This is a genomic window from Streptomyces tailanensis (genome assembly GCF_008386495.1).
Taxonomy (GTDB): domain Bacteria; phylum Actinomycetota; class Actinomycetes; order Streptomycetales; family Streptomycetaceae; genus Streptomyces; species Streptomyces tailanensis.
In genome coordinates, this window is record NZ_VTHJ01000036.1 from 1 (window position 1) to 95,036 (window position 95,036).

Annotated in this window: 79 protein-coding genes and 7 pseudogenes; 42 read left to right on the forward strand and 44 right to left on the reverse strand. The window is 70.4% G+C overall.

Annotated elements, in window-relative coordinates; all coding sequences use genetic code 11:
* Positions 1-15 precede the first annotated feature (15 nt).
* A pseudogene (locus F3T56_RS26675) lies at positions 16-1,166 on the forward strand (RNA-guided endonuclease InsQ/TnpB family protein).
* Between the two features lie 33 nt (positions 1,167-1,199).
* Here the strand turns inward: F3T56_RS26675 and F3T56_RS26680 are convergent.
* Together F3T56_RS26680 and F3T56_RS26685 are read right to left on the reverse strand one after the other, a co-directional pair.
* Positions 1,200-2,210: a permease gene (locus tag F3T56_RS26680; RefSeq protein WP_246203905.1), complete on the reverse strand. Its 1,011-nt coding sequence runs from the start codon at positions 2,208-2,210 to the stop codon at positions 1,200-1,202.
* A 230-nt stretch (positions 2,211-2,440) separates the two neighbouring features.
* Positions 2,441-2,854 carry an SsgA family sporulation/cell division regulator gene (locus tag F3T56_RS26685; RefSeq protein ID WP_149827978.1) on the reverse strand — a complete coding sequence of 138 codons (414 nt, stop codon included), beginning with the start codon at positions 2,852-2,854 and terminating at the stop codon, positions 2,441-2,443.
* Positions 2,855-3,066: 212 nt separating this feature from the next.
* On the opposite strand from F3T56_RS26685, the gene F3T56_RS48245 reads away from it, so the two are divergent.
* On the forward strand, positions 3,067-4,869 hold the full coding sequence (locus F3T56_RS48245) for a sigma-70 family RNA polymerase sigma factor (protein WP_246203899.1): 1,803 nt from the start codon (positions 3,067-3,069) through the stop codon (positions 4,867-4,869).
* Between the two features lie 187 nt (positions 4,870-5,056).
* Here the strand turns inward: F3T56_RS48245 and F3T56_RS26695 are convergent, their stop codons facing one another.
* Complete coding sequence (locus F3T56_RS26695; RefSeq protein ID WP_149827907.1) at positions 5,057-5,698, reverse strand: NADPH-dependent FMN reductase; 642 nt, start codon at positions 5,696-5,698, stop codon at positions 5,057-5,059.
* Between the two features lie 302 nt (positions 5,699-6,000).
* Here F3T56_RS26695 and F3T56_RS26700 point away from each other — a divergent pair, with 302 nt between their 5' ends.
* Together F3T56_RS26700 and F3T56_RS26705 are read left to right on the forward strand one after the other, a co-directional pair.
* Positions 6,001-6,591, forward strand: a complete 591-nt coding sequence (locus F3T56_RS26700; protein WP_149827908.1) for a hypothetical protein — start codon at positions 6,001-6,003, stop codon at positions 6,589-6,591.
* A gap of 96 nt (positions 6,592-6,687) precedes the next feature.
* Complete coding sequence (locus tag F3T56_RS26705; protein WP_425473626.1) at positions 6,688-7,350, forward strand: class F sortase; 663 nt, start codon at positions 6,688-6,690, stop codon at positions 7,348-7,350.
* A 6-nt stretch (positions 7,351-7,356) separates the two neighbouring features.
* Here the strand turns inward: F3T56_RS26705 and F3T56_RS26710 are convergent, their stop codons facing one another.
* Complete coding sequence (locus F3T56_RS26710; RefSeq protein ID WP_149827909.1) at positions 7,357-8,142, reverse strand: sulfite exporter TauE/SafE family protein; 786 nt, start codon at positions 8,140-8,142, stop codon at positions 7,357-7,359.
* Positions 8,143-8,488: 346 nt separating this feature from the next.
* On the opposite strand from F3T56_RS26710, the gene F3T56_RS26715 reads away from it, so the two are divergent.
* From F3T56_RS26715 to nirD, 3 genes are read left to right on the forward strand one after another with little or no spacing between them, the layout of a single operon-like run.
* Positions 8,489-9,706 carry an NAD(P)/FAD-dependent oxidoreductase gene (locus F3T56_RS26715; protein WP_149827910.1) on the forward strand — a complete coding sequence of 406 codons (1,218 nt, stop codon included), beginning with the start codon at positions 8,489-8,491 and terminating at the stop codon, positions 9,704-9,706.
* On the forward strand, positions 9,707-12,322 hold the full coding sequence (gene nirB, locus F3T56_RS26720) for a nitrite reductase large subunit NirB (protein WP_149827911.1): 2,616 nt from the start codon (positions 9,707-9,709) through the stop codon (positions 12,320-12,322).
* Complete coding sequence (gene nirD / locus F3T56_RS26725) at positions 12,319-12,669, forward strand: nitrite reductase small subunit NirD (protein ID WP_149827912.1); 351 nt, start codon at positions 12,319-12,321, stop codon at positions 12,667-12,669. The genes nirB and nirD overlap by 4 nt, the downstream gene beginning before the upstream one ends.
* Positions 12,670-12,680: 11 nt before the next feature.
* On the opposite strand, the gene F3T56_RS26730 is transcribed toward nirD, so the two are convergent.
* The 4 genes from F3T56_RS26730 to F3T56_RS26740 form a co-directional block, all read right to left on the reverse strand.
* The gene (locus tag F3T56_RS26730; protein WP_149827913.1) at positions 12,681-14,663 is read right to left on the reverse strand and encodes a zinc ribbon domain-containing protein; all 1,983 of its coding nucleotides are present in this window, start codon (positions 14,661-14,663) and stop codon (positions 12,681-12,683) included.
* 226 nt (positions 14,664-14,889) lie between these two features.
* The gene (locus F3T56_RS26735; protein ID WP_149827914.1) at positions 14,890-15,837 is read right to left on the reverse strand and encodes an oxidoreductase; all 948 of its coding nucleotides are present in this window, start codon (positions 15,835-15,837) and stop codon (positions 14,890-14,892) included.
* Between the two features lie 814 nt (positions 15,838-16,651).
* Positions 16,652-16,804: a hypothetical protein gene (locus F3T56_RS46415; protein ID WP_172639154.1), complete on the reverse strand. Its 153-nt coding sequence runs from the start codon at positions 16,802-16,804 to the stop codon at positions 16,652-16,654.
* A gap of 412 nt (positions 16,805-17,216) precedes the next feature.
* On the reverse strand, positions 17,217-18,563 hold the full coding sequence (locus F3T56_RS26740) for an NsdA family TPR-like regulatory protein (RefSeq protein ID WP_149827915.1): 1,347 nt from the start codon (positions 18,561-18,563) through the stop codon (positions 17,217-17,219).
* Between the two features lie 509 nt (positions 18,564-19,072).
* Between F3T56_RS26740 and F3T56_RS26745 the strand changes: the two genes are divergently transcribed.
* The 5 genes from F3T56_RS26745 to F3T56_RS26755 all read left to right on the forward strand — a co-directional run bounded on the left by F3T56_RS26745 (position 19,073) and on the right by F3T56_RS26755 (position 21,557).
* Positions 19,073-19,267 (forward strand): hypothetical protein, encoded by a 195-nt coding sequence (locus tag F3T56_RS26745; protein ID WP_149827916.1) that lies wholly within the window; start codon positions 19,073-19,075, stop codon positions 19,265-19,267.
* 56 nt (positions 19,268-19,323) lie between these two features.
* On the forward strand, positions 19,324-19,566 hold the full coding sequence (locus F3T56_RS47090) for a hypothetical protein (protein ID WP_216373012.1): 243 nt from the start codon (positions 19,324-19,326) through the stop codon (positions 19,564-19,566).
* Positions 19,563-19,718: a DUF7848 domain-containing protein gene (locus F3T56_RS50460; protein ID WP_484422103.1), complete on the forward strand. Its 156-nt coding sequence runs from the start codon at positions 19,563-19,565 to the stop codon at positions 19,716-19,718. The genes F3T56_RS47090 and F3T56_RS50460 overlap by 4 nt, the downstream gene beginning before the upstream one ends.
* The gene (locus F3T56_RS50465; RefSeq protein WP_484422104.1) at positions 19,694-19,831 is read left to right on the forward strand and encodes a DUF7848 domain-containing protein; all 138 of its coding nucleotides are present in this window, start codon (positions 19,694-19,696) and stop codon (positions 19,829-19,831) included. The genes F3T56_RS50460 and F3T56_RS50465 overlap by 25 nt, the downstream gene beginning before the upstream one ends.
* Before the next feature lie 568 nt (positions 19,832-20,399).
* Positions 20,400-21,557 carry an alkaline phosphatase PhoX gene (locus tag F3T56_RS26755; RefSeq protein WP_149827917.1) on the forward strand — a complete coding sequence of 386 codons (1,158 nt, stop codon included), beginning with the start codon at positions 20,400-20,402 and terminating at the stop codon, positions 21,555-21,557.
* On the opposite strand, the gene F3T56_RS26760 is transcribed toward F3T56_RS26755, so the two are convergent.
* The 3 genes from F3T56_RS26760 to F3T56_RS26770 all read right to left on the reverse strand — a co-directional run bounded on the left by F3T56_RS26760 (position 21,527) and on the right by F3T56_RS26770 (position 26,934).
* A complete protein-coding gene (locus tag F3T56_RS26760; RefSeq protein WP_149827918.1) occupies positions 21,527-22,333 on the reverse strand; it encodes a DeoR/GlpR family DNA-binding transcription regulator in 807 nt (268 codons plus the stop codon). The two genes, F3T56_RS26755 and F3T56_RS26760, sit on opposite strands and share 31 nt — an antisense overlap.
* 194 nt (positions 22,334-22,527) lie before the next feature.
* Complete coding sequence (gene ppdK, locus F3T56_RS26765; protein WP_149827919.1) at positions 22,528-25,275, reverse strand: pyruvate, phosphate dikinase; 2,748 nt, start codon at positions 25,273-25,275, stop codon at positions 22,528-22,530.
* 438 nt (positions 25,276-25,713) lie between these two features.
* Positions 25,714-26,934, reverse strand: a complete 1,221-nt coding sequence (locus tag F3T56_RS26770; protein WP_172639156.1) for an ROK family protein — start codon at positions 26,932-26,934, stop codon at positions 25,714-25,716.
* A 156-nt stretch (positions 26,935-27,090) separates the two neighbouring features.
* Between F3T56_RS26770 and F3T56_RS26775 the strand changes: the two genes are divergently transcribed.
* Together F3T56_RS26775 and F3T56_RS26780 are read left to right on the forward strand one after the other, a co-directional pair.
* A complete protein-coding gene (locus F3T56_RS26775) occupies positions 27,091-28,518 on the forward strand; it encodes an MGH1-like glycoside hydrolase domain-containing protein (protein ID WP_149827920.1) in 1,428 nt (475 codons plus the stop codon).
* Positions 28,515-30,455 carry an amylo-alpha-1,6-glucosidase gene (locus tag F3T56_RS26780; RefSeq protein WP_149827921.1) on the forward strand — a complete coding sequence of 647 codons (1,941 nt, stop codon included), beginning with the start codon at positions 28,515-28,517 and terminating at the stop codon, positions 30,453-30,455. The genes F3T56_RS26775 and F3T56_RS26780 overlap by 4 nt, the downstream gene beginning before the upstream one ends.
* Positions 30,456-30,551: 96 nt before the next feature.
* Here the strand turns inward: F3T56_RS26780 and F3T56_RS26785 are convergent, their stop codons facing one another.
* The 3 genes and pseudogenes from F3T56_RS26785 to F3T56_RS26795 all read right to left on the reverse strand — a co-directional run.
* Positions 30,552-31,655 carry a polysaccharide pyruvyl transferase family protein gene (locus F3T56_RS26785; RefSeq protein ID WP_149827922.1) on the reverse strand — a complete coding sequence of 368 codons (1,104 nt, stop codon included), beginning with the start codon at positions 31,653-31,655 and terminating at the stop codon, positions 30,552-30,554.
* A 104-nt stretch (positions 31,656-31,759) separates the two neighbouring features.
* Positions 31,760-32,968: a tRNA dihydrouridine synthase DusB gene (dusB, locus tag F3T56_RS26790; RefSeq protein ID WP_149827923.1), complete on the reverse strand. Its 1,209-nt coding sequence runs from the start codon at positions 32,966-32,968 to the stop codon at positions 31,760-31,762.
* A 374-nt stretch (positions 32,969-33,342) separates the two neighbouring features.
* Positions 33,343-33,891, reverse strand: a pseudogene (locus tag F3T56_RS26795) (helix-turn-helix transcriptional regulator); the annotation flags it as partial.
* On the opposite strand from F3T56_RS26795, the pseudogene F3T56_RS26800 reads away from it, so the two are divergent.
* A pseudogene (locus F3T56_RS26800) lies at positions 33,892-34,986 on the forward strand (MFS transporter); the annotation flags it as partial.
* A gap of 86 nt (positions 34,987-35,072) precedes the next feature.
* A complete protein-coding gene (locus tag F3T56_RS26805; RefSeq protein ID WP_149827924.1) occupies positions 35,073-35,279 on the forward strand; it encodes a hypothetical protein in 207 nt (68 codons plus the stop codon).
* Positions 35,280-35,542: 263 nt separating this feature from the next.
* Here F3T56_RS26805 and F3T56_RS26810 read toward each other — a convergent pair whose 3' ends face one another.
* Positions 35,543-36,169, reverse strand: a complete 627-nt coding sequence (locus tag F3T56_RS26810) for a CGNR zinc finger domain-containing protein (protein WP_149827925.1) — start codon at positions 36,167-36,169, stop codon at positions 35,543-35,545.
* Positions 36,170-36,235: 66 nt separating this feature from the next.
* Between F3T56_RS26810 and F3T56_RS26815 the strand changes: the two genes are divergently transcribed.
* On the forward strand, positions 36,236-36,697 hold the full coding sequence (locus F3T56_RS26815; RefSeq protein ID WP_149827926.1) for a VOC family protein: 462 nt from the start codon (positions 36,236-36,238) through the stop codon (positions 36,695-36,697).
* Positions 36,698-36,766: 69 nt separating this feature from the next.
* On the opposite strand, the gene F3T56_RS26820 is transcribed toward F3T56_RS26815, so the two are convergent.
* The 3 genes from F3T56_RS26820 to F3T56_RS26830 all read right to left on the reverse strand — a co-directional run bounded on the left by F3T56_RS26820 (position 36,767) and on the right by F3T56_RS26830 (position 39,444).
* On the reverse strand, positions 36,767-37,360 hold the full coding sequence (locus F3T56_RS26820) for a TetR/AcrR family transcriptional regulator (protein WP_149827927.1): 594 nt from the start codon (positions 37,358-37,360) through the stop codon (positions 36,767-36,769).
* Between the two features lie 26 nt (positions 37,361-37,386).
* Positions 37,387-38,397 carry an aldo/keto reductase gene (locus tag F3T56_RS26825; RefSeq protein WP_149827928.1) on the reverse strand — a complete coding sequence of 337 codons (1,011 nt, stop codon included), beginning with the start codon at positions 38,395-38,397 and terminating at the stop codon, positions 37,387-37,389.
* 87 nt (positions 38,398-38,484) lie between these two features.
* Entirely contained in the window at positions 38,485-39,444 is a 960-nt protein-coding gene (locus F3T56_RS26830; RefSeq protein WP_149827929.1) for a DUF4394 domain-containing protein, read from the reverse strand.
* Positions 39,445-39,690: 246 nt separating this feature from the next.
* On the opposite strand from F3T56_RS26830, the gene F3T56_RS26835 reads away from it, so the two are divergent.
* Positions 39,691-40,806: an endonuclease/exonuclease/phosphatase family protein gene (locus tag F3T56_RS26835; RefSeq protein ID WP_149827930.1), complete on the forward strand. Its 1,116-nt coding sequence runs from the start codon at positions 39,691-39,693 to the stop codon at positions 40,804-40,806.
* Between the two features lie 146 nt (positions 40,807-40,952).
* Here the strand turns inward: F3T56_RS26835 and F3T56_RS26840 are convergent, their stop codons facing one another.
* Positions 40,953-42,335 (reverse strand): glycine--tRNA ligase, encoded by a 1,383-nt coding sequence (locus F3T56_RS26840; protein ID WP_149827931.1) that lies wholly within the window; start codon positions 42,333-42,335, stop codon positions 40,953-40,955.
* Between the two features lie 196 nt (positions 42,336-42,531).
* Here F3T56_RS26840 and F3T56_RS26845 point away from each other — a divergent pair, with 196 nt between their 5' ends.
* From F3T56_RS26845 to F3T56_RS26860, 4 genes are read left to right on the forward strand one after another with little or no spacing between them, the layout of a single operon-like run.
* The gene (locus tag F3T56_RS26845; RefSeq protein ID WP_425473627.1) at positions 42,532-43,521 is read left to right on the forward strand and encodes a zinc ABC transporter substrate-binding protein; all 990 of its coding nucleotides are present in this window, start codon (positions 42,532-42,534) and stop codon (positions 43,519-43,521) included.
* A 19-nt stretch (positions 43,522-43,540) separates the two neighbouring features.
* Positions 43,541-44,308 carry a metal ABC transporter ATP-binding protein gene (locus F3T56_RS26850; protein WP_149827932.1) on the forward strand — a complete coding sequence of 256 codons (768 nt, stop codon included), beginning with the start codon at positions 43,541-43,543 and terminating at the stop codon, positions 44,306-44,308.
* Between the two features lie 21 nt (positions 44,309-44,329).
* Entirely contained in the window at positions 44,330-45,262 is a 933-nt protein-coding gene (locus F3T56_RS26855) for a metal ABC transporter permease (protein WP_149827933.1), read from the forward strand.
* Positions 45,263-45,321: 59 nt separating this feature from the next.
* The gene (locus F3T56_RS26860) at positions 45,322-45,738 is read left to right on the forward strand and encodes a Fur family transcriptional regulator (RefSeq protein ID WP_149827934.1); all 417 of its coding nucleotides are present in this window, start codon (positions 45,322-45,324) and stop codon (positions 45,736-45,738) included.
* Between the two features lie 84 nt (positions 45,739-45,822).
* On the opposite strand, the gene F3T56_RS26865 is transcribed toward F3T56_RS26860, so the two are convergent.
* From F3T56_RS26865 to F3T56_RS26880, 4 genes are all read right to left on the reverse strand, one after another.
* Entirely contained in the window at positions 45,823-46,245 is a 423-nt protein-coding gene (locus tag F3T56_RS26865; protein ID WP_149827935.1) for a YcxB family protein, read from the reverse strand.
* Between the two features lie 2 nt (positions 46,246-46,247).
* Positions 46,248-47,087 carry an isoprenyl transferase gene (locus F3T56_RS26870; RefSeq protein ID WP_149827936.1) on the reverse strand — a complete coding sequence of 280 codons (840 nt, stop codon included), beginning with the start codon at positions 47,085-47,087 and terminating at the stop codon, positions 46,248-46,250.
* A 40-nt stretch (positions 47,088-47,127) separates the two neighbouring features.
* Positions 47,128-47,874: a DNA repair protein RecO gene (gene recO, locus F3T56_RS26875; RefSeq protein ID WP_172639157.1), complete on the reverse strand. Its 747-nt coding sequence runs from the start codon at positions 47,872-47,874 to the stop codon at positions 47,128-47,130.
* A gap of 239 nt (positions 47,875-48,113) precedes the next feature.
* Positions 48,114-48,350, reverse strand: coding sequence for a hypothetical protein (locus F3T56_RS26880; RefSeq protein WP_149827938.1), 237 nt, complete (start codon positions 48,348-48,350; stop codon positions 48,114-48,116).
* A 304-nt stretch (positions 48,351-48,654) separates the two neighbouring features.
* On the opposite strand from F3T56_RS26880, the gene F3T56_RS26885 reads away from it, so the two are divergent.
* From F3T56_RS26885 to F3T56_RS26895, 3 genes are all read left to right on the forward strand, one after another.
* Positions 48,655-49,428 (forward strand): phosphohydrolase, encoded by a 774-nt coding sequence (locus tag F3T56_RS26885; RefSeq protein ID WP_149827939.1) that lies wholly within the window; start codon positions 48,655-48,657, stop codon positions 49,426-49,428.
* Positions 49,429-49,642: 214 nt separating this feature from the next.
* Positions 49,643-52,774, forward strand: a complete 3,132-nt coding sequence (locus tag F3T56_RS26890) for an AfsR/SARP family transcriptional regulator (protein ID WP_246203908.1) — start codon at positions 49,643-49,645, stop codon at positions 52,772-52,774.
* Positions 52,775-53,189: 415 nt separating this feature from the next.
* Positions 53,190-53,846, forward strand: coding sequence for a M15 family metallopeptidase (locus tag F3T56_RS26895; RefSeq protein ID WP_149827941.1), 657 nt, complete (start codon positions 53,190-53,192; stop codon positions 53,844-53,846).
* 577 nt (positions 53,847-54,423) lie between these two features.
* Here the strand turns inward: F3T56_RS26895 and F3T56_RS26905 are convergent.
* On the reverse strand, positions 54,424-54,909 hold the full coding sequence (locus F3T56_RS26905) for a protein-tyrosine phosphatase family protein (protein ID WP_149827942.1): 486 nt from the start codon (positions 54,907-54,909) through the stop codon (positions 54,424-54,426).
* A gap of 110 nt (positions 54,910-55,019) precedes the next feature.
* A complete protein-coding gene (locus F3T56_RS26910) occupies positions 55,020-55,760 on the reverse strand; it encodes a FadR/GntR family transcriptional regulator (RefSeq protein WP_172639160.1) in 741 nt (246 codons plus the stop codon).
* Positions 55,761-56,064: 304 nt separating this feature from the next.
* Here F3T56_RS26910 and F3T56_RS26915 point away from each other — a divergent pair, with 304 nt between their 5' ends.
* The 5 genes from F3T56_RS26915 to F3T56_RS26935 all read left to right on the forward strand — a co-directional run bounded on the left by F3T56_RS26915 (position 56,065) and on the right by F3T56_RS26935 (position 62,756).
* The gene (locus F3T56_RS26915) at positions 56,065-57,699 is read left to right on the forward strand and encodes an ABC transporter substrate-binding protein (protein WP_149827943.1); all 1,635 of its coding nucleotides are present in this window, start codon (positions 56,065-56,067) and stop codon (positions 57,697-57,699) included.
* 130 nt (positions 57,700-57,829) lie between these two features.
* On the forward strand, positions 57,830-58,789 hold the full coding sequence (locus tag F3T56_RS26920) for an ABC transporter permease (protein WP_149827944.1): 960 nt from the start codon (positions 57,830-57,832) through the stop codon (positions 58,787-58,789).
* Positions 58,790-58,800: 11 nt separating this feature from the next.
* Positions 58,801-60,786 carry a dipeptide/oligopeptide/nickel ABC transporter permease/ATP-binding protein gene (locus F3T56_RS26925; RefSeq protein ID WP_172639158.1) on the forward strand — a complete coding sequence of 662 codons (1,986 nt, stop codon included), beginning with the start codon at positions 58,801-58,803 and terminating at the stop codon, positions 60,784-60,786.
* A complete protein-coding gene (locus tag F3T56_RS26930; RefSeq protein ID WP_149827946.1) occupies positions 60,783-61,817 on the forward strand; it encodes an oligopeptide/dipeptide ABC transporter ATP-binding protein in 1,035 nt (344 codons plus the stop codon). The genes F3T56_RS26925 and F3T56_RS26930 overlap by 4 nt, the downstream gene beginning before the upstream one ends.
* 12 nt (positions 61,818-61,829) lie before the next feature.
* Positions 61,830-62,756 (forward strand): dihydrodipicolinate synthase family protein, encoded by a 927-nt coding sequence (locus tag F3T56_RS26935; protein ID WP_149827947.1) that lies wholly within the window; start codon positions 61,830-61,832, stop codon positions 62,754-62,756.
* A gap of 13 nt (positions 62,757-62,769) precedes the next feature.
* On the opposite strand, the gene F3T56_RS26940 is transcribed toward F3T56_RS26935, so the two are convergent.
* From F3T56_RS26940 to leuA, 8 genes and pseudogenes are all read right to left on the reverse strand, one after another.
* The gene (locus F3T56_RS26940; RefSeq protein WP_149827948.1) at positions 62,770-63,279 is read right to left on the reverse strand and encodes a GNAT family N-acetyltransferase; all 510 of its coding nucleotides are present in this window, start codon (positions 63,277-63,279) and stop codon (positions 62,770-62,772) included.
* A 102-nt stretch (positions 63,280-63,381) separates the two neighbouring features.
* Positions 63,382-64,059, reverse strand: a complete 678-nt coding sequence (locus F3T56_RS26945; RefSeq protein ID WP_149827949.1) for a response regulator — start codon at positions 64,057-64,059, stop codon at positions 63,382-63,384.
* Positions 64,056-64,673, reverse strand: a pseudogene (locus F3T56_RS26950) (sensor histidine kinase); the annotation flags it as partial. The gene F3T56_RS26945 and the pseudogene F3T56_RS26950, both read right to left, overlap by 4 nt.
* A 174-nt stretch (positions 64,674-64,847) precedes the next feature.
* A pseudogene (locus F3T56_RS26960) lies at positions 64,848-65,417 on the reverse strand (MMPL family transporter); the annotation flags it as partial.
* A gap of 150 nt (positions 65,418-65,567) precedes the next feature.
* Positions 65,568-66,176 (reverse strand): annotated as a pseudogene (locus F3T56_RS49400) (cytochrome P450).
* Between the two features lie 136 nt (positions 66,177-66,312).
* A pseudogene (locus tag F3T56_RS50155) lies at positions 66,313-66,915 on the reverse strand (cytochrome P450); the annotation flags it as partial.
* Positions 66,916-67,110: 195 nt separating this feature from the next.
* Positions 67,111-67,815, reverse strand: coding sequence for a tellurite resistance TerB family protein (locus tag F3T56_RS26980; RefSeq protein ID WP_149827954.1), 705 nt, complete (start codon positions 67,813-67,815; stop codon positions 67,111-67,113).
* Positions 67,816-67,998: 183 nt separating this feature from the next.
* Positions 67,999-69,720, reverse strand: coding sequence for a 2-isopropylmalate synthase (gene leuA, locus F3T56_RS26985; protein ID WP_149827955.1), 1,722 nt, complete (start codon positions 69,718-69,720; stop codon positions 67,999-68,001).
* A 406-nt stretch (positions 69,721-70,126) separates the two neighbouring features.
* On the opposite strand from leuA, the gene F3T56_RS26995 reads away from it, so the two are divergent.
* The 5 genes from F3T56_RS26995 to F3T56_RS27015 all read left to right on the forward strand — a co-directional run bounded on the left by F3T56_RS26995 (position 70,127) and on the right by F3T56_RS27015 (position 76,343).
* Entirely contained in the window at positions 70,127-71,197 is a 1,071-nt protein-coding gene (locus F3T56_RS26995; protein ID WP_149827956.1) for a M4 family metallopeptidase, read from the forward strand.
* A 20-nt stretch (positions 71,198-71,217) separates the two neighbouring features.
* On the forward strand, positions 71,218-71,484 hold the full coding sequence (locus F3T56_RS27000) for a protealysin inhibitor emfourin (protein ID WP_149827957.1): 267 nt from the start codon (positions 71,218-71,220) through the stop codon (positions 71,482-71,484).
* 91 nt (positions 71,485-71,575) lie between these two features.
* Positions 71,576-72,895, forward strand: a complete 1,320-nt coding sequence (locus F3T56_RS27005; RefSeq protein WP_149827958.1) for a GH1 family beta-glucosidase — start codon at positions 71,576-71,578, stop codon at positions 72,893-72,895.
* On the forward strand, positions 72,892-74,178 hold the full coding sequence (locus F3T56_RS27010) for an MFS transporter (RefSeq protein WP_149827959.1): 1,287 nt from the start codon (positions 72,892-72,894) through the stop codon (positions 74,176-74,178). The genes F3T56_RS27005 and F3T56_RS27010 overlap by 4 nt, the downstream gene beginning before the upstream one ends.
* A gap of 209 nt (positions 74,179-74,387) precedes the next feature.
* Positions 74,388-76,343: a protein-arginine deiminase domain-containing protein gene (locus tag F3T56_RS27015; RefSeq protein ID WP_149827960.1), complete on the forward strand. Its 1,956-nt coding sequence runs from the start codon at positions 74,388-74,390 to the stop codon at positions 76,341-76,343.
* A 58-nt stretch (positions 76,344-76,401) separates the two neighbouring features.
* On the opposite strand, the gene F3T56_RS27020 is transcribed toward F3T56_RS27015, so the two are convergent.
* The gene (locus tag F3T56_RS27020; protein ID WP_149827961.1) at positions 76,402-77,115 is read right to left on the reverse strand and encodes a bleomycin resistance protein; all 714 of its coding nucleotides are present in this window, start codon (positions 77,113-77,115) and stop codon (positions 76,402-76,404) included.
* A gap of 92 nt (positions 77,116-77,207) precedes the next feature.
* The gene (locus F3T56_RS27025) at positions 77,208-77,693 is read right to left on the reverse strand and encodes a hypothetical protein (RefSeq protein WP_149827962.1); all 486 of its coding nucleotides are present in this window, start codon (positions 77,691-77,693) and stop codon (positions 77,208-77,210) included.
* Between the two features lie 139 nt (positions 77,694-77,832).
* On the opposite strand from F3T56_RS27025, the gene F3T56_RS27030 reads away from it, so the two are divergent.
* Genes F3T56_RS27030 through F3T56_RS27040 form a run of 3 tightly spaced genes read left to right on the forward strand, consistent with a single transcriptional unit; the run spans position 77,833 to position 82,661 of the window.
* A complete protein-coding gene (locus F3T56_RS27030) occupies positions 77,833-78,138 on the forward strand; it encodes a trypco2 family protein (protein WP_149827963.1) in 306 nt (101 codons plus the stop codon).
* A gap of 40 nt (positions 78,139-78,178) precedes the next feature.
* The gene (locus tag F3T56_RS27035) at positions 78,179-82,198 is read left to right on the forward strand and encodes a tetratricopeptide repeat protein (protein ID WP_149827964.1); all 4,020 of its coding nucleotides are present in this window, start codon (positions 78,179-78,181) and stop codon (positions 82,196-82,198) included.
* Positions 82,199-82,202: 4 nt separating this feature from the next.
* Positions 82,203-82,661: a DUF4913 domain-containing protein gene (locus F3T56_RS27040; RefSeq protein ID WP_149827965.1), complete on the forward strand. Its 459-nt coding sequence runs from the start codon at positions 82,203-82,205 to the stop codon at positions 82,659-82,661.
* A gap of 18 nt (positions 82,662-82,679) precedes the next feature.
* On the opposite strand, the gene era is transcribed toward F3T56_RS27040, so the two are convergent.
* Positions 82,680-83,642, reverse strand: a complete 963-nt coding sequence (gene era, locus F3T56_RS27045) for a GTPase Era (RefSeq protein WP_149827966.1) — start codon at positions 83,640-83,642, stop codon at positions 82,680-82,682.
* 141 nt (positions 83,643-83,783) lie between these two features.
* On the opposite strand from era, the gene F3T56_RS27050 reads away from it, so the two are divergent.
* Positions 83,784-85,109 carry an ammonium transporter gene (locus tag F3T56_RS27050; RefSeq protein WP_281291910.1) on the forward strand — a complete coding sequence of 442 codons (1,326 nt, stop codon included), beginning with the start codon at positions 83,784-83,786 and terminating at the stop codon, positions 85,107-85,109.
* Positions 85,106-85,444: a P-II family nitrogen regulator gene (locus tag F3T56_RS27055; protein ID WP_149827967.1), complete on the forward strand. Its 339-nt coding sequence runs from the start codon at positions 85,106-85,108 to the stop codon at positions 85,442-85,444. Before F3T56_RS27050 ends, F3T56_RS27055 begins: the two co-directional genes overlap by 4 nt.
* A 62-nt stretch (positions 85,445-85,506) precedes the next feature.
* On the opposite strand, the gene F3T56_RS27060 is transcribed toward F3T56_RS27055, so the two are convergent.
* From F3T56_RS27060 to F3T56_RS27070, 3 genes are all read right to left on the reverse strand, one after another.
* Positions 85,507-85,983, reverse strand: coding sequence for a hypothetical protein (locus tag F3T56_RS27060; protein ID WP_149827968.1), 477 nt, complete (start codon positions 85,981-85,983; stop codon positions 85,507-85,509).
* 395 nt (positions 85,984-86,378) lie between these two features.
* Entirely contained in the window at positions 86,379-86,732 is a 354-nt protein-coding gene (locus F3T56_RS27065) for a cytidine/deoxycytidylate deaminase family protein (protein ID WP_149827969.1), read from the reverse strand.
* A 38-nt stretch (positions 86,733-86,770) separates the two neighbouring features.
* Entirely contained in the window at positions 86,771-87,592 is an 822-nt protein-coding gene (locus tag F3T56_RS27070; RefSeq protein ID WP_149827984.1) for a helix-turn-helix transcriptional regulator, read from the reverse strand.
* A 160-nt stretch (positions 87,593-87,752) separates the two neighbouring features.
* Between F3T56_RS27070 and F3T56_RS27075 the strand changes: the two genes are divergently transcribed.
* On the forward strand, positions 87,753-89,210 hold the full coding sequence (locus tag F3T56_RS27075; protein ID WP_149827970.1) for an MFS transporter: 1,458 nt from the start codon (positions 87,753-87,755) through the stop codon (positions 89,208-89,210).
* Here the strand turns inward: F3T56_RS27075 and F3T56_RS27080 are convergent.
* From F3T56_RS27080 to F3T56_RS27100, 5 genes are all read right to left on the reverse strand, one after another.
* Entirely contained in the window at positions 89,172-89,531 is a 360-nt protein-coding gene (locus F3T56_RS27080; RefSeq protein WP_149827971.1) for an MmcQ/YjbR family DNA-binding protein, read from the reverse strand. The two genes, F3T56_RS27075 and F3T56_RS27080, sit on opposite strands and share 39 nt — an antisense overlap.
* Positions 89,528-90,835 (reverse strand): hemolysin family protein, encoded by a 1,308-nt coding sequence (locus F3T56_RS27085; RefSeq protein ID WP_149827972.1) that lies wholly within the window; start codon positions 90,833-90,835, stop codon positions 89,528-89,530. Before F3T56_RS27085 ends, F3T56_RS27080 begins: the two co-directional genes overlap by 4 nt.
* On the reverse strand, positions 90,832-91,329 hold the full coding sequence (gene ybeY / locus F3T56_RS27090) for an rRNA maturation RNase YbeY (protein WP_149827973.1): 498 nt from the start codon (positions 91,327-91,329) through the stop codon (positions 90,832-90,834). The genes F3T56_RS27085 and ybeY overlap by 4 nt, the downstream gene beginning before the upstream one ends.
* Before the next feature lie 13 nt (positions 91,330-91,342).
* Positions 91,343-92,410, reverse strand: a complete 1,068-nt coding sequence (locus F3T56_RS27095) for a PhoH family protein (RefSeq protein WP_149827974.1) — start codon at positions 92,408-92,410, stop codon at positions 91,343-91,345.
* A 266-nt stretch (positions 92,411-92,676) separates the two neighbouring features.
* Positions 92,677-93,480 carry an IclR family transcriptional regulator gene (locus F3T56_RS27100; protein WP_149827975.1) on the reverse strand — a complete coding sequence of 268 codons (804 nt, stop codon included), beginning with the start codon at positions 93,478-93,480 and terminating at the stop codon, positions 92,677-92,679.
* 104 nt (positions 93,481-93,584) lie between these two features.
* Here F3T56_RS27100 and F3T56_RS27105 point away from each other — a divergent pair, with 104 nt between their 5' ends.
* Positions 93,585-94,931 carry a glucarate dehydratase family protein gene (locus F3T56_RS27105; RefSeq protein WP_149827976.1) on the forward strand — a complete coding sequence of 449 codons (1,347 nt, stop codon included), beginning with the start codon at positions 93,585-93,587 and terminating at the stop codon, positions 94,929-94,931.
* The last annotated feature ends 105 nt before the right edge of the window (positions 94,932-95,036 follow it).

A 95,036-nucleotide genomic window follows, 5' to 3' on the forward strand; every position in this document is an offset into this window, starting at 1 on the left:
TGCCGGGAAACCGGCATGCACGGTTCTGAGGGGGCCGGGGCCCGGCGACGGGCTCCGGCTACCCGACAGTGCGTAGCCAAGTCGAAGGCCGTGTACGCGCACAACCAAGCGCACCCCGAGCACCGGCAGACCTGCGGCCCGGCGCAACTGGACCGCATGCTGACTGAGGCACGCGAGCACACGCCTTGGCTACGCGCCGGAAGCTCGGTCCCGCAGCAGCAGGCCATCCGGGACTTCGGCCGCTCCCGTACGAAGGCGCAGAAGGACATCAAGGACCGCCTGCCCCTGCGGCAACGGGCCGGGATGCCCAAGTATAAGAAGAAACGTGAAGCGGCCCCGACGCTGAATTACACCCGGCGCGGGTTCCAATTGAAGGACGGGCACCTGCACTTGGCGCGCGGAATCGTGCTGACAGTGGTGTGGTCGCGTCGGTTGCCCGCTGCACCTTCCAGCGTACGCGTGTACCGCGACAGCATCGGGAAGTGGTACGCCTCGTTCGTCGTGCCCGCCGAGGTCCAGCCGCTCCCCGCGACCGGAGCAGTGATCGGCGTGGACTGGGGTGTGCGGGAGACTGCGACCACCACTTCGGACGCACACGACCTCCCACACATCGGGCACGGAAAGAAGGGCCAGGCCAAACTGAGCCGGTACGAAAGGATGATGGCCCGGCGTAAACCCAAGAAGGGGCAGGCCGCGTCCAAGGGCTACCGCGAAGCGAAGCATCTGCGCGCCAAGACTCACAAGAAGATCGCCCGGCAACGGCAAGACACCGCCCGCAAATGGGCGAAACGAGTCATGCGCGATCACGATGCCATCGCTGTGGAGGACTCCGCCCAAAGTTCCTCGCTGGGACAACGATGGCCCGCAAGGCTGCCGATGCCGCGATCGGCGCCACCAAGCGGGCCCTGACCGAGATGGGGCGCAAGCACGCGCGGGACGTGCGCTTGGTGCACCCCGCGCACACCACCATGGACTGCGGACGTTGCGGAGCGAGAACCAAGCACGCACTCCCGCTGTCCGAACGCACCTACACCTGCATCGCGTGCGGGGCCGTCTCTCCCAGAGACAAGAACTCCGCCCACGTGATGCTCCTCCGGGCAGGTCTGAACCCGGCTGGTGCTGAGGGCGTAAGACCTTCCGGACCGCCGGTCCGGAAGGCTGCCTGAGCCAGGAATCCCTTTCGTTTACGAGGGGAGCATTCAAAGCAGTACGGCTCCGATCAGGACGCTGCTCAGGACGGCGACGACGGCGGTGGCGGCGGAGAAGCGGAGGGCGAAGGCCCGGCCGAAGGTGCCTGTCTGGAGGGCGATCAGCTTCAGGTCGACCATCGGGCCGACCACCATGAACGTGAGCCGCGCGAGGGGGGAGAAGCCGGTCAGGGAGGCGGCGACGAACGCGTCGGCCTCGGAGCAGACCGAGAGGAGGATCGCGAGCGCGGCGAGGAACAGTACCGACAGCCAGGGTGAGTCGGCGACCGTGTCGAGGACGGAGCGCGGGACCGCCACGTTGAAGGTGGCCGCCGCCATGGCGCCGACGACGAGGAAGCCGCCCGCGTGCAGGAAGTCGTGCTGGAAGCCGAGCCGGAACTCCGTCCAACGGCTGTGGCCGGGGCGGTGTCCGGTGTGGCGTACGGGGTTGGACTTGAGCCATTCCTCTCGGCCTAGCCAGAGCCACAGCCAGCCCATCGTGGCGGCCGCGAGCAGCGATGCGAGCAGCCGGGCCAGCACCATGGCGGGGCTGCCGGGGAAGGCGACGGCCGTCGCGGTCAGGACGATCGGGTTGACGGCCGGGGCCGAGAGAAGGAACGCGAAGGCGGCGGCGGGATTGACCCCTCGGCGTATCAGGCTGTTCGCGACCGGTACGGACGCGCACTCGCAACCGGGGAGGACGACCCCGGCCGCGCCCGCGACCGGTACGGCCAGCGCGGGCCTCCTCGGCAGCACCTTGCTGAACACCCGGGCCGGCACGAACGCGTTGATGGCGCCGGACAGGGCCGTGCCGAGCAGCAGGAACGGCAACGCCTGCACGGTGATGGAGAGGCAGACCGTCCGCCAGGCGTCGATGGCGGGGTTGTCCGTCCCCCGGCCGACGAGGTAGAGCACCACGCCGGGGATGACCGCCGCGCCAAGGAGCAGCAGGGGCCAGTGCCGGGGCCAGTCGCGTATGGGGGCCTCGTCGGTATCGGACCCGGCATCGGCGCCGGTCGTCACCGGGGCCGGCGCGACAACCGTCTCCCTCTCCGTCACTGCCCCCACCTTCCCCGCCGGTCGATGCGCCTTCCGCATCCCGGCCCTCCCACCCGAACTCAAGGATCTCAAGGATCTCAAGAGTCCCGGCGGGCCCGACGAGGTCGACGGGCCCGACGATCTCGACGCCGAATGTAGGACGATCAGATCGAACGGATCGAACATAGCGGTCTACGGCACCGCGTCCCATCGCTTCACACCCCGCCGAGGAGCGATTCCAGGCCCTCGTCGAGGACCGGTGCCAAGTCCTCGCCGCCGGCACCGACGACGGCGTAGGAGCGGCGCAGGAAGCGGCGGAGGGCGGCCGTTTCGAAGTGGATCATCGCCAGGCCGTGCGGGGAGTTGAGTTCGACGACCGTGCGGGCCCGTCCGCAGGGCCAGATGTGGACGTCGCCTATCCCGGCAGGGCCGCTCAACCCCTCGTCCAACAGGGCACGGGCGAACGCCCACGTCACGCTCGCGTCGTCCAGCGAGGCGCTGCCGGGGAAGTCGATGTGCACGGCGTAGGGGTCGGCGGCGGTGTAGCGCAGCGTGGCGCGGACCGCGACCTCCTGGTAGTCGGGGGTGATGAGGCGGGCACGGGCGGGCTGTGCGAGGGCGGTGTCCATGTTGTCCATGTGAAGTTCTCCGAGTGCGGTTGAGTGGGCGGCCAGTTGGCCCCGACGCCCTTCTCGACCTCGCGGAGTACCTGGGCATTACGCGTTACTCACGTCAACTTCCGTGACGTGAGTCACTCTTTCGCGATTACTGTACGTGTTTGTCATCCAGCCTTACAAAATCAACCTCGTCCCATTAGCAGGCGACTAGAGAGCCTTCCTCCATGACCGACGGTCACGCCACCGTGCCCGCCGTACCCGCTGCGCCCGTTGTTCCGGCTCAGGGGTCCGCGCCCGCGCCCAGTTCGCCCAGTTCCATGTCCGCGTCCGCGTCCGCGACCGCCGCGTACACCCGGATCTACGAGGAGCAGCATCCGCGCCTCGTCGCGTACGCGCGCTCCCTCACCCGTAACGCCTGGACGGCCGAGGACCTGGTCGCCGAGGCGCACTTCCGTGTGTGGCGGCGACTGTCGGCGGGGCATGAGATCGAGAACGTACCGGCGTATCTGATGACGACGGTCAAACATCTCGCGGTCACGGTCGGGAGCGCGACGCGGGAGACGCCGCAGGATCCGACCGCCCCCGAACGGGTCGAGACCGGCGCCCACGCGGACGACGTCGCCGCCGACCCCGCCGAACAGGTCTCTTCCGTCGACCTGTTGGTGCGGGTGCTGGGCCAGTTGCCCGAGCGGTGGGTGCAGGCGCTGTGGCTCGCCGAGGCGGAGGGGCAGCCGCTGGAGACGGTCGGACAGCGCATCGGCGCCAAGCAGGGCGCGACGGCGGTGCTGTTGCACCGGGCGCGTGAGGGCATGCGTCAGGCGTTCCTGCGCGAGCAGGAAGGGGCGCCGGTCGATCCGGCGTGCCAGGTGCGTTGGGGGCGCATGCCCGCGTACGTGCGCGGTACGGCGACCCCGCGACAGTCCGAGCAACTGCTCAGCCATGTCGACGAGTGCGACGACTGCAGTGCCCGGCTCGCGGTCCTGATGCGCACGAACGACCGCCTCCCCGCGCTTGTCGGTCCGGCCCTGCTGGTCTTCGTCGTGGGCGGTGGCGGGGGCAAGCTTCTGCTGTCCCTCACCGCCGGGTCGGCGGGGGCCGCCTCGGCGTTGGGTGCGGCGAGCGGTCACGCCGGTGGTGGTCAGCTGTTGCACGCCGTACGGCAGGCCGCGAGCGGGAGTGCGAAGGTCAAGGCGCCCACCGCGGCGGGGGTCGGAGCGGCCGTCGCTGCCGCCGCCGTCGCGGCCGGCATCGTCCTCGGGTCCCTCGACCCGGCCGCGGTTCCGCCGCAGCGGATGCCTGTGGCGCAGGCTCCGGCGGCGCCACGACCGCCGGAGGTTCCCTCGACCGACGTGGCCGAGCGGCGGGACGCCAGGACGGATGCCGCGGCCGTGCCCGGGGAGGGGGAGAGCGAGTCGGGGCGGTCGGACAGCGGGGCCGTCGCCTCGGTCGACGTGGGCCGTGACGACGGTGACACCTCCGTGGGCCAGGTGGAGGACGACGATGAGCCCGGTCAACCGCCCGCCGAGGTTCCGGCGGAGGACGATGACGATGCGTCACCGCCGGACGAGACCGCGCCGCAGGACGACACCCCGCCGCCGGACAGCACGGGCCCGGACTCGGATGCGGAACCTGAGAAGCCGACGAACGGTGGAGACGGGGGCGACGACAAGCCCGGGAACGGGGGCGGCGGTACGGGCGGGGAGGACGACAAGCCGACGGACGACGAGCCGGGGGCGGACACGCCGGAGCCTCCGGGGGGCGGTACTCCGGAGGTTCCGGATACGCCGGATGAGCCTGAGACGCCCGAGGCTCCGGATATCCCGGATACTCCGGATGCTCCGGACAGTCCGGACGACCCGGACACCGGTTACCCCGATGCCGAGGAGCCGGGCGCGGAGGTCCCGGAGGCTGAGACCCCCGACACCGAAACGCCGGACGCCGAGACGCCCACTCCCCCGGCGCCGGAAGAGCCGGCGCCCGCTGAGCCGCCTGCGCCTGGGGATCCCGGGGGCGGTTGCGAGGAGTGAGTGCCTAATCGCCGTAGGGGATCGATGTAGGGCGGCTGCGGGTTGATTGTGGTCGCTCGCGCCCACGCGGCGGAGCCGCAAATCGATACAGTCCCGCGCCCCTTTGGGGCGCGGTTGTTGTGGCCCCATACGAAAAGGCCTGCCTCAGCGTTGAGGCAGGCCTTTTCGTTACGTCACTCCCCGCACCTCACCCCCCATACGGCCGCCTCTCCTTCGCCTCCCTCAGTGCCCTCCCCCACCACGCCAGCTGATCCAGCATCACCTTCGCGGCAGCCGTCGGGGCGGAGGGTTCCTTCAGGTGGCCCATGTCGTCGAAGGAGGCGTGGGCCTGGTGGAAGGAGACCGTGTCGCGGACGGTGGTGGCGTGGAGTTCGGCGAAGACCTGGCGTAGGTGTTCGACAGCGCGCAGGCCGCCCGAGAGGCCGCCGTAGGAGACGAGGGCGACCGGTTTGGCGCGCCACTCGTGGAAGTGCCAGTCGATGAGGTTCTTCAGGGCCGCGGGGTAGGAGTGGTTGTACTCGGGGGTCAGGACGACGAATGCCTCGGCGGTGGCCAGTTTCGGCGTGATCTCGGCCAGTTGTGCCGTGACCTCGGGGGTCGGGGCGAAGGTCGTCGGGAGGTCGGTCTCGGCGACGTCCACGACGTCCACCTCGAAGTCGTCGTGCTCGCGCACCCGGCCCAGCAACCACTCGGCGACCACCGGGCCGAAGCGGCCGGTGCGGTTGCTGCCGACGACCACCGTCACCCGAACCGGGGCGGAGGAGGTGAAGGTGGAAGCGGCGGAGGGGGCGGTGCGGACGTCTGCGTGGGTATCCGTTGCGGTCTTCATGGCCACCACCCTCGTACCTCAACTTTGCTTGAGGTCAAGCTCCCACCAAGCTGCCCCGCCAAGCCGCCCCGCCAAGCCGCCCGATCACCCGTTCACACCCCCACGGCCCCCTCTTCCCCATCTCATCCCCGGCACAGCCTCCGCACAGCCGGTGACCTGCTCAAACGCCCCCCTCCCCACCCTCCGCCGCCATCCCCCTGACACCCATTCACATCATTTCTGACGCCTCATCAGGAAGCGCTCCGACCTGTCTGCCACTTACCTCGGAAGGGCAAGGTGGACTCTCGGAGGAGCAGAGCACGATGCGACGTACCACCCCGCCGCCGGCCGGAACCGCGCTCGCCACCGCGGTGGCTCTCACCGGCGCCCTCACCGGAGCCGCCGCCGTCGCCGTCGCGACCCTCGTCGCCGCGGCCGCGCCGGCGTACGGCGGGGAGGGCGACGGACGGCTGGAGGTGTCCCCGGCGCAGGTCGTCCCCGGCGACGAGGTCACCGTCACCACGGCGGCCTGCGGCGCGGACGGTTCCGCGGCGGGTGACGCCAGCGCGGTGGGGGCCGGCCCCTTCTCCCTGGCACCGGAGGACGCACCGGACTCCGGGCAGGGCGAGGCCGAGGGACGGTTCGAGGTGCCGCCGAGTGCGCAGCCGGGGACGTACGAGATCGTCGCGGACTGCGCGAACGGTGACCGCCGGGTCGCCGGGGACCTCGTGGTCGCCCTCACCGGTACGCGTACGGCGCCGCCGGCGCATCCGAGGGGCAGTGTGAAGACGGGGGTCGGTGGCGCACTCGGCCCCGACCCCGTGCAGACCGCGGCGGGTGTGGCGGCTCTGGCCGTCGCCGCCGCGGGCGGTACCTGGCTCCTGCATCGCCGGGCGAGAGGCGACGGGATCTGACGGACGCCCTCCGCAGTCCGTCCGCCGGTACCGCCATCCCTCCCCTCCGGGCCCGACGCCCCTCGGCCCGGAGGGGAGGAACAGGGAGACACAGAGATGAGGGACAACCCTCGGGCGCGAGAGGAGGCCCGTGTGCGCCGCTTCTCCAACACCCTCATAGCGGGCGTCACCCTCATCGCCCTCTGCTCCGGCACGTGGCTGCTGCGCGACGGCATCGCGTCCCACCCGCCACCGCAGCCGTCCGCCGCGCAGGCCCACCGCGGCCGGCCCCCCACACAGCCGCCCCCCGTCCCAGCCCTTCCTCCCTCCCCGCCCGACCGTGTGCGCATCCCCGCCATCCGCGTGGACGCCCCCCTCATGGGCCTCGGCCTCACCCCCACCGGCAGCCTCGACGTGCCGCCCGCCGAGCGGAAGAACCTCGCCGGCTGGTACGAGTCCGGCACGACGCCCGGTGAGAAGGGCACCGCGATCGTCGCCGGGCACGTCGACAACGCCGACGGCCCCGCCGTCTTCTACCGGCTCGGCGCGCTGAAAAGGGGCGCCCGTATCGAGGTCGAGCGGCGCGACGGCAGCCTCGCCCTCTTCACCGTGCACGCCGTCGAGGTGTTCGACGCCCGCGCCTTCCCCGACGAGAAGGTGTACGGCGCGGCCGACCGGCCCGAGCTCCGCGTGATCACCTGCGGCGGCGGTTACACGAAGGGCACCGGCTACCGGGGCAACGTCGTCGTCTTCGCCCACCTCACGGACAGCCGTCCCTAGGACACGTCACGCCAGCCACTGCTCGTACGCCATCTTCGTCACCAGCGTGAACACCACCGTCAGCAGCACGACCCGGACGAAGCCGCTCCCCTTCTTGAGCGCGGTCCGTGCCCCGACCGTCCCGCCGACGAGGTTGAAGACCGCCATCAGGGCCGCCAGCTGCCAGTACACCGTGCCCTTCCAGGCGAACGTGGCCAGGGCTCCGGCGTTGGTGCAGCAGTTGACGATCTTGGCGGTGGCAGAGGCGGTGACCAGGTCGAGGTGGAGGACGGCGGTCAGGGTCAGGACGAGGAAGGTGCCGGTGCCGGGGCCGATGAGGCCGTCGTAGAAGCCGATGCCGACCCCCGCGAGGCCGATCGCGGCAAGGACGCGGCGCGCGGAGACCGGGCCGGTGGCGGGGGCGGTGCCGAAGGAGGGGCGGAGGATCACGAAGGCGCCGACGGCCAGCAGCACCACCATGACCACCGGCTTCAGGATGTCCGTGCTCATTCCGGCGGCCACGAAGGCGCCGGCCGTCGAGCCGGCGAGGGCCGCCAGACCGATCCGTACGGCGATCCTCACGTCGACCGGGGTGCGGCGCGCGTACGTCACCGCCGCGCCTGTCGTGCCGACGATCGCGACCGCCTTGTTGGTGCCGAGCGCGTACTGGGCGGCCGAGGCGCCGTTCGGCAGGCCGAGGAGGAGCGCGGGGAGGAGCAGCAGCCCGCCGCCGCCCACCACCGCGTCGATCCATCCGGCCGCGAGGGCGGCGAGGCACAGGACGACGACCATGGTCAGTGATATGTCGGGCATGATCGCGACCTTATGGGGCGAGGTAGGTGTGCCGTCCATCGACCTGAGGGTCTTCTGAGGTTGCGGGCGGCGAGAGTCCGACGTGAGCTACGACACCGGCGGGCCGGAACACCCCGAAACGCCCCGGAGCGCGCGCCCCAGCCGTACGCTGCCCCCCGCCCTCCCGTATACGCCCGCGACACCCTCGTATCACCAGGTCAGCGGCGCCTTCCCGGGCATCCTCACACCCCACCCCACCGGGCCGGAAACCCCTCACACTCCCCTCGGGGCCGTGGGGAGGGCAGCGTTCCTCGTGGGAAACAGACGCGATGCGGTCGGGTAACACCGGCACCGCACGCTCAAGGGCATGACCTCGGATGAGCGTGTGGTGGTGATCGGCTCCGGCCTCGCGGGTGTACGTCTCGCCCGGCGGCTCGGAGAGCTCGGCATGCCCGCCACGCTGATCGGCGAGGAGGAGCACACACCGTACAACCGGGTGCTGCTCGCCGAGGTCCTGGCCGGGCGGTACGCCCCCGAGGTGATCGCGCTGCCCGCCCCCGCCGAGCTGACGCGCGGCCGGGTGGTCCGTATCGACCGCGAGATGCGAGCCGTACATCTCGCGGACGGTGCGGAGATCGCATACGACACGCTCGTGCTGGCGACCGGGTCGAACCCGGTGCTGCCGCCGCTGCGCGGTCTCTGGGACCCGGAGCGGCACGAGTTCCCCGACGGGGTGCACGCGTTCCGGACCATGGACGACTGTCTGGGGCTGTCGAAGGCGGTACGGCCGGGTGTACGGGCCGTCGTGATCGGCGGCGGGCTCCTCGGGGTCTCCGCCGCCCGCGCGCTCGCCCTGCGCGGCGCCCAGGTCGTCCTCGCCCAGCAGGGCGAGCGGCTGATGGAGCGTCAACTCGACCCGTCCGCCTCGAAGTTGGTGCGTCGACACCTCGCCGACCTCGGCGTCGAGGTGCACACCGAGACCCGCGTACGGGCCGTCCGCAGCGTCGGCGGGGCCGTACGGTCGGTGTCGATGGCCGACGGGTACGCGCTCGACGCGGACCTCGTGGTCATCGCCTGCGGCGTCCACCCCCGGGTGGGTCTCGCCCAGGAGGCGGGGCTCGCGGTGCACAAGGGCGTCATCGTCGACGAGGAGCTGCGCACCTCCGACCCGCACATCCACGCGATCGGCGACTGCGTTCAATTCGAGGGCACGGTCTACGGCCTCGCCACCCCGGCGCTCGAACAGGCCGATGCCCTGGCCGAGTTGCTGGCCGGGAACGCGGACTCCCGCTACACCGGAACCCGCGCCCTGACCCGCCTGACGCTCGCCGGACAGGACTTCCTCGATCTCGCCGCGTTCGGCGAGCCCGAGCCCCAGCCGGGTGACGACGTCATCCAGCTCGCCGACGCCACCCGCGGCACCTACCGCAAGGTCGTCGTCCGCGACGACCGCCTGGTCGGCGGGGTGCTCGTCGGCGAACTCGGCACCGTGGGCGCGCTCGCCCGCGCCTGGGAGGGAGCAGAGCCGCTCCCCGCGAACGGCGCTCCCCTGCTCCACCTGCTCACCAACGATGGAGGCTCCTGAATGACCGCCACCCCGGGGGCCACCCCCACGATCGTGCTCGTCGGCCACGGCATGGTCGGCCAGCGCTTCCTCGAAGCGCTGGCCGAGCGCGGCCTGACCGCCACGCACCGCGTGGTCGTGCTCTGCGAGGAGCCGCGCCCGGCGTACGACCGCGTGGCGCTCACCTCGTACTTCGCGGGCAAGACGCCCGAGGACCTGTCGATGACCGACATGGCGTTCATCGAGCAGCACGGCATCGAGCTGTTCGTCGGCGACCCGGCCGAGACCGTCGACCGCGAGGCCAAGAAGGTCACCGCGCGCTCCGGCCAGGTCTTCGAGTACGACATCCTCGTCCTCGCCACCGGCTCGTACCCCTTCGTGCCGCCGGTCCCGAACAAGGACGCCGAGGGCTGCTTCGTCTACCGCACGATCGAGGACCTGCTCGCGATCGAGGAGTACGCGAAGACCAAGGCCCAGGTGGGTGCCGTCGTCGGCGGCGGTCTGCTCGGACTTGAGGCGGCCGGTGCCCTCAAGGGTCTCGGGCTGACCTCCCACATCGTGGAGTTCGCGCCCCGGCTGATGCCCGTGCAGGTCGACGACGGCGGTGGCGCGGCCCTGCTGCGCACCATCGAGGACATGGGGCTCAGCGTCCACACGGGCGTCGGCACCCAGGAGATCGTCGTCGGTGAGGACGGCGCGGTCACCGGGATGAAGCTGTCCGACGGCTCCGAACTCGCCACCGACATGGTGGTGTTCTCCGCCGGTGTCCGCCCCCGCGACCAGCTGGCCCGCGAATGCGGCCTCACGGTCGGCGAGCGCGGCGGCATCACCGTCGACGAGCAGTGCCGGACCGTCTCCGACCCGCACGTCTTCGCGATCGGCGAGTGCGCGCTGGCGGCGGACGGCCGGGTGTACGGCCTGGTGGCCCCCGGTTACGAGCAGGCCGAGACGGCCGCCGCGACGATCGCCGCCGACGAGGCCGCGTTCACGGGCGCGGACATGTCGACGAAGCTGAAGCTGCTGGGCGTCGATGTCGCCTCCTTCGGTGACGCGCACGGCGTGACCGCCGACTGCCTGGACGTCGTGTACTCCGACTCCCGCTCGGGCGTCTACAAGAAGCTGGTCATCGGCCGCGACGGCGAGCTGCTCGGCGGCATCCTGGTCGGCGACGCGGAGGCGTACGGCACGCTGAAGGCGTTCACCGGTTCGGTCCCGCCGGTCTCACCCGAGTCGCTCGTCCTCCCGGCGGGCTCCGGCGGCGGCGCGCAGCTCGGCCCGTCCGCACTGCCGGACGAGGCGATCATCTGCTCCTGCAACAACGTCCGCAAGGGCACGATCCGCGGCGCGGTCACCGAGCACAAGTGCACCACCGTGCCCGAGGTGAAGAAGTGCACCAAGGCCGGTACGACCTGCGGCTCCTGCGTCAAGGTGCTCGGCCAGCTGGTCACCGCCGAGCTGGAGGCCAGCGGCGTCGAGGTCGACAAGGGCCTGTGCGCCTGCTTCTCGCAGACCCGCGAGGAGCTGTACGAGATCGTCCTCGCCCTGCGCATCAACACGTACCAGGACCTCCTCGACCGGTACGGCCGCGAGGACGCCCGGGGCGGCGACGGCTGCGAGATCTGCAAGCCCGCGGTCGGCTCGATCATCGCCTCCCTCGCCCCGACGATCGGCGCCGACGGCTACGTCCTCGAAGGCGAGCAGGCGGCGCTCCAGGACACCAACGACCACTTCCTGGCCAACCTCCAGAAGAACGGCTCGTACTCGGTCGTCCCCCGCATCCCCGGCGGTGAGATCACCCCCGAGGGCCTGATCGTGATCGGCGAGATCGCCCGCGACTTCGGTCTCTACACGAAGATCACGGGTGGTCAGCGCATCGACATGTTCGGCGCGCGGGTCGAACAACTCCCCCTGATCTGGACGAGGTTGGTGGACGCCGGCTTCGAATCGGGACACGCCTACGGCAAGTCCCTCCGCACAGTAAAGTCCTGCGTCGGCCAGACCTGGTGCCGCTACGGCGTACAGGACTCGGTCCGCATGGCGATCGACCTGGAGCTGCGCTACCGGGGCCTGAGGTCCCCGCACAAGCTCAAGTCGGCGGTCTCCGGGTGCGCCCGCGAGTGCGCGGAGGCCCAGTCGAAGGACTTCGGCGTCATCGCGACGTCGAACGGCTGGAACCTCTACGTCGGCGGCAACGGCGGCGCGACCCCGCGCCACGCGGACCTGCTGGCCCAGGATCTGAGCGACGCCGAACTGATCAAGCTGATCGACCGGTTCCTGATGTTCTACATCCGCACGGCGGACCGTCTCGAACGCACCTCGACCTGGCTGGAGCGGATCCCCGGCGGCCTGGACCACGTACGGGACGTGGTCGTGGAGGACTCCCTCGGCATCTGCGAGGAGCTGGAGTCGCTGATGACCGCGCACGTCGCGCACTACGCCGACGAGTGGGCCTCCACCATCAACGACCCCGAGAAGCTCGCCCGGTTCGTGTCGTTCGTCAACGCCCCGGACACCCCGGACCCGGTCGTCGGCTTCGTCCCCGAGCGCGACCAGATCAAGCCCGACCTGCCGCTGCTGTCCATCGGCCTGCGGCCCGCCGCCGCCGAAGAAGTCCTGGAAGGAAGCGCCCAGCGATGACCCTGGCCCCCGAGAAAACCGATGTGAAGATCCAGCTGCGGCTGGCGGACAGCTGGTTCACGGTCTGCGACCTGGCCGTACTGACCCCGGGCCGCGGCGTGGCCGCCCTGCTCCCCGACGGCAACCAGGCCGCGCTCTTCATGGACCGCGCGGGCAAGCTGTACGCCATCGACAACCGCGACCCCTTCGGCGGCGCCGCCGTCCTCTCCCGCGGCCTCATCGGCACCCACCAGGGCCGCCCGTTCGTGGCCTCCCCGCTCCTGAAGCAGCGCTTCGACCTGGAGAACGGGCAGTGCCTGGACGACGAGACGGTACGTATTACGGCGTACGAGGTGCGGGCGGCGTAGAGCGTCTCTGATCAGCTAAGCGAACCTGTGCGAACCGTGGGGTTCGGTGTGGGTTCTGCCCACTGTGGTGGGGTGGCGTGGGCGTGCAGGTGGAAGCCTGCGCCCAGTGCTGCCCCTCTGGGCCGGTGTCGGCGGGTGGTGGGTGTGCTTGTGCTGATCGTTGTCACGCCCTGGTGCCGGTGGGCTGCGCGGGGCAGCCTCGTCCGGCCCTGTGGTGCGTGTCCCTCCGGACGCTTGCCCGCCGGACCGCAGGGGCCGGTGGGGGAGGGTGCCCTGCGTCGCCTGGGCGCGGGGCGTGGGGTGCGGCGCCGGGTGGGTCCGGTCTTGGACCGGTCCCGGCGGGCTGGTGGGGTGGTCGGTTCGACCACGGCGGTGGCTTCGAGCGTGTCGACCACGCTGCGGATGGCCATGGTCCCGCTGGCGCGGTCCACCACGGTCTTGGTCTGGTGGGTGAGGCCGCGGGCGGCGATGCGCTGCCACGCCCCGGTGTCGCGGTCGCCCTGCCAGCCGCAGTCGGAGTTGGGGCAGGTGGCCCATTTCCAGCCGGGTGTGGTGGGCCGGTCGGGGGCTTTGCGGTGGCGCAGCGGGACCAGGCAGCGGGGGCAGTGCCGGGAGGTGCCGCGGGCGGGGACGGTGACGACGGCGATGCCCGTCTCGGCGGCCAGGTGCCGCATCCGGTCCACGATCTGCCCTCGTACCTGCTGGGACAGGCGGGTGTTGAGGGTGCGGCCCATGCCGCAGGCCTCCATCGAGCGCAGGTCCTCGACGTAGATCACGCTCGCACCGGCGGCGATGGCCTGGTCGACCGTCCACCGTGCGGCGGACCAGGCGAGCGCGTCGTTGAGGTTGGAGCGCCGGGCCGACACGTGCCGGATCTCCTCGGCCAGCACAGCGTGCCTGCCGCTCAGGCGGTGGCCGTCGGCGTCGTTGATGAGGCACTGGTAGTGGTCGGTCTTGGCGTGCAGGTACTCACTCTCGCGGCGTAGCCGGTGCTGCTTGGCCAGCACCCCGGCCGCGCGGAACTGGGCACCGCCTCCGAGAGCGGTGATCGTGCCGTTGTCGTGCAGCCGGACCGCGCCCGCGCTGAGCAGGGTGTTCAGGCCCCAGTCCACGCCGAGTGCGGTCGTGTGCCCGGTGCGCCGGGCCGTGGGCACGGCGTGGCTGTGGGCGAGGTCGGCGTGGACCCGGCCGGCGTGGATGCGCAGGGTGGGCAGGTGCAGCACCGCGCCGGGCGGGACGGTCGGCGGCAGTGTGATCGGGCAGGCCACCCACGCCCAGTCCGCATAGGAGCGCGGGTCGGGGCGGGTGGGCAGCTGCAGCCGCAGCAGCGCCCGGCCCGGATCGTCGGTACGGACGATGGTCGCCTGCTGGCTGTCACAGGCGGACAGCAGCAGCATCCGCGCCGCCTGGGGCGCGGCCTCCAGTTCGAACACGTCGGCCGGCATGCGGCCGTGCTTGCCTGCGAAGGCGGCGATCTGACGGGTCCGGGACCTGATCACACCCGACGGCAGGTGCTTGCCATCGGGGACGGCTTCACGGACGGCATCCCACTCCTCAGGGGTACGCCTCACCGGGTCGGCGGGCCACGTGGCGATGACCCCGCCGGTCACATCGGCCCGCCATGCGGCCGACCGCAGCAGGCGCCCGGCCTGCTCCTGGGCCATGCGCACGACCCGGTCATTGACACGCACACCCTCAGGCGGCACCGCAGTCCAGCCCAGCCGCCGCAGCGCCATCCAGGCCTGCGACGGCAGCCCGCGACCCTCGACGTCCACGCCCGCAGCCAGCGCCTCCACACCGGCCGCGTTCCAGTGCTCCGCCAGTAGCCCGGCGGCCATGCGGGACACCAGATCCGCCGCCCAGCCCACCCGCTCCGCGAGCATGGCGGCCGACAGCACCTCGCCCGTCCTCTCCACCACTGCCGACCGCAGCAGACCACGAGCACAGGCCGTGCGGGCCGTCTCGCCCTCGCCGAGCGGCAGCCTCCGGCTCACCGGCCCCTCCCCTCACCCATGGTGCTGTCATCCGATCAACGACACACCCACGACAAGGTCACGCATTCGATCCACGCACCCACATACGACCCCGCCATCAGCGCCCGCCCCACGACATGACACCGACACACGACACACACCACTACGGATCACCACGGATCCCAAAGGAAACACGTGAGCCTGTCGCTCAGCTCGTAGGAGGGGTGGTTCGCGCGCGAACCACCCCTCACGCCTTCAGCTGGTCGTACATCACCCCGGTCATCCGCTCCGACTCCTCCCAGAGGAGTTCACCGGCGCGGTCGTTGAGGGTCCATGGGGCCCGGGGCGACCCGGCGGGCGAGCCGCGCCACATCGCGAACGACGGGCCGATGAAGGCGTCCGGCTCGACGCCGGGCGCGGTGGCCGCGTACAGCGTCGGCAGGGCGCCCGCCTCGGCGGACTGGGCGAAGAACCGGTTGCCGATCCGCATGAACGCCTCCATGCCCTTACGGCCCTCCGCGCTCGGCCCGGAGGTCTGGAGGTTCGTCGCCGCGTACCCGGGGTGCGCGGCGGCCGCGACGCCATCGGCGCCGGCGGCCGCGAGCCGCCGGGCCAGCTCGTGCGTGAACAGCAGGTTGGCCGTCTTGGAGCGGGCGTAGGCGAGCCAACGACCGTACGCGCGCTCGCTGTTGAGGTCGTCGATGTCGATGTTCGCCCTCATGTGCATGCCGCTGGAGAGGGTCACGACCCGTGCGCCGGGGGTGGCCAGGAGGGTGGGCAGCAGCAGCCCGGTGAGTGCGAAGTGCCCGAGATGGTTCGTCCCGAACTGCGTCTCGAAACCGTCCGCCGTCCGCCCCTCCACCACGGCCATCACACCCGCGTTGTTGATCAGCAGATCGAGGCGGTCGTCGTGCGTACGGTCGTGGGTACGGCCGTACGTCGCGGCGAACTCCCGTACGGAGTCCAGGTCCCCGAGATCGAGCCGCATCAACTCGACGCTGCTCTCCGGGACTTCGGAGGTCATGCGGTCCAGGGCCGCGGCACCCCGCTCCTCGCTCCGGCACGCGAGGACCACGTGGGCGCCGTGCCGGGCGAGTTCACGGGCGGTGACATAGCCGATGCCGCTGTTGGCCCCCGTGACGACGGCCGTACGGCCGGTCTGATCGGGGATGTCGTGCGCGTTCCAGCCCGCCATGACGTCACCACCCTCTCAAAGGGGTCCTTCTTGGAGAGCGTACGCGGGCAACCGGGGGCAGGTGGAGACTGTGGGGCTGCCACAGGTGGCCGTGCCGGGCGGCGAGTCCATCGGATGCGGGGTGGGAGGGGAGACTCATTCACAACTCCTTCCGGAATACGTCTCGTTATGCCCTGCGAGACATGGGGTCGCTGTAAGGTGTGAGGCGCCTGCTCTCTCGCACGCACGCCTCTGGCCGCGTCGTGCGGTCGGAGTCCTCACACAGTGGGGTGACCTTCGGCGAGAGGAGAAGGCACGTGGAGGACGAACAGGGACGAGAGCCCGAGGATCTTCCCCGGTGGGTACGCTCACTGGTTGCGATCCTGGGTGCGCTGGCCCCGTTCGCGCTGTGTGTGGTGATGCTGCTGCGCTAGTCGGCGCACGCAGGGTGGGTTTCGACTGAACGGGCCTTGAGATAGGTCCGGCTGACCCGAGATCAGCCGGACCCACCCCGATCTCACACACTGGCCGAGCCGCCGGTTGCAGCCGGGGGCTCGGCCCTTCCGCGTGTGGGCCTCAGTTGCAGCCGAACCTATACTTGGGGCTGCTTCGTGTAGCTACACCATAGCCAACAGAGGCAAGTCTTAAGAGTCATTCCGTGGCCTCTTACGCCTTCAATTCGCCTCTTGTGAACCCGTCATGCGCATCGGATTGCTCTGCCTCGGATCGCAGGTCAAGTGACTGTTGGCAGGGCGGGGACGTCCTCGACCGCGAGGCTGTGCTGAGGTCCGTACCCCGATCGCTGGCCAGTCGCCCGACGCGCAGCATGTCGTCGTCACCAAGTGCAGATGCAGGCGGGTTCGTCGTCGCTGAACGGCGTCAGGTCGTCGGCGAACCGACCGCCGGGGCGGACGCGGTCGAGCAGGGCCTGCGTCGCATAGCGCCGATCCGCCTCGTCGGGGATGTCCGACTGATGCTGAAGGGCCACCAGCGCACGGGTGGAATCGACCGGAACCCGCCCGGAGAAGACGTACGCCGCTGATGGGGCCGGCCCGCCGCCCTGTGTCGGCTTGCCCCGCCGGACGAAGGCCCGCGAGCTCCTTGCGTCCGGGGCACCGTCACCCCGCCTGTCTCACACAGCCTGACCGGCGAGCCCGCCCATCACCACCGCACCTCCATCAAGTTCGAAGACCCGCCAAACGGGTGTGTGAACGGGTCCAAGAACATGTGGCTGAAGAACGTACAGCGTCGAGCGGCGGCCCAATCCGCAATCAAGGTCAAGCATCGTCGCCGTGCGCTACACGTGCACATGCTGCGTCGTGAGCCGTTCTGATCAGAAATTGCCCGGTATCCCTTCGCGTCCGCGGAGCGGATGCCGGGGCCTTTTTTCTGGGCTTGGACTATTTGGCGGGCAACGGAGAGGGCGGAGTGATCAACCGGGCTCGTTCATACAGTTCCCGCGCTGTTAGATTACCCAGGTAGGACCGAATGAGCTTGAACATTTTCTGCACTCGCTGTTCTGCACGCCCGGATTGAACGAGTGGGTAGTCATCCAATGCGAGATTCCAAGTGGCGCAGGCAGCTTCCAGGTGCCCAATGGAGAGTTGGCGCTCAGCAAGAATGGTGCGATGGTGTACGCGTGTACGCCGGTAAACGTTGTATCGCAACTTGTCGGCCTGCTGCATTGCCTCAACAGCGCCCGTCATGTCACCGAGTTCGTACCGCACTTGACTTGTGTGGTAATTGAGGGCGGCAGGGTCGTACGAACCAAAGATTTTTGCTCGGGATTCTGCTTTGTCCATTGCAACTTCGGCTTCCCGAAGATACATAAGAGCCTTATTTCGTTCGCCAGTCTGGGCGGCAGCGTGTGCCTGTTGGCCAGCAAGGAAGGCACGCATTCGCGGACCGGCATTCGGAGAAGCGGCAGCAGCAGCATCGGCTAGCCGCATGGCTTGTTGCCCGTGCCCTAGCTCTACAGCCTGAACGCTCATCCCTCGCAGGGTTGTGCAGAACGTCAGGTGATCCTCTGACGCTCCGGCAAGCTCCAAAGCCTTCAGGTAATACTGTTGAGCCAGCCCGTGAACCCCCTCGTCCGCTGCCATGTAGCCAGTTAGATAGCAGAGATCAGAAGCCGCTGCCATCATTGCCTTTCGAACATGGTCCGGAGCATCCGCCCGAAGGTACGGGGCAACCGTATTCACAAGAAATGCAGCTGCCATAGGGCGCGCATGGCGCCCGCCGAATTGGTCATCAAGGTCAGAAACTCGTTCGGTCATGGCAATGACCATGTCCACTTCGGACATTCCTACCCGCTGGGTCTGGCCTTTCTGGACGGCTTCCATCTGACCAACAACGTCGGGCCAATTGGGCACGGTGAGGGCAACGGAAAACAGACCTGCGCCTAGCAGGCTACGGCGGGACGGGTCCATATCGTTTTGCCCAAGATCAATGAGCCCTTCCACCGTACCCGGATGGGCGTTCGACTGATCCTGGGGCGTGGGAAATCCAGCTTGGGCGTGCGTGACAGGGCGATTCAGTCGGCGGGACAGCGCTTCCAAGACCAATGGCCGCGCTGCCTCCTTCGGCATATGCCCCTTGAGCCACTGGTGAACAGACGGTTCCCGGTAATTGAGGGGCGTTCCGCGTTCCATGCCTACGCGGTTCACGCCCTGGGCGAACTGGCGCAGCGTCCACCCGGTCTCGCGGTACAGCCGCTCAAGATCAGCATTCGGTTCCGGCGTGCTCACTGGCCCTCAACTCCTCGTGCTGGCGTGGCACTTAAAGCTCTTAAGTCCTGCTGCCGCTTCAACGGTACCGCTGTGCGTAGCGGTGGAGTTACCTAGAGCAGTAAGGACCCCAGCGACCGATGCGCGTCGGCCCTGGGGCGTGGACCACCTGAAGGAAGCAGGCAGCCACCCATGTACCTATCACGAACGCTCGAACGAGTGAGAGCCGCGTGCCGGCGAGGCAACCCCGGCAGGCACAGGCGTCCCGCGCTGCCCCAGGAAGCGTCCCAGATGCCCTCCCGCCGGCCCGTGCCGGACGTCCGGGGAGTCCTGGTCGTCGCGCGCAGGCGCCGCAGGGAAGGGCACACCCAGGGCGAGGCATGGCAGCCTCAGCCGCAGGCGCGCGCCTATTGGCCCTCTCCGCTCGACTGGGAGGACACGCCCCTTGTCCGGCCCTACGTCGTGGCGCTGGACACCTTGCCCAGGAACGCCCGGACAGGCGCCCAGGCGTGCCCCTGGGAGGTTGCGCGATGAGCGGAGCCAAGGTCGAGTCCCGCGTGCGCACTGCCGAACTGCCCATGCTGCGCGCTTACCGCCTGTGGTTCGAGCACACCCGCAAGTGCGCCGACGGCTGCAAGGGCAAGCCCAAGGCGCAGGACGGCTGCGAGACCGGACGGGAACTGTGGGGCACGTACCGCCTCGCGCGGGCAGGGATGGCGTCGTGAACTGGGGGATCGAACGCACTCCGGGAAGCCGTGTTCACCGCACCGACGATGGACGCGTGGCCCTTCCGCTGCGGCTCTCCCGCAACGGGGAACACGCGACGGACACTGAGCTTGTGCTCTCCCTGGCAGAGGCCGAGCACCTGCACGCATCCCTGTGCCGTGCCCTCGACGGCCACCCACCGCCCAGGGACGTACCGGACTGTCGCGATGCGGTCGTTGCCGCCAACGCGGTCGATGCCGCCCATGCGCTGAGTGCCAAGGTGGCTGAGGCCAACCGGCGCAGTCGGGGGGCACTGTGACGCGCTCGATCATCAAGGCCGCTGAATGGACGCTCGGGCCGGAAACCGCCGAGAGTGCACCGCAGGGCATCTACTCGGCGGAGTGCCTGACGTGCGGGGCACAGGCACAGCCAACTGACACGAACGCTTGCCGGTTGAGGTGTGGGCGTTGAAGTACACGGGACTGAATCCGACGCATCGTCAGTTCAAGGCAACGGCAGAGACGTTCTGGCGAATCACGCCGAGCGAGGGTAACCCCTACCGCGAGAGCGACCAGGGCGCCTAACTCGCGCCAGCAACACCTCCGATGACTGCCGCTTCCGGGGCCCTGCGAGGGACGAGGGCAGCAACGCCAGACCGCCGCCCCGGTGCCCCCATCCGGAACGGTCCCAGCGCCCCCAACTGTGCGAGCAAGGCCCACAGTTGGGGGCGCCTTACCGTGCACATCCAGACGCATGACCGGTCACGGACTGGGCACGGTCCGGTCACGGTTTCTGCCCCGTAGAGTGCCCGGATACGGCCGTTTCCGCAGGTCACAGGCAGGTGCCCCTACTGCTGCCGCTCCAAGCAGAGAGTGGGGGAGGGACGGGTAGGGGCGGCACCCGGCGAGCGCCGGTGAGCGAAATCCCGCCCAGAGCTCAGCCACAGCCGCCGGACGAGCAATCCGACCGACGCCCCCCTCTCCACACTCCGCACACCACCGCCTGTGCACCGCCTGTGAATGCCGCCGCAGGGCCATGGATTGTCCATGCCCCGTCAACCACACTCGCCTAAGTTCCAACACCGCGCGACCCCGCCGCCGACCGGCAGGCGGGGCCGGTCAAGGCACCCCTTGAACACCCCTTGGAGCGACAGTGGAACGTCGAAACCTCCTCCGCGCGGCCGCCCTCGGCGGCGCATCAGCCGTCTTCGGCGGCACCCTGTGGCGCGGCGCCGCGTACGCCGCCCCCGCCCAGCCCGGCACGGGCCCGTACGGGGCCCTCGGCGCGGCGGACGCCAACGGCATACGGCTCCCGAGCGGTTTCACCAGCCGAGTGATCGCCCGCTCCGGCCAGACGGTCAGCGGAACGTCGTACACCTGGCACAACGCCCCCGACGGCGGCGCCTGTTACGCGGACGGCACCGGCTGGATCTACGTCTCCAACTCGGAGATCAACCCGTCCGGCGGCGCGAGCGCGGTGCGGTTCTCCTCGACGGGCGCGATCACCTCCGCGTACCGAATCCTCTCCAGCACCCGCCAGAACTGCGCGGGCGGCAAGACCCCGTGGAACACCTGGCTGTCCTGCGAGGAGGTCGACCGCGGCTACGTCTACGAGACCGACCCGTGGGGCGCGAAGGCAGCCGTACGCCGTGACGCCATGGGCCGCTTCAAGCACGAGGCCGCGGCCGCCGACCCCACCCGCGGCGTCGTCTACATGACGGAGGACGTCACCGACGGCTGCTTCTACCGCTTCCGGCCGACGACGTGGGGCGACCTGTCGTCGGGCACGCTGGAGGTCATGGTCGCCGGCACCGCCACCAGCGGCCCGGTCACCTGGTCCAGGGTCCCGGACCCGACCGGCGCCACCGCCACCCGCAACCAGGTCTCCGGCGCCAAGCGCTTCAACGGCGGCGAGGGCTGCTACTACGCCGACGACACCTGCTGGTTCACGACGAAGGGCGACAACCGCGTCTGGCAGTACAACGCGGCCGCCCAGACCATCGAACTCGCCTACGACGACTCCCTGGTGACGAACGGCAGCGCCCCGCTGACCGGCGTCGACAACGTCACGGGTTCGGTCTCCGGCGACCTCTTCGTCGCGGAGGACGGCGGCAACATGGAGATCTGCGTCATCACCCCGGACGACGTGATCGCCCCCTTCCTCCGCATCAACAACCAGTCCTCCTCGGAAATCACCGGCCCGGCCTTCTCCCCCGACGGCCGCCGCCTCTACTTCTCCAGCCAACGAGGCACCAGCGGCAGTTCATCGGGCGGAATCACCTACGAGGTGACGGGCCCGTTCCGAACCTGACCACCGGATCGGTCGCGAGCCGCCCCGGCGGTCGAGACCACCTGTACGCCCGCCTCACCGAGAGCCACACAAGTCGCCTCGTCGGCCGACGCGTCGGTGACCAGCACGTCCAGTTCCTCGGGGCCGCAGATCTTCACCATGCCCGCCCCGGGGAACTTGGTCCGGTCGGCCAGCAGCACCACCTTGTCGCCGGCGGCGATCATCGCGCGCCGTGCGGGCACCTCGGCGACGGTGGTGTCCATGACCTGGCCGCCGGGCCGGACGCCGCAGGCACCCATGAAAAGCCAGTCGGCGTGCACTTGGCGAAGGTTCTCCTCGGCCATGAAGCCGTCCAGCATGCGTGACTCGCGGATGACCATCCCGCCGAGCAGCATCAGCTCGACGTGCTCGTCCTCGATGAGTTCGTCGTACACGGCGAGGTTGTTGGTGATGACAGTCAGCCGACGCCCACGCAACTGCCGTGCCAACCGATGGACGGTCGTACCGCTGTCGAGAATGACCGACTGCCCGTCCTCGATCATCATCGCGGCCCGCTCGGCGATCGCGTCCTTCGCGCTCACCCGAACCCCGGCGGCCTCGTCGAACGGCGGCTGCTCCTCCTCGACGACCGCTCCCCCGTGCACCCGGGTGAGCAGCCCGTCCGCCTCCAGCTTCAGCAGATCCCGCCGAATGGTCGCCGGGCTCACATCCAACCGCTCCGACAACTCGGCCACAGAGGCCGCACCCCCGGACCGCAGCGCCCGCAGGATAAGTCGATGTCGCCCCTCAGCCAGCACGCGACGAAACACTACACGCCACCACTTGGCGCCGATCCGCCGTCTTCTCGCCTCTTTACAAGGGCAAGACCCTGGTGAGGGCGGCACCCCCCGCACGGGGTGCCGCCCTCTTCTTTCGTGATCCGGAACCGCCGCCCATCGGTGAGGGTCGGTCGGGGACAAGCGGCGGTTCCGGGGTCTGAGGGGCTCCGCCCCTACCTGTGGTCGCTGCCCGCCGACTGGGACGCCGCGCGGCCGGCCTCCAGGCGGGCGACCGGGATGCGGAAGGGGGAGCAGGAGACGTAGTCGAGGCCTACCTCGTGGAAGAAGTGGACGGACTCGGGGTCGCCGCCGTGTTCGCCGCAGACGCCGAGCTTGAGGTCGGGGCGGGTGGCCCGGCCCGCGTCCGCCGCGAGCTTCACCAGGGAGCCCACGCCGTCCTTGTCGATCGTCTCGAAGGGGCTGACTCCGAAGATGCCCCTCTCCAGGTACGCCGTGAAGAAGGAGGCCTCCACGTCGTCCCGGGAGAAGCCCCACACCGTCTGGGTCAGGTCGTTCGTGCCGAAGCTGAAGAACTCCGCCGCCTCCGCGATCTGACCGGCGGTCAGGGCGGCCCGAGGCAGTTCGATCATCGTGCCGATGGCCAGCTTCAGTTCCGTACCCGTCGCGGCCTCGACCTCCGCGACGACCTGGTCGGCCTCCTCTCGGACGATCTCCAGCTCCTGGACCGTGCCGACGAGCGGGATCATGATCTCCGCGCGGGGGTCGCCCTTCGCGTTCTTCCGCTCGGCCGCCGCCTCCGCGATGGCGCGGACCTGCATGGTGAACAGGCCGGGGATGACCAGGCCGAGGCGTACGCCGCGCAGGCCGAGCATCGGGTTCTGCTCGTGCAGCCGGTGGACGGCCTGGAGCAGGCGGAGTTCGTTCTCGTGGGGCTCCTGGCGGGACTCCGCCAGGGCCACGCGGACCGAGAGTTCCGTGATGTCGGGCAGGAACTCGTGCAGCGGCGGGTCCAGGAGACGGATCGTCACCGGCAGGCCGTCCATCGCCGAGAACAGCTCCACGAAGTCCTGCTTCTGGAGGGGGAGGAGTTCCTTCAGGGACTCCTCGCGCTCGGCCTCCGTGTCCGCCAGGATCAGGCGTTCGACCAGCTCACGGCGGTCACCGAGGAACATGTGCTCCGTACGGCACAGGCCGATGCCCTGGGCGCCGAAGCGACGGGCGCGCAGCGCGTCCTCGGCGTTGTCCGCGTTGGCGCGGACGCGGAGACGGCGCTTCCGGTCCGCGAAGGCCATGATCCGGTGGACCGCCTCGACGAGTTCGTCGGCGTCGTGGGCCCCCGCGTGCATCCGGCCCTCGAAGTACTCCACCACGGGGGAGGGGACGACCGGGACCTCGCCCAGGTAGACCTTGCCGGTCGACCCGTCGATCGAGATCAGGTCGCCTTCCTCCACCACGTGTCCGCCGGGCACGGTCATCCGGCGGCGCTTGGTGTCGACCTCCAGCTCCTCCGCGCCGCAGACACAGGTCTTGCCCATGCCGCGCGCGACCACGGCCGCGTGGGAGGTCTTGCCGCCGCGCGAGGTCAGGATGCCCTCCGCCGCGATCATGCCGTCCAGGTCGTCGGGGTTCGTCTCACGGCGGACCAGGATGACCTTCTCCCCGGAACGCGACCACTTCACGGCCGTGTACGAGTCGAAGACCGCCTTGCCGACCGCCGCGCCCGGCGAGGCGGCGATGCCCCGGCCGACCTTCTCCACCTTCGCGTCCTCGTCGAAGCGCGGGAACATCAGCTGGGCGAGCTGGGCGCCCGTCACACGCTGGAGCGCCTCCGCCTCGTCGATCAGGCCCTGGTCCACGAGCTGCGTGGCGATACGGAACGCCGCGCCCGCCGTGCGCTTGCCGACACGGGTCTGGAGCATCCACAGCTGGCCGCGCTCGATGGTGAACTCGATGTCGCAGAGATCCTTGTAGTGGTTCTCCAGGGTCTCCATGATCCGCATCAGCTGGTCGTACGACTTCTTGTCGATCGACTCCAGCTCGGCCAGGGGGACCGTGTTGCGGATGCCCGCGACCACGTCCTCGCCCTGGGCGTTCTGCAGGTAGTCGCCGTAGACGCCCTGGTGGCCGGAGGCGGGGTCGCGGGTGAAGGCGACGCCCGTACCCGAGTCCGGGCCCAGGTTGCCGAAGACCATCGAGCAGACGTTGACGGCCGTGCCGAGGTCGCCCGGGATGCGCTCCTGACGGCGGTACAGCTTGGCGCGGTCGGTGTTCCAGGAGTTGAAGACCGCCTCGATGGCGAGGTCCATCTGCTCGCGCGGGTCCTGCGGGAAGTCCCGGCCGGCCTCCTTCTTGACGATCTTCTTGAAGGTGGTGACCAGCTTCTTGAGGTCGGCGGCCTCCAGCTCGGTGTCGACCGTGACCTTCTTGGCCGCCTTCGCCGCCTCCAGGGCCTCCTCGAAGAGGTCGCCGTCGACGCCGAGGACGGTCTTGCCGAACATCTGGATGAGCCGGCGGTAGGAGTCCCAGGCGAAGCGGTCGTCGCCCGCCTGGTCGGCGAGGCCCTTCACGGACTTGTCGGAGAGGCCGATGTTGAGGACGGTGTCCATCATGCCGGGCATCGAGAACTTCGCGCCGGAGCGGACCGAGACGAGGAGCGGGTTGTCGGCCTGGCCGAGCTTCTTGCCCATCCGCTCTTCGAGGGCGACGAGGTGCGCCCTCACCTCGTCACGGAGTGCCGCAGGCTCCTCACCGCTGTCGAGGTAGACCTTGCAGGCCTCGGTGGTGATGGTGAAGCCGGGCGGCACGGGGAGACCGAGGTTGGTCATCTCGGCGAGGTTCGCGCCCTTGCCGCCGAGGAGGTCCTTGAGGTCCTTGTTGCCCTCGGTGAAGTCATAAACGAACTTCACGCCCTCAACGCTCTGAGCTACGTGGCCTACGTGGGGATCTTTGTTTTCCGACACAGGTCCCAACTCCTTGAGGACGCGGTGGCTGCCCTGACGGCGAGGAACATACCCAGATCGAAGGCTCCTGGGTACGTCCACTTGCGCGTCATGCGCCTGTAACCACCCGTCCGCCAGCAGATCGAAAGTCAAAGCTTGGCAAGGAGTTGAACACGGGTGTGTTCACTTCTTGAAGGCGACACCACCTCACGGGCCGGGAATCTTGCTCACATGAGCGGCAATCGGCACGTCTGATTTCGCTCGATGAACGATCAAAGGGTGGCACCGAGTGTCACTGCTTGAAGTTACGGATCCGCTCAAGATTCGCTCATCTGAGCGCAACCCTTATCAGGGGTGGCGAGAATCACGCCGTTCGAGGGGGCGGTATTTCACCATGCGGACCGGTACTCGGACGGGACTCGGACGGGAAACCCGCCTGTCACACCCCGGCGCCGCCCGTCACACCCCCAGCGCCGCCAGCCGCTCCTCCGCCCGCTCCGGCGCGTACAGGTACTCGACGACCAGCGCACCCGCCCCGACCAGGCCGGCCCGCTCCCCCAGCCGGGAGGTCACCACGTCCAGATGGGCCGTGGAGCGGGGCAGCGCCCGCTGGTAGAGCAGCTCGCGTACGCCCGTGAGGAAGGGGGTTCCGGCCAAATCCCCGGCGATCATCAGGACGCCGGGGTTCAGCAGCGTCACCACCGTCGCCAGGACGTCGCCCACGCACCGGCCCGCCTCCCGCGCGAGCGCCATCGCTCCCGGGTGGCCCGCGGTGAGCAGATCCCGCACATCCGATCCCGAGGCCGCCGGAACCCCCGTCTCCGCCAGCCGCCGCGCCACGGCGCCGCCGCTCGCGACCGCCGCCAGACAGCCGTATGAACCGCACCGGCAGAGCGCGTCCGCGCCCTGGGGCACCCGGATGTGGCCGATGTCGCCGGCGCCGCCGTCGACGCCCCGGTATATCGAGCCGCCGACGACCACGCCGGCGCCTATGCCCGTCGACACCTTGACCAGGGCGAAGGCCGAGCAGCCCGGGTATCCCGTGCGCTGTTCGCCGTACGCCATGAGGTTGGCGTCGTTGTCGACGAGGACCGGGACCGCGGCGGGGCCGGCCGCGTGTTCGGTGAAGGCGCGGGCCAGGCGGCCCCTTATGTCGTAGCCGTCCCAGCCGGGCATGATCGGCGGCTGGACGACCCGGCCGGTGTCGGTGTCCACCGGGCCGGGGACGGCGAGGCCGATGCCGCAGACCGCGTCGGCGGGGTGTCCCACCTTCTCGAGCAGTTCGGCGAACCAACCCCCGAGTCCGTCCAGCACGGCGTCGGGGCCGTCCTCGATGACCAGGGTGCCGGTGCGCTCGGCCAGGATCTCGCCGGTGAGGGAGAGGACGGCGGCACGGGCGTGGCGGGTGTCGAGGTCGGCGGCGAGGACGACGGCGTGCTCGTCGTCGAACTCCAGTCGCATGGACGGGCGTCCGCCCAGCGGGGAGTCGACCGGACCGGCCGCTCCCTCACGGAGCCAGCCCGCGCGGAAGAGCCGGTCCAGGCGCTGGCCGACCGTGGCCCGGGACAGGCCCGTGGCCTGCTGGAGCGCACCGCGTGTGGTGGCCCGGCCGCTGCGGACCAGCTCCAGCAGTTCCCCGGCCCCCGCATGACTGCCCACCTTCACGGCCCTTCTGCTCATGCCGCCATTGTCGCGGCCCGTCCGGCATTCACTCCCGCGCACCCTCTTGCGCTCACCAACTCTGCATTACATATTGAGTTTTGCGTGTTAAATAGACGTAACCCTACGGTAGCTACTGCTGAACCGGACGAACACCTTGTCCTCAGGGAGCCCTGCGTGGACCGCACAACCCAGCTCACCGCCCTTCGACCAGGCACGAGCACGCCTCGCGCAGTCGACGTATACGATCCGGCCGCGCCGGCGAACGCCCTGCACCGCAGGGCGGCGGCCGTACTGGCGGACAACTGGACGGGGCTGTCCACGGTGCCATCGCGCAAGCTGTATCCGCACCAGTGGTCGTGGGACTCGGCGTTCATCGCGATCGGGCTGCGCCATCTGTCGCCCCTGCGGGCCCAGACCGAGCTGGAGACGCTGCTCGGCGCGCAGTGGGGCGACGGACGGATCCCACACATCGTCTTCAACCCCGCCGTGCCGCTCGACGCGTACTTCCCGAGCCCCGACTTCTGGCGCTCCTCGACCGCGGGGCGCGCCGCAGGCGCCCCGCGCACCACCCAGACCTCCGGCATCGTGCAGCCGCCGGTGCACGCGCTGGCCGCGTGGCTGGTACACGAGTCGGACCCCGGGCTCTCCCGGGCGCGCGGCTTCCTGCCCCGGGTCTATCCGCGGCTGGCCGCCTGGCACCGCTATCTGCTGCACCGCCGCGACCTCGGCGGCGCCGGGCTCGCCTCCGTGGTCCACCCCTGGGAGCAGGGCATGGACAACAGCCCCACCTGGGACGCCCCCCTCGCCCGGATCACCCCGGCCCCGGCCCGCTCCTTCCGCCGCGCCGACCTCGACCACGGCGCGGCCGAGGACCGGCCGACGGATCTGGACTACGGGCGGTATGTGCGGCTGGCGACGGACTACAGGGACCGGGGGTACGCCGATGGGGAGGGCGACTTCGCAGTCGAGGACCCCGCCTTCAACGCCCTCCTGATCGCCTCCGAGCACGCCCTCGCCCGGATCGCGGAGGAGTTGGGCGCGCTGGGGGCGGCACGGCACGCGCGGGCCGAGCGGCTGACGGCGACGCTGGTGGAGCGGCTGTGGGACCCGGCGGAGGGGATGTTCTTCTGCCGGGACGTCACGACCGACGCCGTCGTCCCCGAGCGCAGCGTCTCCGGCCTCCTCCCCCTGCTCCTCCCCGGCCTGTCCCGCGACATCGCCACCACCCTCGTACGGACGCTCCACGGCCTCCGCTTCGGCCTCGGCGACACCACCCGGCTGGCGCCCTCGTACGACCTGACCGGCGAGGCCTTCGATCCGCACCGGTACTGGCGCGGGCCGGCCTGGTTCAACACGAACTGGCTGCTGGAGCGGGGGCTCAGACTGCACGGCGAGCTGGGGCGGGCCGACGCGCTGCGGGCGGAGCTGCTGGACACCGCGGGCGCGTCCGGGTTCGCCGAGTACGTGGACCCGTACACCGGTGAGGCCTGCGGAGCGCTCGGCTTCAGCTGGACGGCCGCGCTCACGCTCGACCTGCTGCACCAGCAACAAGGCGAGGACCTGCACGTTCGACTGAGTGACCAGGGAGGGGACCGGGCATGACGGACCGGCATCACCTGCTCGTGCGCGGCGCGACGTTCGCCGCCGTGGGCGACGGCGGCGACATCAGCGGGGTGCGGGGCGGCAACGCGCCGGACGGGCTGTTCGTACGGGACGCCCGGCATCTGAGCCGGTGGCAGCTGACCGTCGACGGCGCGATGCCCGAGCGGCTCGCACCGGTCGTGGACGGCGACACCGCGCGCTGTGTGCTCGTGCCCCGGGGCGGGCGCCAGGAACCGCCCGCGTACACGCTCTTCCGCGAACAGGCCGTCTCCGACAGCGCGTTCGTCGAGTCGCTGCGCGTCACCAGCAACCGCCCCGTCCCGACGACGGTCCGGATCGCGGTCACGGCGGACGCCGACTTCACCGACCAGTTCGAACTGCGCTCCGACTTCCGTACGTACGCCAAGTCCGGCGTCGTCAGAGGGCGCGAAGTCCTCGACGACGGCGTGGAGTTCACCTACCGGCGCGGTGAGTGGCGCTCCTGTACGACGGTCACGGCCGAGCCCGCGCCGGACGCCGTGGAGGAGACGGGGACCGGGGCGCGGCGGCTCGTCTGGGCCCTGGACCTCGAACCGCACGCCTCGGTGGAGCTGACCCTGCGGGTGATGGCACGGCCGCACGGCGACAGGCGCGCGGTGCGGGTGCCGCGCTCACCGGCCGCCGTGAGCGAGCAACTCCGGGCGGCGGAGGCCGAGTTCGTGGAGGGCGTGGCCTTCCCGACCGGCTGGCCGGAGCTGGCCGCCGCCTGCGCGCGCGGCCTCGCCGATCTCGCCGCGCTCCAGGTCCCGGCGACCGGCCCGGACGGCGAGACACTGCGAGTCCCGGCTGCCGGAGCACCCTGGTTCCTGACCCTGTTGGGCCGTGACGCGCTCTTGACCTCCCTCTTCACCCTCCCCTACCGCCCCGAGCCGGCCGCCGCGACACTGCTCGCGCTGGCCGCTGCCCAGGCCACCGAGGTGGGCGCGGACGCGGTCGCCCAGCCGGGCAAGATCGTGCACGAGGTACGGCACGGCGAACTGGCCCACTTCGGGCAGGTGCCGTACGGGCGTTACTACGGTTCCGTGGACGCGACGCCGCTGTTCCTCGTCCTCCTCGGCGCGTACGTCGAGCAGACCGGGGATGTCACGCTGGCCCGGCGGCTCGAACCGCACGCCCGCGCTGCGGTCGGCTGGATGCTCGACCACGGCGGCCTCACCTCCCGCGGCTACCTCGTCTACCGCGCCGACCAGGGCGGCCTCGCCAACCAGAACTGGAAGGACTCCCCCGGCGCGATCTGCTCCGCCGACGGCAGCCGCCCCGCGAACGGGCCGGTGATGGCGGCGGGCGCGCAGGGGTACGCGTACGACGCGCTCCGTCGCACCGCCGCGCTCGCCCGTACGGTCTGGGAGGACGAGGTGTACGGGGCGCTCCTCGCGCAGGCCGCGGGCGATCTCCGCGACCGTTTCCAGCGGGACTTCTGGATGCCGGAGCAGTCCTTCCCCGCGTTGGCGTTGGACGGGGAGGGGCGGCAGGTGGACGCGCTCGCCTCCGATGCGGGACATCTGCTCTGGTCCGGGCTGTTGGACAAGGAGTACGGGGAACTCGTCGGGCGACGGTTGCTGGAGCCGGACTTCTTCTCGGGGTGGGGGGTGCGGACGCTGGCCGCGGGGCAGGGGGCGTATCACCCGTTGTCGTATCACCGGGGGTCGGTGTGGCCGCACGACAACGCGTTGATCACGTTGGGGCTGGCTCGGTATGGGCTGCATGACGAGGCGCGGGTGGTTGCCGTGGGGCTCGTCGACGCGGCCGGGGCGAGCGGGCATCGGCTGCCGGAGGTCATTGCCGGGTATGGGCGGGGCGGGGGTGGGGAGCCGGTGCCGTATCCGCATGCGTGTGTGCGGGAGTCTCGGGCGGCGGCGGCTCCGTTGGCGCTGCTTACTGCCGTGGGCGGCGCCTGAGAGCTCGGGGGTTCCGGTTGTCGGGCGACTGCGGGTGGTTTGTGGTTGCTCGCGCCCACGCGGCGGAGCCGCATATCGATACAGCCCCGCGCCCCTTTAGGTTTCGCGCAGTCCCGCTAATAGTTTGCGCGCCCTCTGCCTTGCTTCTGTCTCCGTCCAAGCCCACTCCGCTGTTTGGGGACGGTAGGTCGTCCACGTGTCCCAGTAGCTTCTCGCCTTGCCGTAGCGGTCGGGTACCAGGACGTGGGGGAGGTTGAGGAGGAGGCTGAGGACGTGGCCGTGGAGGCGGTCGGTGACGGCGACGCGGCCGGCCGTCAACAGGCGGCAGCCTCGGGCCAGTTGGAGGCGGGCCAGGCCGTCGTAGGCGGCGAGGAGGGCGGGGATCGCGCCCGTCGGGTCGCCGGATCCGGCGCGGCACAGGGCTCGGGCGCGGACGCGCCACAGGGTCTCCTTGGCCTGGCGCCAGTCGGCGTCAGTGGTCTCGCGGGTCCAGTCGAAGACGTACGGGCCCGTGCGTTCCTTGCGGGCCGTGCCCCGGCCGGCCGGGGGTCCCTTCGCGGACTCCTTGTCCTCGCGGGCCAGCCAGACGACGTCATGGCTGACCGTGCTGCCGCCGGACAGCGCGTCCGGTGGGACGGCGAAGGCCAGGTCGGGGGCGAGGAAGGCGGGGGCCTCGAAGACGGTGCGGCAGCGGTGCAGGCTGTGGCGGTCGCGCAGGAGCAGGGTGAGGTCGGGGTGGGCGTCGAAGACGCGGCGGGCGCGGGTGAGCTTGGCGTGGTCGGTGAAATGCACCGACTGGGGCAGCTGGAGGATGCGGCGGTCGGGGAAGTCGCGCAGCACCCGCTCGCGCAGCAGCTGGCTGTCCTCCCACAGGTCGCCGAGGGTGCCGCCGCCGGTCAGCAGGATCGGACCCTCGGGCACACAGGCCGCCAGGTGCCGGGCGTCGTACGACATGAGGTCGCAGGCGTAGCGCACCTCGGCGCGGAGGGCGTCGAGCAGGGCCCGCTGCCCGAGCCAGATCGCGCTGTCGCCGACGTTGGAGTTCAGCGGCGCGCCGATGACCGCGCACCGGGTGCCGGCCGGCACGAGTCGGTCCAGGACGGTCAGAACGTACGAGACGTAGTGCGCGCAGTGTGGGCCGGCGGCCCTCTTCGTCGGCTTGTTCGCCGGCTTCTTCGGTGTCTCATTCGCTCCGCACACCGAAACGCGCTACCCGGACATTTCCCCACTCATTCCGAGATGACGGAAACCAGCCGCACAAAGGCTGGAACGGTGACAGATGCGGGCAACTTCCCCGGCCTCAACTAGCCCCCGGACGTGTCCAGTTCGGCTTCCTCGCCGACGCCCGCGCAGTCGTACGGGTCCTTGAGCCAGCCGTCCGGGAGGACGACGCGGTTGTTGCCGGAGGTGCGGCCGCGCGGGCCGTCGGCGCCGGTGGGCCAGCGCTGGTCGAGGTCCAACTCGTCGAGGCCGGAGCGGAGTTCGGCCAGGGAGGAGGTGATGGCGAGGCGCCCCCGCATCTCGGAACCGACCGCGAAGCCCTTGAGGTACCAGGCGACGTGCTTGCGGAAGTCGACGACGCCCTTCGACTCGCCCGCCCGTCTCCCACCACCACCCTCAACGGTGGCCCTTCGGGCCGCCCCACCATTTTCGATCCACTCGCCGAGGAGGGTGGCATGGCGGACCATGATGTCGGCGACCTCACGGAGGGACGGGCGCGCGATATCTTCCGTCCGGCCCTCGAAGGCCGCCACCAGATCCGCGAACAGCCATGGCCGGCCCAGGCAGCCACGCCCGACGACCACCCCGTCGCAGCCCGTCTCGCGCACCATCCGCAGGGCGTCCTCCGCCGACCAGATGTCGCCGTTGCCGAGGACCGGGATCTCGGGAACGTGTTCCTTCAGGCGGGCGATGGCGTCCCAGTCGGCCGTGCCGCCGTAGTGCTGGGCGGCGGTGCGGCCGTGCAGCGCGATGGCGGTGACGCCCTCCTCGACGGCGATGCGGCCGGCGTCGAGGTAGGTGATGTGGTCGTCGTCGATGCCCTTGCGCATCTTCATGGTGACCGGGAGGTCCCCGGCGCCGGACACGGCCTCGCGGAGGATCGCGCGCAGCAGGTGCCGCTTGTACGGGAGGGCCGATCCGCCGCCCTTGCGGGTCACCTTCGGGACCGGGCAGCCGAAGTTCAGGTCGATGTGGTCGGCGAGGCCCTCCTCCGCGATCATGCGGACGGCCTTGCCGACGGTCGCCGGGTCCACGCCGTACAGCTGGATCGAGCGCGGCTTCTCGGTCGCGTCGAAGTGGATCAGCTGCATGGTCTTCTCGTTGCGCTCGACCAGTGCCCGCGTCGTGATCATCTCGCTGACGAACAGACCCTTGCCGCCGCTGAACTCCCTGCACAGCGTGCGGAAGGGCGCGTTCGTGATCCCGGCCATGGGGGCCAGGACGACGGGCGGCCGGACGTCGTGCGGGCCGATCCGCAGGGTCGGGTTCTTCGCGGGCGCGGTCATGGGCATCCACCCATTCTCACTCACCGGACGGGGCGGAGCGAAAATCATTAGTTAGCCGTACTATTCACGCATGCCCGAGCCCAGCCGTCGCCGCCGCATGCCGGTGCTCGCGATCTGCTGTATGAGCGTCTCTGATCGGCTTGGGCTTCCTGGGTCGTCCTGGACGATCCGGGGCGACATCGGGCGGTGGGCTCGCGGTGGTGCTCGGCGGAGGTTGGAGTCCCGTCGGGTGCGAGCCCGTTTCCGGCCGCGAGGTGCGGCCGATGCCGATCGTGTTCGGTTCCTGCTGAGACCCGCCGTATCCAGCGGCGTTCGGCGATGCCCGCCGAAACTACGCAAAAGAGGCGTGCCAGTGAGACAAATCTGCCAATCGCCGAGGCCTACCCCCTCGCGGACAGCGCCCTCAGCCGGTACTCCTTGGGCGAGAGGCCGTACGCGGCGCGGAAGGCGCGGGTGAAGTCCGAGGCGCGGGGCAAGCCCCAGCGGGTGGCGAGGACGTGGATCGGGGTGCTGCGCAGCGACGGGTCCGCCAGGTCGCGGTGCGCGCCTTCCAGCCGTAGGCGGCGTATCCAGGCGGCGACCGTCTCGCCCTGCGTCTGCTGCTGGAAGATCCGGTGCAGATAGCTCACGGAGATGTGGTGCGCGGCGGCGATCACCGGCGGGGTCAGGTCGGGGTCGTGCAGGTGCTGCCGGATGAACACCTGGACACGTCGGGCCATGACCTGCTGACGGGTCTCCGGCGGCAGCGCGGCCTCGGTCTCCAGGACGTGGGCGAACCAGGCCGACAGCAGATCGAGTACGACCGTGCCGAGGCGTGGCGCGTCGGACGGCTGGAGGAAGTCCGCCTGGCGGTCCAGGTTGACGAGGAAGTCCGTCAACAGGGCACCGAGGCCGTCCTGACCGGGCAGCCCCCGGCCCAGCAACTCCCGTCGCTCGTCGCGGCCCGGGTCGCGCAGGGCGCCGCGTCCGCCGCGATGCTGCCGCAGGTGCTGGCCACCATCCAGTCCTCGACCGAGGGAGCCCGGCGGGCGCGGGCGATGAGTCTGTACGGCGCCACGGCCGGGCTCGCCATGGTCGCCGGGCAGATACTCGGCGGGGTGCTCGTGTCCGCCGATGTCGCCGGGACCGGCTGGCGCTCGGTGTTCCTCGTGAACGTCCCCGTCGTCGTCCTCGGCCTGCTGCTCACCGCACGCGCCGTACCGGAGACCTGATCCGCCCGCCCGGAGCCGGTGGACGGCCCCGGCACCGTACTGCTGGCCGTGTCCCTGTTGACGCTCCTGGCCCCGCTCACCGAGGGCCGGGCGGCGGGCTGGCCGCTGTGGACCTGGCTCGCGCTGGCCGCGTTCCCCTTCGCCGCGACCGCCTTCTACCTCGTCGAACGCCGCGCCGACCGCCTCGGCCGTACGCCGCTCGTACCGCCGAGCCTGTTCCGACTGACCTCGCTGCGGCGGGGGCTGGTGATGATTCTGCCGTTCTCCATCGGGTTCAGCGGCTTCATGTTCGTGATCGCGGTGGCGTTGCAGGAAGGGGCGCGGCTCGGACCGACGGCGGCGGGGCTCGCGCTCTCCCCCATGGCGGTCGTCTTCTTCGCCGTCTCCCTGGCCGGGCCGCGCCTGGTCACCCGCTACGGCACCCGAGTCGTCACCGTGGGCGGTCTGATCCAGGGGGTGGGTGTGGCCCTGCTCGCCCTGTCGGTCTGGCGAGGCTGGCCCGATCCGGACTGGCCGCTGCTCCTCACCGGGGTGGCCGTCGCGGGCGGCGGTCAGGCCCTCCAGCTCCCCATCGTCTTCCGTATCGTCCTCTCCGAGGTCCCGCCCGCGCGGGCCGGCGTCGGCAGCGGCGTCATGATCACCACCCAGCAGTCGGCCCTGGCCCTGGGCGTGACGACCCTCGGCTCGCTCTTCCTGGGCCTGGTGCCGGTGTTGGGCATGCGCGACGCGCTGGTGACGACCCTGCTCGTTCAACTGGCGGGCGTGGGGCTGACGGTGGGGCTGAGTCTGCGGTTGCCGCGTGTGGTGGGATAACTCATCGTTCAATATCCCCTGTTGATATTGGTCCTGCTGCACACTGCTCCCCGACAGAGGTCCGCGAAGTGCCGTCTGGAGACGTCATGCCGCAGCTCAACACCAGCAAAGTGAGCCGCTGGGACCAGCACGGGAGGGAGCACATAGTGCGAGTCCAGCGCTCGGGCGTGCAGCGCACGATCAGATGCGACACGTGCGGCTGGCGCAAGGGGGCACAGTTCCTGCCCTGGCTGAAGGCGGAGGAACACCTCGCCGAGGCCCACCAGGCGACGGTGGACCCGGCAAACACGTAATCCTCCGGTCGATCCCCTCGGCCCAGTTCGTCGAGCGCCTCGGCGACGCGGTCCATCCCCCGCTGCCAGTGCGCCCGTTGCCGCTCACGCGCTCCACTGCCGTGGGCGAAGCGTGAGAGCGCCGTTGGGGTGTGGGTCGTCCGTGAGCTGCAACGTGCGTCGTGGCTGGTCTCTCCCCCACTCTCGGCTTCGCTCGAGCGGGGACCCCCATCGCGGCGGAGCCGCATATCGATACAGCCCCGCGCCTTTGGGGCGGGCTGCACTCAGGGAGGTTCAGTCTCCTCGGAGTGGCGCGCGCGGTGGGCGCGGACCTTGTTGCGGTTGCCGCAGTGCTCCATCGAGCACCAGCGGCGGCGGCCGGGCCGGGAGGTGTCGACGTAGAGGAGGTAGCAGCGCTCGCCGGAGCACATGCGGATGCGTTCCGCGTACGGCCCGGTGAGGAGGTCGACGGCGTCGCGGGCGACGGTGGAGAGCAGTCGGTCCCCGGTGGCGGGCCCGGGAGCCCAGCCCCGGCTGCCGTCCGCCCGGAGGGTGGGGGCGAGTGGGGGCCGGGCGGCGGCTTCGTTGATGAGCTGGAGGTCGGCGGAGTCCGCCGCGGCCACGTCCAGTTCGGGGAGCCCGCCGCCGTGGACGTGCGTGACGACCGTACGGGTCAGCGCGTCGCGCAGCCGCCGGGCGTACGTGACGTCGTCGTCCGTGATGTCGAGTGCCGCGGGGGTGGGGGCGAGCCGACACTCCTCGACCCATCTGCCCAGGTCAGCTGGGGTGTGCAGGACCTCGAAGCGGGTCAGGGCGCCGGGGCCGCCGGTGACGAGCAGCTCCAGGCAGAGGGCGCCCGGGTCGAACCGGAAGACATTGCCGGAGTAGGACCGCAGCTGAATCCCCGACACTCCCGACACCCCCTTCGAAGCCAGTGCCCTGGACGAAGAACCCACGTAACCAATATAACCGGTTACATGACTGCAGCAGCGCTGAACTGGAAACTGGTCGTCGACACCCAGGACGCCCAGCCCCTGGCCGACTTCTGGGCCGCGGCCCTGGGCTACGAGGTGGAGAACCCCGGCGAGCTGATCGCCCACCTCCTCACCACCGGCGCCCTCCCCGAGGCCGCCGTCACCGAACACAACGGCCACCGCGTCTTCCGCGGCTACGCCGCCGTCCGGCACCCCGACGATCCGTACGACGCCTTCACCGGCATCGGCCAGGGCCGCCGCCTCCTCTTCCAGGACATCCCCGAACCCAAGACGGTCAAGAACCGCCTCCACATCGACATCCACGCCGAAGAGGGCGACCGCGACGCCCTCGTCACCCGCCTGGAAACCCTCGGCGCCACCCGCGTCGAGGAATTCGACAAGGGCCCGGCGGGCCATTGGTGGGTGATGCGGGACCCGGAGGGCAACGAGTTCTGCGTGGCTTAGCACCGCCCCCGCGCCGGGTGACGTGCCGCGCCCGCTGGACCCGCCTCACGGACGCCGTCCCCACTCACCTCAGGCCCGCAGCCCCCGCAGCACCAGGTCCAGCACTGCCGTGAACTGCTTCTCGATGTCCGGCTCTTGCCAGGCGGGGGCGAAGGAGGGCTTGTGGAAGCGGGAGGTGGCGTGGAAGACGGCGCGGGCGGTGGTCGTGGGGTCGGTGCTCGCGAAGGTGCCGGTGGCTGTGCCGGAACGGATGATCCCCGTCAGCTGGGCGGTGAGGTCGGCGATGTGGGCGGCGACCGCCTCGCCGTTCTCCTCGGCGAGGACCTGGTAGGTGGCGAACAGCTCGGGGTCGTCGCCGGCCTTGCGGCGCTTGGCCTCGAAGAGGGTGGTCAGCCAGTCACGGAGGCGGGCCTCCGGGTCGCGGTCCTCGGCGGTGGCGACCGCGGTCAGGGTCGCCGTCGTACGGTCCAGCCACCGCTTGGTGACCGCCTCCCGCAGGGCCGCCTTCGTGCGGAAGTGGCGGTAGACGCTCCCGTGGCTGACGCCGAGCGCGCGGGCCACGTCCACCACGGTGGCCTTGGCGGGGCCGTGGCGGCGCAGCACCTCCTCGGTGGCCACGAGGATGCGCTCGGCGGTCAGGGGCTCGGTGGTGGGCGGTGCCATGAGGGGAACCGTACCGGGAGAAAGGATCAGCGTTCGCTGTCGAGATGTGCCATCTGGGCCGCCGGGTAGCGGTCGCCCGCCGCCGCGTCGGCCGGGACGGCCTCCTCGATCGCCGCCAGGTCGGCCGCGTCCAGGGTCACCTCCAGCGCGCCCAGCGCCTCCGCCAGGCGGTCCCGGCGGCGGGCGCCCACGAGCGGCACGATGTCCTCGCCACGGGCCAGGACCCAGGCGATCGCGATCTGCGCGACCGTCGTCCCCTTCTGCTCGGCGATCTTCCGCAGCTGTTCGACCAGGTCGAGGTTGTGCTGGAGGTTCTCCCCCTGGAAGCGCGGCGAGATCGCCCGGAAGTCGCCCACCCCCAGCTGCCGGTCGCGCGTGAAATGCCCGGAGATCAGGCCACGGGACAGCACTCCGTAGGCCGTGATCGCGATGCCCAGTTCCCGGGTGACCGGCAGGATCTCGGCCTCGATACCGCGCGAGATGAGGGAGTACTCGATCTGGAGGTCCACGATCGGGGCCGTTGCGGCCGCCCGGCGGATCGTCTCCGCGCCGACCTCGCTCAGGCCGATGTGCCGTACGTACCCCTTCTCCACCAGCTCCGCGATCGCGCCGACCGTCTCCTCGATCGGTACGTCGGGGTCGACCCGCGCGATCCGGTAGACGTCGATGTGGTCCACGCCGAGGCGCTGGAGCGAGTACGCGACGAAGTTCCTCACCGCCGCGGGGCGGCCGTCGTAGCCGAGCCAGCTCCCGTCCGGGCCACGCAGCGCCCCGAACTTGACGCTGGTCAGCGCCTGCTCCCGACGCGCGGCGGGCGCGGTGCGCAGGGCCTCGCCGATCAGCAGTTCGTTGTGGCCCATGCCGTAGAAGTCGCCCGTGTCGAGCAGGGTGACGCCGGATTCGAGGGCCGCGTGGATCGTGGCGATGGACTCCGCGCGGTCGGCTCCGCCGTACAGCGCGGACATGCCCATGCAGCCGAGGCCGAGGGCGGAGACCTGGGGGCCGGTGGTTCCGAGGGTTCGGGTTCGCATCGTCATGCGTTCCACGATGACATGACAGCTGACAGATTTCAATATCTGTCAGCTGTCATTCGTTAGTCGACGGTCATCTCTCCTTGTCGGCCCTCATCCCTGCCGCAGCGGAATCGCCAGATCCACCACCTGCCGCCCCTTCCCGAAGCTCCCCGTCGCGCTCGCCTTCCCCGTCAGCAGGTTGACGCTGAGCATCTGCGAGCCGGTGACCGCGTACCCGGCGTTCGCCCCGCTACGGCGGGAGCTGTAGATGTCGAAGCCGGAGTTGAGCGGGGCGTTGACGCCCAGCTTCCCCGTGGGGGCCAGGTTGCCCGCGTTGGCCGGGGACTGGATCGAGATCTGGTCCTGGCCGGTGTCGAGGTCGAAGAGTGTGGTCGCGGTCGTGGTGTCGAGGTCGTTGTTGGTGTACGCCGCGCCGGTGACGCCCTGGGCGGTGGTGCCGGTGGTGGCGGGCGGGACCGGCGGGTTGGTGAGGGTGCCGTCGGCGGCCGTGGTGCCGGCGGCCGGAGCGCCCTGGGGGTCGTCGAGGTTGTGGCGGAGGTTCTGGCCGGTGTCGCTGATCACCCGGAGCCGGTTGGCGGCGGGGTTGAAGTCGACGCCGTACGACGTGCCCCGGAGGGCGACCGTGAGCTGGGAGACCTTGCCGGCCTTGGCTCCCACCTCGCGGAGGATGTAGATGCCTCCCTTGTCGCCGACGCCGTAGAGCTTGTTGTTCTGGACGCGGTAGTCGATGCCTACGAGCTTGGTGTCGCCCTTGAGGCCGGCGACCCTGCCGAGCGGGACGGCGGCGCCGGGCTTGTCGACGCGGAAGGCGATGAGCCGCTGGTCGGCGGTGAGGCCGATGGCCTTCAGACCGCTCGGGGCGGCCGCGCCACCGATGCCGCCCTTGGCCTCGATGCCCGAGGTGCCCGAAGAGCCCGAGCCCTGCGTGGAGCCTCCGGCACCCGACCCCGCCGACGCCGGTGACCCGCCCAGCGCGCCCGATCCGACCACGCCGACCGTTCCGATCGCCACCGCCATGGTCAGTACGCCGATGACAGCTTGCTTGCGCATGAAAGCCCCCGTTGGAGATGTGCGGCCCGCCCCCTGCGGGCCGTATGTCTTCTCGTTCGGAGCGGTGGGTCGGGGCGGATTGGTGCCCGGTGCGGAAAATTTCCCGGTGTTCCGGAAATTCTCCATGACGCTCCGTTGGACACGGATCATCCGCTCTCGGAGAATTTTGGTTGTCGGCGCGCAGTCAGCTCGGAGCGGCGCCTGCCACCGGCCGCGCGACTGCCTGCGCCGCCCGAGGAGGGCGCGATGACCATCCGTATCGCCACTTACAACACCGAGAACCTGTTCCGCCGCCCCAAGATCTTCGGGTTCGCGAGCGGGCAGGCGCGGGAGAAGGTCCTGCGCGAGTTCAACGAGTTGGTCGACCTCCTCGACAAGGAGGTCTACTCGGAGGACGACAAGACGCGGATCACCGAACTGATCAAGGCGCACCGCGCCTGGGACTCCGACCCGGACACCCGAGGACCGATCTTCGTCAACCAGCTCAAGGGATCGGGCGCCAAGCTCTTCACGAGGACCGACACCGCGAACCCGGACGACCCCAGAATCAGGATCGTGGCCAAAGGGCGTACGAAATGGGCGGGTTGGGCGGAACTCGTACGGGACGACCTCGGCCTGGAATCCGTGCGGAACACCGCGCGGGTGATCACCGAGATCGATGCCGACATAGTGCTCACGGTCGAGGTCGAGGACCGCCTCACCCTGGACCGCTTCAACACCCAGATCCTCGGCGGCACACCGGGGAAGAAGCCGTACCCGTTCAACATGCTGATCGACGGCAACGACACCCGGGGCATCGATGTCGGCATCCTCAGCCGGCACCCGATCACGTCCGTGCGGTCGCACCTCTCCGAGAAACGGAACGGCTCCGACGACCCGCTCTTCAGCCGGGACTGCCCCGAGTTCGAGATACAGGTGAACGGGACGCCTCTGTGGATCCTGGGCAACCACTTCAAGAGCCAGATAGGCGGAGGCGGGGGCCTGCGCCTGGAGCAGGCGAGGAGGGTCCGGGAGATATACGAGGCCGCCCTCCGGCGATCGGCGCACGTCATAGTCGCCGGAGACCTCAACGACTCACTGACCAGCCAGCCGATCAAGCACCTCCTGGCCGCCGGGCTCCAGGACGCGATGAGCCACGACAGCTACCGGGGAGACCCCGGCACCCACGGCACCGGCAAGCAGGACGAGCAGAAGCTCGACTACCTCATGTTCTCGCCCGCCCTGTGGGACAAGGTGCGGAAGGTGCAGGTGGAGCGGCGCGGAACCTGGGCCCCCAACACCTTCACGCCCTTCGACACCGTGAAGTCACGCCTCACCCAGGCCTCCGACCACGCGGCCCTGTTCGCCGACCTGGACCTGTGAACGCCGAGCCCCACGCCTCGTAAGGGGCGCGGGGCTCTGTCAATTTGCGGCTCCGCCGCGTGGGCGCGACCAGCCACGCACAAACCCGCGGCCGGCCAATCACACAAGCCAGGCAGACACTGACGCGAAAGCCAACATCCAACCGCCTAGCAGCCGATGAGACGCCCAGCGAGGTAACCCTCGATCTGGTCCAGCGAAACCCGCTCCTGCTTCATGGAGTCCCGCTCACGAACCGTCACCGCGTTGTCGTCCAGCGTGTCGAAGTCGACGGTCACGCAGTACGGCGTACCGATCTCGTCCTGGCGGCGGTAACGGCGCCCGATCGCGCCGGCGTCGTCGAACTCGATGTTCCAGTGCTGGCGCAGCGCCTGGGCGAGCCCCTTGGCCTTCGGGGACAGCTCGGGGTTGCGGGACAGCGGCAGCACGGCCACCTTCACCGGGGCGAGGCGGTGGTCGAGGCGCAGCACCGTGCGCTTCTCCAGCTTGCCCTTGGCGTTCGGGGCCTCGTCCTCGGTGTAGGCGTCCAGCAGGAACGCCAGCATCGTGCGGCCGACACCGGCGGCCGGCTCGATGACGAACGGGGTGTAGCGCTCGCCGGCCTCCTGGTCGAAGTAGAAGAGGTCCTGGCCGGAGGCCTTGGAGTGCGCGGTGAGGTCGTAGTCCGTCCGGTTGGCGACGCCCTCCAGCTCGCCCCACTCGCTGCCGCCGAACTGGAAGCGGTACTCGATGTCGGCGGTGCGCTTGGAGTAGTGGGAGAGCTTCTCCTGCGGGTGCTCGTACCAGCGCATGTTCTCGGCGCGCAGACCCAGGCCGGTGTACCAGTTCCACCGCTCCTGCATCCAGTAGTCCTGCCACTTCTCGTCCTCGCCCGGCTTGACGAAGAACTCCATCTCCATCTGCTCGAACTCGCGGGTGCGGAAGATGAAGTTGCCCGGCGTGATCTCGTTGCGGAAGGACTTGCCCATCTGGGCGATGCCGAACGGGGGCTTGCGGCGCGAAGTAGTCTGCACCTGGGCGAAGTTGGTGAAGATGCCCTGGGCGGTCTCGGGGCGCAGGTAGGCGACGGAGCCGGTGTCCTGGGTGGGGCCGAGGTGGGTGGAGAGCAGGCCGGAGAACTGCTTGGGCTCGGTGAACTGGCCCTTGTTGCCGCAGTTCGGGCAGTTGATGTCGGCCAGGCCGTTCTCCGGCAGGCGGCCCTTCTTCTCCTCGTAGGCCTCCTCCAGGTGGTCCGCGCGGAACCGCTTGTGGCAGGAGGTGCACTCGGTGAGCGGGTCGGAGAACGTGGCGACGTGGCCGGAAGCGACCCAGACCTCGGAGGCCAGGATGACGGACGAGTCGATACCGACGACGTCCTCGCGCGACGTCACCATGTAGCGCCACCACTGGCGCTTGATGTTCTCCTTGAGCTCGACACCCAGCGGTCCGTAGTCCCAGGCGGCACGCTGACCGCCGTAGATCTCGCTGCACGGGAATACGAAGCCACGGCGCTTGCTCAGGCTGACGATGGTGTCGATCTTGTCGGCGGCCACGGTGCTCTCTTCATTACGACGACGGGCGACGAAGCGATGCGCTCCTGGAGGAAGCGGATGCACTTCAGAGCGAATGCCTCAGGTTACCGGCGGGGGCTCCCCTCCAATCAAATCGGTTCCGGTCCCAGATCGGACAAAGGCCTTACCCAGGGCTTACCACCCGGCTTGTTGACAATCGTTTCCAGACAAGATGAAAATGACTGTCATGAACGTAGTAAGACGACGACTTCTGATACCCGCGGCGGCGACCGCGGCCGCCGCCCTCAGCCTCACCACGCTCTCGGCCTGCTCCAGTGACAGCGCCACCGCGGGCAACACGGACAAGTTCGACGTCGTCGCGTCGTTCTACCCGATGGCCTTCCTCGCCGAGCAGATCGGCGGGGACCATGTGAACGTCACCAGCCTCACCGAGCCCGGCCAGGAGCCGCACGACCTGGAGATCAGCGCCAAGCAGACCGCGCAGCTCCAGGAGTCCGACGCGGTGCTCTACCTCAAGGATCTGCAGCCCTCCGTCGACGACGCGGTCGCCCAGTCCGAGATCAAGACCAAGATCGACGCGGCCACCCTGACCAAGCTGGAGGACCACGGCGACGTCGAGCACGAGCACGAGGGCGAGGAGGAGCACGCGGAGGCCGAGGAGACGCCCTCCGAGGAGGAGGAACACGCCCTCGACCCGCACATCTGGCTCGACCCCGTGAAGTACGCCGAGGTCGCCGAGGGTGTCGCCAAGGCCTTCGAGAAGGCCGACCCGGACAACGCGGCGGACTACAAGAAGAACGCCGAAGCGCTGGTCAAGAAGCTCGACGACCTCAACACCCAGTTCACGGACGGCCTGAAGAACACCAGGTCGAAGGTCTTCTTCACCAGCCACGCGGCCTTCGGCTACCTCGCCGAGCGCTACGGCCTGACCCAGGAGGCCATCGCCGGCCTCGACCCGGAGAGCGAGCCCAGCGCCGCCCGGATGAAGGAGCTCCAGGAGGAGGCCAAGGCCGACGGCGTCACCACCATCTTCTACGAGACACTGGTGTCCGACGAGACCGCGAAGACGCTCGCCAAGGACACCGGCCTCAAGACGGACGTCCTCGACCCGATCGAGGGCATCACCGACAACTCCCGGGGCAAGGACTACTTCGCGGTCCAGGAAGCCAATCTCAAGGCGCTTCAGACGGCCCTGGGAGCCAAGTGACCCTGTGGAGGACACAACCATGAGCGAGCCCGTCATATCGATGCGCGGCGTCCGCGCCGAGCTGGGCTCGCGCACGGTCCTGCGCGGCATCGACCTCACCGTTCTCCGCGGTGAGGTCGTCGCGCTGCTCGGCGCCAACGGTTCCGGCAAGTCGACCGCCGTACGCACGGTGATCGGCCAGGTGCCGGTGGCCGAGGGCGAGATCGAGCTGTTCGGCACCCCCCGCCGCCGCTTCCGCGACTGGCGTCGCCTCGGCTACGTACCGCAGCGCACGACGGCGGCGGGCGGCGTACCCGCGACGGTGACGGAGGTCGTGACCTCCGGCCGGCTCTCCCGCACCCGCCTCGGCATCCTCCGCAAGGCCGACCACGCGGCGATACGCCGGGCCCTCGACCTGGTCGGCATGGCGGACCGCGCAAAGGACTCGGTGAACGCCCTCTCCGGCGGCCAGCACCAGCGCGTCCTCATCGCCCGTGCCCTCGCCTCCGAGCCGGAGCTGCTGGTCATGGACGAGCCGATGGCGGGCGTCGACCTGGCCAGCCAGGAGGTGCTCGCGCAGACGCTGCGCGAGCAGGTCGCGGCCGGTACGACGGTCCTGCTGGTCCTGCACGAACTGGGCCCGCTGGAGCCGCTGATCGACCGCGCGGTCGTCCTCCGCGACGGCTGCGTCACGCACGACGGTCCGCCCCCGAAGGCCGTCGGCCAGCACGCGCTGCCCGGCCACGACCACGTCCACCCGCACGCGGCACCGGGCGCCGAGCCCCTCCGCACGGGCCTGTTGAGCTGAGAAGGCGTTAGGGAAGTCATCATGGAAATCCTCGACTACGCCTTCATGCAGCGGGCCCTGCTCGCCGCCGTCCTCGTCGGCATCACCGCCCCCGCGATCGGCATCTACCTCGTCCAGCGCCGCCAGGCCCTCATGGGCGACGGCATCGGCCACGTCGCCATGACCGGCGTCGGCCTCGGCTTCATGCTCTCCTGGTCGCCGGTGTGGATGGCCACGCTCGTCTCCGTGGTCGGCGCGGTGCTGATGGAGCTCATCCGCTGGTACGGCAAGACACGCGGCGACATCGCGCTGGCCATGCTCTTCTACGGCGGTATGGCGGGCGGTGTGATGCTCATCAACCTCGCGCCCGGCGGCACCAACGCCAACCTGATGTCCTTCCTCTTCGGCTCGCTGTCGACCGTGTCGCAGGAGGACATCACCGCGATCTGCGTCCTCGCCGCGTTCGTGATCGTGATGACGCTGGCGCTGCGGCGCCAGCTGTTCGCGGTGAGTCAGGACGAGGAGTTCGCGCGGGTCACCGGGCTGCCGGTCCGCGCGCTCAACCTGCTGACGGCGGTCACGGCGGCCGTGACCGTGACGGTCGCCATGCGCGTCGTCGGCCTGCTGCTGGTCTCCGCGCTGATGGTGGTACCGGTCGCGGCCGCGCAGCAGCTCAGCCGCAGTTTCGCGGCGACCTTCGCGATCGCCGTGGCCATCGGGGTGTCCGTGACGGTCGGCGGCACGGTCACCTCGTACTACGAGGACGTGCCGCCCGGCGCGACGATCGTGCTGCTCGCCATCGCCGCGTTCATGGTGCTGACCGCGCTGGCCACGCCCCTGGCCAGGAGGCGTGCGCGGGCCCTGGAACTCGCCGCGGGCGACCCCGCCGAGTGCGTGCTTCCGGAGGCCGGCGCGAAGGTGGCGGACGAGAGGGTTCCGGCCAGTCGGGGTTCCACGGACGGGCTCGGCGTCTGAAAGGGGTCTGCCGGGGCTGGCACAATGGCCCCGCAAGCCCGCGATGTGAGGAGGCAACGGTGACGACCGCTGGACCTGTACGAGGTCGTTCCACCCGGCAGCGGGCCGCCGTGGCCGCGGCACTCGACGAGGTCGACGAGTTCCGCAGCGCGCAGGAACTCCACGACATGCTGAAGCACCGCGGTGACTCTGTGGGGCTCACCACCGTGTACCGGACGTTGCAGTCCCTGGCGGACGCGGGTGAGGTCGATGTGCTGCGGACCTCGGACGGGGAGTCCGTGTACCGGCGGTGCTCTACCGGGGAGCATCACCATCATCTGGTGTGCCGGGTGTGTGGGAAGGCCGTTGAGGTGGAGGGGCCGGCGGTCGAGAAGTGGGCGGATGCGATCGCTTCTGAGCACGGGTATGTCAATGTTGCCCACACGGTGGAGATCTTCGGCACGTGTGCGGAGTGCGCGGGGGCATCTGCCGAGTAGGGTTCGTTTGCGGCTGCGGGTTCGTTGTGGCTGGTCGCGCCCACGCGGCGGAGCCGCAAATGTCACAGCCCCGCGCCCCTGAGGTCAGCCGCCCTTGAGCCTTCGTTCCAAGAGCCTTTCCTCGTAGCTCGGGATCTCTGACCAGCGGGTCATCCTTTCGGAGCCCCTGGTTGTCGTGATCGTGACGCCCCAGGTGTCCAGCACCGTGCGGTGCAGCCCTTGTGCGGTCGCCCGGCGGTGGAGTCGGCGGGCCTGGAGCCAGGGCAGGGCTACCAGGCCGAGGGCGGCGGTGGCCAGCATCACCAGTACCTGAGCGGTGGGGACCGTACCGTCCACCGCCGACGACGCCACGGTCACAAAGGTGCCCGCGCCGCCGGAGAAGAGGAGCAGGCCCCGTCCCCAGCGGCCGGCGGTCGAGGCGCGGGTGGACACGGCGAGGGCGTCGCGGAAGTCCGCGACGGTCGGCCGGTAGATCAGCCCGACATGCTTCCCGGCAGCCTCGGCCAACGTCAGTCCTCCTCCGTCCGTCCCTCCATCGCCAGCAGCTCCTCGTTCGGGATGGCGCCGCCGAAGCGGCGGTCGCGGGAGGCGAATTCAAGGCAGGCTCGCCAGAGGTCGCGGCGGTCGAAGTCGGGCCAGAGGACGTCCTGGAAGACCATCTCGGCGTAGGCGCTCTGCCAGAGCAGGTAGTTGGAGGTGCGCTGTTCGCCGCTGGGGCGCAGGAAGAGGTCCACGTCGGGCATGTCGGGGTAGTAGAGGTACTTCGCGAGGGTCTTCTCGTTGACCTTCGACGGGTCGAGGCGGCCCGCCTTCACGTCCTCGGCGAGGGCCTGCGCGGCGTCGGCGATCTCGGCGCGGCCGCCGTAGTTCATGCAGAAGTACAGGGTGAGCCTGTTGTTGCCCTTGGTCTGCTCCTGGGCGACCTGGAGCTCCTTGGCGACGGACTTCCACAGCTTGGGCATACGGCCGACCCAGCGGACCCGAATGCCGAGTTCGTCGAGCTGGTCGCGGGTCTTGCGGATGAAGTCGCGGTTGAAGTTCATGAGGAAGCGGACCTCGTCGGGCGAGCGCTTCCAGTTCTCGGTGGAGAAGGCGTAGAGGGAGATGTTGCGGACGCCCATCTCGAGCGCGCCCTGGAGCACGTCGAGGACGCGCTCGGCGCCGACCTTGTGGCCTTCCGTGCGCGGCAGTCCGCGCTCCTTCGCCCAGCGGCCGTTCCCGTCCATGACGATCGCCACATGCTCGGGGATCAGCTCACCGGGGAGCTTCGGCGGGCGGGCGCCGGACGGGTGCGGCTCCGGCGTCCTGTACTCGCGGCGCCGGCTCCCCAGGATCCCGCGTACGACCATGTGCTTCTCGTCTCCTCTTCCGCTTACTTCCGCTTGCTTCTTACTTCTCGACGTACCGGAGCGAGCGCAGGCCGCGCTCCAGATGCCAGTGCAGGTACGCGGACACCAGTCCGCTCCCCTCCCTGACGTACCGCGGCTCGCACGCGTCCGCCGTCTCCCAGTCTCCCGTCAGCAGCGCGCCGAGGAGTTCCAGGGCCTGCGCAGAGGGTACGACGCTGCCGGGCACCCGGCAGTCCACGCAGACGGAACCGCCGGCCGCGACCGAGAAGAACCGATTCGGTCCGGGCAGTCCGCACTTCGCGCAGTCGCTGAAGGTGGGGGCGTAGCCGTTGACGGCGAGCGAGCGGAGCAGGAAGGCGTCGAGAACGAGGTGCGGCGCGTGCTCGCCGCGGGCGAGGGTGCGCAGGGCGCCGACGAGCAACAGGTACTGCTGCACGGCGGGCTCGCCCTCATGGTCCGTGAACCGCTCGGCCGTCTCCAGCATGGCCGTCCCGGCGGTGTAGCGGGCGTAGTCGCTGACGATGCCGCCGCCGTACGGAGCGATCGTCTCGCTCTGCGTGCACAGGGGCAGCCCGCGCCCGATCAGCTCACTGCCGCGCGCGAAGAACTGCACGTCCACATGCGAGAACGGTTCGAGCCGGGCGCCGAACTTGGACTTGGTCCGCCGCACCCCCCGGGCCACGGCCCGCACCCGTCCATGCCCTCGGGTGAGCAACGTGATGATCCGGTCCGCTTCACCCAGCTTCTGGGTGCGCAGCACGATGCCGTCGTCGCGGAACAGACTCATGGGGCCCATTCTCGCCTATGTGCCACCCCTCCGGCGCCCGTTCCAAACCCCGGCCGTCACCGCAGGTCAGGGGAGTGACACACGTCCCATGACGAGTTGGGACGCGGTACTTCTGGCAGTCGGCGGGGCGGACGGCCACAGTGGTTCCGGCGCGCCGAGGGGAAGCGGCCCGCCGACCAGCCGGGTGCGTCTCCTGTCAGGGGGAGAGGATGCGCGCCCGGCTTCCGCTCACGTCGTCTTCAAGGGACCTCGCCTCGGCTGCGGGCGTTCTCGTAGGCCGTCGCCGCGCGCAGGCGCTCTATCGTCGTCGCCGGTCGTACGGCCTCGGGAGCGCAGTCCCACTCCCTTCCGCCTCCTACGGGCCTCAGCTGGACGTAGGGCCCCTCGTGGCCCATGACCTGCCCGACCCTTCCCGTGCGGGTGTCGACCGCGTATGTGCCGACCGCCGGCTTCTTTCCGTTGCCGTTTCCGCTCACCGCGCACCCATGAGTACCCGCCGCAACTCCATCGCTTCCTCCACCGCGTCCTCCGCCTCTTCGACTCACCGGCCGAGTTCAGTCTGCCGCGCCCGTCACGTTCTGCCTTCACCGTGCTCCCCTGAGTAATCGAGTTTCACCCTTTGTGTCCCCGGAGTGACCATCCGCGCCTACACTCGGCAGGAGTCTGTGCTCTACAAGTTCCTGGCAGCACAAAGAGGTTGGCCGCAGCACAAAGGGGCCGGCCATGGTCGGAGCCGCGTTTTCGCCGCCGCCGCCGATACCAACCGTCTATACAGAGGGCATGCCTTCAGCCACCCACGCACTGACGTACGACGGCGACCCGCCCCTGCGGCCGCTGCCGGAGCGGGCCGTCGAACTGCTGCGCGTCCTCGCCGCCCCGCCACGGCTCGTGGCGCATCTGCGGCTGGTGCACGACGTGGCGTACGAGTTGGCCGACTGGATGGAACAGCGGTACCCCGAGCTGTCGTTCGACCGGGCGGCCGTGCTGTTCGGGGCGGCCACGCACGACATCGGCAAGACGGCGTACGTCGGTGAACTGTCCGGCCCCGGTTCCGCGCACGAGGAGGCCGGGCGGCGGCTTCTGCTGGAGCACGGTGTCGCACCGGAATGGGCAGGGGGTGCTGGAGAATCCCGTGCGGTGCCCGCGCCCGCCGCGTCAGCGGCTGGTGTCACAGCCGGTGCGTGCCCTCGGCGTGCCGGGCGAAGGCCCTCGATGGGGGTCCCCCCGCTCGAGCGAAGCCGAGAGTGGGGGAGCGTGCCGGGCGCCGCGGGTGCTGTGCGGGACTCTCCAGCACCCCCTGGGTTCGCCGGGACGCATGCCGCGTGGGCGGAGCCCGGGGTCGGGGTCGGGGATCTCCTCGTCAGCCTGGCCGACAAGGTGTGGAAGAACAAGCGGGTGGCCGAGTTGGAGAACCTCGTCGTCGAGCGGCTGGCCGAGGCGAGCGGCAGACCGGCCTGGGAGGAGTTCCTGGCCCTCGACGACCTCCTCGGTGCACTCGGCGCCGACGCGGACCGGAGGCTGGCCTTCCAGGCCGCGTATCCCGTACTGCCCTGATCACCCGACCCAACTCCCTCTCCCCCACAGAATCGCCACAGCTCGCACTCACCGGCATGATGAATCTCCGCGTCGCCCGCCTAAAATGCCCTTGGCATCCCCGGTTTTCCGTCAACTCTCCTGTGCATCATGCGTTCTGGGAAACCACACGGCGTGCATGAGCGTCGAACGTTGCGTGAGCAACCGCTGTCCCGGCGGTCCTACGGCACGGAAGATGGGTCCCGTGGAGCTGGAATTCCGACTGCTCGGTCCGGTCGAGGCGTGGCATGCGGGCAGACCCGTGCGGCTGGGCGGGCCGAAACCGCGGGCGCTGCTGGCCGTGTTGCTGCTGCGGGCGGGCCAGGTGGTGCCCGCGGATGTGCTGGTGGACGTGATCTGGGGAGAGGACCCTCCGGACACGGCACGGGCGCTGGTGCAGACGTATGTGTCGGCGCTGCGGCGAGCCCTGCCCGCCGAGGTGGCCGAGGCGATCGAGACACGGCCACCGGGGTATCTGATCCGGCGCGGGGTCGGGCGGGTCGACGTGGCCGACTTCGAGGCGCTCACGGCAAAGGCCCGGCAGGCCGCCGCGGGCGGTGACCACGAGGGCGCCGCGCGGCTGCTGCGGGCCGCGTCGGACCTGTGGCGCGGTCCGGCGCTCGGTGGCGTCGGGGAGGCCCTGCGGGGTGAGGCCGGGCGGTTGGAGGAAGCCCGGCAGGCGGCGCTGGAAGAACGTATCGCCGTCGAGTTGGAGGGCGGGGGACGGGAGGCGGAACTCGTCACCGAACTCACCGCCTTGGTGGGATCGCACCCGACGCGGGAGCGGCTGCGGGGCCAGCTGATGCTCGGGCTCTACCGGCTGGGGCGGCAGGCCGACGCGCTGGCCGTGTATGCGGAGGGCCGGGCCGTGCTCGCCGAGCAGTTGGGGCTCGACCCGGGACCGGAGCTGAACCGGCTGTACGAGGCCATCCTGCGCGCCGACCCGGAGTTGCTGGCCGCCCCCTCCGCCCCGGCGCCCAAAAGCACCGTCGCCGCGCCCCGGCCCGTGTCCCTCCTCCCGCCCGCCATCGGGGACTTCACCGGGCGGGAGGAGGAACTGGCCGGTGTCGTCGAGGGGTTGACCGGCGCGCGGGAGGCGATGCCCGTCGTCGTGGTGTCGGGGGCCGCCGGGGTCGGCAAGTCCGCGCTCGCCGTACAGGCCGCGCACCGGGTGGCCGCCGAGTACCCCGACGGGCAGCTCTACGCCGAACTGCACGGCTTCAGCGAGCCCGTGCCGCCCGGCGAGGTACTGGGGCGGCTACTGCGCGCGCTCGGCGCGGACCCGCCGGAGCACACGGCCGAGCGCGGTGACCTGTTCCGCAGCCTCGTCGCCGGGCGGCGGATCCTGCTGGTCCTGGACGACGCGGGCGGCGAGGCCCAGGTCCGGCCGCTGCTGCCGGGGAGCGCGACCTGCGGGGTGCTGGTCACCTCACGGGCCCGGCTCGGCGGACTCGTCGGGGCCCGGCGTACCGACCTCGACGTCCTGGACGACGTACGGGGCCTTGAGCTGCTGACCCGGGTCACCGGGCCCCGGCACACCGACGCGGGCGACCCGCGCGAGGAGGCCGCCGCGCGGCGGATCGTCGAGCTGTGCGGCGGGCTGCCGCTGGCCCTGCGGATCGCGGGCGCCCGGCTGGCGACCCGGCGGCACTGGACGACCGGCGTGCTCGCCGAGCGCCTCGCCGACGAGCACCGCCGGCTCGACGAGCTCGCCGTGGGCGACCTGGAGGTACGGGCCGGCCTCGGCCTCAGCTACCGGGCCCTGGACGACCGCGCCCGCCGCGTACTGCGCCGCATCGCCACCCTCGGCCCGGCCGACGTCGCCGTATGGACGGTGGCCGCCCTCGCCGACACCACCGAGGACGAGGCGGAGGAAGTCCTGGAACGCCTCCTGGACGCCCAGTTGATCAACTGCCCCGGCACGGACCAGGTCGGCCAGCCCCGTTACCGCCTCCACGACCTCGTACGCGTCTACGCCGCCGAACGCGCGGAAACGGAGGACCCGATCACCGACCGCACGGCAGCGGTGGGGCGGGCCCTGACGGCAGGCCTGTGGCTGATGGACCGGGTAACGGAGGCGGCACCATCGGGTGCGGTGATCTTGAGACAGGGGTTCGGGGAAGCGCCCCTGAAGGGGCGCGGGGCTGTTACACATGCGGCTCCGCCGCGTGGGCGCGAGCACCCACACAAGACCGGCAGCCGCGAACCGACAGACCCCCCCACCCCCGTAGGCGACCGAACAACCCACCGAGCCCTGTCAGACCCCTTCGCCTGGTTCGACGCGGAGGCCGACGCCCTCACCACCGCGGTAGAGCGGGCCGCAGCCATGGGCCTGCACAGACTCGCCTGTGAAGCCGCGGCAGCGCTCTGCTCCTCCTCCTTCGCCATCAGCAACCGCTTCGACGCCTGGTGGCGCAGCCACGACGCCGCCCTCGCGGCCGCCCGCCGCGCGGAAGACCGCTCGGGCGAGGCCCTGCTGATCGTCGGCCTCGGCCAACTCCGCTACGAACAGGACCGCATCGCCGATGCCCAGGAGTACTTCCGTACCGCCGAACACATCTTCACCGAACTCGGCGACGTACGCGGCCGCTCCGCCGCCCTCGCCGGACTCGGCAGCGCCTGCCGCGAGGTGGGCGAACTGCGCGACGCGGAACAGGCCCTGGCCGACGCGGCCGAGGGCTTCCGGCGGGTCGGCGACGACACCGGCGTCGGGGTCGCCTGCCGGTACGCCGGCTCCGTACGCCTCGAACTCGGCGACCAGGAAGGCGCGTTCCCGCTGCTCGACGAGTCGCTGCGGGCGTACCGGCGGCTCGGCAGCCGACGCGGCGAGGCGCTCGCGCTGCGCACGCTCAGCCTGGTGCACCGCTCGCTCGGCGCGTACGAGGAGGCCGCGCGCGTGGCCGAGGAGGCGCTGGAGATCCTGCGGTCCATCGGCGACGAGCACATGGCGGCGTACGCCCTGCGGGCCCGTACGAAAGCCCGGATGCGGCTCGGGCACACCGCGGAGGCGGAGAGCGAGCTGCGCGAGATCGTGGAGGTCTGCCGGACCCACGGGGACCGTTTCGGCGAGGCCCTGACCGTGCGTACGCTCGGCGAGTGCGCCCTGGCCGAGGGCCGTCTGGCGGACGCGGACCGGCTGCTGACGGCGTCCGCCGCCCTCTGGGCGGTCCTCGCCCTGCCCCTCCCCCGCGCCCGCGCCCTGCGCAACCTCTCCGCCGTACGGGCCGCCCTCGGGGACGCGGACGGGGCCGCCGCGCTGCGGGCCGAGGCCATGGCGGTGTTCACGACGTGCGAGGCCCGCGAGCGATACGAGCCATGGCCTGACTAGGACGATACGAGCCATGGCCGACCAGGGCCATACGAGCCATGGCCTGACCAGAAGTCGCTTGCGGCGGACTTGCAGAGAACTTCCAGCGGAGCGGGCCATTCTTGGTGTTCTCGGGGGAAGAGCGGATCGGCCGGGCGACCACCGCCCGGCCGGTCGGCCCCACCGGAGCGCACAGGGGACGAGCCGGTGGACACATGAACGCGAGCACATGAACGCAGTGGGATCAGAACGGCAGTACGGACGAGGGGAACAACCGTCGCCAGGCCACAGACCACCACTCAAGGGGGGAAGCCCCCGGGGAGGGACATCAGGGGATCAGGTCCCTCCCCGGGGTGCTGCCGCGCACCCCGCCTCACACCTGCCGTACGAGTACCCCGCGGTTGCCGGCACTCGTGGACCCTGTGGAAGACGACGCATGCCTCCGATCATCCTCATGAGCGACCCCGATGTCGCCCGCATACCGGTCCAGGAATGTGGTGAACCCCTCGTCGATCTGAGGGAGTTGCCCTTCGTGGTGGTCGACTCGCGCCAATCCGACCCCGAAGGGGCCTACGCGCATCTCCGCGAGGGTGTCGCCTGGCGGCTGGCCCGGGCGGCCCGGCTGCTGCCCGACGGGCTGCGGCTGCTGGTCACCGAGGGGTACCGGCCGCTCGCGCTGCAGATCAAGTACTTCGAGTCGTACGCCGCCGAGTTGCGCCGCGACAACCCCGACTGGTCGGAGGACCATCTGCGCGTCCAGACCAGCCGTTCCCTCTCCCCGCCGGAGATCGGGCCGCATGTCGCCGGGGCCGCGGTCGATCTGACCCTGTGCACGGCCGCCGGGGAGGAACTCGACATGGGGACACGTGTCGACGCCAGCCCCGAGGAGAGCGACGACGCCTGCTACACCGACGCGCCCAACATCTCCGACACGGCCCGCCGCAACCGCCGCACGCTGTGCGCCGCCCTCACCACGGCCGGCCTGGTCAACTACCCCACCGAGTGGTGGCACTGGTCCTACGGCGACCGCTACTGGGCCCTGATGACCGGCGCGCCGCATGCGCTGTACGGCCCCAAGGCGACCGTCTCCTAGTGCAGCACCGCGTTGATCTTTCGGGGGTTCATGCGGCTTTGAGCGAGGTGCCGTCGTAGGTCCAGCGGTAGGGCTTGGCGTCCGTGGTGTCGTATTGGAGCACGAAATCGTCGATGCGGTCGGCGAGGTCCTGGCGCGATGTGATGGCGCCGCACTCGGCGTCCCAGATCGCACGGCAACGCTAACCCGATCGGCCCAGGGCACCGCAAGCCTGCGAGCCGACCATCACACGATCGAGTTAAAGCGGCCTTGTGCGGACTCCTCGGCGAACAGTTGCGAACCCCCTCGGCGACCTCCACCAGGCCGGCCGCCTGGCTCGCCCGGCCACCGAGTCCGGTGTCCGCGTCGTTGCCGGTCGCCACCAGGCCCATGGAGCGGCAACTGGCGGAGGCGTAGCCGATGCGGGTCCAGCACGCGCTTCCTGATCCTCCGCTTCCGGGACACGATGAACGTCGTCGACCCGGCGACGCTGCCCGCGCGCCTGGCCACGGCGGGCTTCACGGACGTGTCCGTGGACCTGCACGAACTGGGCGGCTCCTTCCGCTTCCGCGCGCGACGCCCGTAGCCCGGGGCCGGGTCATGCCCCGAAGCGTCGTACGTACCGCCGCTGCCACGGGGTCTCCACCGCGTGGCGGTCGTAGTGCCGGCGTACGTACGCCACGGCCTCCTCCGGCGGTACGCCGTCCAGGACGGCGAGGCAGGCCAGCGCGGTGCCGGTGCGGCCCCGGCCGCCGCCGCAGGCGAACTCCACGCGCTCGACCTCCGTCCGGCGCCAGGCGTCCCGGAACACCTCCTCGGCCTGCGCCCGGTCCCCGGGCAACCGGAAATCGGGCCAGCGCAACCAGCGTGACTCCCAGGGGACTTCGGGCGGCTCCTTACCGAGGAGATGAACGGCGTACGTGGGGGCCGGACCGTCGGGCAGAGGGTGCCTGAGCCCCCGACCGCGCACCAGCCGACCGGACGGCAGGCGCAGCACACCGGGGGCGTCCGGGTCCCAGGGGGCGACCGGAGGGGACGCGGTGTCCGTGTCGGTCGGCTCGGTCACGGCTTTCGGCTCGGTCATCGGGTCAGCGTAGGCAGAGCCGGGCAGCGGCGTCCGCCGCTTTGGCGACGCGACTTCGCCGGGCGCCGGGCGCCGCCCCTCCGCCGCGGCTCGTTCGACTCGGCCATCCGCTACCCCACCCCCCGCGTCTCCTGTGCCGCCCTGGCCTCGATGCCCCGGAAGTGGTCGGACATCGCCCGTTGTGCGCCCTCGACGTCGTGGGCGCGTAGGGCGGTGACGATGTCGCGGTGGCGGCGGATGGTGAGGTCGGGGGTGGGGTCGTCGGTCCAGCCGCGGGCGCCGGCGACGCGGAGGAAGACGGTCCAGAAGGCGCCGAGGAGTTGGGGGACGAGGGCGTTGCCGAGGGAGGCGTAGAGGAGTTCGTGGAAGTCGCGGTCGAGTTCGGCGACGGGTTCGCCCGCCTTGCCCGCCGCCTCCATGCGGTCCACGACCGCCGCGAGGCCGTCCAGCTCCGCCTCCGTCAGCGTGCCCGCGACCCGGCGTACGAGGCCCTCCTCCAGTACCTCGCGGATCTGGAGGATCTCCGCGAGCGCGGCGGTGTCGCCGTCGGGGCGGGCCAGGGTGCGGAAGGTGAGGCCGTCGACGAGGGGCGTCAGGGAGGCCTGGCCGACGTACGTGCCGTAGCCGTGTCTGATGTCGACTATGTCGAGGGCCTGAAGGGCCTTGAGGGCCTCGCGGACGGAGTTGCGGCTGACGCCGAGGTCCTCCATCAGCTCCGTCTCGGTGGGCAGCGGGGCACCCGCCTGGAGTTTGCGGTCGAGGATCAGCTGCATCACCTCGCGCTGGATCTGACCGCTCACCCGCCGCTCGGGTCGGCGCCGGCCGCCGCTCTCCTGAGACATGCGCCGCATCGTACGCTCGCCGGACATCCGACGTCCCACCTCCGGACGGAAACCGAGGGAACTCGCTGGGGGAACGCCGGGTGAACGCACGGTGATCGCCCCGGGAAATTCTGCCCTAACGGGCCGTCAACTGTCCTTATTTCACACCGCCATTGGTCGCACCTTTGGCAGGTACGCCATTCGTGTGCGATCTCTTGACCGCCCTCACAGGCACTCTTATGGTCACGCTGCTCCCTGTAGGACGTAGGACGTCGTATCTCTCCCCCCTCGATCTTCAATCTTCGTCTCCCTTCGCTGCCTCCTTGGAGGAACCGTGCGCGACGTGACCCGAGACGCCCCGGCGGCGCTGCACCGCCGGTCGTTCCTGAAGCACTCCGGCGCGCTGGGCGCGGCCGCCGCCGTCTCCTCGTCGCTGGCCGCCTGTTCGGCCGGGCCCGAGTCCACCAACGACACCGGCGGCGGAGGCGGCGGCAAGAACGGGACGCTTACCGCCGTCATCGGCTACGGCAACGACGGCAGCTGGGACCCTACCCAGACCGCCTCCGCCTTCTGCATGGCCGCCAACAACCACATCTACGAGGGGCTCCTCGACACCGACCCCATCTCGCGCGAGCCGTACGCGGCGCTGGCGACGGCCGTCCCGAGCGACCTCAGCGGTACGTCGTGGAAGTTCGAGCTGCGGGCCGGGGCCACCTTCCACGACGGGAAACCGGTGACGGCCGACGACGTCGTCTTCGTGTACGAGCGGATCCTCGACCCGGACACCCAGACCCTCGCCAAGGGCTTCTTCGCGAGCTGGCTGAAGGAGGTCCGGAAGATCGACGCGCAGAACGTCGAGCTGGTGCTGAAATTCCCCTTCCCCGACGGGATTTCACGGCTGACGCTTGCCAAGATCATGCCCAAGCACATCTTCTCCCAGCCGGGCGCCTGGGAAGAGGCCATCAAGGGCAAGGCGATCGGCTCGGGGCCGTACCGGCAGACCGCGCACCACCCCAAGTCCAACACCACCTTCGAGGCGTACGCCGACTACAACGGGCCCCGCCCCGCCGCCTTCAAGAAGATGAACTGGATGACCATCGTCGACGCCGCCCCGCGCGTCGCGAAGATCTCCGGCGCCAGTGCGGGCGCGCAGATCGCCGACAACATCCCGTACGCCAATATCGGCCAGCTGGAGAAGGGCGGCATGACCGTCCAGGGCGGCTCCGGGATGAACAACCTGTTCCTGATGTTCAACACCAAGCACAAGCCCTTCGACGACGTACGCGTTCGGCAGGCGCTGCACTACGCGATCGACCGGGACAAGATGATCGAGGTCGCGCTGAAAGGGCATGGAAAGCCCGCGAGTTCCTTCCTGAATGAGGGGAACCCGAGCTATCGGCCGGCGAAGAGCGTGTACACGTACGACCCCGACAAGGCGAAGGAGTTGCTCGCCGAGGCGGGGGTCAGCGGGCTGAAGATCGAGATTCTCGCGGTGAACGTGAGCTGGATCGTCGACTGTCTGCCGACCATCAAGTCGTCGTGGGACGCGATCGGGGTCGAGACGACGCTGTCGCCGCAGGAGACCACGGCCGTCTTCACGAAGATGGACCAGAAGCAGGACTACCAGGTGGTGGCCGCGGCCTCCAATCCGAATCAGTTCGGGCTCGACGCGGATCTGATCATGCATTACAACTACGGGCCGCAGAACCTGTGGATGCAGTACGCCCGGTGGGCCGACAACTCCGTCGCCAAGCAGTTGTTCAAGGACATGGACCAGGCGACTCAGGAGCCGGATACCGAGAAGAAGAAGACGATGGTGCAGGACTATATCGACGTCGTCGCCGAGCAGGTTGTGCTGTATCCGGTGGTGCACAACGAGTTGATGACGGCGTGGGATCCGAAGCGGCTTTCTGGGATAAGGGCTCAGCCGTATCCCGGGATCAACTTGCTGCAGGCGAAGTGGGTGTAGCGCCGTTGGGGATTCGGATGTTCGCCGACTGCGGGTTGTTTGTGGCTGGTCGCGCCCACGCGGCGGAGCCGCACATGTCACAGCCCCGCGCCCCTTTGGGGCACGGCTGCACTTCCCCGGGAGTTCTTAAGTGATCGCTGTTGTCAGGATCCTGATCCGGCGGGTCCTTCTCCTCGTACCGCTCATGCTCGGCATCGTGCTGTTCGTCTTCCTCGTCATGCGGTTCTCCGATGTCGACCCCGCCTCCGCCTTCTTCCAAGGCGCCAATCCGACTCCCGAGCAGCTCCGTGAATTCCGCGAGGAGAACGGGCTCCTCGATCCCCTCCCCGTCCGCTACGTCGGATTCATCGGCGATCTGCTGCACGGGGACATGGGGATCAGCGCGCTCACCCGGGCCCCTGTCGTCGACCAGGTCACCACCGCGCTGCCGCTCACCCTCCAACTCACCTTCCTGGGGCTCGGGATCGCGGTCGTGCTGGCGTTGCTCGGTGGGGTCACGGCGGCGATCTACCGGGACCGGCTGCCCGACCAGGTCATTCGGGTCGTGTCGCTCACGGGGGTCGCGGCGCCGGGGTTCTGGCTGGCGTTGCTGATGATCCAGTATCTGGCGGTGGATCTGGGGTGGTTTCCGACGGGTGGGTACGTCAATCCGGCGGACTCGTTCACCGGGTGGCTGAGGACGATGACGTTGCCCGCGTTCGCGCTGTCGTTGCCGGTGGCCGCGCAGCTCACGCGGATCGTGCGGACGTCGGTGGTGGAGGAGCTGGACAAGGACTATGTGCGGACGGCGATCGGGAGCGGGCTGCCGCCGAGGGTGGTGGTGGGGCGGAATGTGCTGCGGAACGCGCTGATCAATCCGCTCACCGTGCTGGGGCTGCGCGTCGGCTATCTGCTGGGCGGCGCCGTCGTCATCGAGACGATCTTCTCGCTGCCGGGAATGGGCAAGCTGATGATCGACGCCGTGAAGAACGGCGACCCGGCGGTCGTCCAGGGTGTCGTGCTGACCACGGCCGCGGGGTTCGTGGTCGTGAACCTCGTCATCGATGTCCTCTATCTGCTGGTGAACCCACGGCTGAGGGGGGCGGGTTGATGTTCGGGCTCATGGTGACCACGCGGAAGCGGCTCACGGAGGTCCTGTCGCGGCCGGGCATCCGGTTGCGCGGCTGGCGCCGACTGCCGCTGCTGTCGCGTGTCGCGGTGTGTTTTCTGGTGATCGTGGTGCTCACGGCGCTGCTCGCGCCCCTGCTCGCCCCGCACGATCCGCTCGACCAGCAGGCGCTGGCCGGCGGGACCGGGGCGCCTTCCGCCGAGCACTGGATGGGGCAGGACAGTCTCGGGCGGGACATCCTGAGCCGGCTGATGTACGGGGCGCGCTGGTCGCTCGCGATCGGGCTGGGCGCGACCGGGCTCGCCCTGGTCGTGGGGGCGTTCATCGGAGCCGTGGCGGCGACCTCGCGGAAGGCGGTCGACGAGACGCTGATGCGCTGTCTGGACGTCGTCATGGCGTTCCCGGGGATCGCGCTGGCGGCCGTGCTGGTGGCCGTCTTCGGCGGTGGCATCGAGGTGCTGATCTGCGCGATCGCCTTCCTGTTCACGCCGCCGGTCGCACGGGTCGTACGGGCGAACGTCCTCGACCAGTACGGCGAGGACTATGTGACCGCCGAGCGGGTGATAGGAGCGCGGACCCCGCACATCGTGATCCGGCACGTGGCCATCAACTGCGCGGCCCCGGTGCTGGTGTTCTGCACGGTCCAGGTCGCCGAGGCGATCGTCTTCGAGGCGTCGCTGTCGTTCATCGGCGCGGGCGTACGGCCGCCGGACCCGTCCTGGGGCAGTGTCATCGCGGACGGCAAGAACATGGTGCTGACCGGGGGCTGGTGGGCGACCGTCTTCCCCGGTCTGCTGATGCTGATCACGGTTCTGTCCCTCAACATCCTCTCCGAGGGCGTGTCGGACGCGTGGGCGGCGCCGGTCGCGCGGGACGTGGAGCGGCGGGCGGAGGACGACCGGCCGGCCGACGCCCTGGAGGCCCCCGAGCCGGGCAGCGGCAAGGTCACCGAGCTGCCCGGGCTGACGGAGGCGGCCCACCGGCTGCGCTCCCGGGCGCGGCCCCTGCCGGGCGGCGGCCGGCCGGTACTCGCCGTGGAGCGGCTGGCCATCGGCTTCGACAACCGTCACCGGGGCGTGGACATCGTCGACGGCATCAGCTTCGAGGTGCACCCCGGGGAGGTGCTGGGCCTGGTCGGCGAGTCCGGCTGCGGGAAGTCGCTGACCGCGCTGGCCGTGATGGGGCTGGAGCCGAAGGGCGCCCGGGTGCGCGGCCATGTCCGGTTCGACCAGCGGCAGTTGGTGGGTGAGCCCATGCGCGTACGGCGTCGGCTGCTCGGCCACGAGATGGCGATGGTCTACCAGGACGCCCTGTCCTCGCTGAATCCGGCGATGACCATCCGCGCCCAGCTGAAGCAGGTCGTACGGCGGGGCGGCAAGCGCACCGCGCCCGAGCTGCTGACCATGGTCGGCCTCGACCCCGAGCGCACCCTGCGCAGCTACCCGCACGAGCTGTCCGGCGGGCAGCGCCAGCGCGTCCTGATCGCGATGGCGCTGTCCCGCAACCCGAAGCTGATCGTGGCCGACGAGCCGACGACCGCGCTGGACGTGACGGTCCAGGCCCAGGTCATCGAGCTGCTGCTACGGCTGCGCGAGGAGCTGGGCTTCGCGCTGATCCTGGTGTCGCACGATCTGGCGCTGGTGGCGGACGTGACCGACCGGGTGGTGGTGATGTACGGCGGGCAGATCGTCGAGACCGGGGTGACGGCGGACCTGGTGGAGTCGCCCACCCACCACTACACGCGCGGTCTGCTCGGCAGCGTCCTGTCGCTGGAGTCGGCGGCCGAGCGGATGACGCAGATCAAGGGCGTCGTCCCCTCCCCCGCCGACTTCCCCGAGGGCTGCCGCTTCGCCGACCGCTGCCCGATGGCGACCGAGGTGTGCCGTACGACGGCCCCCGACCTGCTGGGCCCGCCCACGCACCGGGCGGCCTGCCACCACCCGGCGGTGGACCTGACGGAGAGCGGGGTGGCCCGGTGAACGCGCTCGTCGAACTGTCCGACGCCCATGTCGTCCACAAGGCGCGCAGCGGCGGCCTGTTCACCCGTGACCGGGTGTACGCCCTGACCGGCGCCGACCTGACGATCGCGCCCGGTGAGACGGTCGGCGTGGTCGGCGAGTCCGGCTGCGGCAAGTCGACACTGGCGAAGGTGCTGGTGGGCGTGGAGCGGCCGACGCTCGGGACGGTCACCTTCCGGGGGCGGAACCTGTGGTCCATGCCTCCGGCCGAGCGCCGGGTGACCGTGGGCGCCGGCACCGGAATGATCTTCCAGGACCCGTCCACGGCCCTCAACCGCCGCCTGACGACCCGCCAGATCCTCCGCGACCCGCTCGACGTGCACAAGCGCGGCACTCCGGCCGAACGGGAGGACCGAGTAAGGGAGTTGATGTCCCTGGTCGGCCTGCCGCCGGTGCTGGCGGACGGCCTCCCCGGCCAGCTGTCCGGCGGCCAGCGCCAGCGCGTCGCCATCGCCCGCGCGCTCGCCCTCGACCCGGACCTCGTCGTCGCGGACGAACCGACGAGCGCGCTGGACGTCTCGGTCCGCGCCCAGATCCTGAACCTCCTGCTGGACCTCAAGGAACGGCTCGGCCTGGCCCTGGTCTTCGTCTCGCACGACATCCAGACGGTACGGCGGATGAGCGACCGGGTGATCACCATGTATCTGGGCCGGATCGTGGAGGAGTCCCCGGCGGACCGGGTCACGGACAGCGCCCGCCACCCGTACACCCGGGCCCTGTTCTCCGCGACCCCGGGCCTGCTGGACCCGATCGATCCGATCCCCCTGGTGGGCCCCGTCCCTTCCGCGACCCGTCCGCCGAGCGGCTGCCCGTTCCGTACCCGCTGCTGGAAGGCGACCGGGGAGTGCGCGGACACGATGCCCGCGTTCACGGCCGCGTCGGCGCCCGGACACCGCTTCCGTTGCCATCATCCTGTGCAGGAGGACGAGTCGACGCGCGACCTGGTCACCCAGGCGGCGCCGTCGGCCCCGCCCGAGCCGCACCGACCGTAAGGGAGCCCCAGGATGCCCGTGCCCACCCCGCTGACCGGAGTCGTACCGCCCGTCTGCACGCCCCTGACACCGGCCCGCGAGGTGGACGTCCCCTCCCTGACCCGGCTGCTCGACCATCTGCTGACCGGCGGGGTGGACGCGCTGTTCGTCCTCGGTACGACGTCGGAGGCGGCGTATCTGACGGACGCGCAGCGCCGCCTCGTGGTGGAGACGACGACGGCGCATGCCGCGGGCGCCGTGCCGGTGCTGGCCGGCGCGATCGACATGACGACCCCGAGGGTCCTGGACCACATCCGCTCCGCGACGGCGGCGGGCGCGGACGCGGTGGTCGTGACCGCCCCCTTCTACACCAGCACCCATCCGGCGGAGATCGCCCGCCACTACCGGCTGCTCGCCGCCGAGTCCCCCGTCCCGGTCTACGCGTACGACCTCCCGGCCGGCGTGCACACGAAACTGGGGGCCGACCTGATCCTGGAGCTGGCCGGCGAAGGCGTCATCGCCGGTCTGAAGGACTCCAGCGGCGACCTGGCCAACTTCCGCAACGTGATCACCGGCACCCGGTCCAGGCCCGGCTTCACCCTCCTCACCGGCTCCGAACTCACCATCGATGCCGCCCTCGCCATGGGCGCCCACGGCTCCGTCCCCGGCCTCGCCAACATCGACCCCGCTGGCTACGTCCGCCTCGACCGCCTCTGCCGCGCGGGCGACTGGGACCAGGCCCGCGCCGAACAGGAACGCCTGTGCGCCCTGTTCGGCATGGTCACCGTCGGCGCCCCCACCCGCATGGGCGGCAGCTCCTCGGCCCTGGGCGCCTTCAAGGCCGCGCTCCAGCTCCGCGGCGTCATCGCGTGCGGGGCCACGGCGGAGCCGCAGGTACCGCTGTCGGAGGCGGAGATCGAGCAGGTGGGGAAGTACTTGGCGGCGGCGGGGCTGCTGTAGCCGACCGGCGCGGCTACGAGGCGGGACTCCGCGTCACGACCGGCGGGGCCTGGGCGGCAAGTGCCTTGAGGGGCTCGCCGGTGAGGCGGCAGACCGTCCACTCGTCCAGGAGATCCACGCCGAGCGACTTGTAGAAGTCGATGGTCGGCTCGTTCCAAGCGAGGACCCACCACTCGAAGCGCTCGTAGCCGCGCCGCTCACAGATCGCCGCCAGCGCGGCGAGGAGGGCCTTGCCGTGTCCGCCGCCCCGGGCGTGCGGGCGTACATACAGGTCCTCCAGGTGCATGCCGCGCGTGCCGGTCCATGTCGAGAAGCGCGGGAACCACAGGGCGAAGCCCACGGTCTCGCCGGTCGCGTCGTCCTCGACGATCAGCACGAAAGCGGCGGGATCCTCGCCGAACAGGGCCTCGCGAAGCTGTTCCTCGCTCGCTCTGGCCTGCTCTACGGCCCTTTCGTACGCGGCGAGTTCGCGGATCATCGTGCGGATCTCCGCGACGTCGTGTGCGGTGGCAGTCCTGATCATGCGGGAGATCATCGGTCGCGGCGCCGGGTCGCGTCCATCCGTTTCCGCGCGGTGGAAGAGTGGGGCGTCAGGCGTGCCCCCGGTGGCGTCCGGCGGGGCTCGTCATACCGCGCCCGGTGTCACCAGCCCCGACTCGTACGCCACGATCACCAGCTGTGCCCGGTCCCGCGCGCCGAGCTTGCCCATGATGCGGCTGACGTGGGTCTTCGCCGTCAGGGGGCTCAGGCCCAACGTGTCGGCGATCTCCGTGTTGTTGAGGCCGCGTGCGACGAGGGTGAGGACCTCCTTCTCGCGGTCCGAGAGGCATTCCGGGCCGCTCTCCAGGGCCGGCGACACGGTCGGGCCCCGCAGCGGGCGGGCGATGAGGCGGGCCGTCGGGCCGGGGGAGAGGAGGGCGTCGCCGGCGGCCACCGTACGGATGGCGTCGAGGAGTTCGGCGGGCCGCACGTCCTTCACCAGGAAGCCGGAGGCCCCGGCGCGCAGGGCCTCCACGACGTGCTCGTCGGTGTCGTAGGTGGTGAGCACCAGGACCCGTACGCCCGCGAGGTCCTCGTCCGCCGCGATGAGCCGGGTGGCCTCGATGCCGTCCAGGTCGGGCATGCGCAGGTCCATGACGACCAGGTCGGCGCGGGCGGTGCGGGCCAGCTCCACGGCCTCGCGGCCCGTGGCCGCCTCCCCCACCACCTCCATGTTCCGCGCCGACGACACGAGCATGGCGAAGGAGGCGCGGACGAGGTTCTGGTCGTCGGCCAGGAGTACCCGGATCGTGCCCTCGCTCATCGCGCCCACCCCATACGCCCCTCGCCGGTCCCCAGCGGCAGCACCGCCTGCACCTCGAAGCCGCCCTCCGGCCGCGGCCCCGCCTCCAGCGTGCCGCCCACACTCCGCGCCCGCTCCCGCATACCGAGCAGCCCGAACCCCGAGCCGCCCGAGACGCCGGAACCAACGGCAGCACCGGAGCCCTCATCCGTCACCGTCACCCGCAGCGCCCCTCCCCCGGCCCGCAGCCCCACCCGTATCCCCACGCCCGCTCCCCCATGTCGTACGGCATTGGTCAGCGCCTCCTGCACGATGCGATACGCGGCCGCGCCCACCCCGGACGGCACCCCGTCCGCCACGACCTCCACCTCCACGCGGGCCCCCGCCGCGCGGGCCGCGTCGACCAGGTCGGAGAGGCTGTCCAGGCCGGGCAGCGGGCCGCGCGTCCCGGCGCCGCCACTGTGCTCGGACTCGCGCAACACCTCCAGCGTGCCGCGCAGTTCGCCGCGGGCGGTGCGGCAGGTCTCGGCGATGTCGTCGAGGGCCCTGGCGACGGCGGCGCGGTCGAGGCGGTCGGGGTCGGCGGCCAGGACGTGCGCGGCGACGGAGGTCTGCACGCCGACCAGGGTGATGCTTTGACATCCTCCGCCTCTTAAAAGAGGCGGATTCCAACCCATATGGGCTGAGGTTCACGGACGCTCGACCGTTTTGCGGGCGGTGTCGTCCCTCCGGCACCGGCTGTTCGCCGGGGGCTGGGGATCCAGCCCTGTCCTGCCGCAACGTTGGTTGCTGCGTTGGTGTCCGCGTTACATCAGCAGTACGGCGACGACGGCGACGGTGGTGTAGAGCAACGGCCCGCCGAGGGACTCGTACACCTTGCTGGCGTCGGTGGCGAGGGCCCCGGGCCCACCCACCTCGATCGTCAACCCACCGTCGCTGTGGGCGACGTCGCGAACCCGCTCGACGAAGGCGTCCCGCAGCTTCTCGTCCGTACCGGGCCCGTTGCTCGCGACCGGATACATGACCGTGGCCCCGTCCTCCGACGGCACCCCCCGCGGCTCGGCGACCAGCCGCTCCCGCTCCCCGATCTCGGCGACCTGCGCCTCGGCGGCGGCCCGGTCGCCGGCACTCAGCCCGCCCTCCCGGTGATACACGAGCACCAGTTCGGTGGTCTCGCCGCCGGGCAACCGCTCCTGGATCTTCGCCACTTGAGTGGAGTCCGCGCTCGCCGGCAGATAGTCCACCGCCCGGTCGTGCTGCACCTCCGACAACTTGGCCGCGAACGGCGCCACGACGGCGAGCAGCACCACCCACAGCCCGAGCACCAGCCAGGGCACGGCCCGCCGCCGCGCACGTGCGCTTTTCTCTCCGGGCCCCATGCCGGGGTCCACCCCTCCTCGCCGGGTGTCTGGACGTTCACCAGACTCCCGGCGGGGGAGGGCGGATTCGTCGCGCGCAGGGGCGAGTTGACGCGTACTGCCCGGGGCGGCACGGCGGCCGTGTTACTCCCCCGGGAGTACGCGCGAGCGTCACGGCCTGTCCGGCCGCCGGTCGAGGATCAGCCGTACGCCCTGGGGCCGCATCGTGATCCGCAGCAACGGCTGAGGCCTGTTGCCCGGGGCCGGGCGTACGTGCCACTCGCGGAGGATCACCGCGAGGGCCACCTGGGCCTCGATGACCGCGAACGTGTCGCCGATGCATCTGCGGGCGCCCGCGCCGAAGGGGGTGAAGGCCTCGCGCTGGGGGCGGCCGACGCGGTGGCCGGTCCAGCGGTCGGGGTCGAAGCGGTCGGGTCGGCGAAGACGTCGGGGTCGCAGTGGAGGGCGTAGAGGCTGAAGAGCACCGCCCGTGCCGGCGGGGAGCGGGTGGCCGCCCAGTTCGGTGTCGACGAGGGTGACACGGCTGAGCAGTCAGCCGGGAGGGTGCAGTCGCACTGACTCGTTGAGCACGTGCTTGAAGTAGGTCAGGCGTGGCAGATCCTCGTAGGTGACGGGGCGGTCGCCCACCACCTCGTCCAGTTCGGCCACCAGCCGTTCGCACGCGTCCGGACGGTCGCCCAGCAGAGTCAACGTCCAGGAGAGCAGCGCCGCCATGGTCTCGGTGCCGCCGATGAAGAACGTGAGGACCTGGTCGTACACCTCCTGTTCGGTGTGGGGCGCCGAGCGGTCGGGGGGGTGCGAGCGCCGACAGCAGGTCCCGGTGGTCGGTGGGGTCGCTCATCCGGCGCCGGATCATGGCCCGGATGGCCTCGCGGGTCTCGCGGGCGGCCCGCGCGTAGCGCAGGTTCTGGAGGGTGGGCAGCCGGTTGCTGCCAGGCACCATCATGTGGGCGCCCAGCAGCGTCGGCACATCGCGCTGGACGGCATCGACGGCCTGCCGGTCCTCGGGGGCGAGGAAGAGGGTCCGGGCCAGCACGGCGACCGCGAAGCGTTTCATCTCCGTGTACGCGTCGACGACCTGCCCGGGCTGCCAGGCGGCGGACAGTTCGCGGGCGCAGTCGTGGAACCTCTCGCTGTGGTGGGGCAGTCGCCGGCGGGCGAACACGGGCCGCAGCAGGGCGCGCATCGGACGGTGCGGCCCGGCGGGCGCGGTGGAGAGTCCGTTGCCGACGATCTGGGATGCCTGGTCGGAGAAGGGGCCGCCCTTGTCGAACTCCGCCCCGTTGCCCGCCAGCAGCATCCGCTGGACGAGTTCGGGGGCGCTGACCACGTAGACCGGGGTGCGCCCCAGCCGGATGCGCACGACCGGTCCCCACGTACGCAGGTCCTCCAGGAAGCCCAGGGGGTTACGGGCCGGCCGCCCGGCGTGGCCGATGAGCGGGAGTGCGCCGGGGGCGGTGGGAGAGGTGCCGGTCTTCGTCGCGTCGGTCTTCGTCATCGTGGACCTCGCAGTGCCGTGGGGGGCTCTCTCTCGCGGCCATCCCCCACCCGTGCGTGGCCCATGCGAGCGCCCGCTACGGCGCTTGAGGCACGTACGTGACAAGTACGTGCCTCGAAGTGCGCACGTGTGAATGAAGGGCGCGCATACGAAGACCGCGAGCTGTCAAAGACCGTGTTCGCGACCGCGACCCGGTCAGGACGGCGTCCGGGCCTCCGCCAGCAGTCGGGTCACCTCGTCGGCGCTGATGGTCAGGGCCGCGCCGACCGTCGACAGGACGTCGCGCTCGGCGGGGGTGTAGGGCCCGTCGGCGAGGGCGATGCGCGCGCCCTGCAGCAGGATCGCCTCGCGGCCGGTCGGGGCGAGGTGGGGGGCGAGGGGGTCGAGGGCCTCGTGGAGCTCTATGGCCAGACCGGCTCCGCACGGTTCGCCGTAGAGGCGGCCCGTGTCGGCGGCGAGGGCCTCGACCAGGGCGCCCAGCTGGTCCGCGGTGCAGTCGTCGAAGCCGGCGGAGCGGACGGTGGTGGCGGCGACCGACAGGGACGTACGGGCGCAGGTGCCGCCTGCGGCCAGGACGGCGAGGGCGACGGTGTGGACGGCGTCGCGGAGCATCGCCGAGAAGCGGGTGGTGGTGGGGTGGTCGAGGACGTCGGTCGCGTAGTGGCGGCGGCAGGCCGCGCACTCCACCACCGGGCCGGTCTCGCCGCGCGGCAGCACGGGCACCCCAAGGAGCGTGAAGCGGCGGCGGCCGGTGAGGCGCTGGTAGTTGCGGTCGCCTCCGCAGCCCGGGCAGAAGAACTCGCCGTCGCCGGTGCCGGTCCACGCGGTCCGGGTACCCATGACGCGCGAGAGCCCGGCGACACGGCCGACCGGTCCCCGTGATCCCCGTCCTGGCAGCACGTCGCACCTCCGTAACCCCACGGCAACATCGCCGCGCTTGCGTGATGTTAGCCACATCGGTGAGGCGCAGTCAGCACTCCGGACGAGCCCTTCCCGGTCCGCGCACAAGGTTTGGCCGGTTAACGACGGCCCCCGTCCACCGGAATCCGGTGAACGGGGCCTTCAAACCGCCGGTCAGGCTGGTCAGCGCGTCGCGCGGTTGACGGCGGAGACGACCGCCTTCAGCGACGCACGCGTCGTGTTCGCGTCGATACCGATGCCCCACAGGACCTTGTCCTCGATGGCGACCTCGATGTAGGAGGCGGCCTGCGCGGAGGCGCCCTCGCTCATCGTGTGCTCGGAGTAGTCGAGCAGGCGGGCGTCAATACCCATGCCTTGCAGCGCGTGGAAGAACGCCGAGATCGGGCCGTTGCCGGTACCGACCAGGGTGGTCTCCGCGCCGTCGACCTCGGCCTCCACGGTCAGCGTGTCCACGCCGTCCGTGTCGGTGGTCGACTGGTTGTTGCGGACCTGGATACGGCCCCACGGGTTGTTGGGGTTCGGCAGGTACTCGTCCTGGAACACGGCCCAGATGTCGCCGCCGGTGACCTCGCCGCCCTCGGCGTCGGTCTTCGCCTGGATGATCTTCGAGAACTCGATCTGCATCCGGCGCGGCAGGTCCAACTTGTGGTCGTTCTTCAGGACGTACGCGATACCGCCCTTGCCGGACTGCGAGTTGACCCGGATGACCGCCTCGTAGGACCGGCCGACGTCCTTGGGGTCGATCGGCAGGTACGGCACCGCCCACTCGATGTCGTCGACGGTCTTGCCCTGCTCCTTCGCGGACGCCTCCATGGCGTCGAAGCCCTTCTTGATGGCGTCCTGGTGGGAGCCGGAGAAGGACGTGTAGACCAGGTCGCCCACGTACGGGTGGCGCGGGTGGACCTCCATCTGGTTGCAGTACTCCCACACGCGACGGATCTCGTCGATGTCGGAGAAGTCGATCTGCGGGTCGACGCCCTGCGAGAACAGGTTCATGCCCAGGGTGACCAGGTCGACGTTGCCGGTGCGCTCGCCCTGCCCGAACAGACAGCCCTCGATGCGGTCGGCGCCGGCCATCAGCGCCAGCTCGGCGGCGGCGACGGCCGTACCGCGGTCGTTGTGCGGGTGGACGGAGACGCAGACGTACTCGCGGCGGGAGAGGTTGCGGCTCATCCACTCGAAGCGGTCCGCATGGGTCGACGGAGTCGAACGCTCCACCGTGGCGGGCAGGTTGAGGATGATCTCGCGGCCCGGGCCGGGCTGGTAGACGTCCATCACCGCCTCGCAGACCTCCAGCGCGAAGTCCAGCTCGGTGTCGGTGAAGATCTCGGGGCTGTACTGATACCCGAACTCCGTTTCGGGGCCCAGCAGCTTCTCCGCGTACTCCATCACCAGCCGCGTACCGTCGACGGCGATCTGCTTGATGTCGTCCTTGGAGCCGCGGAACACGACCCGGCGGAAGACCGGGGCGGTGGCGTTGTACAGGTGTACCGTGGCGCGCTTGGCGCCCTTCAGCGACTCGACCGTCCGCTCGATCAGGTCCTCACGGGCCTGGGTCAGTACGGAGATGGTGACGTCGTCGGGAATCGCGCCCGGTTCCTCGATGATCGACCGCACGAAGTCGAAGTCGGTCTGCCCGGAGGCGGGGAACCCGACCTCGATCTCCTTGTAGCCCATCTTGACCAGCTGGTCGAACATCCGGCGCTTGCGCTCGGGGGACATCGGGTCGATCAGGGCCTGGTTGCCGTCGCGCAGGTCGGTGGAGAGCCAGCGGGGGGCGGCGGCGATCCGGTTGTTCGGCCACGTGCGGTCGGGGATGTCGACCTGCTCGTAACGCCCGTACTTGTGGATCGGCATGGAACTGGGCTGCTGGCGGTTCGCCATGTTTGCGGGGCTCCTCTTGGTGTCCGAATGGACGGCCGACACGCAACGCGAAGCTCCGCGGGGAGGGAGTCGACCTGGACTACAGGCCCTCGCCGCGGCAGCTAAGAAGAAGCAGCCCGAAACGCATGATGCTGCGCAGCCTAGCCGAGCCGTCTCTGTCGCGCGGGGTCGTATCAGTATGCGGGACTGAGGGAGCAGGCTGGACAAAAGGTGCACAAGGTCACACCGTCCAGCTGGAGCGCCCCATCAGGGGCGCGGGGAACCGTGCGATCAACCACGACGAACCCGCAGCCCAAATCACACGCTGAGTCATACGGCGGTGACCAAGCGCAACCCATACAGCCACATTTCACCAATCAAGGTTGCCCCTAGTGACACGCTCCTAACGGAGTGCAATCGTTCGGGAATGACCAAAAACGGGGGCCACGAGCCCATCTTCTGCACCGTCGTCCCACCGCACGTCCTCGACAAACTCGCCCAGGCCGAGGACTCCGCACTCGCCGGCGCCGCCCGCCGCACCCTGGAGCGCGACGCGCTCGAACGCACCCGCCGCCGCCTGACGACAGTCATCGGCGCCCCCGCCATCGCCGCACCGGCCGACGCCGAGGCGGGCAAACCGCACCGCACGATCCACGACGCCGGGCACGCCACCACCCTGCCCGGCAAGCAGGTCCGCGGCGAGGGCGACGAGCCCGGCAAGGACGCCACGGTCAACCGCGCGTACGCAGGCCTGGGCGCCACGTACGAGCTGTTCTGGAAGTCCTTCGCGCGGGACTCGATCGACGGCAACGGGCTGCCGCTGGACGCGACCGTGCACTACGACCGCGACTACAACAACGCCTTCTGGAACGGCGAGCAGATGGTGTTCGGCGACGGGGACGGCGAGATCTTCCTCGACTTCACCATCCCGATCGACGTCATCGGCCACGAACTCAGCCACGGCGTCACCCAGTACACGGCGAACCTGACGTACTTCGGCCAGCCGGGCGCCCTCAACGAGTCCATGTCGGACGTCTTCGGCGCCCTCATCAAGCAGTACACCCTCGGCCAGACCGCCACGGAGGCGGACTGGCTCATCGGCGCGGGACTGCTCGCCCCGCGCGTCACGGGCACCGCGCTGCGCTCGATGAAGGCCCCGGGCACGGCGTACGACGACGACGTCCTCGGCAAGGACCCGCAGCCCGCGCACATGGACGACTTCGTCCGCACCGGCCGCGACAACGGCGGCGTCCACATCAACTCCGGTATCCCCAACCAGGCGTTCTATCTGGCCGCCACGGCCCTCGGCGGCCACGCCTGGGAGCGGGCAGGGCAGATCTGGTACGACGTCCTCACCGGCGGCGAGCTGAAGGAGCAGGCGCTGTTCGTCGACTTCGCCACGCTGACCGTGAAGGCGGCGAAGGACCGGTACGGGCAGGGCGAGGAGCTGACGGCCGTGCTGAAGGCCTGGGAGCAGGTCGGCGTGCGGACGCTGTAGTTCCGTACTAGACATGAAGCATGCGTATCGAAGTGCGGCGCACGGGCGGTTTCGCGGGCATCGAGCGGCACGCGGTGCTGGACACCTCGGGGCGGCCCGACGCCCTGGAATGGCACGCCCTGGCCGAGCGGGCACTCGCCGCCGGCCGGGGCTCACCGCCGCTCGGGGTGCCGGACGGCTTCGCGTACGAGATCTCCGTGGACGGGAGGACGGTGCACTGCGCGGATCCCCGGCTGACGGAGGAGCAGCGGGAGTTGATTTCGCGGGTACTGAAAGAAGGCGCGTAAAGAGGGCGCGTGGCCCTGGCACCGAACCCGGTAACAGGTCGTTCACCCTCAGCCGTTGACTTCCGTTACCGGTGGTACGGATGATCCGGCCATGGCGACGAACCCGATACCTCAGTTCCCGGCCGGCTTCCTGTGGGGCGTCTCGACCTCCGCGCATCAGATCGAGGGTGCGGCGGGCGAGCGCGAGCCGTCCGTGTGGGACGCCTTCTCGGCCGAGGCCGGCCGGATCAAGGACGGCTCGACGGCGGCTGTGGCCTGCGACCACTTCCACCGGTACCCCGAGGACGTGGCGCTGCTGCGTGACCTCGGCGTGGGCGCGTACCGATTCTCCATCTCCTGGCCCCGGGTGAACTCCCCCGGCGGGCTCGACTTCTACGACCGCCTGGTGGACGAGCTGGTCGCGGCGGGCGTACAGCCGGTGCCGACGCTCTTCCACTGGGATCTGCCGTCGTCGCTGGAGGAGGCGGGCGGCTGGCTGAACCGGGACACCGCCGAGCGTCTCGCCGAGTACGCCGCGACCGTCGCCGCCCGGCTCGGGGACCGGATCACCAAGTGGATCACCATCAACGAGCCCGCCGAACACACCCTGCTGGGCCATGCGCTGGGTACGCACGCCCCCGGCAAGCAGCTCATGTTCGACGCGCTCCCCGCCGCCCACCACCAACTGCTCGGCCACGGCCTCGCCGTACGGGCCCTGCGCGCGGCGGGCGTCACGGACATCGGCATCGCCAACTCGCACGGGCCGACCTGGCCGGCGTCGCAGGAACAGCCGGATCTGGAGGCGGCCGGCTTCTACGACCTGCTCCTGAACCGCCTGTTCGCGGAACCCGTCCTGCTGGGTGAATACCCGGAGGGCATCGGCGAGCTGATGCCGGGCACGGACATCGACTCCGACCTGAAGATCATCTCCGAGCCTCTCGACTGGTACGGCATCAACTACTACGCGCCGACGCGGGTGGGCGCCCCCGAGGGCGCGGACATCGAGTTCGGCGGTGTCACGATCCCCGCCGAACTCCCCTTCACCGTCAAGCAGATCGAGGGCGTCCCCGCCACCGACTTCGGCTGGCCCGTCGTCCCCGAGGGCCTCACCGAACTGCTGACCGGCTTCCGCGAGCGCTACGGCGACCGGCTGCCGCCCGTGGTCATCACCGAGAACGGCTGCGCGTACGAGGGCGTCGACGACCAGGAGCGCATCGCCTACCTGGACGGGCACATCCGGGCACTGCACCGCGCCTCGGAGGCCGGCGTCGACGTACGCGGGTACTTCGTGTGGTCGCTGCTGGACAACTTCGAATGGGCGGAGGGATACGCGCGGAGGTTCGGGCTGGTGCACGTGGATTACGACACCCTGGCGCGGACACCGAAGGCGTCGTACGGGTGGTTCCAGGAGCTCCTGCGGGCGCAGAGATGACGGAGACCGTATCCGAGGACTCCTCGGCATCCGAGGACCCCTCGGCCGGCCATGCCCTGGCCGAGCCCGTCGAGCGGGTCGGGCGGGGCTGGACGTCGGCGCTGGCGCTGGCCAACGGGTCGATCTGGGTGGGCTGGTACGGCCCGCTGCAGATCCTGCTGGCCCTCCAGGCGGAGGACTTCGCGCCCGGTTCGGGGATGTCGAAGGAGACGATGCTGGCGTGGGTGACGGGCGCCGGGGCGGTCGTCTCGCTCCTCGCCACGCCGCTGTTCGGCGCGCTGTCGGACCGTACGACGTCACGGTGGGGGCGGCGTACTCCGTGGATCGTGGCGGGGGCGGTGGGCGGCGCGCTGTCGTTGCTGCTGCTCGCGGGCGCGGGCGGGCTGTGGACCATGGTGATCGGCTGGTCCCTGGTCCAGCTGACGCTGAACGCGTCCTGGGCGGCGGTCACCGCGGCGGTGCCGGACCGGGTGCCACGCCTTCAACGGGGTTCCGTGGGCGGCTGGTTGGGCGCGGCGCAGATCCTCGGCGTGGTCGGCGGCACAGGGCTGGCGACACTGGCCGGCGGTGTGGGCGCGGGGTACGCGGCGTGCGCGGTGTTCACGCTGGCGGGGATGTTGCCGTACGTGGTGTTCCATCGGGACCTGCGGTTGCCGGCAGCCGTCCGCCCGGCGTGGTCCTGGCGGGGGTTTCTGGCCGGTTTCTGGCTGAGCCCGCGTCGGTATCCGGACTTCGGCTGGGCCTGGTTGACGCGTTTCCTGGTCAACCTGAGCAACAGCATCGGGCTTCTCTACCTGCTCTACTACCTGCGGGATCACGTCCGGTACCCCGACCCTGAGCAGGGCGTGCTGATCCTGACGGCCGTGAACGCGGTGATGCTGCTCTCGACGGTGGTGGTCGCGGGGGTGTGGTCGGACCGGGTGGGGCGTCGTAAGCCGTTCGTGTACTGGTCGGGTGTGGTGATGGCGGTCGCGGCGGGCACGATCGCGGCCTGGCCGACCTGGCCCGGCACGATCGTCGCCTCGGCCCTTCTCGGCCTGGGCTTCGGCGTGTTCGCGTCCGTCGACTTCGCCCTGATGACGGACGTCCTGCCGAAGGCCCTGGACCGCGGCAAGGACCTCGGCGTCATCAACGTCGCCAACTCCCTGCCCCAGGTGGCGGCCCCGGTGGTGGCCGCGCCGATCGTGGCGTATCTGGGCGGGTATCGGGCGCTGTATCTGGTGGCGGCGGTGATCGGGCTGGCGGGGGCGGTGTTCGTGGGGCGGATCCGGAGCGTGGAGTAGATCCGAGGCGTGGAGTAAATCCGAAGCATGGAGTAGATCACTCCATTCACTTCACCCACAGGGGACACAGGCAACGGATCCGCTCTCTGGCACCTCTTCAGTGGTGACCACCCCCGTCACTGAAGGGACGCACTGTGTCCACGCGTTCATCCAGCCCCGCCAGATCCTCCGGAGTCTCCCGAACTCGCCCCGCACGGCAGGCGATAGCCGTGCTCGTCGCCTCCGGCACGCTGCTCGCCACGCCCTCGCTCGCCGCGCCCGCCGCGTTCGCGGCCGCGCCACCGACCGATCTGCGGGTGGACGTGAACCGGGACGGGAACGTCGACGTCAAGGGCTCGACCGACACCGTCGGGGAGGACGGCTGGACCGTCGGGCGGGGTGCGCTGATGCTGCCCAACATCGATGACGACACCAAGCGTTGCCCGACCACCGGGCCCAAGGGCAAGCCGCTCTCCGACGCCAAGCTGGCGGCCTGCAACGACGCATCCGACTCCAAGGTGAACGGCACCGCCGACGCCGCCGACCTCGCCCGGGTGCGTTCCGTGCCTATGCGGAGTCTGAAGAGCGGGGCGCAGGGCATCGTCAAGGTCACCGCGGGTGCCGCGCAGACCCGGGTCTTCGTCAAGCGCGGCAAGAAGTGGGAGCCGGTCACGGCCAGGACCCGGCTGTCGCGGGCCGAGTTGCGCGCGGGCGTGGAGTTCGGTGTCGAGGCCCGGGACGTCATCCGGGACACGGCCAAGTGGGACGGGCTGGCCCGGATCCGGCTGAGCGTGAAGTCGAGCGCCGGCACCTCCTCCGACACGGTCGCCCTGCGCGTCGCCCCGCTCCTCACCCACCATCACCTGCAGAACGCCCAGCAGTTGCTGGTCACCAAGATCCCCGGCAAGGACGACTACGCGAAGCTCAACCGCGTCTTCCGCGAGGGCCTGGACAAGGCGGCGCGGAACGCCGGGATCACCCGGCCGACGGTGAACTTCACCAAGTACCAGGACGTCTGGGCGCAGGACTTCGTCGAGCCCGCGTACGTCAGCATGACCGGTGCGAACGGCAAGCGGCAGACCATGCGGGTGATGCTGCGCTCCGCGCAGATGGACCGAGACGCGGGCCGGGAGCTGTTCGAGAAGCTGCGCGGCCCCGACATCGGTGCCGTACAGGTGACCGGTGCCAAGGACTTCGAGGAGTGGACCCTCAACTCCATGGGCAACCTGGAGACCATCCCGCCGTACGCCCAGGGCGAGCGCTCCTTCCCCGCGGGCCGCATCATCATGGGTCACCGTCCCGACATCGGCTCCAAGCCGGCGAAGGTGATGCGTACGTTCCTGAAGTCCCAGGGCCTCCAGGACCCCCTGTTCCTGGACACCTCCTGGCTGCACGTCGGCCACGTCGACGAGTTCGTGCAGTTCCTGCCCGCCGACACCCCGCGCGGCTGGAAGATCGCCATCGCCGACCCCGAGGCCGGTCTGAAGCTGCTGCGCGACGCGAAGAACGCCGGGCACGGCTCGACGAAGATGTTCTCCCTGCCGAAGGACACGCCGAGCTCCATGCCCACGGAGACCATCTCCAAGGCCCTCGCCTCGAAGAACCTCGTCTCCGACAACAACCTCGCCACCCGCCGGATCGAGGCCAACCTCGCGACCCTCAAGCGCGAGACGGGCGTCACGGACGCCGAGGTCGTGCGGGTGCCCTCCCTGTTCACCCAGGGCACGGAGATGGTGGGCGAGACCCAGCAGGGCGGCACCGAGACCCGCCGTCTGCCCCGGCTGACCCGCCTCGGCGCGGGCGCCGAACTGCCGGAGGCGGCACGGGAGTACGGCCAGCAGCGGAACCTCGACCGGGCGACGGCCGGCGACGGTTCGGCGACGAGCGACGGGTTCGCGGCCGGCAGCCCCGCCGCCCCCGCCCCCTCCGTCATGACCAGCGCCTACATCCCCGGCGCCGTCAACGGCATCCTCCTCAGCCGCACCCAGTACCTCGCCCCGCGCCAGTGGGGCCCGGTCATCGCGGGCAAGGACATCTTCACCGAGGCGGTGACGGCCGCGTACACGTCCGTCGGCATGAAGGTGTCGTACATCGACGACTGGTCGACGTACCACCTCGGCATGGGTGAGATCCACTGCGGAACGAACACCCTGAGGAACACGTCGGCCGCCTGGTGGACGCGCTAGCGACCACCGAGCGGTACGACCCTCGCCGCCGCCCCGGGATGCCGGGGCGGCGGCGCTTTCATGCCGGGCCGGGGTTCCGCAGATCCTCCAGCCGCACCAGGGCGTCGCGGGCCTCGACCCGTTCCGCGGCGGTGAGCCGCACCCCCGCGGCGCGGGTGAGTACGGACGTCGCCGTCTCCTCGTCGCCGAGCCGGGCGGCGACATCGGCCCGCAGCACGAGCAGCCGCAGCAGCAGCGCGCCCGCCGGCCTCTCGTCCTCCAGCCCCAGCACCCGGTCGACGACCTTCGCCGCGGCCGCCGGATCGTCCTTCGAGTCCGCCAGCAGGGAGGCGTTGTGCAGGGCCCGCGCGAAGGTCTCCCGGGGTGCGGGCCGGTGGTGCTGATCCTCGCTCGTCGGCTGTCCCACGCGGATGCAGTTGCCGCCCGGATCGGTCATGAGGAACTGGCGTACGCCGTACGACATGTCCTTCAGCGGCCCGATACGCGGCAGCCCCCGGGTCGGGATCCGCCCGTAAGCCTCCTTGAGGCCGGCCCGGAACGCCGCGTACAGCCCGTCGACGTCGTCGGTCAGGACATAGCACGTGCTCACCGACTCGGTCGGCTCGTACTGCTTGAGCCCGAAGAACTGGAGCTCGATGCCGCCGCGTTCCACCACCGCGTACGGGTTGGGGCTGCGTTGCTGGAAGGTGACCTCGAAGCCGAGGGCCACGTAGAAGTCGAGAACGGGTCGGAGCGTCCGGCACGGAAGGATCGGAATCGTCTTCTCACCCATCCCCTCAGCCTAGTCAAACTTGACCAGAGTGCGCGACCGATAAAACCATCCCGCCGGGGCGGCGGAGCTGCCCGCCACCACCGCCGGTGCGATCAGCTCTCCGTCTCCGGAAGCAGCGCCGCTTCGTCCATCGACCGCAGCAGGCTCCGCGCGGGTCCGGCCTCCTCGGGCCGTACGGAGGAGGCGAGGCTCTCGACGATGGGTCGGCCGGTGTACACGGCCGCCCTGGCGGCCCGCTCCCAGCCCGGCTGCCGCCGGTAGTCGGCGCCGAGCCCGCCGCCCCCGGCCCTGGCCGCCGCGGCGGCGGCCGTCTGCCACTGCCGGGCCCGGCAGATGCTCTCCAGCAGCCCCAGCAACTCGGCCTTGCACGGCAGGTGCGGCGCACCGGCCAGTTCGAGGAGGAACGGCACGGCGGGGGCCGTGGCCTCGCCGACGACGAACCCCAACGCGCAGAGGGAGCCGCCGAGTTCGTCGACGGCGAGCCGGGCAGTGGCTTCGTCGCCGTACGCGATCCGGGTCAGCAGGGGCGGGATGCGCTCCGGGGACTCCCCTTGTGCGTCGCGCAGTCCGCCCAGCAAATCCGGGCGACGTCCTTCAACACAATCTCCACACTTGCCCCTCAGGATTCACCCGTCGCACGTCGATCACCACGCTGACTCGCTGACTCACGGTCACTAATATGTATACGCACGATGACACGATGGTGGAGGGGGACGCATGGCGATCGATGGGCAGGACGAGGACTGGCTGGACCTGGCCGACGCCGTGGAGGTGCTGCGCACCCAGTTGTCGGAGGCCCAGCGCCGGGGCCAGGGTTCCCCGCTGCGCTTCGTCCTGGGCGAGATCACCGCGGAGTTCGAGGTCGAGCTGGTGCGGACGCGGAACGGCGGCGGGGCGCTGCGGTTCGGCGTCGTGGAGGCCGACGCCCGTCGGGAGCGCTCGGCCAGGTCCACCCAGCGCGTGACGCTGACGCTGAAGCCGGAGCTGCGCGGCGAGCGCGTGACCGTGGGCGACGTCGAGTAGGCCGAGCGACACGGACGTCGAGCGATACGGGGGTGGGTCGATGCAGCAGGAGCATGTCGTCCAGGTTCGTGCTCGGTCTTTCGGCAGTGGCTATCTGATCGCGCCGCGGCTGGTGTTGACCGCCGCGCATCTGGTGCCGGAGAAGGGGGTGCGCGAGAAGATCACCGTGGCCGTGCCCGGGTCGGGCGTGCGGGTCGCCGCGGAGGTGCGGTCGTGGCGGTGGGACACCGTCGTGGACGCCGCCCTGCTGGAGATCGTGGCCGACGACCGGGACTGGCCGGTACCCGGCACCCTGCGGGGTGCCGAGGGTCGCCGCCCGCAGCGCTGGGGCCGGTTCGTGACGAGCGGGACCAAGATCCTGGTCGCCGCCCAGGGCTTCCCACGACAGCAGAAGACGAAGGACGAACAGAGCCACGCGGAACTGAGCCGCTCGGCCCGCGAGGAACTGGCCCGGGGTCGCGAGATGGTGAACGGTCATGTCCGACCCCACGGCGACGGCCCCTTCGAGATCCTCGACGTCGTGAGCCGGATGAGCTACGACACGGAAGGGCTCGACGGCGCTACCGCCGCGAACACCACCGCGATGTCCGGGATGTCCGGCGCGGCCGTCTTCGCCGAGGGCCAGGACCTGCTGCTCGGTGTGGTGCGCGACGACCTTCAACCGCACCAGGGCACTCGGCTGCTCGCCACGTCCAGCGAGGATCTGCTGGCCTGGCCGGAGTTCCGCGAGGTGATCCGCGAGGCGACCTCCGTCGATCCGCAGCCCGAACCGGTCGAGTACGCCGGCCTGTTGAAGCCGGCGCCGCCCAAACGGGAGGTGTGCTCCCCGTCCATGCTGCTGCGGGCCGACGCCGAGGTGGTGTCGTTCCACGGCCGGGAGGACACGCTCGAGGAGTTGGAGCGGTGGTGCGAGGAGGACGCGGACGGTCTTCCCTCCGTCCGGGTGCTCACCGCGCAGGGCGGGCAGGGCAAGACCCGGCTGGCACGACAGTTGATGGCACGGCTGCGGGACCGCCACTGGGTCGCCGGTGAAGTCCAGGGCGCCCCACGGGACGAGCCACACCCCCTGCACACCCTCCCGCACCCCTTGCACGCCCTCCAGTACCCGTTGCTCCTGGTCGTCGACTACGCCGAGACCCGGCCCAAACTGGTCCGGCAGCTGCTGGCCCACGCCGAGGAAGTCAGGCATCCGGTACGCCTGTTGCTGCTCGCCCGCTCGCTCGGCTCCTGGCAGAGAACCGCGACCGGTGACCTCCGCGCCAACGAGATGAGGCTGCACACCCTCAGCCCCCGCGACGTGGACCGGGAGCACGCGTTCCGGACAGCGGCCCGGGACCTCTCCCGCCGGCTGGCCGAGGCGACCCGCGAGAGGGACGTCGACTGGCGCGGCATCGCGGACAGCCTCCCGGCGTACGGCGCCGGAAACGGTGGCCGGGGCACGGAAACGGCCCTGACCGTGCAGATGGCGGCCCTGACGGCACTGCTGCGCCGTGGGCGGGACCCCGAGAGGGACGAAGGGCCGCTGGAGGCCCAACTCCTGGAACACGAGTGGAAGTACTGGGAGGACACCGCCGATGAGTGGGAAATGGGGCCGCGCGCAAAGCGACTGCTCGATGCGGCGGTGGCAACGGCCGTACTGTGCCCCGCCCAGAACAAGGCGGAGGCGCGCAAGACCCTCGCCCGCCTGCTGCCCGGTGGATCACGGGAGCTGATCACCGAGTTCGCCCTCTGGCTGCGCGCGCTCTATCCGTCCGCCGAGGACCACTACTGGGGCCAGTTGGAGCCGGACCGGGTGGCAGAGTACCTCGCCTCCGAACAGATCATCGACGACGAGGAACTGCTTGAGAGACTCTTCTCCCGGGCCCCGGACCAGCAGCGGGCGCAGACCCTCACCGTGCTGGCCCGGGCCGCCGTGGCCCACGCCAACGAGGGCCGCGCGGAACAGGCGGGCCAGGTCGTCGAGCAGCTGCGCGAGACCCTGCGCTCCGTACCCGCCCACAAGCCCCTGACCGCCGCCATGCTCCGCGACCACTCCGACACCCTGCCCGAACACTCCCATGCGCTGCGCGACTACGCGCTCGACGTGGCCCGCGAACTGAGCCGGCTGTACCGCGACACCGGGGACACCACCCAGGTCGCCTGGGCCCTGCACAACCTCGCCGAGCGGCATTTGGCGGTCGGGCAGTGGGAGGAGGCCCAGGCGGCCGCCGCCGAGGCCGTGGCGATCCACGAACGGTTCGCGGGCCAGGAGGCGACGACGCACCGCGTGGAGCGGGCAGACTCGCTGCTGGCGCTGTCCCGTGCCCTGCGCATGACCGGACGGTTTTCGGAGGCATACGTCGCCGGCGAAGAGGCGCTGGGTCTGTTCCGCACGCTGGTGGCGGAAGGCGGCGAGGAGTCGGAGAAGCACGAGCGTGGCCTGGTACGGGCGCTCATCAGACAGTCAGGGGTGGTCTGGCAACTCGACCCGAGTGAGTTCCCCTTCGACACGATCGCCAGGTCCGACGAACACACGGAGGACGCCGTCCGACTCGCCCGCCGGCTGGTGGCTCGACACCCCGATCTGGACCCTCGACTGCTCTCCACGGCGCTGGCGGCGCGGGGCGCGAATCTCTGGCGCTTCCGACGGCACTCGGAGGCTTTGCCACTGAGCGAGGAGGAGGTCGAGGAGGCTCGCCGGTTGTGTGGGGAGAACCCCGACGCCTACACCGCCGACCTCGCGAGCGCTCTGATGGGCCTGAACCTCGCCCACAGCTCCGCCGAGCAACCGCCCGCCGAGGCGACGGCCCTGATACATGAGGCGATCGAACTGCTGCGCCCACTCGCCGAGGATCTCCCCCGGGTCCACCTCCCCGACCTGGCGCAGATGCTGCACAACCTTGCGTGGGACCAGTTCGACACGGGAGATCAGGCAGCGGCACGACAATCCATCCGGGAAGCGATCGAGCACCGCCGAGCCCTGGCCCGCGACTCCTACGGGCTCGCGGTGCCCAGCCTGGCCCAGTCGGTGAGTTCGCTCGCCACCTTCCGGTCGAAGGCGGGAGACGACGAGGCGGCGGTCGAGGGTTACCAGGAGGCCCTGGAGATCTACGCGCAGGCCGAACTGCCGCTCAGCGCGAGTCAGCTGGAGGCCCGGTCCGGCACCTCGCACAACCTCGCCCGCTCATACGAGGCGCTGGGTCGACTGCGGGAGGCGCGCGCGGCCCAGGATCAGGCCCATGGCATCCTGCGCCGCCTCAGTGAGTACAGCCCGAGGCTCTATAGGGAGGGGTATGCCAGCGCCCTCCATGACTTCTCCTACCTGTACCGCCGGCACGACCGGCCGGTCGCCCACCGCATCCAACTGCGCCAGGCGCTCCAGCTCTACCGCAAGCTGCCGCTCGACAGCACGAAGGAGCGCAAGGACCTGGCCTTCTGCCTGCAGGACCTCGGCTCCAGCTACGCGGCGTCCTGGCCGACGATGGACCGGGCGGTTCCCGTGCTGCGGGAGGCGTACGAGTTGCATAGGGAGCTGTCGGCCGACGACCCAGGACACGAGGTGAACCTGGCCGACACCTGCATGGACCTGACCCGTGCGCTGCTGGAAACGGGCGCCTACCCCGAAGCCGTCCGGATCGCGGAGCACGAGGTACGTCTTCGGCGCCGACTGCTCGCCACTGACCCGACCGGCCAGGAGTGGCGACTGGGTCGTGCTCTCCTGCGGCTGGCCGACGGGCAGACCCTGGCGGGGCGGACGGCCACGGCCTGGCGCACCGCGCTGGAGGCGGAGGAGGCCTGCCTGGCGCTGGTCAGGCACGCTGGTGAGGAACCGGGCCCCACGGCGTGGCTCCTCCACGACCTGGCCGGGACCCTGAGCCGGTGTGGCCGCCACGACTGTCGCCGGGCCGCCCGTGCGGTGCGGCCGGCGCGTCAGGCGGTCCGTCTGTTCCGGCGCCTGGTGGAGAAAGACCCGAGGAATCAAGCGAACCTGAGAACAGCCGTCACCAGACTGGCGAGGGTTCTGGACCGCATCGGCTACCACTCCGAGGCCATGGAAGTACAGCTGAGAAGAGGAGCATGACGGCATGGGATCACCACTCCACGACGACGAGGAGCGGGACGAATCGGCCGAGGACATCCGGCGTGATGAGGAGGACGCAGCCCGCCTGGGGGAGCTGTTCTATCCGCATGTCGCCGCTTTCGTCAACGACCGGCTCGTCCATCTGCTCACCACTACCGCCCTCGGCTCCGGGCGGGTGTGGTGCCCGGAGTGGTACCGGCACGCCGAGGCGCTCTCTCGGCTGGACTCCGTGTGGCGTGCCTGGGAGGCACTGCGCCACGACGCCGGCCTGGGAATGTCGAATTGGTGGACCCACCACCTCGACCCGAACATGCGCGCCCTCACGGACCCCGACACAGGACCGTTCTCGCGCTGCGCCGAAGGCCACCAGTCTTCCGGGCCGCTGCCCGTCATCGACCCACCGGAGGGGATCTTCATGGACCAACGACGTCCGGGCTCCGTGAACCCGTTCCTCCTCGACTGACCCGCCCCGCAGAGCCCCTCAGAACCCCAGCTTCCGCAACTGCCGAGGATCCCGCTGCCAGTCCTTCGCCACCTTCACATGCAGATCAAGGAAGACCGACGTGCCCAGCAGCGCCTCGATCTGCTTGCGGGACTTGATGCCGACCTCCTTCAGGCGCTTGCCCTTGGGGCCGATGATGATGCCCTTCTGGCTGGGGCGCTCGATGTAGACGAAGGCGTGGATGTCGAGGAGGGGCCTGTCGGCGGGGCGGTCCTCGCGGGGGAGCATCTCCTCGACGACGACGGCGATGGAGTGCGGGAGTTCGTCGCGTACGCCCTCCAGCGCGGCCTCGCGGATCAGCTCGGCGATCATGACCTGCTCGGGCTCGTCGGTGAGGTCGCCCTCGGGGTAGAGGGCCGGGCCCTCCGGGAGGAGGGGGACGAGCAGGTCGGCCAGCAGGTCCACCTGCTTGTCGCCGACCGCTGAGACGGGCACGATCTCGGCCCACTCGAAGCCGAGCTCCTTGCCGAGCTGGTCGATGGCGATGAGCTGCTCGGCGAGCCGCTTGCTGTCGACGAGGTCGGTCTTCGTGACGATCGCGATCTTCGGCGTCTTCTTGATGGACGCCAGTTCCTTCGCGATGAAACGGTCACCGGGGCCGAGCTTCTCGTTCGCCGGCAGACAGAAGCCGATCACGTCGACCTCGGCCCAGGTGGTGCGTACGACGTCGTTCAGGCGTTCGCCCAGCAGCGTGCGCGGTTTGTGCAGGCCAGGGGTGTCCACCAGGATCAGCTGGGCGTCGGGGCGGTGCACGATGCCCCGGACCGTGTGCCGCGTCGTCTGCGGCTGGTTCGCGGTGATCGCCACCTTCTGGCCGACCAGAGCATTCGTGAGGGTGGACTTGCCCGCGTTGGGGCGGCCCACGAAGCAGGCGAAGCCGGCGCGGTGGACGGCCTCGGCCGGCTGCTCGGATGACTGGGTACGAACGCTCATGGCGCCCATTGTCCCTGATCGCCGAAGCCCCGCCGCACTCACCACGGAACGTGAGCTTTCCGAAACCCCCGCGCAACGAAACACCCCGGAAACAAGCCTGTACACATCCGGAAATGCACGCCGGTGACCCTCTGACGAGCCCCCGCACCGTTGGAGATCATCGTGACCCTCGCCGCGCCCCTCGCCGCGCAAGGCATCGACACCGGCGACACCGCCTGGCTGCTCGCCGCCACCGCCCTCGTCCTGCTGATGACCCCGGGCCTGGCCCTGTTCTACGGCGGCATGGTCAGGACGAAGAGCGTCCTCAACATGCTGATGATGAGCTTCGTGTCGATCGCCCTGGTCACGGTGGTGTGGCTGGCCGCCGGCTACTCCCTCGCCTTCGGCGACGACGCCTTCGGCGGCCTCATCGGCGGCCTCGACCACCTCGGCATGAGCGGCCTCGGCCCCGACAGCGTCCAGGGCACCGTCCCCACCCTCCTCTTCGCCACCTTCCAGCTGACCTTCGCGATCATCACCGCCGCCCTCATCAGCGGCGCGATCGCGGACCGGGCGAAGTTCGGGGCGTGGCTGGTCTTCGTGCCGGTGTGGGCGCTGCTCGTATACGTTCCGGTCACTCACTGGGTGTGGGGGCCGGGCGGCTGGATCCTGAACAAGCTCGGCGCCCTCGACTTCGCGGGCGGCCTGCCCGTCGAGATCACCTCCGGCGCCTCCGGACTGGCGTTGTGCCTGGTCCTCGGCCCGCGCCTCGGGTTCAAGAAGGACGCCATGCGCCCTCATAACCTCCCGATGGTCATGCTCGGCGCCGGTCTCCTCTGGTTCGGCTGGTTCGGCTTCAACGCCGGCTCCGCGCTCGGTGCAGGCGGCCTGGCCGCCGCCGCGTTCCTCAACACCCTCACCGCCGGCTGCACCGGCCTCCTCGGCTGGCTCTTCGTCGAGCAGAAGCGCGACGGCCACCCGACGACGCTGGGCGCCGCCTCCGGCGCGGTCGCGGGCCTGGTCGCCATCACCCCGTCCTGCGGCTCGGTCTCCCTGCTGGGCGCCCTGGTCATCGGCCTCGCGGCCGGTGTCGTCTGCTCGTACGCCGTGGGCTGGAAGTTCAAGCTGAACTACGACGACTCGCTCGACGTCGTCGGCGTCCACCTCGTCGGCGGCGTCGTCGGTACGGTCCTGATCGGCGTCTTCGCCGTCGAGTCGATGACCGGCGGTGCCGAGGGCCTGTTGTACGGCGGCGGGCTCGCCCAGCTCGGCAAGCAGCTGGTGGCCGTGGTCGCCGTCGGGGCGTACGCCTTCCTCGTGACGTACGGCATCGCCAAGCTCATCGACAGGGCGATGGGCTTCCGCGCCGACGAGGAGCACGAGCACACGGGTCTCGACCTTACGGTCCACGCCGAGACCGCATACGATCACGGCGTCCTGGGGCACGGAGCCCCGGTCACCTCGTCCGCTCTCACCCCCCAGAAGGCCAAGGCATGAAGCTCATCACCGCGATCGTCAAGCCGTACCGCCTCGACGAGGTCAAGACCGCCCTCCAGGAGCTGGGCGTCCACGGTCTGACCGTCACCGAGGCCAGCGGATACGGCCGGCAGCGCGGCCACACCGAGGTGTACCGCGGCGCCGAGTACCAGGTCGACCTCGTCCCCAAGGTCCGTATCGAGGTCGTCGTCGACGACGCGGAGTCCGACGACGTCATCGACGCGATCGTGAAGGCGGCCCACACCGGGAAGATCGGCGACGGCAAGGTGTGGGCGCTGCCGGTGGAGACGGTGGTGCGGGTCCGGACCGGTGAGCGGGGGCCGGACGCGCTCTGAGCCAGTGGGCAGGGGTCAGGGGTGGTGCCGCCGATCCGAGCGGCACCACCCCTCACTCGTCATCAGTCGAACACGAACGGGCCCGGCGACTGTGCCGCGTCGGCGGTGCACGTCACGGTGAAGCCGAGGATCACCATCTGCAGCGAGCCGCCGAAGGCCTCCAGGCTGTCGCCGGAGGCGACGGTGCCGGTGAGGGGGCCGACGGTGACGCCGTCACCGAGCGCCATCGCCGGGTTCTCCGTGCCGCTGAAGACGGTCGTGCCACCGCTCGCCTTGACCATGGTGAGCGTGGACGCGATGGAGTCCTCGGAGAGGGCGATCGGGGCGGTGATCGCCTCCGAGGAGACGGTGATGGTGGCGGTGGTGCCGGTCTGCGTGGCCGTGAGCGTGGCCTCGCCGGAACCGCCGATCGTGCAGGTGGCGTTGATGGTCGCGGTCGCCGGGGCGACGGCCAGGGCGGCCGGCGCGAAGGCGAGGCCGGTGACGGCCAGCGTCCCGGCCGCGAGCGCCGCGCCGACTCCGAGTCGTATACGTCTCATCGAGCGATTCCCTTTCCGTGCAGGGGAGTTGAGGGAGTACGTCGTGATGCGTGTGGGGGCGGAACAATGCGCGGCCGCGCGGCGGAATCTGTCGACCCGCCAGATGAACGGGTCCATTGAGGCCCGAGCGGCGCGAGATTTCAAGGGATGCTCTACGGGTTGCGCCAAGGGTCGGCGAAAGTGGCCGAAGGCGTTCGCCCGGGTGCCGCCCAACTCTTCCGCATGGCCTGGACGTTGAGGTGATCTGTCCCTCGCCGCGCGAGTTGTCGGTCGCCGGGCCAGGGTGTCCACTCGCCCGCGCATGATTTTCGCCCAGCTCGGAGGGCTGTTACCGGCCGTAACACTACGCCGCGGGCGACCGCACGACGCCGCCCGCCGCGTCCTCCGCGCGGTCCTCAGCCCGCCGTCACCGTCGCCCGTACCGCCCCGTCCGGCCCCGCCACCAGCACCGGCGTCCCGGGCCCGCCGAGGTCCCGTACGGCCGCCCGGTCCTCGTCGGAGACGGTCTCCGCGTCGGTCACCACGGCTGCCGCTTCCAGGGACTTGGCGCCGGAGGCCACCGCCATGGCGACCGCGGTGCGCAGCGCGCTGAGCCGCAGGGAGTCCAGGGCCACGGTCCCGGCGACGTACGTACGGCCCGTCTCGTCGCGTACGGCCGCGCCCTCGGGCACACCGTTGCGGGCCCGCGCGGAACGGGCCAGGGTGACGATCTTGCGGTCCTCGGGGTCGATCACGCTGCTGTCGGTCATGAGCCGAGCATACGTAGCCGTACGCGCCGCCCGGACCCTCACCCCGCCACCGGGTACAGCGCCCCGCGCCGCCCCTCCGGCGAGGCCAGCCATTCCAGCTTCGCCGCGGTGTTCGCCTCGTCCAGCGGGGTGTGCAGGACGATGGTGAGGTCGGGCCGGACCGGCATCTTCAGCACGCTGGACTCCAGGCAGAGCAGCCCGACGACCGGGTGGTCGAGCTCCTTGCGGATCTGCCCGGCGTCCTCGATGTCCCGCTCCTCCCACAGGGCCGCGAACTCGGGGCTCACCGCCTTGACCCGCGCCAGCACGTCCTGGAAGCCCTCGTCGTCAGGCATGACCGAGCAGGCCGCCCGGAACTGGGCGACGACGGTGCGCGCGTTCTGCTCCCAACTCCGGGTGCGGGAGCGGTAGATGGGGTCGGTGAAGAAGTCGATCAGGCAGTTGTGCGTAGTGTCGGGGCGCATGCCGAAGGCCAGGGCGGCCGCGTCGTTGTGCAGGACGAAGTTGTAGTACATGTCCATGATGTGCGCCGGGTACGGCATCCAGGCATCGAGCATGCGCCGCAGCCCGTCGCACATGTCCTGCCGCTCGGGCTCGACCTCCGGGACGGGCGGGTTGAGCCCGGCGAGGACGTACAGGTGCCGCCGCTCGGTACCGCTGAGCCGCAGTACCCGGGCCACGGAGTCGAGGACCTGCGGGGAGACGGAGATGTCCCGGCCCTGCTCCAGCCACTGGTACCAGGAGGCGCCCACCCCGGCGAGGACGGCGACCTCCTCGCGGCGCAGTCCGGACGTACGGCGCCGGGCCCCGCCATCCGGGAGCCCGGCCTCCGCCGGGGAGACCCGGGCGCGGCGGCTCATCAGGAACTCGCGCAGTTCACGCAGACGATGCGCCTTGCCGGCGCCGGTCTCGGCAACGACGGTCACGTACCCCACTCCCCCGTACGGCTGTCTGGTGGTGCCACCACCAGGACAACTGCCCGCTCCCCACGGCTATTCCGGCCACCGCACCCTCGTGACCATGGCAATCGACACGTCCACCGACCCCGTACGACACGAACGCACCACCCTGTCCGCCCGCGACCGGTTGGTCCTCTTCGTCCTGTGCGCCGCCCAGTTCATGGTGGCCCTGGACTTCTCCGTCCTGAACGTGGCGCTGCCGGTGCTCGGCCGGGACCTCGGCATGAGCCAGTCGGCGTTGCAGTGGGCGGTGACCGCGTTCGCGCTGCCCTCCGGCGGTTTCCTGCTGCTCTTCGGCCGCGTCGGCGACCTGTACGGCCGCCGCAGGCTGTTCCTGGCCGGGCTGGCCCTCTTCGGCGCGGCCTCGGTGCTGGCGACGTTCGCCTGGGACCCGGCGTCGTTCCTGGCGGGCCGCGCGCTGCAGGGGCTGGGCGCGGCGGCGATCGTCCCGACCGGCATGTCCCTGCTGACCACCACGTTCCCGGAGGGTCCCGCCCGCGACCGCGCCCTCGGCATCTCGGGCACCCTGCTCTCCCTCGGCTTCACCTTCGGCATGGTGGCCGGCGGTGTGATGACCGACGTACTCGGCTGGCGCTCCACCATGGGCCTGCTCGCCCTCTTCGCCCTGGTCGTACTGCCCCTGGCCCCCGGTCTGCTCCCCGAGTCCCGCACCCCCGAACGCCCGCGCCTGGACATCCCCGGCGCGATCACCGTCACCGCCGGTCTGCTCTCCCTGATCTACGCCCTGTCGACGGCGGCGGACCGCGGCTTCGGCCACCCCGACGTCCTCGCGACCCTCGTCGCCGGCCTGCTGCTCCTCACGGCCTTCGTGGCCGTGGAGTCCCGCACCGACACGCCCCTGGTCTCCCTGCCGATGCTGCGCCGCCGCACGGTGGCGTGGGGCAACCTGGGCGGACTGGTCACCTTCTCGATGATGTCGACGGTGGTCTTCGTCCTCACCCTCTACTTCCAGGAGACCCTGGGCCTGTCCGCCTTCGAGACGGGTCTCGTCTTCGGATTCCAGGGCGTCCTGTCCGTCGTCGCCGGTACCTACGCCGCGAAGGTCATCGGCCGCCTCGGCGCCCGCACCACCCTCGTCGTCTCGCTCTTCGGCCAGGGCGTCCTCACCGCCGCCCTCCTCGCCCTCGGCACGGCCGGCTGGTCGGTGTGGCTCGCCGCGGCCGCCGTCTCCCTGGCCAGCATGTGCCACCTGGGCGCGATCATCTCGTACGGCGTCACCGTCACCTCCGGCGTCCCCGACGAGGAACAGGGCCTCGCCACCGGCTTGGTGACCTCCACCCAGCAGGTCGGCATCACCATCGGCATCCCGCTCCTCGGCGTCCTGGCGACGACCTCCGACGACCTGCTGACCGGCGTCCACCTGGTCCTGGCACTGGACACGGCGATCGTCCTCGCGGCGGCGGTACTGGTCGCGATCGGACTGCGCACCGCCGCGCGAGGCTCACGGGAAGGCAGTGGCTCAGGGACGGTCGAGACGCAGCCGCTCGGCTCGCGGTAGACCGGCCACGACCAGGTCGTACGAGTCCTCGATGAGCTCCCGGACCAGTCGGTCCGGGAGCTCCCCCTCGACGGTCACCGTGTTCCAGTGGCGCTTGTTCATGTGATAGCCGGGGGCGATCAGGCCCTCGTACTCCCCGCGTAGCCGGATGGCGTCCTCGGGGTCGCACTTGAGGTTGACCTTCAGGGGCCGCTCTTCGATCCAGCTCAGGGCGAACATCTTGCCGAGGACCTTGAAGACGGAGATCTCCGGGCGGAACGGGAAGTCCTCGACGGCCTCGTTGAAGGACAGGCAGAAGGCGCGCAGTTCGTCCGGGGTCACTCCGGCTTCGTCTCCTCGTCCGGGGGCTCGGTGGGACCGATCGGCTCCACCAGGACCGTGACGATCTTGTTCCGGCGGCCGGCCGCGGCCTCCGCCGTGAGCCGCAGCTCGCGCCCGTCGGGCAGTTCGACGACCGAGGAGGCCCCGGCGATGGGCACGCGCCCCAGAGCCTTGGCGAGGAGGCCACCCACGGTCTCCACGTCCTCGTCGTCGTAGGCCCCCAGACCGTACAGCTCGCCGAGGTCGGTGATGTCGAGGCGGGCGGTGACCCGGTGACGGTCCTCGCCCAGCTCCTGCACCGGCGGCAGTTCACGGTCGTACTCGTCGGTGATCTCGCCGACGATCTCCTCCAGGATGTCCTCGATCGTGACGATGCCGGCGGTGCCCCCGTACTCGTCGATGACGACGGCGACGTGATTACGCTCCTGCTGCATCTCACGGAGCAGGGCACCGGCGTTCTTGGTGTCGGGGACGAAGACGGCGGGACGCATGGCCGTGGACACCAGTTCGTTCTCGGCGTCCCGGCTGATGTGCGTCTTGCGGGCCAGGTCCTTCAGATACACGATCCCGACGACGTCGTCCTCGTTCTCCCCCGTGACGGGGATACGCGAGAAACCCGACCGCAGGGCCAGGGTCAGGGCCTGCCGGATGGTCTTGTAACGCTCGATGGCGACCAGGTCCGTGCGCGGCACCATCACCTCCCGCACGAGGGTGTCGCCGAGCTCGAACACCGAGTGCACCATACGGCGCTCCTCGGCCTCGATCAGCGACTCCTTCTCGGCGAGATCGACCAGCGCGCGCAGCTCCGCCTCGGAGGCGAACGGGCCGCGACGGAAGCCCTTGCCGGGCGTCAGGGCGTTGCCGATGAGGATGAGGAGCGGCGGGATCGGGCCCATGATCCGGGCGAGGGGCAGCAGGACGTACGCCGCCGCCGTGGCCGTGTTCAGGGGATGCTGGCGGCCGATGGTGCGGGGCGAGACCCCGACGGCCACGTACGAGACGAGGACCATCACCCCGATGGCGACGACCAGCGCCTCCCAGGTCTCCTCGAACTCCTGCAGACACGCGTATACGACGAGCGCGGCGGCGGCCATCTCACACGCCACGCGCACCAGGAGCGCGACGTTCAGATAGCGGGTCGGGTCGGCCGCGACCTGGGCGAGCTTGGCGCTGCCGCGCCGCCCGGACCGTACGGCCTCCTCGGCGCGGAAGCTGGAGACCCGCGCGAGGCCCGCCTCCGCGCAGGCGGCGAGCCAGGCGACGACGACCAGGGCGACAGCCCCGCTGACAAGAGTCGCGCTCATGACACGGTCGGGGCCGGGGACGGGCCGGTCAGGCCCTTCTCCGCACGCCAGCCGTCCACGATGGCCGCCTGGAGACCGAACATCTCGGCCTTCTCGTCCGCTTCGTCGTGGTCGTAACCGAGCAGATGCAGCACCCCATGGACGGTGAGGAGCTGGAGCTCCTCGTCCATGGAGTGCTGCGTGTGCGCTTCCTTGCCCTGCTTCTCGGCCACCTCGGGACACAGCACGATGTCCCCGAGGAGCCCCTGCGGCGGCTCGGCGTCGTCCTTGGACGGCGGCCGCAGCTCGTCCATCGGGAACGACATCACATCCGTCGGCCCCGGCAGGTCCATCCACTGCATATGCAGCTGCTCCATGGCGTCGGCGTCCACGACGATCACCGAGAGCTCGGAGAGCGGGTGGATACGCATCCGCGTCAGCGCGTAGCGGGCGATGTCGAGGATCGCCTGCTCGTCGACCTCGGTTCCGGACTCGTTGTTGACGTCGATCGACATGGTGCTGTGCTTACTACTTCCCCTTGTGCCCGGCCTTGCCCCGGCCGCCCTTGTGCGTGCCGTTCTCCGTGCCGTGCGTGGTGTCGTACTTCTCGTACGCGTCGACGATACGGCCGACGAGCTTGTGCCGTACGACATCCTGCGACGACAGCCGCGAGAAGTGCACGTCGTCGAGCCCCTCCAGGATCTCCTGCACCTGCCGCAGTCCCGACTTCGTCCCGTTCGGCAGGTCCACCTGCGTCACATCACCCGTGATCACGATCTTCGAGTCGAACCCGAGCCGGGTGAGAAACATCTTCATCTGCTCGGGCGAGGTGTTCTGGGCCTCGTCGAGGATGATGAAGGCGTCATTGAGCGTACGGCCACGCATATATGCGAGGGGTGCGACCTCGATCGTTCCGGCCGCCATCAGGCGGGGGATCGAGTCGGGGTCGAGCATGTCGTGCAGCGCGTCGTACAGGGGGCGCAGGTAGGGGTCGATCTTCTCGTAGAGCGTGCCGGGGAGGAAGCCCAGGCGTTCGCCCGCCTCCACCGCCGGGCGGGTGAGGATGATGCGGTTGACCTGCTTGGACTGGAGGGCCTGGACGGCCTTGGCCATGGCCAGGTAGGTCTTGCCGGTGCCGGCGGGGCCGATGCCGAAGACGACGGTGTGCTTGTCGATGGCGTCGACGTAGCGCTTCTGGTTGAGCGTCTTGGGGCGGATCGTGCGACCGCGCGAGGAGAGGATGTTCTGGGTGAGGACCTCTGCCGGGGTCTCCTCGGGGCCCTCGCCGTTCTCGCTCGCCCTCAGCATGGCGATCGAGCGTTCCACTGCGTCCTCCGTCATCGGCTGTCCGGTGCGGAGCACCAGCATCATCTCGTCGAACAGGCGCTGGACGAGAGCGACTTCGGGGGCGTCGCCGACCGCGCTGATCTCATTGCCCCGGACATGGATGTCGACCGCCGGGAAGGCCTTCTCGATCACGCGCAGGAGGGAGTCGCCGGAGCCCAGCACGGTGACCATGGGGTGGGCCGCCGGGACGGTGAACTGTGCTCTCGCCTGACCCTGCGCGGGGGTGTGAGCTGTGGGTGTCTGAGTCATGGGCCGGCTCGTAGGCCGCACGTCCTCCTTTTGCGACTCGCATGCCCCTGAAGGGGGCCGCGCTTGCGATTCAAGGGTACGACGTGGGGGTGACAGTGCCGTAGGGCTTTTCGCGGTCTCGGGAGAGCTCGGGGCTTGCTGTGGTCTCCGGACTGCGGGTTGTTCGTGGCTGGTCGCGCCCACGCGGCGGAGCCGCATATCGATACAGCCCCGCGCCCCTTTGGGGCGCGGCTGCCCTGCCCCCCAGGTCACAAGGCCTCCACCCTTCAGCGCCAGATCGGTGACCCCGCTCCTCCCGGGCTCGTTGCCTCGATCTTCGCTCTCGCCTCTCTCATCACCCGCACGATCCGTCGCTCGTGTTCCGGGGTCAGGCGGGCGACCGGGACCGAGCAGCTGATGGCGTCGTGGGGCGGGGTGTCGTAGTGGAGGGCGAAGCCGAAGCCGATGATGCCGGGGACGCCCTCTTCGCGGTCGACGGAGTAGCCGCGGGCGCGGATGGTGGCCAGGTCGGCGGCGAGTGAGGCGCGGGTGGTGTGGGTGTGGGGGGTGAGGGCCTCGTAGGGGCCGTAGGGGAGGTCGGTGTCGGGGCGTTCGGCCAGGAGGGCCTTGCCGAGGGCGCCGGCGTGGGCGGGGAGGCGGCGGCCGACGCGGCTGATCGTGCGCAGGTACTCGTGGGACTCGCGGGTGGCGAGGTAGGCCACGTTCATGCCGTCGAGGCGGGCGAGGTGGATGGTCTCGCCGAGGGCCTCCGACGCCTCGTCGAGGTAGGGGCGTACGGCGCGGACGCGCGGGTCGGTGTCCAGGTAGCTGGTGCCGGTGAGCAGGGCGCGGATGCCGATGCCGTAGAGGGAGCCGGTGGTGTCCGTGCGGACCCAGCCTCGGGCGATCAGGGTCTGGAGGAGGGCGTACATGGAACTGCGGGGGACCTTGAGTTCGTCCGCGAGTTCCTGGAGGCGGGCGGGGCGGTCGCCGCGCGCGGCCAGGAGTTCCAGCAGGTCGACGGTGCGCGCGGCGGACTTCACCTCGCGGACGCCGCCCGCGCCGCCCTCTGTCTCCGACGTCCCCGACATGTGCCGATCGTAAGAGAGGCGTGTACGGCCATTGACGCTGAGGGTTCGTCTATCTAACCTCCATCTTCATACGTAGATGATGTCTACATAGGGAGATGGCCCTCGTGACCCGCGATCTGACCATCACCGAGGTCCGGCTGACGCCGATCCTGGTCGCCGATCCGCCGCTGCTGAACACGCAGGGCGTGCACCAGCCGTACACGCCCCGACTGATCGTGGAGGTCGTGACCGCCGACGGGGTCACGGGCCTCGGCGAGACGTACGGGGACACCAAGTACCTGGAGCTGGCCCGGCCGTTCGCGGAGAAGCTGGTGGGCCGCCAGGTCAGTGATCTGAACGGGTTGTTCGTCGTCGCCGACGAGGTGGCGGTCGACGGGTCACGGGTGTCCGGTCAGGTCGACGTGGGCGGCCTGCGCGGTGTCCAGACCGCCGACAAGCTGCGGCTCTCGGTCGTGTCGGGGTTCGAGGTCGCCTGTCTGGACGCGCTGGGCAAGGCACTGGGGCTGCCCGTGCACGCGCTGCTCGGCGGCAAGGTGCGGGACGCGGTGGAGTACAGCGCGTACCTCTTCTACAAGTGGGCCGACCATCCCGAGGGCGTCGCCTGCGAGAAGGACGACTGGGGTGCGGCCGTGGACCCGGCGGGGGTCGTCGAGCAGGCCCGGAGGTTCAAGGAGCGGTACGGGTTCACGTCGTTCAAGCTCAAGGGTGGGGTGTTCCCTCCGGAGGAGGAGATCGCCGCGATCCGTGCGCTCGCCGAGGCGTTCCCCGGGCATCCGCTGCGGCTCGATCCCAACGGGGCCTGGTCCGTGGCGACTTCGCTGAAGGTCGCGGACAAGCTGGGTGACGTGCTGGAGTACCTGGAGGATCCGGCGCTCGGTACGGCCGCGATGGCCGAGGTCGCCGCGGGATTGAAGGGGGCGGCGCGAAGCGCCTCGGACAAGGGCGGTGGTGGGCGACGGGCGGGCGTGCCGCTGGCCACCAACATGTGCGTGACGACGTTCGCCGAGATCGAGGAGGCGTTCACGAAGGGGGCCGTGCAGGTCGTTCTCTCCGACCATCACTACTGGGGCGGGCTGCGGAACACCCGTGAACTGACCGCCATCTGCCGTGCGTTCGGGGTCGGGGTGTCCATGCACTCCAACACCCACCTCGGGATCTCCCTGGCCGCGATGACCCATGTCGCGTCCACCGTGCCTGGCCTTCACCACGCGTGCGACTCGCATTATCCGTGGCAGTCGGAGGACGTGCTGACCGAGCGGCTCGTCTTCGAGAACGGGGTGGTGCGGGTGTCGGACGCGCCGGGGCTCGGGGTCGAACTCGACCGCGGCCGGTTGGAGTTCCTGCATCAGCGGTGGCTCGACGACGACGGGGCGCTGCGGGACCGGGACGACGCGGCGGCGATGCGGGCCGCCGACCCGACGTGGGTGACCCCGACCGTGCCCCGCTGGTAACGCCGGGTTCCTTTCGCCCCCGCCTTCCGGCTCGGTTCGGTCGGCGTGTTGGCGGGTGCGGGTGGGTGGGGGCTGGTCGCGCAGTTCCCCGCGCCCCTGAAAGAC

Coding starts and splice junctions, on each gene's coding strand:
- F3T56_RS26945 (WP_149827949.1), bottom strand. CDS start 64,059: ATGAGCGAGGGCACGATCCGGGTACTCCTGGCCGACGACCAGAACCTC.
- F3T56_RS27065 (WP_149827969.1), bottom strand. CDS start 86,732: ATGACCGACAGCAGCGTGATCGACCCCGAGGACCGCAAGATCGTCACC.
- F3T56_RS27095 (WP_149827974.1), bottom strand. CDS start 92,410: ATGACTCAGACACCCACAGCTCACACCCCCGCGCAGGGTCAGGCGAGA.
- era (WP_149827966.1), bottom strand. CDS start 83,642: ATGGGCGCCATGAGCGTTCGTACCCAGTCATCCGAGCAGCCGGCCGAG.
- F3T56_RS26850 (WP_149827932.1), top strand. CDS start 43,541: ATGAGCGAGCCCGTCATATCGATGCGCGGCGTCCGCGCCGAGCTGGGC.
- F3T56_RS26715 (WP_149827910.1), top strand. CDS start 8,489: ATGACCTCGGATGAGCGTGTGGTGGTGATCGGCTCCGGCCTCGCGGGT.
- F3T56_RS27060 (WP_149827968.1), bottom strand. CDS start 85,983: ATGAGACGTATACGACTCGGAGTCGGCGCGGCGCTCGCGGCCGGGACG.
- F3T56_RS26700 (WP_149827908.1), top strand. CDS start 6,001: ATGCGACGTACCACCCCGCCGCCGGCCGGAACCGCGCTCGCCACCGCG.
- F3T56_RS26805 (WP_149827924.1), top strand. CDS start 35,073: ATGCCGCAGCTCAACACCAGCAAAGTGAGCCGCTGGGACCAGCACGGG.
- nirD (WP_149827912.1), top strand. CDS start 12,319: ATGACCCTGGCCCCCGAGAAAACCGATGTGAAGATCCAGCTGCGGCTG.
- F3T56_RS27020 (WP_149827961.1), bottom strand. CDS start 77,115: ATGGGTGAGAAGACGATTCCGATCCTTCCGTGCCGGACGCTCCGACCC.
- F3T56_RS26885 (WP_149827939.1), top strand. CDS start 48,655: ATGCCTTCAGCCACCCACGCACTGACGTACGACGGCGACCCGCCCCTG.
- ybeY (WP_149827973.1), bottom strand. CDS start 91,329: ATGTCGATCGACGTCAACAACGAGTCCGGAACCGAGGTCGACGAGCAG.
- F3T56_RS26705 (WP_425473626.1), top strand. CDS start 6,688: ATGAGGGACAACCCTCGGGCGCGAGAGGAGGCCCGTGTGCGCCGCTTC.
- F3T56_RS26820 (WP_149827927.1), bottom strand. CDS start 37,360: ATGGCACCGCCCACCACCGAGCCCCTGACCGCCGAGCGCATCCTCGTG.
- F3T56_RS27000 (WP_149827957.1), top strand. CDS start 71,218: ATGCGTATCGAAGTGCGGCGCACGGGCGGTTTCGCGGGCATCGAGCGG.
- F3T56_RS26845 (WP_425473627.1), top strand. CDS start 42,532: ATGACTGTCATGAACGTAGTAAGACGACGACTTCTGATACCCGCGGCG.
- F3T56_RS26830 (WP_149827929.1), bottom strand. CDS start 39,444: ATGCGCAAGCAAGCTGTCATCGGCGTACTGACCATGGCGGTGGCGATC.
- F3T56_RS26935 (WP_149827947.1), top strand. CDS start 61,830: ATGCCCGTGCCCACCCCGCTGACCGGAGTCGTACCGCCCGTCTGCACG.
- F3T56_RS27055 (WP_149827967.1), top strand. CDS start 85,106: ATGAAGCTCATCACCGCGATCGTCAAGCCGTACCGCCTCGACGAGGTC.
- F3T56_RS26780 (WP_149827921.1), top strand. CDS start 28,515: ATGACGGACCGGCATCACCTGCTCGTGCGCGGCGCGACGTTCGCCGCC.
- F3T56_RS27070 (WP_149827984.1), bottom strand. CDS start 87,592: ATGAGCCGCCGCGCCCGGGTCTCCCCGGCGGAGGCCGGGCTCCCGGAT.
- F3T56_RS27005 (WP_149827958.1), top strand. CDS start 71,576: ATGGCGACGAACCCGATACCTCAGTTCCCGGCCGGCTTCCTGTGGGGC.
- F3T56_RS26710 (WP_149827909.1), bottom strand. CDS start 8,142: ATGCCCGACATATCACTGACCATGGTCGTCGTCCTGTGCCTCGCCGCC.
- dusB (WP_149827923.1), bottom strand. CDS start 32,968: ATGCCCATGACCGCGCCCGCGAAGAACCCGACCCTGCGGATCGGCCCG.
- F3T56_RS26895 (WP_149827941.1), top strand. CDS start 53,190: ATGCCTCCGATCATCCTCATGAGCGACCCCGATGTCGCCCGCATACCG.
- F3T56_RS26815 (WP_149827926.1), top strand. CDS start 36,236: ATGACTGCAGCAGCGCTGAACTGGAAACTGGTCGTCGACACCCAGGAC.
- F3T56_RS27085 (WP_149827972.1), bottom strand. CDS start 90,835: ATGAGCGCGACTCTTGTCAGCGGGGCTGTCGCCCTGGTCGTCGTCGCC.
- F3T56_RS26995 (WP_149827956.1), top strand. CDS start 70,127: ATGACCAAAAACGGGGGCCACGAGCCCATCTTCTGCACCGTCGTCCCA.
- recO (WP_172639157.1), bottom strand. CDS start 47,874: ATGAGTCTGTTCCGCGACGACGGCATCGTGCTGCGCACCCAGAAGCTG.
- F3T56_RS26835 (WP_149827930.1), top strand. CDS start 39,691: ATGACCATCCGTATCGCCACTTACAACACCGAGAACCTGTTCCGCCGC.
- F3T56_RS27040 (WP_149827965.1), top strand. CDS start 82,203: ATGGGATCACCACTCCACGACGACGAGGAGCGGGACGAATCGGCCGAG.
- nirB (WP_149827911.1), top strand. CDS start 9,707: ATGACCGCCACCCCGGGGGCCACCCCCACGATCGTGCTCGTCGGCCAC.
- F3T56_RS26870 (WP_149827936.1), bottom strand. CDS start 47,087: ATGGTCGTACGCGGGATCCTGGGGAGCCGGCGCCGCGAGTACAGGACG.
- F3T56_RS26695 (WP_149827907.1), bottom strand. CDS start 5,698: ATGAAGACCGCAACGGATACCCACGCAGACGTCCGCACCGCCCCCTCC.
- F3T56_RS26855 (WP_149827933.1), top strand. CDS start 44,330: ATGGAAATCCTCGACTACGCCTTCATGCAGCGGGCCCTGCTCGCCGCC.
- F3T56_RS26925 (WP_172639158.1), top strand. CDS start 58,801: ATGGTGACCACGCGGAAGCGGCTCACGGAGGTCCTGTCGCGGCCGGGC.
- F3T56_RS26940 (WP_149827948.1), bottom strand. CDS start 63,279: ATGATCAGGACTGCCACCGCACACGACGTCGCGGAGATCCGCACGATG.
- F3T56_RS26890 (WP_246203908.1), top strand. CDS start 49,643: ATGGGTCCCGTGGAGCTGGAATTCCGACTGCTCGGTCCGGTCGAGGCG.
- leuA (WP_149827955.1), bottom strand. CDS start 69,720: ATGGCGAACCGCCAGCAGCCCAGTTCCATGCCGATCCACAAGTACGGG.
- F3T56_RS27010 (WP_149827959.1), top strand. CDS start 72,892: ATGACGGAGACCGTATCCGAGGACTCCTCGGCATCCGAGGACCCCTCG.
- F3T56_RS26910 (WP_172639160.1), bottom strand. CDS start 55,760: ATGCGGCGCATGTCTCAGGAGAGCGGCGGCCGGCGCCGACCCGAGCGG.
- F3T56_RS26770 (WP_172639156.1), bottom strand. CDS start 26,934: ATGAGCAGAAGGGCCGTGAAGGTGGGCAGTCATGCGGGGGCCGGGGAA.
- F3T56_RS27100 (WP_149827975.1), bottom strand. CDS start 93,480: ATGTCGGGGACGTCGGAGACAGAGGGCGGCGCGGGCGGCGTCCGCGAG.
- F3T56_RS26685 (WP_149827978.1), bottom strand. CDS start 2,854: ATGGACACCGCCCTCGCACAGCCCGCCCGTGCCCGCCTCATCACCCCC.
- F3T56_RS27075 (WP_149827970.1), top strand. CDS start 87,753: ATGGCAATCGACACGTCCACCGACCCCGTACGACACGAACGCACCACC.
- F3T56_RS48245 (WP_246203899.1), top strand. CDS start 3,067: ATGACCGACGGTCACGCCACCGTGCCCGCCGTACCCGCTGCGCCCGTT.
- F3T56_RS26905 (WP_149827942.1), bottom strand. CDS start 54,909: ATGACCGAGCCGAAAGCCGTGACCGAGCCGACCGACACGGACACCGCG.
- F3T56_RS26745 (WP_149827916.1), top strand. CDS start 19,073: ATGAGCGGAGCCAAGGTCGAGTCCCGCGTGCGCACTGCCGAACTGCCC.
- F3T56_RS26825 (WP_149827928.1), bottom strand. CDS start 38,397: ATGACGATGCGAACCCGAACCCTCGGAACCACCGGCCCCCAGGTCTCC.
- F3T56_RS27035 (WP_149827964.1), top strand. CDS start 78,179: ATGCAGCAGGAGCATGTCGTCCAGGTTCGTGCTCGGTCTTTCGGCAGT.
- F3T56_RS26735 (WP_149827914.1), bottom strand. CDS start 15,837: ATGGCGGGCTGGAACGCGCACGACATCCCCGATCAGACCGGCCGTACG.
- F3T56_RS27030 (WP_149827963.1), top strand. CDS start 77,833: ATGGCGATCGATGGGCAGGACGAGGACTGGCTGGACCTGGCCGACGCC.